At 60.5% G+C, this 115,343-nt stretch carries 93 protein-coding genes and 2 tRNA genes (2 of these 95 cut by a window edge); 44 read left to right on the plus strand and 51 right to left on the minus strand.

Features of this window, described 5'->3' with window-relative positions; genetic code table 11:
* From JIN81_RS02515 to JIN81_RS02525, 3 genes are all read left to right on the plus strand, one after another.
* Window positions 1-816: the 3' portion of a LacI family DNA-binding transcriptional regulator gene (locus JIN81_RS02515; RefSeq protein WP_200275985.1), read on the plus strand. The gene continues 210 nt to the left of window position 1, outside the view; the window shows 816 of its 1,026 coding nt (coding positions 211-1,026); its start codon lies off the left edge, out of view; the stop codon is at window positions 814-816.
* A 272-nt stretch (window positions 817-1,088) separates the two neighbouring features.
* Window positions 1,089-3,056 (plus strand): sodium:solute symporter family transporter, encoded by a 1,968-nt coding sequence (locus JIN81_RS02520; protein ID WP_200275987.1) that lies wholly within the window; start codon window positions 1,089-1,091, stop codon window positions 3,054-3,056.
* Window positions 3,057-3,093: 37 nt separating this feature from the next.
* A complete protein-coding gene (locus tag JIN81_RS02525; RefSeq protein WP_200275989.1) occupies window positions 3,094-5,877 on the plus strand; it encodes a right-handed parallel beta-helix repeat-containing protein in 2,784 nt (927 codons plus the stop codon).
* Window positions 5,878-5,954: 77 nt separating this feature from the next.
* Here JIN81_RS02525 and JIN81_RS02530 read toward each other — a convergent pair whose 3' ends face one another.
* On the minus strand, window positions 5,955-7,394 hold the full coding sequence (locus tag JIN81_RS02530) for a sulfatase family protein (protein ID WP_200275991.1): 1,440 nt from the start codon (window positions 7,392-7,394) through the stop codon (window positions 5,955-5,957).
* Window positions 7,395-7,546: 152 nt separating this feature from the next.
* The gene (locus JIN81_RS02535; RefSeq protein ID WP_200275992.1) at window positions 7,547-8,533 is read right to left on the minus strand and encodes a sialate O-acetylesterase; all 987 of its coding nucleotides are present in this window, start codon (window positions 8,531-8,533) and stop codon (window positions 7,547-7,549) included.
* Between the two features lie 243 nt (window positions 8,534-8,776).
* Between JIN81_RS02535 and JIN81_RS02540 the strand changes: the two genes are divergently transcribed.
* Window positions 8,777-10,318 carry an L-serine ammonia-lyase, iron-sulfur-dependent, subunit alpha gene (locus tag JIN81_RS02540; RefSeq protein WP_234044461.1) on the plus strand — a complete coding sequence of 514 codons (1,542 nt, stop codon included), beginning with the start codon at window positions 8,777-8,779 and terminating at the stop codon, window positions 10,316-10,318.
* Between the two features lie 89 nt (window positions 10,319-10,407).
* Here the strand turns inward: JIN81_RS02540 and JIN81_RS02545 are convergent, their stop codons facing one another.
* The 4 genes from JIN81_RS02545 to JIN81_RS02560 form a co-directional block, all read right to left on the minus strand.
* Window positions 10,408-12,024, minus strand: coding sequence for an arylsulfatase (locus JIN81_RS02545; protein WP_200275996.1), 1,617 nt, complete (start codon window positions 12,022-12,024; stop codon window positions 10,408-10,410).
* A 121-nt stretch (window positions 12,025-12,145) separates the two neighbouring features.
* On the minus strand, window positions 12,146-14,149 hold the full coding sequence (locus tag JIN81_RS02550) for an arylsulfatase (RefSeq protein WP_200275998.1): 2,004 nt from the start codon (window positions 14,147-14,149) through the stop codon (window positions 12,146-12,148).
* A gap of 268 nt (window positions 14,150-14,417) precedes the next feature.
* Window positions 14,418-17,435, minus strand: coding sequence for a sulfatase-like hydrolase/transferase (locus JIN81_RS02555; protein ID WP_200276000.1), 3,018 nt, complete (start codon window positions 17,433-17,435; stop codon window positions 14,418-14,420).
* Between the two features lie 295 nt (window positions 17,436-17,730).
* Complete coding sequence (locus JIN81_RS02560) at window positions 17,731-19,200, minus strand: sulfatase (RefSeq protein ID WP_200276002.1); 1,470 nt, start codon at window positions 19,198-19,200, stop codon at window positions 17,731-17,733.
* A 162-nt stretch (window positions 19,201-19,362) separates the two neighbouring features.
* Between JIN81_RS02560 and JIN81_RS02565 the strand changes: the two genes are divergently transcribed.
* Complete coding sequence (locus JIN81_RS02565; RefSeq protein ID WP_234044418.1) at window positions 19,363-19,977, plus strand: HNH endonuclease; 615 nt, start codon at window positions 19,363-19,365, stop codon at window positions 19,975-19,977.
* Window positions 19,978-20,228: 251 nt separating this feature from the next.
* Window positions 20,229-21,539 carry a porin gene (locus JIN81_RS02570; protein ID WP_200276007.1) on the plus strand — a complete coding sequence of 437 codons (1,311 nt, stop codon included), beginning with the start codon at window positions 20,229-20,231 and terminating at the stop codon, window positions 21,537-21,539.
* Here JIN81_RS02570 and JIN81_RS02575 read toward each other — a convergent pair.
* Window positions 21,530-21,700, minus strand: a complete 171-nt coding sequence (locus JIN81_RS02575; protein WP_200276009.1) for a hypothetical protein — start codon at window positions 21,698-21,700, stop codon at window positions 21,530-21,532. The genes JIN81_RS02570 and JIN81_RS02575 overlap by 10 nt on opposite strands.
* 54 nt (window positions 21,701-21,754) lie before the next feature.
* Here JIN81_RS02575 and JIN81_RS02580 point away from each other — a divergent pair, with 54 nt between their 5' ends.
* The 6 genes from JIN81_RS02580 to phoU all read left to right on the plus strand — a co-directional run bounded on the left by JIN81_RS02580 (window position 21,755) and on the right by phoU (window position 28,992).
* On the plus strand, window positions 21,755-22,711 hold the full coding sequence (locus JIN81_RS02580) for a PstS family phosphate ABC transporter substrate-binding protein (RefSeq protein ID WP_200276011.1): 957 nt from the start codon (window positions 21,755-21,757) through the stop codon (window positions 22,709-22,711).
* Between the two features lie 185 nt (window positions 22,712-22,896).
* Window positions 22,897-25,077 (plus strand): ABC transporter permease subunit, encoded by a 2,181-nt coding sequence (locus JIN81_RS02585; protein WP_234044419.1) that lies wholly within the window; start codon window positions 22,897-22,899, stop codon window positions 25,075-25,077.
* A 9-nt stretch (window positions 25,078-25,086) separates the two neighbouring features.
* The gene (gene pstA, locus JIN81_RS02590; RefSeq protein WP_200276015.1) at window positions 25,087-26,709 is read left to right on the plus strand and encodes a phosphate ABC transporter permease PstA; all 1,623 of its coding nucleotides are present in this window, start codon (window positions 25,087-25,089) and stop codon (window positions 26,707-26,709) included.
* A gap of 2 nt (window positions 26,710-26,711) precedes the next feature.
* On the plus strand, window positions 26,712-27,473 hold the full coding sequence (gene pstB / locus JIN81_RS02595; RefSeq protein WP_200276017.1) for a phosphate ABC transporter ATP-binding protein PstB: 762 nt from the start codon (window positions 26,712-26,714) through the stop codon (window positions 27,471-27,473).
* Window positions 27,473-28,261 (plus strand): phosphate ABC transporter ATP-binding protein PstB, encoded by a 789-nt coding sequence (pstB, locus tag JIN81_RS02600; RefSeq protein ID WP_200276019.1) that lies wholly within the window; start codon window positions 27,473-27,475, stop codon window positions 28,259-28,261. Before pstB (JIN81_RS02595) ends, pstB (JIN81_RS02600) begins: the two co-directional genes overlap by 1 nt.
* 8 nt (window positions 28,262-28,269) lie before the next feature.
* Window positions 28,270-28,992: a phosphate signaling complex protein PhoU gene (phoU, locus tag JIN81_RS02605; protein ID WP_200276021.1), complete on the plus strand. Its 723-nt coding sequence runs from the start codon at window positions 28,270-28,272 to the stop codon at window positions 28,990-28,992.
* Window positions 28,993-29,028: 36 nt separating this feature from the next.
* On the opposite strand, the gene JIN81_RS02610 is transcribed toward phoU, so the two are convergent.
* The 5 genes from JIN81_RS02610 to JIN81_RS02630 form a co-directional block, all read right to left on the minus strand.
* Window positions 29,029-31,221, minus strand: a complete 2,193-nt coding sequence (locus tag JIN81_RS02610) for a hypothetical protein (RefSeq protein ID WP_200276023.1) — start codon at window positions 31,219-31,221, stop codon at window positions 29,029-29,031.
* Window positions 31,222-31,373: 152 nt separating this feature from the next.
* A complete protein-coding gene (locus tag JIN81_RS02615) occupies window positions 31,374-31,559 on the minus strand; it encodes a hypothetical protein (RefSeq protein WP_200276026.1) in 186 nt (61 codons plus the stop codon).
* Between the two features lie 57 nt (window positions 31,560-31,616).
* Complete coding sequence (locus tag JIN81_RS02620; protein WP_325100830.1) at window positions 31,617-32,411, minus strand: MlaE family ABC transporter permease; 795 nt, start codon at window positions 32,409-32,411, stop codon at window positions 31,617-31,619.
* Between the two features lie 66 nt (window positions 32,412-32,477).
* Complete coding sequence (locus JIN81_RS02625; protein ID WP_234044420.1) at window positions 32,478-33,404, minus strand: sugar phosphate isomerase/epimerase family protein; 927 nt, start codon at window positions 33,402-33,404, stop codon at window positions 32,478-32,480.
* A 74-nt stretch (window positions 33,405-33,478) separates the two neighbouring features.
* Window positions 33,479-34,027, minus strand: a complete 549-nt coding sequence (locus JIN81_RS02630; RefSeq protein WP_200276028.1) for a rhodanese-like domain-containing protein — start codon at window positions 34,025-34,027, stop codon at window positions 33,479-33,481.
* 119 nt (window positions 34,028-34,146) lie between these two features.
* Between JIN81_RS02630 and pssA the strand changes: the two genes are divergently transcribed.
* From pssA to JIN81_RS02645, 3 genes are all read left to right on the plus strand, one after another.
* Window positions 34,147-35,025 (plus strand): CDP-diacylglycerol--serine O-phosphatidyltransferase, encoded by an 879-nt coding sequence (gene pssA / locus JIN81_RS02635; RefSeq protein ID WP_200276030.1) that lies wholly within the window; start codon window positions 34,147-34,149, stop codon window positions 35,023-35,025.
* A gap of 70 nt (window positions 35,026-35,095) precedes the next feature.
* Complete coding sequence (locus JIN81_RS02640; RefSeq protein WP_200276032.1) at window positions 35,096-35,683, plus strand: N-acetylmuramoyl-L-alanine amidase family protein; 588 nt, start codon at window positions 35,096-35,098, stop codon at window positions 35,681-35,683.
* A gap of 111 nt (window positions 35,684-35,794) precedes the next feature.
* The gene (locus tag JIN81_RS02645) at window positions 35,795-38,071 is read left to right on the plus strand and encodes a S1C family serine protease (protein ID WP_200276034.1); all 2,277 of its coding nucleotides are present in this window, start codon (window positions 35,795-35,797) and stop codon (window positions 38,069-38,071) included.
* Between the two features lie 237 nt (window positions 38,072-38,308).
* On the opposite strand, the gene JIN81_RS02650 is transcribed toward JIN81_RS02645, so the two are convergent.
* Window positions 38,309-39,247, minus strand: a complete 939-nt coding sequence (locus JIN81_RS02650; RefSeq protein ID WP_234044421.1) for a phosphatidylserine decarboxylase — start codon at window positions 39,245-39,247, stop codon at window positions 38,309-38,311.
* 25 nt (window positions 39,248-39,272) lie between these two features.
* Between JIN81_RS02650 and JIN81_RS02655 the strand changes: the two genes are divergently transcribed.
* From JIN81_RS02655 to JIN81_RS02665, 3 genes are all read left to right on the plus strand, one after another.
* Window positions 39,273-39,881 (plus strand): hypothetical protein, encoded by a 609-nt coding sequence (locus tag JIN81_RS02655; RefSeq protein WP_200276036.1) that lies wholly within the window; start codon window positions 39,273-39,275, stop codon window positions 39,879-39,881.
* A 62-nt stretch (window positions 39,882-39,943) separates the two neighbouring features.
* On the plus strand, window positions 39,944-41,149 hold the full coding sequence (locus JIN81_RS02660) for a cytochrome c biogenesis ResB family protein (protein ID WP_200276038.1): 1,206 nt from the start codon (window positions 39,944-39,946) through the stop codon (window positions 41,147-41,149).
* 1 nt (window position 41,150) lies between these two features.
* The gene (locus tag JIN81_RS02665; protein WP_200276046.1) at window positions 41,151-43,175 is read left to right on the plus strand and encodes a cytochrome c biogenesis protein; all 2,025 of its coding nucleotides are present in this window, start codon (window positions 41,151-41,153) and stop codon (window positions 43,173-43,175) included.
* Between the two features lie 38 nt (window positions 43,176-43,213).
* On the opposite strand, the gene JIN81_RS19245 is transcribed toward JIN81_RS02665, so the two are convergent.
* From JIN81_RS19245 to JIN81_RS02675, 3 genes are read right to left on the minus strand one after another with little or no spacing between them, the layout of a single operon-like run.
* Window positions 43,214-43,345: a hypothetical protein gene (locus JIN81_RS19245; RefSeq protein ID WP_267907940.1), complete on the minus strand. Its 132-nt coding sequence runs from the start codon at window positions 43,343-43,345 to the stop codon at window positions 43,214-43,216.
* Window positions 43,346-43,349: 4 nt separating this feature from the next.
* Window positions 43,350-45,233 (minus strand): ferrous iron transporter B, encoded by a 1,884-nt coding sequence (gene feoB, locus JIN81_RS02670; protein WP_200276048.1) that lies wholly within the window; start codon window positions 45,231-45,233, stop codon window positions 43,350-43,352.
* Window positions 45,234-45,245: 12 nt separating this feature from the next.
* Entirely contained in the window at window positions 45,246-45,611 is a 366-nt protein-coding gene (locus JIN81_RS02675) for a FeoA domain-containing protein (protein WP_200276050.1), read from the minus strand.
* A gap of 50 nt (window positions 45,612-45,661) precedes the next feature.
* On the opposite strand from JIN81_RS02675, the gene JIN81_RS02680 reads away from it, so the two are divergent.
* Window positions 45,662-47,071 (plus strand): ROK family protein, encoded by a 1,410-nt coding sequence (locus tag JIN81_RS02680; RefSeq protein WP_200276052.1) that lies wholly within the window; start codon window positions 45,662-45,664, stop codon window positions 47,069-47,071.
* On the opposite strand, the gene JIN81_RS02685 is transcribed toward JIN81_RS02680, so the two are convergent.
* Entirely contained in the window at window positions 47,068-47,619 is a 552-nt protein-coding gene (locus JIN81_RS02685) for a hypothetical protein (protein WP_200276054.1), read from the minus strand. The genes JIN81_RS02680 and JIN81_RS02685 overlap by 4 nt on opposite strands.
* A complete protein-coding gene (locus JIN81_RS02690; protein WP_200276056.1) occupies window positions 47,616-48,110 on the minus strand; it encodes a low molecular weight protein-tyrosine-phosphatase in 495 nt (164 codons plus the stop codon). The genes JIN81_RS02685 and JIN81_RS02690 overlap by 4 nt, the downstream gene beginning before the upstream one ends.
* Before the next feature lie 20 nt (window positions 48,111-48,130).
* Here JIN81_RS02690 and JIN81_RS02695 point away from each other — a divergent pair, with 20 nt between their 5' ends.
* The gene (locus JIN81_RS02695) at window positions 48,131-49,987 is read left to right on the plus strand and encodes an arylsulfatase (RefSeq protein WP_200276058.1); all 1,857 of its coding nucleotides are present in this window, start codon (window positions 48,131-48,133) and stop codon (window positions 49,985-49,987) included.
* 56 nt (window positions 49,988-50,043) lie between these two features.
* Window positions 50,044-51,405, plus strand: a complete 1,362-nt coding sequence (locus tag JIN81_RS02700; protein ID WP_200276060.1) for a hypothetical protein — start codon at window positions 50,044-50,046, stop codon at window positions 51,403-51,405.
* Between the two features lie 38 nt (window positions 51,406-51,443).
* Here the strand turns inward: JIN81_RS02700 and JIN81_RS02705 are convergent, their stop codons facing one another.
* The gene (locus JIN81_RS02705) at window positions 51,444-52,082 is read right to left on the minus strand and encodes an FHA domain-containing protein (protein ID WP_200276062.1); all 639 of its coding nucleotides are present in this window, start codon (window positions 52,080-52,082) and stop codon (window positions 51,444-51,446) included.
* Window positions 52,083-52,216: 134 nt separating this feature from the next.
* Between JIN81_RS02705 and JIN81_RS02710 the strand changes: the two genes are divergently transcribed.
* Window positions 52,217-52,537 carry a bactofilin family protein gene (locus JIN81_RS02710; RefSeq protein WP_200276071.1) on the plus strand — a complete coding sequence of 107 codons (321 nt, stop codon included), beginning with the start codon at window positions 52,217-52,219 and terminating at the stop codon, window positions 52,535-52,537.
* Between the two features lie 106 nt (window positions 52,538-52,643).
* Here the strand turns inward: JIN81_RS02710 and JIN81_RS02715 are convergent, their stop codons facing one another.
* The 5 genes from JIN81_RS02715 to rplI form a co-directional block, all read right to left on the minus strand.
* Window positions 52,644-53,585, minus strand: a complete 942-nt coding sequence (locus JIN81_RS02715) for a DUF4339 domain-containing protein (protein ID WP_200276073.1) — start codon at window positions 53,583-53,585, stop codon at window positions 52,644-52,646.
* Between the two features lie 76 nt (window positions 53,586-53,661).
* Entirely contained in the window at window positions 53,662-54,270 is a 609-nt protein-coding gene (locus JIN81_RS02720) for an LON peptidase substrate-binding domain-containing protein (protein WP_200276075.1), read from the minus strand.
* A gap of 84 nt (window positions 54,271-54,354) precedes the next feature.
* The gene (locus tag JIN81_RS02725; protein ID WP_234044422.1) at window positions 54,355-54,678 is read right to left on the minus strand and encodes a hypothetical protein; all 324 of its coding nucleotides are present in this window, start codon (window positions 54,676-54,678) and stop codon (window positions 54,355-54,357) included.
* A gap of 135 nt (window positions 54,679-54,813) precedes the next feature.
* Window positions 54,814-56,235 carry a replicative DNA helicase gene (dnaB, locus tag JIN81_RS02730; protein WP_200276079.1) on the minus strand — a complete coding sequence of 474 codons (1,422 nt, stop codon included), beginning with the start codon at window positions 56,233-56,235 and terminating at the stop codon, window positions 54,814-54,816.
* 167 nt (window positions 56,236-56,402) lie between these two features.
* The gene (rplI, locus tag JIN81_RS02735; RefSeq protein ID WP_200276081.1) at window positions 56,403-56,873 is read right to left on the minus strand and encodes a 50S ribosomal protein L9; all 471 of its coding nucleotides are present in this window, start codon (window positions 56,871-56,873) and stop codon (window positions 56,403-56,405) included.
* A gap of 142 nt (window positions 56,874-57,015) precedes the next feature.
* On the opposite strand from rplI, the gene JIN81_RS02740 reads away from it, so the two are divergent.
* Both JIN81_RS02740 and JIN81_RS02745 read left to right on the plus strand, forming a co-directional pair.
* Window positions 57,016-57,990, plus strand: a complete 975-nt coding sequence (locus JIN81_RS02740) for a PLP-dependent cysteine synthase family protein (RefSeq protein WP_325100831.1) — start codon at window positions 57,016-57,018, stop codon at window positions 57,988-57,990.
* A gap of 169 nt (window positions 57,991-58,159) precedes the next feature.
* Window positions 58,160-58,633 (plus strand): RDD family protein, encoded by a 474-nt coding sequence (locus tag JIN81_RS02745; RefSeq protein ID WP_200276085.1) that lies wholly within the window; start codon window positions 58,160-58,162, stop codon window positions 58,631-58,633.
* Here JIN81_RS02745 and mutM read toward each other — a convergent pair.
* Window positions 58,624-59,442: a bifunctional DNA-formamidopyrimidine glycosylase/DNA-(apurinic or apyrimidinic site) lyase gene (gene mutM / locus JIN81_RS02750; protein WP_200276087.1), complete on the minus strand. Its 819-nt coding sequence runs from the start codon at window positions 59,440-59,442 to the stop codon at window positions 58,624-58,626. The two genes, JIN81_RS02745 and mutM, sit on opposite strands and share 10 nt — an antisense overlap.
* Before the next feature lie 3 nt (window positions 59,443-59,445).
* Complete coding sequence (gene trhA, locus JIN81_RS02755) at window positions 59,446-60,210, minus strand: PAQR family membrane homeostasis protein TrhA (RefSeq protein ID WP_234044423.1); 765 nt, start codon at window positions 60,208-60,210, stop codon at window positions 59,446-59,448.
* Window positions 60,211-60,225: 15 nt separating this feature from the next.
* Between trhA and JIN81_RS02760 the strand changes: the two genes are divergently transcribed.
* From JIN81_RS02760 to JIN81_RS02770, 3 genes are all read left to right on the plus strand, one after another.
* The gene (locus tag JIN81_RS02760; protein ID WP_200276091.1) at window positions 60,226-61,002 is read left to right on the plus strand and encodes a ThuA domain-containing protein; all 777 of its coding nucleotides are present in this window, start codon (window positions 60,226-60,228) and stop codon (window positions 61,000-61,002) included.
* Window positions 61,003-61,124: 122 nt separating this feature from the next.
* Window positions 61,125-61,982 carry a carboxylating nicotinate-nucleotide diphosphorylase gene (gene nadC, locus JIN81_RS02765; RefSeq protein WP_200276093.1) on the plus strand — a complete coding sequence of 286 codons (858 nt, stop codon included), beginning with the start codon at window positions 61,125-61,127 and terminating at the stop codon, window positions 61,980-61,982.
* Complete coding sequence (locus JIN81_RS02770) at window positions 61,983-62,729, plus strand: biotin--[acetyl-CoA-carboxylase] ligase (RefSeq protein WP_200276095.1); 747 nt, start codon at window positions 61,983-61,985, stop codon at window positions 62,727-62,729.
* 1 nt (window position 62,730) lies between these two features.
* Here JIN81_RS02770 and JIN81_RS02775 read toward each other — a convergent pair whose 3' ends face one another.
* Both JIN81_RS02775 and JIN81_RS02780 read right to left on the minus strand, forming a co-directional pair.
* Window positions 62,731-63,378 carry a DR2241 family protein gene (locus JIN81_RS02775; RefSeq protein WP_200276097.1) on the minus strand — a complete coding sequence of 216 codons (648 nt, stop codon included), beginning with the start codon at window positions 63,376-63,378 and terminating at the stop codon, window positions 62,731-62,733.
* Window positions 63,375-64,190: a CbiX/SirB N-terminal domain-containing protein gene (locus JIN81_RS02780; RefSeq protein ID WP_200276099.1), complete on the minus strand. Its 816-nt coding sequence runs from the start codon at window positions 64,188-64,190 to the stop codon at window positions 63,375-63,377. The genes JIN81_RS02775 and JIN81_RS02780 overlap by 4 nt, the downstream gene beginning before the upstream one ends.
* A 102-nt stretch (window positions 64,191-64,292) precedes the next feature.
* Between JIN81_RS02780 and JIN81_RS02785 the strand changes: the two genes are divergently transcribed.
* The 4 genes from JIN81_RS02785 to JIN81_RS02800 all read left to right on the plus strand — a co-directional run bounded on the left by JIN81_RS02785 (window position 64,293) and on the right by JIN81_RS02800 (window position 68,407).
* Window positions 64,293-64,949: a lipoyl protein ligase domain-containing protein gene (locus tag JIN81_RS02785; protein WP_200276101.1), complete on the plus strand. Its 657-nt coding sequence runs from the start codon at window positions 64,293-64,295 to the stop codon at window positions 64,947-64,949.
* A 63-nt stretch (window positions 64,950-65,012) separates the two neighbouring features.
* A complete protein-coding gene (locus tag JIN81_RS02790) occupies window positions 65,013-66,443 on the plus strand; it encodes a circularly permuted type 2 ATP-grasp protein (RefSeq protein ID WP_200276103.1) in 1,431 nt (476 codons plus the stop codon).
* A 6-nt stretch (window positions 66,444-66,449) separates the two neighbouring features.
* Entirely contained in the window at window positions 66,450-67,481 is a 1,032-nt protein-coding gene (locus JIN81_RS02795) for an alpha-E domain-containing protein (RefSeq protein ID WP_200276105.1), read from the plus strand.
* Window positions 67,482-67,546: 65 nt separating this feature from the next.
* On the plus strand, window positions 67,547-68,407 hold the full coding sequence (locus tag JIN81_RS02800) for a transglutaminase family protein (protein ID WP_200276107.1): 861 nt from the start codon (window positions 67,547-67,549) through the stop codon (window positions 68,405-68,407).
* A gap of 207 nt (window positions 68,408-68,614) precedes the next feature.
* On the opposite strand, the gene JIN81_RS02805 is transcribed toward JIN81_RS02800, so the two are convergent.
* Window positions 68,615-69,415, minus strand: a complete 801-nt coding sequence (locus JIN81_RS02805) for an ATP-binding cassette domain-containing protein (RefSeq protein WP_325100832.1) — start codon at window positions 69,413-69,415, stop codon at window positions 68,615-68,617.
* Between the two features lie 114 nt (window positions 69,416-69,529).
* Here JIN81_RS02805 and JIN81_RS02810 point away from each other — a divergent pair.
* A tRNA-Pro gene (locus JIN81_RS02810) sits at window positions 69,530-69,606 on the plus strand.
* A gap of 784 nt (window positions 69,607-70,390) precedes the next feature.
* On the opposite strand, the gene JIN81_RS02815 is transcribed toward JIN81_RS02810, so the two are convergent.
* The 4 genes from JIN81_RS02815 to JIN81_RS02830 form a co-directional block, all read right to left on the minus strand.
* On the minus strand, window positions 70,391-71,242 hold the full coding sequence (locus JIN81_RS02815; protein ID WP_200276109.1) for an HNH endonuclease: 852 nt from the start codon (window positions 71,240-71,242) through the stop codon (window positions 70,391-70,393).
* A 910-nt stretch (window positions 71,243-72,152) separates the two neighbouring features.
* Entirely contained in the window at window positions 72,153-72,545 is a 393-nt protein-coding gene (locus JIN81_RS02820; protein ID WP_200276111.1) for a hypothetical protein, read from the minus strand.
* 415 nt (window positions 72,546-72,960) lie between these two features.
* The gene (locus JIN81_RS02825; protein ID WP_200276113.1) at window positions 72,961-74,982 is read right to left on the minus strand and encodes a DNA phosphorothioation-associated putative methyltransferase; all 2,022 of its coding nucleotides are present in this window, start codon (window positions 74,980-74,982) and stop codon (window positions 72,961-72,963) included.
* A gap of 171 nt (window positions 74,983-75,153) precedes the next feature.
* Entirely contained in the window at window positions 75,154-76,122 is a 969-nt protein-coding gene (locus JIN81_RS02830) for an SAM-dependent methyltransferase (RefSeq protein WP_234044425.1), read from the minus strand.
* A 97-nt stretch (window positions 76,123-76,219) separates the two neighbouring features.
* Here JIN81_RS02830 and JIN81_RS02835 point away from each other — a divergent pair, with 97 nt between their 5' ends.
* On the plus strand, window positions 76,220-76,660 hold the full coding sequence (locus JIN81_RS02835) for a hypothetical protein (RefSeq protein ID WP_200276117.1): 441 nt from the start codon (window positions 76,220-76,222) through the stop codon (window positions 76,658-76,660).
* A 348-nt stretch (window positions 76,661-77,008) separates the two neighbouring features.
* Here the strand turns inward: JIN81_RS02835 and JIN81_RS02840 are convergent, their stop codons facing one another.
* Window positions 77,009-78,169: a class I SAM-dependent rRNA methyltransferase gene (locus JIN81_RS02840; RefSeq protein ID WP_200276119.1), complete on the minus strand. Its 1,161-nt coding sequence runs from the start codon at window positions 78,167-78,169 to the stop codon at window positions 77,009-77,011.
* 180 nt (window positions 78,170-78,349) lie between these two features.
* Here JIN81_RS02840 and JIN81_RS02845 point away from each other — a divergent pair, with 180 nt between their 5' ends.
* Window positions 78,350-78,607: a hypothetical protein gene (locus tag JIN81_RS02845; protein ID WP_200276959.1), complete on the plus strand. Its 258-nt coding sequence runs from the start codon at window positions 78,350-78,352 to the stop codon at window positions 78,605-78,607.
* Between the two features lie 125 nt (window positions 78,608-78,732).
* The gene (locus JIN81_RS02850; RefSeq protein WP_200276121.1) at window positions 78,733-79,737 is read left to right on the plus strand and encodes a hypothetical protein; all 1,005 of its coding nucleotides are present in this window, start codon (window positions 78,733-78,735) and stop codon (window positions 79,735-79,737) included.
* Window positions 79,738-79,761: 24 nt separating this feature from the next.
* Here the strand turns inward: JIN81_RS02850 and JIN81_RS02855 are convergent, their stop codons facing one another.
* The 8 genes from JIN81_RS02855 to JIN81_RS02890 all read right to left on the minus strand — a co-directional run bounded on the left by JIN81_RS02855 (window position 79,762) and on the right by JIN81_RS02890 (window position 89,970).
* Complete coding sequence (locus tag JIN81_RS02855; RefSeq protein ID WP_234044426.1) at window positions 79,762-80,349, minus strand: hypothetical protein; 588 nt, start codon at window positions 80,347-80,349, stop codon at window positions 79,762-79,764.
* 5 nt (window positions 80,350-80,354) lie between these two features.
* Window positions 80,355-83,324 (minus strand): M16 family metallopeptidase, encoded by a 2,970-nt coding sequence (locus tag JIN81_RS02860; RefSeq protein WP_200276125.1) that lies wholly within the window; start codon window positions 83,322-83,324, stop codon window positions 80,355-80,357.
* Between the two features lie 192 nt (window positions 83,325-83,516).
* Entirely contained in the window at window positions 83,517-84,797 is a 1,281-nt protein-coding gene (locus JIN81_RS02865) for a hypothetical protein (RefSeq protein ID WP_200276126.1), read from the minus strand.
* Window positions 84,798-85,123: 326 nt separating this feature from the next.
* Window positions 85,124-85,900 carry a hypothetical protein gene (locus JIN81_RS02870; RefSeq protein WP_200276128.1) on the minus strand — a complete coding sequence of 259 codons (777 nt, stop codon included), beginning with the start codon at window positions 85,898-85,900 and terminating at the stop codon, window positions 85,124-85,126.
* 2 nt (window positions 85,901-85,902) lie between these two features.
* The gene (locus JIN81_RS02875) at window positions 85,903-86,835 is read right to left on the minus strand and encodes a metal ABC transporter permease (RefSeq protein WP_200276130.1); all 933 of its coding nucleotides are present in this window, start codon (window positions 86,833-86,835) and stop codon (window positions 85,903-85,905) included.
* Window positions 86,836-86,841: 6 nt separating this feature from the next.
* Complete coding sequence (locus JIN81_RS02880) at window positions 86,842-88,155, minus strand: metal ABC transporter permease (RefSeq protein ID WP_200276132.1); 1,314 nt, start codon at window positions 88,153-88,155, stop codon at window positions 86,842-86,844.
* A gap of 1 nt (window position 88,156) precedes the next feature.
* Complete coding sequence (locus tag JIN81_RS02885) at window positions 88,157-88,963, minus strand: ATP-binding cassette domain-containing protein (protein WP_200276913.1); 807 nt, start codon at window positions 88,961-88,963, stop codon at window positions 88,157-88,159.
* A gap of 17 nt (window positions 88,964-88,980) precedes the next feature.
* Window positions 88,981-89,970 (minus strand): metal ABC transporter solute-binding protein, Zn/Mn family, encoded by a 990-nt coding sequence (locus tag JIN81_RS02890; RefSeq protein ID WP_200276143.1) that lies wholly within the window; start codon window positions 89,968-89,970, stop codon window positions 88,981-88,983.
* 161 nt (window positions 89,971-90,131) lie between these two features.
* Here JIN81_RS02890 and JIN81_RS02895 point away from each other — a divergent pair, with 161 nt between their 5' ends.
* Complete coding sequence (locus JIN81_RS02895) at window positions 90,132-91,013, plus strand: M28 family peptidase (protein ID WP_200276145.1); 882 nt, start codon at window positions 90,132-90,134, stop codon at window positions 91,011-91,013.
* Between the two features lie 97 nt (window positions 91,014-91,110).
* Window positions 91,111-91,186: transfer RNA gene (locus JIN81_RS02900), tRNA-Ala, on the plus strand.
* A 54-nt stretch (window positions 91,187-91,240) separates the two neighbouring features.
* On the opposite strand, the gene JIN81_RS02905 is transcribed toward JIN81_RS02900, so the two are convergent.
* The 3 genes from JIN81_RS02905 to hisS all read right to left on the minus strand — a co-directional run bounded on the left by JIN81_RS02905 (window position 91,241) and on the right by hisS (window position 95,931).
* Window positions 91,241-92,740, minus strand: coding sequence for a sulfatase family protein (locus tag JIN81_RS02905; RefSeq protein ID WP_200276147.1), 1,500 nt, complete (start codon window positions 92,738-92,740; stop codon window positions 91,241-91,243).
* 62 nt (window positions 92,741-92,802) lie between these two features.
* Window positions 92,803-94,596, minus strand: coding sequence for an aspartate--tRNA ligase (aspS, locus tag JIN81_RS02910; protein ID WP_200276150.1), 1,794 nt, complete (start codon window positions 94,594-94,596; stop codon window positions 92,803-92,805).
* Between the two features lie 39 nt (window positions 94,597-94,635).
* Window positions 94,636-95,931 carry a histidine--tRNA ligase gene (gene hisS / locus JIN81_RS02915; protein ID WP_200276152.1) on the minus strand — a complete coding sequence of 432 codons (1,296 nt, stop codon included), beginning with the start codon at window positions 95,929-95,931 and terminating at the stop codon, window positions 94,636-94,638.
* A 155-nt stretch (window positions 95,932-96,086) separates the two neighbouring features.
* On the opposite strand from hisS, the gene recF reads away from it, so the two are divergent.
* Window positions 96,087-97,139 carry a DNA replication/repair protein RecF gene (recF, locus tag JIN81_RS02920; protein WP_200276154.1) on the plus strand — a complete coding sequence of 351 codons (1,053 nt, stop codon included), beginning with the start codon at window positions 96,087-96,089 and terminating at the stop codon, window positions 97,137-97,139.
* A 15-nt stretch (window positions 97,140-97,154) separates the two neighbouring features.
* Here recF and JIN81_RS02925 read toward each other — a convergent pair whose 3' ends face one another.
* On the minus strand, window positions 97,155-97,523 hold the full coding sequence (locus JIN81_RS02925; protein ID WP_200276156.1) for a WYL domain-containing protein: 369 nt from the start codon (window positions 97,521-97,523) through the stop codon (window positions 97,155-97,157).
* Window positions 97,524-97,573: 50 nt separating this feature from the next.
* Here JIN81_RS02925 and JIN81_RS02930 point away from each other — a divergent pair, with 50 nt between their 5' ends.
* Window positions 97,574-98,596, plus strand: coding sequence for a helix-turn-helix transcriptional regulator (locus tag JIN81_RS02930; protein ID WP_200276158.1), 1,023 nt, complete (start codon window positions 97,574-97,576; stop codon window positions 98,594-98,596).
* A 19-nt stretch (window positions 98,597-98,615) separates the two neighbouring features.
* On the opposite strand, the gene JIN81_RS02935 is transcribed toward JIN81_RS02930, so the two are convergent.
* The 3 genes from JIN81_RS02935 to JIN81_RS02945 form a co-directional block, all read right to left on the minus strand.
* On the minus strand, window positions 98,616-99,395 hold the full coding sequence (locus JIN81_RS02935; protein ID WP_200276160.1) for a hypothetical protein: 780 nt from the start codon (window positions 99,393-99,395) through the stop codon (window positions 98,616-98,618).
* Complete coding sequence (locus JIN81_RS02940) at window positions 99,392-102,925, minus strand: hypothetical protein (RefSeq protein ID WP_200276162.1); 3,534 nt, start codon at window positions 102,923-102,925, stop codon at window positions 99,392-99,394. Before JIN81_RS02940 ends, JIN81_RS02935 begins: the two co-directional genes overlap by 4 nt.
* Before the next feature lie 455 nt (window positions 102,926-103,380).
* Window positions 103,381-106,983, minus strand: coding sequence for a beta strand repeat-containing protein (locus JIN81_RS02945; RefSeq protein ID WP_200276164.1), 3,603 nt, complete (start codon window positions 106,981-106,983; stop codon window positions 103,381-103,383).
* 103 nt (window positions 106,984-107,086) lie between these two features.
* Between JIN81_RS02945 and JIN81_RS02950 the strand changes: the two genes are divergently transcribed.
* Together JIN81_RS02950 and JIN81_RS02955 are read left to right on the plus strand one after the other, a co-directional pair.
* A complete protein-coding gene (locus JIN81_RS02950; protein ID WP_200276166.1) occupies window positions 107,087-108,226 on the plus strand; it encodes an AraC family transcriptional regulator in 1,140 nt (379 codons plus the stop codon).
* Between the two features lie 26 nt (window positions 108,227-108,252).
* Window positions 108,253-108,744: a DUF3592 domain-containing protein gene (locus JIN81_RS02955; RefSeq protein ID WP_200276168.1), complete on the plus strand. Its 492-nt coding sequence runs from the start codon at window positions 108,253-108,255 to the stop codon at window positions 108,742-108,744.
* 5 nt (window positions 108,745-108,749) lie between these two features.
* Here JIN81_RS02955 and JIN81_RS02960 read toward each other — a convergent pair whose 3' ends face one another.
* Window positions 108,750-112,202 carry a pyruvate carboxylase gene (locus JIN81_RS02960; RefSeq protein WP_200276170.1) on the minus strand — a complete coding sequence of 1,151 codons (3,453 nt, stop codon included), beginning with the start codon at window positions 112,200-112,202 and terminating at the stop codon, window positions 108,750-108,752.
* Window positions 112,203-112,431: 229 nt separating this feature from the next.
* Window positions 112,432-112,662 carry a S1 domain-containing protein gene (locus JIN81_RS02965; protein ID WP_234044427.1) on the minus strand — a complete coding sequence of 77 codons (231 nt, stop codon included), beginning with the start codon at window positions 112,660-112,662 and terminating at the stop codon, window positions 112,432-112,434.
* 133 nt (window positions 112,663-112,795) lie between these two features.
* Here JIN81_RS02965 and JIN81_RS02970 point away from each other — a divergent pair, with 133 nt between their 5' ends.
* The 3 genes from JIN81_RS02970 to aroA all read left to right on the plus strand — a co-directional run.
* Window positions 112,796-113,206 carry a hypothetical protein gene (locus tag JIN81_RS02970; protein WP_200276174.1) on the plus strand — a complete coding sequence of 137 codons (411 nt, stop codon included), beginning with the start codon at window positions 112,796-112,798 and terminating at the stop codon, window positions 113,204-113,206.
* Window positions 113,207-113,280: 74 nt separating this feature from the next.
* Window positions 113,281-114,159, plus strand: a complete 879-nt coding sequence (locus JIN81_RS02975) for a prephenate dehydrogenase (protein WP_200276176.1) — start codon at window positions 113,281-113,283, stop codon at window positions 114,157-114,159.
* Window positions 114,152-115,343: the 5' portion of a 3-phosphoshikimate 1-carboxyvinyltransferase gene (gene aroA / locus JIN81_RS02980; RefSeq protein ID WP_200276177.1), read on the plus strand. Its footprint extends 167 nt past the window's final position; only the first 1,192 of its 1,359 coding nucleotides appear in the window; its start codon is at window positions 114,152-114,154; the stop codon falls past the right edge of the window. The genes JIN81_RS02975 and aroA overlap by 8 nt, the downstream gene beginning before the upstream one ends.

Consider the following 115,343-nt stretch of genomic DNA (forward strand, 5'->3'; position numbering starts at 1 on the left):
ATCTACGCTCCGTCTTTTGCGGAACTGTTTGGCAATATTTTCTATGCTCGAATCATGGAGGGCTTGTCCGAGACCTTTGGTGAGGCGGGTCTGGATCTCATCCTCGGCAACCGAAAGGACTCAGACGGATTGCCTTCGATCGTCAGGCAAGGGAAGGTTGATGCGCTCGTGGTCCTGGCGGGGGTTTTTGAAGCAGATGCCTATGAGAGTTTGCGCAACTGTCCGGTTCCCGTGTGCATGGTCGATGGGCATGTCGGTGCACTCGAAGCAGACGCAGTGACCAGTGACGGTTTCGGTGGGGGGCGGTTGGTCGCTGAGTACCTGGTTCGCGAAGGTCATCAGAACGTCCGTATGGTGGCCTACAAGAATCCGCTGTACAATATCGAGCAACGGATTGCGGGTTTCCTATCGGGGCTTCGGGCCTCCGGTGTGGAGGCCAGGGAAGACGATGTGGTCATCCGGATTTCAGACAACGCCGAGGCAGGCGAAAGGGTTCTGGACAGTCTCGAGTCAGGTGAGGCTCCAACGGCTGTCTTCGCAGTCAACGACACCCTTGCAGAATACCTGGCAACCGAGTTGCAGAAGCGCGGGAAAAACGTTCCTGGTGACGTTTCCTTGGTTGGATTTGACGATGACCCGATCGCACGTCGATGCGAGCCTGCTTTGACCACCGTCGGAATGGACAAGCGGGTATTTGGATCGATCAGCGCGGGTCTTGTGCTCGAAAGGTTGGCGAAACCGGAAAAGCCATTGGTTCATCATGTACAACCGACCCGGATGGTGATTCGTGATTCGGTCAGCAACCTCGGGGGGTGACTCAATACGCCCGACGAAAGATTCGGACGATCCATGTAAGAAGGGAAAACGTTTAATCGTTTGATGAAAATGAGCACTGATATTTTGGAGTCGATCCAGGGAAGCTTGGCAAGCTCACGTGCCACCTCATTATGATCGGGATGGAAAATTTCTCACCATGGACGCCTTCTCAAGAGACGGCGTCATCACAAGTGCGCTGTGGCGGAGCAGGTGAAGGCAGACCGCAAACGGAGTCCGCTGTCGGGCGAAACGAGTTCAATTGAACCATCGTCATGGGAGCAGCTGGCTACTTTGGAACGGTCGACTACGTGTTCATGGGACTTTATGTCCTGATCTTGATCTTCCTTGGGTTCTATTTGAAACGACTCGCTTCCCGCAGTCTGGACAACTACATCTGCGGTGGGAAGAACATCCCGTGGTGGGCCATGGGAATTTCGGGGATGGCCAGCTTTCTGGATCTTGCTGGTACTGCGGTCATCGTCTCCTTTCTTTTCCTGCTTGGCCCGCAAGGGTTGTTTGTGGAGTTCCGCGGTGGTGCGGTGTTGGTTCTTCCTTTCATGATGCTATGGACCGGGAAGTGGCACCGCCGTTCGGGTTGCCTCACCGGGGCGCAGTGGAACATCTATCGATTCGGTGATTGCTGGGGAGGCCGGGCATCACAGTTGATGGGAGTCATCGCGACTGTCCTGACGACGATCGGAATGCTTGCGTATTTGATCATTGGAGCGGGTATTTTCCTTTCGACCTTCCTCCCATATCCACCCGAACACTGTTCTCTGGCACTTCTGGTGATGGCCACGCTCTACACGATGATGTCGGGATTCTACGGGGTGATCTTCACCGATTTGTTTCAGGTGTGCATCATTCTTGCGGCGGTGATTTACATTTCCTTCAAGGCGTTCACCGGAATCGGTGACGTTAGTGAGATCAGTCAGGTCGCCAGAGAGGTTACGGGCAATCCTGATTGGATCAGTGGGATTCCCAAGTGGAACGCTTGGGTGCCGGAGGGATATGAAGTCTACAAGCATCTCATCATCTTTGCCTCGTTCTACCTTGTGCGGACGGTTGTCGCCGGCATCGGGACCGGGGCGGATCCCCGGTACTTCGGTGCCAAGAACGACCGGGAATGTGGCAAGCTATCGATGCTATGGACCGTTCTGATGACCGTTCGTTGGCCGATGATGATCGGGATTGCCGTCATGGGGCTCTATCTAGTGAAGGATCTTCTCCCGGAACAGGAGAAGATGGGAGAAGCCACGGAGTTGATTCAGGCGGCTTACCCGGACACCTCAAAACCCGGATGGGGTGCTCTGATCTCAGATATTTCCAATAGACCTGAGAACCACGATCCGGAGTTGGTCGCGGGCTTGCAGGCTCTGTTGGGAGCGGAGAAGTGGGCCGAGAAGATGAACCTTCTGAGTTTCGAGGGAACGGTGAATCCCGAAAAAATTCTTTCTGCGGTTCTGATGATTTCCGTCGCTGAAGGCATGCGTGGCATTCTGGTGATCGCGCTTGTCGCTGCGGCTCTCTCGACGTTCGGAAGTTGGGTGAATCTCGCGACGGGGCAGTTCGTCAATGACTTCTACAAGAAGTGGATGAGGCCCAAGGCGCAGACCAAGGAACTGATCTTCGCAAGTTGGGGGACGGTGATCGGGATCGTCACATTCAGCTTCTTGTTCTCACGAACCCTGGACAGCATCAATGACATCTGGGGGTGGATGATGATGGGATTCGGGGCAGGATTCCTGGTCCCCAGTTTCCTCAGGCTCTATTGGTGGCGATTCAATGGTAGCGGTAGCGCGATCGGCACGCTTCTTGGAATCATGGCAGCGATCATCCAGCGCCTGCTCTGGCCCGATCTGAATGAGGTCTGGCAGTTCGTTTTCGTGCTTTCCGTCGGGTTGGTCAGTTCCGTGACTGCAGCACTGCTCACCGAGCCGACTGATCCCGCGGTGCTAAAGAAGATGTATCTCGAGACTCGGCCCTTTGGGGTCTGGGGTCACCTCAAGGACACTTTGTCGCCCGAGGAACGGGAGAAAACAAGTCGGGAGCACCGGGATGACATCCGGGCTCTGCCTTTTGCCTTGGTGTGGCAGACGACTCTGTTTCTCGCACCGATGCTTTTCATTATTCACAATTGGAAGGGATTTGCGGGGGCTTCCATGATCTGTATAGTTGCGTCTGCCGCGCTCTACTTTCTTTGGTTCAGGAAACAGCCTGAAGGGAACTACTATGACTGATGGAGCGGACTTGAACGGTAATTCGCCCGGCAGGGTGATGAGATGGGTCATCTTCGCCTTGGTTGCGGTAGGCTGGCGATCACTTCTTGGTGCGGGTCAGGTTTTGGTCCCGCCAAGCGGTGATCTGCAGGCGGTATTGGATCAGGGCGACGACCTCCTCCTCGAGCAGCAAGGTTTATATGAGCTTTCAGAAGCTCTGGAATTCAAGAAAGAGGGGCAGAGTATCCTTACTGCCGGGGCGACCCATCCCAGCGAGTTCGCGACGCTTCGGCTCGCGGATCCCGGGCAGACATGTCTCGTCATGGCGGATGGTGTGAAGGGGGCGAAGATCGCCCATGTGATCCTCGATGGTGCCCGGTATGAGCTCTCGGGTCCTCCTCCGAGATCGGATTTTGGAAAGGACATGGCGCTTGCGTTCTTTGGTGGTCAGGGAGGTGATGGGCAGGTGGTTCGGGAGTGTGTGTTCCTGAACTCCCGAAGTTGTTCCACACTGAAGGTCCATGAAGGGGCGTCAGGGGTTCTGGTAGAGAACAACCTCATTTTCGGAGCGGGTTCGGATTGCCGGGGAAACGGGCGCGCAGTGTCGGAGGGGCGGATCCACTGGAGTGGCGGCATTACCTTTGCTGCCCGTGACTCGATTGTTCGAAGCAACCTTATCATTGATCCGACAAATGCGGGGATCGTTCTATTCGGCAGCCCGGGCACAACCGTCGAGGGCAATGTGGTTGCGGCGGTGTCCCGAGAGTCTCTGGGAGGCATCAGTTTGGTAGATTCAATTGATTTCTATCGCTTGGCGAAAGACGGAACGGACTGCCGAGGCTTGGTGGTGAAGAACAATCAGGTCGAGGCATTGGGCGCCAGAGTCCACATGGGGTTTCCGATCGGAGCGCCTCAGTGGGCCCCGGAGAAGCGTGGTCGTTTCCTGATCGGTGGTAGTGTTGTCGGAAACACGATGTCTGGTGGTGCCGCCGGGTATGGATTTGTAGCTCATACGGTCAAGGGGGGGACGATTGAAGGGAACCGTAGCCTCGCGAGTTACTCGGGGCTTTCGGATGGCCTGGCAGCGACCAACAGGCCTCACGAACCGACTGGATTTGTATATGATCCCCAGACAGTCCTGGATTGCAGGCTTCAGGATGATTTCATTGCCTGCGATCCGCACATCGATCACCTCCTTCGATGCAATTACGGTCCCATGGATGATCAGGGTCGAAGGGTTTACCCGTATGGCAAGGAAGAGGCTGAGGCTGTGGTGAGGGCGGCCTATCGGGAGATCCTAGGTCGTGAGGCCGATCCTGATGGGCTTGTTTCACGGATCGTCGCTTTGCAAGAGAACCAACTGAATGCCGACACACTCCGGCGGATCCTGATGGGAAGTGAAGAGTTCAAGCAACGCCATGGGTTCGTTCCACCTGATGATCTCCAACTCTTTCGGGGCGATCTGTGGTTGTCTCTCTGCGATTCCATCATTGCGGATGGGGAGGGGTGGCCAGCAGCGAAAGCAATCTATCAGAAGGCGAAGAGCCTGCTTGTTCAGGAGCCGAGTGCTCGCCGAAAGATGGTGTCAGCACGGGCAAGCACGCTGACGGGGCGGGTCATGTGTGGATACCAGGGGTGGTTCCGGGCGGAGGGCGATGGAACCGGGTTGGGTTGGAAGCATTACCGGAATCCGACGAGCCACCAGTTCAGGCCGGGCCATGCCGGGATTGAGTACTGGCCTGACATGAGTGAGTTGGCGGACCATGAGAAGTTTGAAACTGCATTTCGTCACTCCAATGGATCGCCGGCGCATGTGTTCAGTTCGGACGTCAAGGATACCGTCGTGAGGCACTTCAAGTGGATGCGAGACTATGGTATCGATGGCGTGTTCGTGCAGCGCTTTGTCACCGAGGTGACGGGGCGGGATGGTAGACGGATCGACGCGAATACCCGTTCTTGTGACCGCGTGCTGAAACACTGCCGTGAGGGTGCCAATCGCTACGACCGCACCTACGCAGTGATGTATGACCTGACCGGCATGCCATCCGGGCATACAGCAGCGATCATCGAGGATTGGCGACATCTCGTGCGTGGCATGGGGATCACAAGGGGTGCTCGTGATAAGGCCTACCAACGGCATGGGGGCAAACCGGTGGTCGCCATCTGGGGTGTCGGTTTTGCCGATGGGCGTCGGTATGGGTCAAAGGACTGTGAGGAGTTGATCGACTTCCTCAAGAACGATCCGGAGTGTGGTGGCGTCACGGTGATGTTGGGGACTCCGACGGGGTGGCGAACCGGCGATAGGGATGCAGGCCCATTCGACGAGTGGGCTCCGATCTATCGCTCGGCGGACATCATTTCCCCTTGGACCGTCGGTCGTTTCGGAGGTCAGGAGTCCGCACGCACCTATGCGGCGGGGCGGGCGAAGGCGGATCGCGAATGGTGTGAGTCGGAAGGGAAGGAGTTCATGCCGGTCGTTTTTCCCGGGTTCGGTTGGTCGAACCTGAAGAAGGGGACCAAGGAGAACCCGAATGCCTTCATTGATCGGGAGGGAGGTCGCTTCCTGTGGGCGCAGTATGAATCCCTCGTGTCGCAGGCGGGAGCGACGATGGTCTATCAGGCGATGTTCGACGAATTGGATGAGGGAACCCAGATTTTCAAGGTCAGCAATGACCCTCCGGTCGGGGAGAGCCGCTTCGAGTCCTACGAAGATCTACCATCCGACCACTACCTATGGCTGGTGGGCGAAGCGACCCGCATGGTCCGTCGGGAAATGCCACCGAGCCGGGATCTCCCGGTTCGCCCCGTTGATCGTGGGAAACCGGGTGCTCCGGCCGAATAGCCGTCTGGGGGTCCCTCGGCGCGGCGATGGAGGTAAGCCCTCGCTATGATTGGAGAAGGATGCCCTGATTCCGTCTCCTAGCGCTTGTTCTGGCCGCGCTGGGGGGCGAGCGGGAGCTCGTCCTGGTAGGATTTCAGACGGCGCAGCATCTTGGTACGAAGCTCCTTGTATTCAGGGTTGTTGGCGAGATTCACGAGTTCGTCGGGATCCTTTTCCAGGTCATAGAGGCATTCGTATGGCCCGTCCTTCTCTTCGTGATAGACGGCGAACTTGTATCTTTCACCTCGGACACCGCGCCAGTCATTGAATGACTTGAATTTGTGTTCGACGAAGATGTCTGTGCGCCAGTCTGGCGCCGATTCCCCCTCAATGAGGGGAACGAGCGAAAGGCCTTGGTGGACTTCGGAGGGCTTGATGCCGGCAAAGTCGCTGAACGTGGGGGCGAAGTCGATGTTGCTGACGAGCTGGTCGATCACGCGACCTCGTTTGTCGTCGGCGAGCCGTGGATCGTAGATGATGAGCGGGACATTGAGCGATTGCTCGTAGTGGTTCCATTTCCCGGCGGTGCCGCGGTCTCCGAGCATGAAGCCGTTGTCGGCCGAATAGATGACGATGGTGTTTTCATCGAGTCCCTTGTCTTCAAGGGTCTTGAGGATGCGGGCAATGGCGTTGTCGATTCCGCTGATCATGCGGTAGTAGGCACGGATGTTGGTTTGGTACTTCTCCGGAGTGTCCCAGCGCCAGTAGTAGCGAAGGGTGTTGAGATTGGACTTCTCCCTCAGAAACGGAGGCATCGCCTTGTTGAATTTTTCGTTCGCGAGGCGTGGAGCGGGGATGGTGATGTCCTCGTACATGCCGTCGGTGGATTCCGGCCACTGGAAGTGATACCCCGGTCGCTTGTCTCCATCCTCGGCGTGGGAGGCATTGAAACTGACGGACATGCAGAACGGCTTGTCCTTCGGGTTGGACTCGATGAATTCGATGGCAGCGTCCGCACACAGATCGGTCTCATGGCGCTTCGATCCGTCGGGCATCTTGTGCAGATAGGGAGTGCGGTTGATGCCCTTGAAAAAGTCGAACTCGGGTTGCAGGCCCGGCCGGGCGAACTTCATGCCGTATTTTCCGGCAAATCCAATGCGGTATCCGGCGTCCTTGAGGAGGGCTGGATAGCTGGTCTTGATATACTCGGCCGGGACGGGGAGCTCTCCGAAGTTGTAACCGTGGCTGTGCTGGGTCAGGCCGCTGAAGATCGAGGCACGGCTTGCGGCGCAGATCGGGACTTGGCAGAACGAATTCGTGAAGCGGACGCCTTCGGCAGCCAGCTTGTCGAGAGTCGGGGTCTTGATCAGATCGTTGCCATAGCAGCCGAGCACGTCGCTGCGTTGGTCGTCGGCCAGAAGAAAGATGATGTTTGGCGGAGTGCCCTTGGTCGCGGCTGAAGAGGTGGCGGTCGCCAAGAGGGCAGCGGCGCCCACAAGCGGGGCGAAAATGGTGAACAGGGAAGGTTTCTTATTCATGGTGACTGGCGCGGAGAATACGGGTGTTTGGGGAAATTCCGATCACGATTTCAGGGGATTGGAGTCATATTTTTGGGGGAGGTGCCGGTCGCGAGGGGAAGGGTTGGAGCTCTGGAACCCGATTGGGACAAGGTGGGTTGCCAGGCGCGCGGCTAGTTGGCGGACGGGGTATCCAGAAGCCGGATCATGGATTGAGCCATTGATTCTCCGATCAGGTAGTAGGTTTCCCAGTTTCTCATCCAGTGGTACTCCTGCTTTGACGGAGACTCCTCCTGCGATCGCTGGAAGTCGCGGGTCTCGACGCCTCCGACATTGCCGGCGAACTGTGGGTATTTTTCGGGCTCGGCGAGCGCGAGCTGGGCGACCATGAGTTTCTCGACCTTGGCCTTGTATCGTTTGGGGATCTCCCAGCCACCCATGCCGGTATTGGCGATCACGACGGGCAGTTTCTCAATTCCGAGGTCGCGGCGCAGGTCCTGCACGAGATGGACAAGGTTCTCTTCATAGGCGTCGACCGCTGTCTGATTGATCCGGTCGTTCCACCCTTGGTGCCAGCCGAAACCGACGATCTCGAATCCCTGGCTCGAATCGTGAGGGTAGTAGGTCTTCAGGTTGCCGGTGACTTCCTTCGTAATCCGGAGGATCTCGGTGTAATGAAACCCCTTGTCTCCATCCTTCTCGGGTTTGGGATGGTCGCCGGCACTGGGCGGTAGGAAGTTGTGAAAAAGCGAGCGACCGCCCCAGGCGCACTTGATGAGCAGTACCGGTTCCTCGTAGTGGTCGGCCATCTCGATGCCGAATCCGTATTCCGGTCCGATGTGGTCCGGACTGGCTCCGTAGCCGGTCGTGAGCCACCCCTGCTGGGGGTTCTTCGGATCCGACAGGTTCACGATCCAGACATCGTCCCGGACGACGGGTTCTCCGTCCGGATCGACCAGATGAACGTATGCCTTGGGCTTCTCTTTCACGTAGGATTCCATCGTGCCCGGGCGGCCCTTGACCTGTCCGAATCCCACCATGTTCGATTGGCCCGCGAGGAGGAAGATCTTGAGCTTTCCGGATTGCGGGGCGGGTTCGGCCTGGACTTGCAAAGCGATGAGCATGGTCAGGACGAGGATCCGGGTGAGTGCATTGATCATGACGGGAGGTGCGTGGGTTCTGATGGGTTCATGCCGCGGGATTCTCTGCCGCTCTTTGAAGAACAGGTTACCGATCGGAACGGATACGGGTCGCTCGATGTCGTTCCTGTCAGCTCTCTCGGAGTCACCACGGTTGGCTGAAATCGCTGGCTTTAGAGGTGGCAAGGAACCTGCTGTCGACTATGAGGAAAGAACGTGAAGTCCCAAGCTCCCAGTATTTTCAACGACGTGCTCGGTCCCGTGATGCGTGGGCCAAGCAGCTCTCATAGTGCGGCCGCGAATCGCATCGGGCGGATCGCCCGGGATCTGGTGGGTGAGTCCATCACGAAAGTGGTCGTGCGCTACGATCCGAATGGTTCGTTGGTGACGACCCACCGCGATCAGGGTACCGACCTCGGCTTGTACAGCGGACTTCTCGGGTGGACTCCTGAAGACGAGAGGTTGCCGACCTATGCGGCGGAACTGGAAAGACAGGGGATCGAGGTCGATGTTCGCTACGAGTCGTTTGATGCGCCCCATCCGAATTTCTATCGTCTGGAGCTCACGGGAGGTTCAGGTCGGAACGAGTTCCTCGACGCCATCTCGACAGGTGGGGGGATGATCGAGTTGGTGGCAGTGGACCGAGTTCCACTCCAAGCGCCTGGCGATCTGGAGCTGACAATTTTCTGGATGGACGCCGAGCCGGAACCCGGGCTGTGGAGTGGTCATCCCGCAGCAGGTGAGAGCGAAAGTGTCCACTGGCACCAAGGGGATGGCCGGGGACTTCTCGTCTTCTCAAGCCGGTCTGCCTTGTCGGATGTCGAAGGGCTGGCCGGCCAATTGGGTGCCACGAGGCACCGCGTGCTGCGGGCGGTGCTGCCGGTGCTGTCGAGGAGGGAACTCAAGTTGCCGTTCCATACCTGTGCCGAGATGGTTGAGACGGAAGACTATCGTAGCATGTCTCTGGCGGAACTGGCGATCGCCTATGAAGCGGCGCGCAGTGGGGAGGGAGCTGAGCAGGTGCTTGCGAGGATGTCGGAAATCGCTGAGATCATGAAGTCGGCGGTGGTGACCGGTCTGTCGGGGACCGACTATGAGGACCGGATTCTTCCCTCCCAATCGCCGGGATTTACGAAGGCGGATCAGGAAGGGAGATTGATCGAATCGGACGTCAACAACCGGATCATTCGCTATGTGTCGGCCATCATGGAGGTGAAGAGTTCGATGGGGGTGATCGTCGCGGCTCCAACGGCGGGGTCCTGCGGTGCGATGCCCGGGGCGGTGCTGGCGGTGGCCGACAGCATGGGTGCGGAAGCTTCAGAGGTCTCCAAGGCTTTGCTGATCGCCGGGCTGATCGGGGTGTTCATCGCACGGGATGCGACCTTCGCGGCAGAAGAGGGGGGATGCATGGCCGAGTGCGGGTCGGGATCTGCCATGGCCGCCGCTGCAATGGTGTACCTTGCCGGAGGCTCGAATGATCAGATGCTCGGTGCGGCTTCCATGGCACTGCAGAACAATCTGGGAATGATTTGTGATCCGGTGGCGAATCGGGTGGAGGCACCTTGTCTTGGCAGGAATGTCATGGCGGCTACGAACGCTCTGGCATGCGCGAACATGGCTCTCGGTGGCTATGACCATCTGGTGCCCTTGGACGAAGTGATCCACACGATGAACAAGGTCGCGGAAGCGATGCCGCGCGAGCATTGCTGCACGGCCCTCGCCGGTTTGTCGGTCACGCCGACCTCCGCACGCATTGCGGACCGACTCGAGAAGGGCGGATGCAAGGGGTGTGGGGCTCCCGGGTGAGAGTGACGGGAACTTGTGGTGTTCTAACAGTCTGAGTCCCTGTACCCGGTCAGGTCGCCCTGCATCGCGGCCGGCTTTGATTGCGTGAGCTACTTCTTCGTTCTTTTCGAGCCGGGTTTTGGATAGACCTGCACCCTTTTTGCCCAGGCCTGCCACGCTTCCGACATGGAGTTCACCCGTTCCGGATGTGTGGACGCGAGGTTGTTGAGTTCGGTGCCGTCCTTTTCCATGTGGTAAAGTTCCCATCGGTTTGGCTTGAGTCCATCGGCAGGAGTCACGTTCATCCCCACCAGTTTCCACTCGCCGTCGCGCACGAAGGCGTTGTTCTCGTGTTCGATGCAGATTGGCTGGCTGCGCTCAAGTGGCTTGCCGTCAAATGCCGGGAGAAGCGAGATGCCGTCGGCTTGAAGGATCGGATGTCCATCATGGGTCTTCGGGTAGGTGGCCCCCGACACATCGACGAGGGTGGCCATCACATCGATGAGTTGGGCGGGTTGACGGAACCAGTCGCGGCCCTTCGGGATCCGGGTTGGCCAGTGGGCGATGAAGGGGGTGTTGGCACCTCCTTCGTGGGCGAAGTGCTTGTACTGTCGATAGGGAGTGGCCGAGGCGTTCGCCCAGGCCTTGCCGTAGCTGGGGCGGGTGAGAGGGACCTCGGGATCCCGGTCCTTGATGGGATCACCCACACCGATCAGCGAGACCTCGGCGCAGGCACCATTGTCGGAAAGGAACAGGATCAGGGTGTTCTCGAAATCTCCGTGCTTTTTCAGGGTGTCGACGAGGTCGCCGATCTTCTGATCGATGCGGTCGATCATGGCCGCGTAGGCCGCCATGCGGAAACTGCTCTCGGCTTGCTTCTTCTCATTTAGTGAATCCCAAGCGGGAACCTTGGGATCGCGGGGTGACATCGTCCATGATGCGGGAATGAGTCCGGACTTCTGCTGGCGCTCGAACCGTTGTTCGCGAAGTTTGTCCCAACCGAGATCGTATTTTCCGCGATACTTCTCGAGTTCCTGGTCGTGTGCGTGGAGAGGCCAGTGGGGAGCGGTGTAGGCGAGATAGAGGAAGAAGGGATCTTTCTTCCGAGTGCCATCCTTGTGCTCATCGATGAAGCGAATGGCGTGATCGGTGAAGGCATCGGTGGTGTAGAACGGACGGTCGGTGGTGCTTTTGGGATTCGGGTCCGGCTTGTTTCCGTCGTACATGATCCGCCAGTCGTAGGGGTGGAAATGGTGGGTCGCTCCAGAGATGCAGCCGTAGTAGCGATCAAAGCCCCGCTGAAGGGGCCAGTCGGCTTCGTCCTTCCCGGCGAGGTGCCATTTTCCGGCCATGAAGGTCGCGTATCCGGCGGACTTCGCCACTTCAGCGAGGGTGACGCAGGAGTCGTTGATGTTGCCGGCGTAGGCGGGTGGGCGGCCCTTGGAGTTGGTATTTTCGCCCGTCATGTGGCCGATGCCGATCTGATGGGGATGAAGTCCGGTGATCAGGGTTGCCCGGGTCGGGCAGCACCGTGCGGAGTTGTAGAACTGGGTGAAGCGGAGGCCGCCTGAAGCGAGTGAGTCGATGTTCGGGGTGTCGATCTCACCACCCCAGGCACCGATGTCCGAGTAGCCCATGTCATCGACCATGATGACGATGACATTCGGTCGATCGGTGGCGAATGCCGGAATGGCAAGGAGGGCAAAGAGGGAGCGATGCAATTTCATGATGGGTTCGGGGTCGATTTTCTCATGGTCAATCCCATCCCTTCCGTCGCCTTGGTTTGCGTTCCCTTGACGAAGGTGCTCAACCGGAAGGCGCAGGTTGATCGGGTGGGGTCAGGGGACTCTACTTGCCCTTGGGTGTGGTCCAGTCCACGGCGGTCTTGCCCTTGAAGTCGATCAAACGGAGGTTTCGGATCACGGCGGACCCCGGGCCTTCGGTAATGTCGATGCGCAACTGCTGGATGGCTTCCCACGTTTCGATCTTGATCTGGACCGGTTTGAAGCCCTTGCCGGTTGGCAGGGGGAAATCGAGCTTCGTTCCTTTCGGAAGCGAGGTCTTCGGGTCCACGGTGTAGTAGATTTCGCCGTGTCCTGTCTGGGAGGTGTCGAGGTCGAAGGCGAGGGTGTAGGGGCCGGGAGGCATGGCGCTGCGGCCCCGGAGATCCATCGCGATTCCCGGGTCGTCGCCGGTGAAGGTCAATTTCAGCGAGCCATCCTTCTGTGCGACCATCTCGGTCCCCTTGCGTGCGCGGATCGAGGTGTCGCTGGGCTTCGCTTTGGCGCGCGGTCGCTTGCCGGGGTGCGTGGCGGGAGGAGTGTCGGTGTCGTGGAAGACCGTCCACTCGCGGTTCGATCTCGGGAAAACGGCGGGCTTCATTCGGGTGGTGGCCAGTTTCTCGGAGTGGAGCACGTCCCGCGACATCTGCCGCCACTTCGCAATCATGGATTGGAGTCGCTCGGGTTCCGAGGCGGCGAGGTTGTTGAGTTCGGCGCGGTCCTTTCCGATGTGATAGAGTTCCCATTCCTGGCCTTTGAAGCTGACCAGTTTCCAGTCGCCATCGCGAAGGGCGAAGTCGGTCGAAAATTGGAAGTGGATGGGCTCCTTTCGCTCAAGCTCCCCGCCTTCAAGCAGGGGCCGAAGGGAGACCCCGGAGATCGGTCGAAGCTCGCGGTCGGGATACTCCTTCGGGATCGCTGCGTCCGCCAGATCGGCAAGGGTCGGGAGCACATCGATCAAGTGGGCAGGGGTGTCGATGATGGTGCCCGGCTTCGTCTTGAGGCCTTTGGGCCAGTGGACGATGCCCGGGGTGCTGATGCCGCCTTCAAACTGATTCTGTTTGTAAAACTGGAAGGGTGCGTTGCGTGCCCAGGACCAGGGTGTGGAGTCTGCCAGAAAGGTTTCGGCGTTGGTGGGCTCGACATTCAGGCGTGGTTTCTGACGGTCGTATGGACAGGCTCCGTTGTCGGAGACGAAGAGGATGAGGGTGTTGTCGAATTCATCGTGTTTCTTCAGGTCGTCCACGACACGACCAATCTCCTGATCGACACGGTCAATCATCGCTCCGAGGGTCCGCATGCGGTTGATTTCATAGTCCCTCTGCCAATCGACAAGGTCGTCCCATGCGCGGACATGGGGAGGGCGTGGACTCGGTTTGAGGGTCTCGGGCAGCAGTCCCAGTTTCTTTTGTTTGGCGATCCGTGCATCACGGATCTTGTCCCAGCCGGCGGTGTAGCGACCGTCGTATTTGGCGTAGTCCTCTGGCAGGGCATGGAGGGGGGCATGGGGTGCGTTGAAAGCGATGTAGAGGAAGAAGGGTTTATCGGTTTTCCTCGCCTCGTCGAGGAACCGCAGGGCGTAGTCGACATCGGCGACGGTTGTATAGAATCCTTCATCCGGCACCTTCCATGGTTTGCCGTTCAATCGGAAGGTCTTGTCGCCGCTGAAGAAATTGCAGGCTCCGCTCAGGTGGCCAAAATAGCGGTCAAACCCGAAGTCGGTCGGTTCCTTGTCGAGGTGCCACTTCCCGGTCATGGCCGTGAAGTAGCCGGCGTCGCGGAGAACTTCCGCGGAGGTGACCGCATGGGTCAGCGCGGTGTCTCCCGCAGCGATGCAGTATTGGCCGGTCAGCAGGGAGACCCGGGATGAGTGGCACTTGGCGGTGTTGTAGAATTGGGAGAAGCGAAGGCCGTTGGATGCCAGTGAGTCGAGCTGGGGGGTGTCGATCTCCCCGCCATAGCAACCGATGTCCGAGTAGCCGAGGTCATCGACCATGATGACGACGAAATTCGGTTGGGAGCTGGCAAATAGAGGAAGGGTTAGCGCCGCAAGAAGGGTAGATCGGAACATGGACAAGGGGGCGGATGGAGGACTGGCGAAAATCTGACGAAACGAGTGAAGCGTTTCCTGTTGTGGGGGAACACTACGGATTTCAGCTTCGATTCTTCCTAGATATCTTCCTGTAGCCTTTGTCGGCCAGCCCGGCTCACGCATATGCGTCACTCAGGGCCCATTCCTGCGAAGCCAATCCCCCGGAGCTGACCGACTCGGTGCGGTCGACCATCGATCAGGGCAGAATTCCCCGGCCGCCAACTGTGCTGATGACCACATCTGGATCTCAAAGGCCCGCCTGCCAAGCGTCGTATCTCGCTTGGAGATCCGCACGGATTGCTTGAATCGCGGGGTCGGTGCTATTGGAGAGGTCGTTCATTTCCGCCGGATCCACGGCGAGGTTGAACAAGGCGACCCGATTGAGAACTGCATCGTTGAAGACGATCTGGGAGGTGTGCTTGGCCGCAATGTCCTTGGTGCCAAGGACGAGCTTCCAGTCGCCCTTGCGGATTGCCCACTGGTTGTTGAATCGCCAGAACAAGGTGCGCTCACCGGGGACGACCGGTGCGTTGTTCTTGAGCGGCTCGATGAGGCTGTGTCCGCGCAGGGGCGCGGCGTTCTCGACACCGGCGACATCGAGGAGGGTGGGGACGATGTCGAGCGTCGAGGTGACGTGGGTGTAGACCTGTCCGCCGGGGATCCGACCGGGCCATGAGATCATCATCGGCACGCGGAGACCTCCCTCGAAGGACGTGTATTTCGAGCCCGACAGGGGCTGGTTGTTCGCTCCTGTTAGAGCTTCTCCTCCGTTGTCGGAGAAATAGATGACGATGGTGTTGTCGGTAAGTCCTTTCTCGTCCAGAGCATCCAGCAGTCGGCCCATCTGATCATCGTAGGCATTGAGGTGGGCGCGGTAGTATTTGCGCATGTCGGCGTCCGAGATGATTCCGTTCGCGTCCTGTGGGGTAGGGCGTGAGTAGCGGTAGTAGTAGGTGGTGTAGGCGGATGGATTGTCCTGGGTGTTGGTGGCCGGATCATACAGGGGGAGTTCCGGCACGCCTTCCGCATCGAGGTAGGACTTCGGGGCCTGGTGAATCAGGGCATGCACCGAAGCATGGGACAGGTAGAGAAAGAACGGCTGGGGGTTGGTCTTCCGCTGTTCGAGGTAATCGATGGCCCGATCGGTGAAGATTTCAGTCTGCCATGTGCCATCGTCGAAGGTCTCGAAGTTGCCGGGAAGTTCGGTATTCACGAGCTTGCCCAGGTGCGCGCTTGCTTCGGTTGGCCACGCGGGTTGCACGGTGTCCGTGATGGCCTGCGAATGGAGCCAGAAGTCGTGGGCGTGGGCATTGAATCCGAAGAACCGGTCGAAGCCGTGGTTGGTCGGGTGTTCGCGGTTGTTGATGGACCCCACGGGTTGACCGAAGTCGTTCTTCCCGATCATGGCGGTGGCGTAGCCGGCCTCCTTGAGATACTCGGCGATGTGCTTCACGGTGGCGGGGAGTCGCGGTGCCCAACCTCCGGCCGCATCCCATTCATTCTGGTAGCGACCGGTCAGGAATCCGCATCGGGATGGACTGCACACCGGGCTGGTAACATAGGCCTGGGTGAAGATTGAACCGGAGGCCGCAATGCGATCAAAACTTGGAGTGCTGATGTCCGGGCGTGCGTTCGGGTAGGCGGAAATGTCAGCATACCCGTGGTCATCGCCCACGATCAGAAGGATGTTGGGTTGAGGCAGCGGGCCTTTTTCGGCACGCACCCGGTAGAAGGCTTTGCTTGGAGGAGGGGCAGGGTCCGTTAGCTCGACGGAGGTTTCCGATTCCAGCGGAGCAACGGCGTCGGGGACGGCCTCGGGTTCCACGGCTGACAGGTCGTTCTGTCGCTCCAATTGATACTGCCTGGAGCGTTTGCCATCGATCTCGATCCGTACCTCTCCGGATTCCATTTGGACGCTTCGGATTTTTGGGAAGTCGCTGGCGGACCCCCAGTCGGTTCCGGCATCGGCTTCGTCGACATTGCTGAATCCATCACCATCGGTGTCGCCTTCACCGATTCGGATGTCGTTGATGTCCTCCGGCTCCAGGATGCCTGAGTAGATGCGGATGTCATCGATGAGTCCGGAGAAGGTCATGCCGCCATTCCGAGACGCTCCGATCTCCAGGTCGGACGACAACTGCACCGGTCCTTCCAGATCGGCGGCGTCTTCCAACTGACCGTTGACATACAAGCGGAGTGAGTTGGTGAGACCATCATGGGTCATGGTGATGTGGCGCCATCGATCGTCGGTGGCAAAAGACTGGGAGGAAAGTGTCTCGTCCCCGGCGCCCACGGCGATCGAGTTTCCGCGAAGTGAGATGCCCCAACCCCCATCCGGGGCGATTGAGCCATCGACCATGGCCGAACCTTCACGCCAAGTGAGTTGGCTTCCTTCCCCGCCGGGACTGCTGGTCCGGGTCCAGAGGGAGATCGAATACCTGAGTGGTAGCTGCACGGGAAGCGTGACCGATCCAGCGGTGGTGTCGAAGCTCGATCCAATACCGAATCCAGGGCCATAGCTGAGCCCGGGTGATGCGGTTCCATGGAGTGATGATGGGCCGCTATCCTGGGTCGTGCCGTCTGCGGAATAGCTGGCGATGAGAGTGGCCGGCGCATCGAGCTCTGCCGCGCGGTAGGCAGTCAGGGACACGTCGTCGATCATCAGGTATTCATTCCGATCTCCGGTGTGCAGGATCCTGATCTGGACTTGCTGGCCAATCCACGGGCTGTTCGGACGAACCGGGACCGAGGTGAAGGAGTGATCATGATAGACTCCCGCTGTGGGGATGTCGGCGAGTGACGAAAGAATGCGGGTGGGGTAGCCGATAGGACTGGATGGGTCACTGACGGCATTCCCGTTGATGTCGACCACGTGGAGAACCATTTGGAGTTGGTCTGCACCAGGATCAAAGGCTGCTCCGGACCGGGCTGAGATGGATGCCACGAACAAGTCGCCCTCTTCAATCGTCCACGTTCCGGCAGGGATGATCTGGCTTGGGTGGATGCGGTTACCGGTCCCTTGGTATCCGTTCGTGAAGCTGCGCAGGAAACCCGATTTCGGGTTGGCTGTGCTGATGGGGTCGGTTGCGGCGCCTTCGGCGAAGTAGCTTTCCCAGAAGGGAACGGATGAGAAGTCGGTGCCATCGGCATCCTCGAAGCCCCCGTTGCGAACGGACGCATTCGGGGAGATGAGAACGGTCTGCGCCGAAATCGACGACATGCGACCGAGGGCAAAGGCAAGGAGGAGGGTGAAAAGGATCCGCATGGGCTGGTGACTGGAGGGCCGGTAAGAATGGAGCGAGCGAGGAAAGCGCAAAAGTCGGAGGTCCGATCTCAGGAAACGCATCTTTGCGATGAGACGTTCCACCATTCCTCCCCGCGTCGCAAAGATTTCCCCGTTGCCGTTATCGCCAATTGCTTTGTCCAAATGCTTCATCTTTACTCAGGCAGGGAGGGCCTTTGAGCGTGCAATCTGGAAGAAGGGGATCGGTTGTCTGGGGTGCATTTCCCCGATCCGTGATGGCGCGAGTCGGCCGAATGATTGGTCCGAGAGGGAGTGGCTATCGGCCCTTCGCGGGGGCTGGATGCTGGTCAAGGATGGTGCGCAGTGAGGCTACAATTTCGGGATACTGGGAGGCGATGTTCTTGGTTTCGACGGGGCCCTGCTTGTAGTCGTAGAGCTCATATACGGGCGCCGCATTCGGCTGGCCGAGGGGAGTCCAGGCGACCAGTCGATAGCGCTCGGTGCGGATCGCTCTTCCAAGTTTTCCTCCGCGGGGAAAGCAGTGGTAGGCGTGGTCATCGACCCTCACTTGGGGATCCTTCAAGGTGCCCAGTAGGCTGGTCCCGTCGATGGGTTGAGGACCCGTCGGTGCCGGGAGGCCCGCGAGGGCGGACAGGGTGGGAAAAATGTCGACCGTCTCGGCGGGTTGGTCGGTATGTGACCCGGGCCTGGTGATTCCGGGCGCGACGACAATCAGCGGAATCCGCGTCGCCATCTCAAAGTTCACGTGCTTCGTCCAAATGCCGAGCTCGCCGAGGTGGAATCCATGGTCGCCCCACAGGACGATGAGGGTGTCGTCGGCGAGTCCGAGTTCGTCGACTGCGGTGATCACCTTGCCGATCTGGGCGTCGACGTAACTCGTAGAGGCGTAGTAGCCATGGACGAGCTTCCGGGCCAGCTTCGCATCGATCGTTCCTCGCGGAGGGACGGGCTCGTAGGCGGTGATCTCCCCACCCACCTTGATGGCGCAGCGCGGAGCTCCATCGGGCGGGGTGGTGGTGTCGACCATGGGGAGCCGGGAGGGGTCGTACAGGTCCCAGTATTTCTTCGGGACACAGAATGGAAGGTGGGGGCGAGCGAAGCCCACTGCGATGAAGAAGGGTTCATCCCGTTCGCTTGCCGCGCGAAGACGCTTGATGGCCTCGGCGGCAACCCGCCCGTCTGCGTAGGCTTCGTCACCGACGTCAGGAGCCTCAAAAGCCGCACCGCGGGGCCTCAGCTTGCCATCGGCGTCCCTCTGGCCCTGGTTGGTGAAGTAGCCTTCTTCCCGGGTCAGTTGACCGCCACCGGTGCTTTCCGGCAGCTGGTATTCAATGACGAGGTCCTTGAAGTGAGGTGATGAGAATGACTGGGGGTCGCCATGGTTCCCGTGGCCGATGTGGAAGACCTTGCCGAGGGATTCGGTGTGGTATCCATGGTGGGCGAAGTGCTGTGGCAGGGTGACTGCCTCCGGGTAGGCTTTGCGCAGATTGCTGCCCAAGCTGTAGAGTCCGGACGAGGTGGATCGCGAGCCGAGCATCAGGTTGAAACGCGAAGGCGCGCAGACCGCCTGGTTGCAATAGGCGGCGTCGAAGCGCATGCCCCGGGCCGTCAGCGCATCCAAGCTCGGAGTGATGGCGGTGGGGTCTCCATAGGCGCCGATGGCAGGCTTGAGGTCGTCGACGAGAATGAGGAGGACATTCGGCTTCTCTGCGGCCGGAACGGCGACGTGGGAAAGCGCAGCGATGAGGGGAACGAGGACTCGCATGGGAAAGTGTGCGGTGATGGAAGCCTGATGAAACACTTGCGGTAGCATTTTTCCAGAGTCTTCGCTGAGCGCGACAGATGAGGTCGTCGAGCGGCGGTCCGATTCACATTGTGTCCCGGCGGGTTCTTGGTATCCTACCCGGCAATCATCGTGATGCATTGCATGGATCAGCACCTTCATCGTTCAGTTCTGGTTCTCAATCGCTTCTGGCAACCCGTGCAGACTTGTTCTGCGAAGCGGGCACTGAAGTTGCTCTGCCTGGGCCACGCCCAGATCCTCCAAACCGAGGGTGAAGAGAGGTTTCGGACTCACGATTTTTCGTCGTGGCTGGAGTATTCCGCGACCGGGGTGGTCTCGGATCTCGTGCACTCAGTGAATCTGGCCCTCGGTGTGCCACGGATCGTGGTGCTGACGGAGTATGACAAGTATCCCCGATTGGAAGTCCGCCTGACTCGACGAAATGTTTTCCTGCGGGATCAATTCACCTGCCAGTATTGTGCCAAGGTTTTTCCTGAGCCTGAGTTGAATTTGGATCACGTGATGCCGCGCGACAAGGGCGGTGGGACGACATGGGAGAACATCGTGACCTCGTGCATCCGCTGCAATACCCGGAAGGCGAACAAACTGCCGAAGGAAGCGAACATGCATCCGTTGAAGAAGCCTGCGACCCCAAGATGGCGGCCGGTTTTTGGTCTTCGGGGCTATCAGGGGCCTCTCGACAAGACCTGGGACCATTTCCTTGTGCCCGACCGGAACTCCGTGAGGATGTCCGCGTGACCTGATGGGCGGCTGGATCGGGATTGTGACGGGTGGGGTGGAGTCCGTCACATTGGGGTGTTTTGGCTCCGGAATGCGTGGTTGATGGGTGGTTTGTAACTGATCGAACACCAACAGGTTGTGTGGACTGAGTGAGGGTGTCCGGGGAATGTGACGGAAATGTGACAAAGGAAGCGTGGGATGTGACGGGGTCGTCAAATAGGAGATCGGCGCGCTTCAACAGAGGGGGCGTCAACCATCCAACATACGACATGAAATCCAACCGAGCCTTCCGCCTGAGACTGAGCCTGTTCTCGGCGGCATCCATCATCGGCCTTGCCCAAGCAGGAGATCTACCTTCGACTGTGATCGAGGAGCCTGTTGAATCCAATTCCGGCGACTTCTGCGACTGGCTGTCCAGCAAGCCCGGCACCCTTTACAAGAACGACGACAATCCGTGGTTCTCGGAGTTCCAGGTATTCGGGCGCTTCCAGTGGCAGGCGGCCTACTACTCGGGTGAGGATGTGAACGGCTTGGAGTTTTCCGACACTTTCACGGAGGTGCGTCGATTCCGCTTGGGAGCGAAGGCCAGGTTCCTCAAGTACTTCGAGGTCAAGGCGAACGTCAACATGGTGGATGACGCGAGCAACAACCTCGCTCCGTGGCCAGGAGGCCGCAAACTGGGTTGGGGCTATGAGGACTTTGACGAGGCGCTTGTCAGCTTCGACATGAAGGAAGCATTCAAGCTTGGTGCGTTGGATGGACTGACACTCAAGTATGGTCGCCACAAGTTCCTCATCTCGCAGGAGGCCCGGGAGTCGTCCAAGAAGTTGTTGACCGTCGAGCGCTCGGCGATCGCGAACAAGGTGTTCAACAGCTATCGTGCCACCGGCGTTACCCTCGATTGGGCGAAGAGTGAATGGGAGGGAACCTTCGGTCTCTTCAGTACTGACTCCCGCACAAGAGCCGGCGGAAACACCGAGTTCATCGGCGGATGGGGCGACGGACTCGCTTACTATCTGTCGCTGGGATACACCCCGTGTGACGAATGGCATTTCCGCTGGGACTACGTTTACAACGATGCCGATTTCACCCGTGGCGAGGACAGTCTCTTCGGCTACGCGTGGGCGACGTCGCTTTCGGCGGAGTATGACGCTGGTGTCTGGGGTCTGATCATCAACGGGATCTATGGAGACAATGGTGATGCAAGCAACCGGGTGTTGCGGGCAAATCGCCAGGGAAACTTCTGGGGACTGGTCGTGATGCCTTACTACTGGATCGTTCAAGACAAGCTCCAAGGGGTGGTCCGTTACCAGTATCAAGGGGCGGAGGAAGACCAGGGAATCCGGATCTACAGCCGCTATGGCCGCAGGAATCATGGCTTGCAGGTGGCGCCTGAAACCTATTCGGGCCGTGGCAATGAGCACCACTCGATCTACGCGGGTGTGAACTACCTCATCTGTGGGCACAATCTGAAGGTGCAGGCCGGTCTCGAGTATGAGTGGCTGAATGTGCCGGGAGCCGGTCTGACCGGAGACTACACGGCGCTCACCTCGTGGTTCGGTTTCCGCAGCTACTTCTGATCGACCCGTTTTACCGCGCGGATCACCACGTCCGGCCCGGTGCCATCCCTCGTTCGGTTGCGGGGTGGCGCCAGGGTGACGAGGTGGTCAGGCGGGGCGGGTTTTCCGAGTGACGGTGTCGTCACGAAACCCACGTCGCCAAGCGCATTATCATTCTCCATTTCGACCGTGCGGTTGGCGCGGTTGCTCAACCCCAAACCTAATAGATTACGACCATGAACATGATGAAGATGATGGGTGGCTTGATTGCCGCCGCCGCTGTTGCCAATGCCGCTGAGTCACATCTCGATGAAGCTTTGACCGAATACAAGTCCGTGAGCGGTATCTCCGGAAGTCTGTCCTCGGTGGGTTCCGACACTCTGAACAACCTGATGACCTTCTGGTCGGAGGGGTTCCGCAAGGCCTATCCGAACGTGACCATCTCGATCGAGGGCAAGGGCTCGTCCACGGCGCCTCCAGCTCTGATGGAAGGCACCTCCCAATTCGGCCCGATGAGCCGCGAGATGAAGGCGGAGGAGATCGACGCCTTCGAGAAGAAGTTCGGTTACAAGCCGACGGAAGTGAAGGTTGCGATCGACGCCCTTGCGGTGTTTGCCCACAAGGACAACCCCATCGAAGGTCTCAGCCTGAAGCAGGTCGACGGGATCTTTTCCAGCACGCGCAAGCGTGGATCGGAGGATCTGACCGAGTGGGGCCAACTCGGGCTGGATGCCTGGAAAGGGCGCGCCATTTCGCTCTACGGGCGGAACAGTGCTTCGGGAACCTACGGTTTCTTCCAGAAGAACGTGCTCGGCAAGGGCGACTACAAGTCGACCGTGAAGGAACAGCCGGGTTCCTCGGCTGTGGTTCAGGGCATCGGTGGTGACCTCTATGCGCTGGGCTACTCGGGCATTGGCTACAAGAACTCGGCAGTCCGTGCTCTTCCCCTGTCCGTTGACGGAAGCGAATTCTTTGAAGCCAGCTACGACAACGCACTTACGGGTGACTACCCGCTGGCTCGCTTCCTCCTGGTCTACGTGAACAAGAAGCCGAGCGAGCCGATGCCTGCCGCAGCGCTGGAGTTCCTGAAGTTCGTGCTTTCGAAGGACGGTCAGGCAATCGTTGAGAAGGACGGCTACTACCCGCTGCCTGCAGAGTTGGCCGAGGCCACGATTGAATCGCTTTCGAAGTAATTGAAGGATTGACCTTGAGCCTGTCCGAGGGCAGCACCTCCCCGACCGTTTTTCCGGTTGGCATCGCCTTCGGGCGGGCTCTCTCTCTCATTGAAGCCATAAGCTGAATGAGTTCCTCCGAACCTCCTCCACCTGATCCAAACCGATTCGAAGTCTCGAGGGGAACCTTGTGGCTGGATCAGGCGATGACCCACATCATCCGGATTGGTGGTCTGGCGGTGATTCTGGCGGTGTTCGGGATCTTCTTTTTCATCCTGAAGGAGATCATTCCGCTCTTTTCGAAGGCGGAAGTGGTGGCCGAGTCGGTTGCCAAGACAGGGACCTCGCCGAAGGTGATCGGCGTGGACGAGTGGGGTGAGCGGCCGTTTCTCTATTCGGGTGGGAGCGAAATCGTGGTGCTGGCCGGTGAGGAAGGTGCCCGGCAGGCGGTGGAAGTGCCGTCACTGGCTGGGGTCGAGGTGACCGCAGTGAGTTATGACCCCGTGCACCACCGGGTGGCGGTTGGCCTCGCCGATGGGCGGGTCGGGTCGTTCGTGGTGAAGTATGAGTCGGTTTTCCGGGAAGGTGAGCCGCGCAAGGTCGATGTCTCCGTGGAGGAGGAACCTTGGTATGAACTTGAGGCGGGCAGTGGTGCCGTGCGCTCCGTGTCCTATGGTGATGGGGGTAGCAAGCGCCTGATTTCCGTGGTTCGTGATGAAGGGGTCGCGGTCGTGCAGTTGGCGCAGAAACGCTCATTGATTGGGGCGGGGAAACTGACGCGTGTCGGCGAGACCGACCTCTCGGAGAGGATTCGGACCGAGGTGATTTCCACGGTAGCCTCGCAGAACGGGCAGGCGGTGTTGATGGCGACGGCCGATGGGCAGGTTCACTATTTTTTGATGGATGCAGGGGCCCTCGACGAGGTCCAGACATTCCAGCCGTTCGAGGGCAAGCCACCCAAGCGCATGGACTACCTGTTCGGCGGGGTGTCCGTGGCAATGACCGATGAGTCGGGTCAGCAGCGGGTCTTCAGCCTGTTCCGTCCCGAGGGGTCCAACACCCGGTTGTTCGGACAAACCAAGGAGTTCGGTCCGGTGGGCGAGGGCACTCCGGTGTTCGCGTCGAGTCTGCGGAACAAGAGTTTTTTGTGCGGTGCGGGTGGTGGCCTTGCGGTGCGTCACCTCACCTCCGGTGCAACCCGCTGGGAGGGAACCGCCGAGTTTGAGCCGGTGGCGGTGACGATCGATGGCAAGGCCGAGAATTTCTTCCTCGCTGGAGCCGAGGGCCAGGTCCAGCGGTTTTCCCTGCACGATCCCCATCCCGAGTCCGGCTGGCGCGCGTTCTTCGGCAAGGTGTGGTATGAAGGGGGGAGTGAACCGGTCCACCAGTGGCAATCAACCGGAGGGTCGGACGACTTTGAACCGAAGCTCTCGCTGGTTCCGCTGATCATCGGCTCGTTGAAGGGGACCTTTTACGCGCTGTTGTTCTCGATCCCCATCGCTCTGCTTGCCGCGGTGTTCTCGGCAGCCTTCCTCCCGCCCGCCATGAAGCGGGTGGTCAAGCCGGCGATGGAGATCATGGCGTCGTTGCCATCGGTGGTGCTCGGATTTCTTGCCGGGATCTGGTTGGCTCCACTGATCGAGGACAAGGTGCCATCGATTCTTCTCACATGTCTGGTGCTGCCCACCGTTGCATTGCTGTTCGGGGCGGGTTGGTCGCGTGTTCCGATTCAGGTCCGTCACCGTTTCGAGCACGGGCGGGAGTGGATCGTGCTGCTCCCGCTGGTTCTCATCGGGGGGTGGCTTGCATGGTCGCTGGGTCCGGTCATTGAGAAATGGTTCTTTGTTTACACAGATCCATCGACCGGAAAGGCCATCGCGGATTTCCGGCTCTGGTGGCCGCAGGCAACGGGTCTGTCATTCGATCAGCGCAATTCGTTGGTGGTCGGGTTCGCGATGGGCTTTGCGGTGATTCCAGTGATCTTCACCATTGCTGAAGATGCCTTGTCCAATGTTCCAAGGACCCTGACCGCGGCGGCGGCGGCACTCGGCGCGAGTCGTTGGCAAGTGGTGCGGACCATCTTCATTCCGGTGGCCTCTCCGGGCATCTTCTCGGCCCTCATGATCGGGTTTGGCCGGGCGGTCGGCGAAACGATGATTGTCGTCATGGCGACGGGAAACACGCCGGTGAAGGAATGGAACATCTTTTCCGGGATGCGGACGCTGTCCGCCAATATCGCGGTGGAGCTGCCCGAGGCGGCTCCCGGGTCGACCCACTACCGCACCTTGTTCCTCGGGGCGTTGGTCCTTTTCCTCCTCACCTTCGTGCTGAATGGAGTGGCCGAAGTGCTGCGTCAGCGACTCCGTGAGAAGAACAAACTCGTCTGATTCGAATCGATGTCTGCATCTTCCTCGAAATTTTCCACCACGGGCCGATCCAGGACCGGGGAACCCCTGGTATGGCTGACTGCAGTGGGCCTGACCATTGGGGTGCTGCTGTCCGTTGGCTTGATTGGCCTGGTGATGTACAAGGGTTTTGAGTCCTTCTGGCCTGCCCGGTTGGTTGTCGTGGAGGTCCGCCAAGAGGGTGGCGAAAACAGCAAGGTCGCCGGCTACCTGGTGCAGGAACGTTCGAAGCGAACCCTCGAAGGTCTGGTTGAGGAAGAGATCCAGTTGTTCCGAGGCAATCGGGAGCTGTTCGGCGAGAAGTTCGTCTTCCTCGACCGCGAAGCCATCGTTTCACAGACCGAGGAGGAGGACTTGATTCTCGTGGAGCGTCTGGAGGGGGGAAATGTGATCGGCCGGGCGAAGGCCCTTGAGCTCGGTGGTTCGGAGACTCTCGAGGCGAGTGCGGAAGGGTTTGATGAGAAACTGGACGAACTAACGGAGAGGGGTGAGGAGCTTCGCGACGAACTGCGCGAGATCGAGAAGATCAAGATCGGTGAGAACAGCAAGCGGGTGAAGGAGCTCCGCTGGCTGGAGAAAAAGGGATCATCGCCCGAGCGGGCGGAGGAGCTGGCCGGATTGCTGGCGGAGTATGAGAAGCTCGACGGCCAGCGCAAGGAGCTGCGTGAACAACTCGAGGAGTCGACTTTCGTGGTCGAGGCCATGGATGGCAGGGAACTGAAGATCCCCACCGGTGAGCTGCTTCATGTGTTCGCTGCGAACCAGGTCGGCTTCTTCGGGCGTCTGAAGGAGACGATCCGCAGGGCGTGGACCTTTGTCAGCACCGACCCACGTGAAGCGAATACCGAAGGTGGCGTCTACCCTGCGATCTTCGGGACGGTGGTCATGACCCTGGTGATGAGCCTGTTCGTGACGCCGTTCGGGGTGATGGCTGCGATCTATCTGCGCGAGTATGCGAAGCAGGGTCCGCTGGTGAAGGCGGTCAGGATTTCGGTGAACAACCTGGCGGGCGTGCCATCGATCGTCTTCGGTGTGTTCGGTCTCGCCTTCTTCATCTACTTTCTCGGGGGCGTCGTGGATGACTGGTTCTTTTCCAACTCGGAAGAACCGGTGTACAAGAGCGGCGGCATTCTCTGGGCTTCCCTCACGCTGGCTTTGCTGACGGTGCCGGTGGTGATCGTGGCGACCGAAGAGGCTCTTGCTTCCGTTCCTCGTGGGGTTCGTGAGGCGGCGCTCGCCTGCGGAGCCTCGAAGTGGCAGGCCATCCAGCGGGTGGTCCTCCCGGCCTCGCTGCCCGGAATCCTCACCGGGGTGATCCTCGCCATGGCGCGGGGTGCGGGTGAAGTGGCTCCCCTGATGCTGGTCGGTGTCGTGAAGAGCGCGCCGGACCTGCCGATCGACGCGGTGGCTCCGTTCGTGCACCCGGAACGTCAGTTCATGCATCTGGGTTTCCATATCTACGATCTGGGTTTTCAGTCACCGGACTCCGAGGCGGCCAAGCCGATGGTGTTTGCGACGACCCTTCTGCTGATTTCCATCGTCGTGGTCATGAACCTCACCGCGATCATCATCCGCAACCGGCTGCGCAAGAAGTACGCCGTAAGTAGTTTCTAATCATGCCACGCAAGGATTTCATCGCGATCGACAACTTCAGCTTCTCCTATGGGGCGGCGAAGGTGCTCCATGGCATCAACATGGACATTCCTGAGAAGCAGGTGACTGCGTTGATCGGGCCTTCGGGCTGTGGAAAGTCGACCCTGCTGCGGAACATGAACCGGATGAATGACCTCATCGAAGGGGTGCAGCATGAAGGGGATATCCGTCTCGACGGCAAGAGCCTCTATGATCCGAATGTCGAGGTGATCTCGCTGCGCAAGCGGGTCGGCATGGTTTTCCAGAAGTACAACCCGTTCGCGAAGACGATCTATGAGAATGTGGTGTTCAGTCTCCGGGTGGCAGGGCGCAACAAGCGTTCGGAGCTCGACGATGTGGTCGAGCGCACGCTGCGATCCGCGGCCCTGTGGGATGAGGTGAAGGACCGTCTGCACACCAGCGCGTTCGGTTTGTCAGGTGGCCAGCAACAGCGCCTGTGCATCGCGCGGGCCATCGCCAACCAACCGGAGATCCTGCTGATGGATGAGCCATGCGCAGCCCTGGATCCCACGGCCACCTTGCGGATCGAGGACCTGATCCGCGACCTCAAGGAGCAGTTCACGATCGTGATCGTCACCCACAACATGGAGCAGGCAAGCCGCTGTTCCGATCTCACCGCCTTCCTCTACATGGGGGAGCTGGTGGAATACGACAGGACCCTCAAGGTGTTTGAGACTCCGAAGGAGGAAAGAACCGAGGCCTACATTTCAGGACGCTTCAGCTGATGAAACCCAAGGCCCCAGAATCGAAAACGCACGAATCCTTGATCGAGATCAAGGATGTCGATTTCTGCTATGGCAATGCCAAGGCACTCGACGGCATTGATCTCACGGTTCGAAGAAACGAGATTGTGGCCTTCATCGGTCCGTCGGGGTGTGGCAAGTCGACCTTGTTGCGCTGTGTCAATCGGATGAACGACCTCGTTCCGGGAGCACGGGTCACCCGTGGAACCATCGAGATCGAGGGTGTCGAGATCCACAGTCCGGAGGTGGATCCCGTCGAGCTCCGCCGTCGGGTCGGCATGGTTTTCCAGAAGAGTAATCCCTTCCCGCAGACCATCTACGAGAATGTTTGCTACGGGCCCAAGCTCTCGGGGATCAAGGACAAGTCGGAACTCGACGGCATTGTCGAGACCGCGCTGCAAGGGGCGGCCTTGTGGGATGAGGTGAAGGACCGGCTTCATACCAGTGCCAACGGTTTGTCCGGAGGGCAGCAGCAGCGCTTGTGCATCGCCCGGTCAATTGCCGTGCGTCCGGAGATCCTGTTGATGGATGAGCCGTGCTCGGCGCTCGATCCGCTCGCCACCGCCAAGGTGGAGGAGCTGATATTGAATCTGAAGGAGGAGTTCACCATCGTCATGGTGACCCACAACATGCAGCAGGCGACCCGGGTTTCGGATCGGACTGCGTTTTTCTACATGGGCCGCCTCATCGAGTTCGATGAAACGGCGACCCTGTTCACCACACCGTCCTGCAAGGAAACGGAAGACTACATCAGCGGCCGATTCGGCTGATCGAAATTATGACCACTCCGCACATTATCCGTGAATTCGATGAAGCGATGGACCGCCTCCGGGATCAGGTTCTGGGCATGGCCGGCCAGACGCAGCTGAACCTCGAGCGGGCCATGGATGCCCTGCTGACCCGAAATATTGACCTGAGCAAGGTCGTGATTGCGGACGACAACGATGTGGACGAACTGGAGCGGGAGATCGATTCCCTGGGCATGGACGTGCTGCTTCGGTTCCATCCGGTGGCAAGCGATCTCCGTGTGGTCATCACCTCGATGAAGGTATCGAGCAATCTGGAGCGGATCTCCGACCATGCGGTGAACATCGCCAAGCGGGCGAAGAAGATGAGCAAACGCGCCGAACTTCCCGAGACCCAGTGGCTTGAGCCGGTCTACACGCTTGCCCTGCAGGGGCTGCGCCGGTCGATGCAGGCCTACACGGATCGGAATTCCGAGCTGGGTTTGTCACTTGATACCCAGGACAAGGAGCTGGATCGGATCCACAAGAAGGTCATCGCGAATCTGAGCGCCCTGCTTGAGGAGGGCGGTGAACGATCGGAGGATTTCCTCCATCTGATCTTTGTCGCCCGCTCACTCGAACGGATCGGGGATCTCGCGGTGAACATCGGAGAGGACGCCGTGTTCCTGGACCTCGCGCGCGACGTGCGCCATGAAAAGAACCGCGAGGATATTCTCTCGCCGGACACGCAAGAGCCGGGCGAGGACGCCTCCTGAGCGCCACGACGCGGGACAGGCCCGAGTTGGTTGCCCTCAAGGCTCGAGCCCGGTCTCGACGACCCGGTAGCTCACGCCGACGGGTGGGTTGGTCGAATCAAATGGGTCGAGGATGTTGCGGCTGGTCGGGCCGGTATCACTGACGGTGTCGATGGCGGCACCCACGTTGGCAAAGGTGACTCCATCGGTGGTCTTCTGGACCTGATAGGCTGAGCCGGGTTGCGAGGTGAAGCTGATCAGTGCACCATCGGCAAGCGTGAGGATGGTCTGGTCTGCAAGTGGTTCGCCGGAGGAAGGTGTGACGACACGGAACGAAGGCCGTGGGAGCGGCATGGCAGTGAAGTAGCTGTGCGGGGTGGCGGCTCCTTCGGTGGAGAAGGGCTCGCCCAAATTCTCCCAAGGGTCATTGGTGAATCGTGGTCTCGTCTGGAGTTGATACGGGGTATCCAGCTGCATGTTCACCTTGAACACCGGGCCGACATGAAGGTCGAAGGGAACGGTGAGGGTGTCGGATTGGGTGGTATCGATCCGATAGAAGCGCTTCGGGTGGTCGAGCGACACGGAGGTATCGATGAAGGTGCGTTCCACCGGGCCCAGATCCGAACTGGTATTCAGCGGGGATCCGAACGGAGTCCACGTGACGAGGTCGTCGGAGTACGCGGGTTGATAGATGTATCCACGCTCGCTGGTGAACTGGAGAAGCGTGCCCTGGATCATGGTGATCGGGGTGTCCGCTTCGGAAGGAACACTGGAGGGACCGAGCAGGTAGAACGAACTGCTGGGCTCCAGTGTGATCGGGAGCGCATGCTCGAAGGCTTCTCCGGCATTGGTAGTGCTGAAGAGCTCACCTTCGGTCGTCCAGGTGGCAAGATTGGTCGATTCAAGAAGCTGGTAGGAGCGGCCACGTTCCGCGGAGAATCTGGCGGCGTGTCCACGGACGACCTTCAGGCTTTCCTGGAGACCCGCAGGGGGGGGGATCAGGATGTTCAGAAGGCTCAGGGCATCGGTGATCCGCCACGCTTCCGGATCGCCGGATGGGTTGATGCCGTTGCCGACAATCACCTGGCCATCCGAGGAAATGCCGGTGGCCGACGTGAGTCTCCAGCCCCCGAGATTGACGCCCTGTTCGGCAAGGAGGGTGTTGAGGTTGCCGATGCCGAATTCCGAGCTCCAGATGAGCGCTGCTTCACCAAGTGCGTCCGTGCCCTGGCCGACGGCGATGGTGCCATCGGCGGTGACGTCGGTGAGCAGGCTGGCGGTGTCGCCTCCATCAAAATCGCCGATGGACGAGATCACTCCGTTGGTCCAAACGACGCCTTCGTTGCCAGCCCCATGCTGACCTCCGCCCACGATGACGGTTCCGTCGTTCGAGATCGCATTGGCCTCCGAGAAAAGACCGCCACCTGAGAGGTCGCCCAAGGCAACCATGCCGCCGGCGCTGGTCCAAGAGAAGGCTTGAGTGCCTTGCTCGAGAACGGTGGTCTGGTCATAGGGGGGATAGTAGATGGTCTCGTAGCCGATCAGATTTCCCTCATCGTCGTAGCGGGGGAGTTGCTCGGTCCGCCCGGGGATGGTGACGGTTTCAGACACGGTGTAGCTGCTGGAGCCGACGACTGTCTGGCCGTTGCTCGAGATCGCATTTGCTTCCGAACTGTAGGCGAAGTCGCCGCTCTGAGTGGCATTTGGGATCAGGAACCCGAGGTTGCTCATGCCTGTGCCGGACACCCAGACGAAAGCCCGCAGGCCGCTGGCGCTGGAGGAGATCCCAACGACCCGGCTCCCGTCCGCGGAAATTCCCGCACCCTGGGAGTAGCGATAGCCGGAGGTATTGAGGGTTCCGAGCTGGGTAGGGGCTGCCGTGCCGTCCCAACGGGTGGCACGCACCACTCCGGTGCCGAAGGTTCCGAACCCGCAAGTCATCGCGCCATTCGACGAAACCCCCATGGCTCCGGCGGACACATTGCCACCCTCGATGTCGCTGAGAACGACCAATCCACCCACTTCGGTCCATTTGAAGGCTTCGGTTCCGGCCGTTGATGAACTGATTCCAGAGACGGTGATTCCATCCTCGGAAACGCCCGTGGCAGATGAGCTGTTGGCTCCGCCAGAGAGGTCTCCAAGCCCTTGAAAGATGGCTTGGGAGTTGGCTGCCCAGGTGGGAATCGCGAGGAGTGAGGCTGCTGTTAGGTGCAACAGGCTGAATCTCATGGCTTTCTGGCGGATGGGCATGGCGGAAGTTCAGGCGGACGATTGCAGCGCAAAGCGCATCTGTCACGCGGGAATCACCGGCTTTCGTGGGCCTGCGCAGCCCATCCGGCCTGGCAACGGCGGCTCCGATCGGGGGGAAGGTCGGGGCCGTCGTTGCAGACCCTGCGGGCAAACTATGGCTTGTTGCGCCGCAGGAGGATGAGGCAGAGCCCAAGCAGCCCCAGTAGCGGGACGGCAGGTTCGGGAACGGCCTCGGGACTTCCTTCTCCAGACAGCTCCGCACACCACCCGGGGGAGGTGGTCAGGCTGGCAAGAATGCCGAGCCGGATCAGGGTGGTCGTGTGTGGGGGGAGAGACATGATCGGGAGGGAAGCCGTTGAGTATCAACAAAATCCGCGAACGATGTCAAGTAGGATTCATCTTCCGACTCCGGTCGGGAAGATGAGATTCAGAAGCAGGGTGAGGAAGAAATTGAAGACCAGGAGGGCAAGGGCGGAGTAGACCATGGCTCGGGTGGTGCCTCGGCCCACCCCAACGGCTCCATTGGTCACCTTCAGGCCCTGGTGGCAGGAGACCAGCACGATGAGAAAGCCGAACACCGAGCCCTTGACGAGGGCGATGGCCACGTCGCTCAGGTCGGTGTGGTTGTTCACCTGATTCATCCAGTAGGCCGGGTTGACCCCGAATGGACCGGTTCCGATAATCAGGGACGAGAGGATTCCAAATGCGGCGGACTCGGCAATGAGCAGTGGCATGGCCACGAACATCGCGACCATGCGGGGCGTGACGAGGTAGTCGATGGGGTGGACGCCCATCGAGCGGAGGGCGTCGATCTGCTCAGTGACCTTCATGGTTCCGATCTCCGCGGCCATGGCAGCTCCGACACGGCCGGCGAGCATGAGGGCCGTGATGGAGGGGCCAAGTTCCCGCAGCATGGCCACGCTGACCAGCGCGCCCGCACCGGATTCCATGCCGAGCGTGCTGAACTGAAACAGTGACTGTGCGGCAAGGACGGCGCCGGTGAATGCACCGGTCACGATGACAACGGGCTGAGAGCGGTAACCGATCTCCGCGATCTGCCGCAGCATCATGCGGTGGCGTCGCTGTCCATGGAGCAGCGACTCCCAGATCGAGGCGACCAGTTGGCCGATCTCGCCCAGGTAGGCAAAGAAGCTGATGGCCGAATGGCCGACCCATGTGAAAACACCCACGCGCTGACGTTAGAAGCGAAGGGGCGGTTTGGCGAGTCCGCGGCGCAATGCTTGTGCAGGGTCCGCTCAGGCGAATGCCTTGCGCAGCATGTCGAGGCTCTTCGGGATGGCCGTGAGTGGGTTCTCCTTGCCCTCGAACTCGAGCGAAACGTAGCCCTTGAAGCCTGCGTCCCGGAGGATCTTTGCGATGCGTGGGTAATCGAGATCCAAGGTATACCAAACACCTCCGCCGAAGTAGGTCTTGGCCTGGAGCAGGACGGCATCGGGGGCGAGTTGAGCGAGGCGGTCGTAGGGGTCCTCGAGGAAATTCCCGGTATCGAGTGTGGCTTGCAGCCATGGTGAATCGACGGCCTTGATGACGCGCTGGACGCCTTCCGGGGTCACGCCGAGTCCCCAGTGATTTTCCAGGCCCATCACCACGCCGCATTTTTCCGCCACCGGCAGGATGGTTTCGTAGGCATCGATGACCCATCCGAAGGCGTCCTCTTCGGTGTAGCCTTCCAGCGGTGGTTCGATGCCGCGGCGTTCCATGAGTTCATCGAAGCTTTTGGAAGTACCCCATGTGCCGGAGTTCACCCGCATGGTGGGGATGCCGAGCGCATAGGCCTGTTCGATGCATTCGATGGTGTGATCGATGTTCTTCTGGCGGCCTTCCTTCTTCGGAGAGAGGAAGCCCTGATGGGTGGAGTAGCCCATCAGGTCCAGTCCATTGAGGAAGGCATGGCGTTTGATCTTCTGCAGCGAAGCGTTGTCGGTCTGCGTGAGCTGCCGCTGCAGGATCTCGAATCCGTCGAAGCCCATGCGTGCGGCATGGTCGAGGCAGAGGGGGATGTCGCGGAGTTCGTCGCGACGAAAGCCCCAGAAGGAATACGATGAGACACCGATCCGGTTGGGGGGACTTGCCGGAGGGATCTCAGGGGGCGTTTGCTCAGCGGTGACCCATTGAGGGGTAGTCGCGAGGAGGCCGGTGGAGAGGAAATGGCGTCTTTTCATGCCCGAAGGTGAGCATGGAAGACGTTTGGTGGCAATGAGCGTCGTTCGTCGTGCTCGAAATTTCGGGACGATGCCTAGTCGATCTCGAGGCGGTAGCGTCGGAGGGAGGGGTCGACTTCTTGGGACCAGGCGTCGATTCCGCCCTCGAGCACCCGGGTATTCTTCAGGCCGTGACCTTGAAACCATGAGCCGTGATCCAGCCCGTGCTTCCCTTGATGGTCGTAGAGGACGATCGCGCGTTCCGGGTCGCCGGCGAAAAGCTCCTGCTGGAGTTCCTGGGTCATGAAGACCGAGCCTGCGATGGAAACGGCGTCGTGTTCCTCACGAGTCCGGGTGTCCACAAGGAGAGGGGGCGAGTCGGAGTCGAGCTGCGAGCGGAGCAGGGATGGAGGAATCAGCATCTCTTGATCGTGCCGATGGGAATCGCGCAGATGCTTTAACATTTCCTCGGGATCATGGTCTCCGGCACGCTTGGCGAGTTGCTCGAGGGTTTCCTCGGGCGCGAAGCCACAGCTCTGGCATCCGCCGAGATGGTAGCGCGAGAAGAGCGCCCGGCGTGCCCCGGGAAAGGCTTCCATGATGTCCTTCATCGGGGAGTGCACGCTCAAGGAGTCGGTCGACATGCGCACACGCTAGCCGGAGTGCCCCCGCGATCAAGGGTGGTCTCGGTGGGGGTGGACGGCCGGGAGGGGTGAATTTTTTCCCTATCGCTGGCGGGGCGGATCGACCACATTGCGCGCGGATGTTTCGCACTCAAGATCCAGACGACCCGAAGATTTACCTGCTGCCGAACCTGATGACCACCGGGAATCTGGTTTGTGGCTTCGTGGCGGTGCTGTCGATTTTCCAAGGTATCCTGATCGCGACCAGCAAAGAGTCCGGCTACGACTTCGCGCTGGCGAAGCCGTATTATGAGCGGGCGATCCTCCTGATTTTCGGTTCCTGCATCTTCGACTTGCTGGATGGCCGTCTTGCGCGGCTTGGTGGGAAGGAGTCGCCCTTCGGCAGGGAGTTTGACTCGTTGGCGGACGTGATTTCCTTCGGGATGGCGCCCTCCTTGTTGATGGCGAAGGCGGTGCTCTTTCCGCTCGATGAGATTTTCGATGGATTGGGCTGGTACCTGGCGTGCATCTACGTCGTCTGCGGAGCGATCCGGCTTGCTCGCTTCAATTGCATCGCCGCGATTCCCAAGAAGGACGGGGAAAAGGATACGGATTTTCGTGGTATTCCGATCCCGATGGCGGCTGGCTTCATTTCATCGCTGACTTTCCTGGCCATCTATTTGAACGACAAGGGGAACGGGAATGATCCGGAGCTCGGCATGTGGAAGTACGTGCTGGCAGGGGCGATGCTCGGTCTCTCGATTCTGATGATCAGCAATGTCCGCTACCCGAGTTTTAAAAATGTCGGATGGCGCACGAAGGGGACTCCTTTGGTGATGCTGATTGCTGCGCTGCTGCTGGTGGTGACGGTGCAGTATCGCTACGTGATGCCGGTCATTCTCTTCAGTGCCTACCTGCTGTATGGGTTGCTGGTGCGGCCGTTTCTCTCCCGGAAGGTGAGGCAGGAAATTGAAAATCCCGAGGAAGCTTTGGATGGATCGGGCGAAGAGATGAAATAATTTCAAAAAGACTTTGATAAAGAGGGCTTAAATATTTAGGATCCTTAACGTGATTGCTAGAACCCCACTGATGAAGTGTGTCCTGTGGTTGGCCTTGGGTTGGCTGGGACTGGCGGGGATGGCGGAGGCGGCGAGATTTTCGACGGTGGTGATCGATCCCGGTCACGGAGGGAAGGACAAGGGGGCCTACTGGGGTGGAGTGAGGGAATCGACCCTCAACCTGAAGGTGGCGACCAAGCTGGAGGCCTTGCTGAAGAAGCGGGGGATCCGCACCGTGATGACGCGGAGGAGCAATGTGTTTGTGTCGCTCCAGAGTCGGGTGGCGATGGCCAACCGGTATCGCTCGGCGGTTTTCGTCAGCATTCATTTCAACGCCTCGACGAATACCACGATCAAGGGAGCGGAGACGTATTACTGGGGAACGACCGGAAGAATGATCGCCGGGGCGATCCAGCGTCGGCTGCCTGCCCGTGTGGTGACCCGGAACCGGGGGGCGCGTCGTCATGGCTTCACCGTGCTGACCCAGACGCGCTGTCCGGCGGTGCTGGTCGAGTGTGGTTTCATCAGCAATTCGCGGGAGCGGGCGCGATGCTCGACGGACTGGTATCAGGAGACGGCCGCGAGGGCGATTTATGATGGTTTGATGGCGTGCCGCTGAGGCTGTCACGTTTTTCAAACATGCCCAGCGACGGATGTCGCTTTCGGGGGAGCACGGTTCGAGGTTGCTGATGGGCAGCAGGCTTCGCTCGGTGGTTCGTCGAAGCACATCATGAAGCATACATTTTGGAAGTGGTCGCTGGCCTTGAGCCTGTCTTTGGGGTTGGTCGGCCTGTCAGCTGCGGAGTTGGAAGACGGTCCCTTGGTCGGAGGGTTGAAGGACTTGAAGCAACTCAACCAGAAGTTGGTCGGGATGAGTGAGCGGTGTTCCGAAGCAACGGTTGCGCTGTTTTCTCTCGGAGGCGGTGGATCGGGCAGTGGTGTGGTGGTCAGCAAGGAGGGTTTGATTCTGACAGCGGCCCATGTGGTCGAGTCCCTGAATGGGGAAGTAGTGGTCATGTTTCCGGACGGCACCCGGAAGAAGGGAGAGATCCTTGGAGGTGAGTTTGACCGGGATGCGGCGATGGTCCGCATCACCGAAGAGGGTGAGTATCCTTTCGTCGAACTGGCGGAGGATGGGACCTTGCAACGCAACCAGTGGTGCGTGGCTCTCGGTCATCCGGGAGGGTTCGATCCGGGAAGGACGCCTCCCGTCCGTTTGGGCAGGGTGCTTGCCGTCGGCAATTTCATTGAAAGCGACTGTGCGGTTGTCGGGGGGGACTCCGGAGGTCCCTTGTTTGATGTCGAGGGGCGCCTGATCGGCATCCATTCGAACATCGGCGCCACCCTGAGCCAGAACCGGCACGTGCCGCTTTCGGTCTATCGCGAGCACTGGGACATGATGCTCGAGGGAAAACGGCAGGGCAGTCGCTTCGCTTCGAAGCCCCAGGGAGATCCGGACCGCCCTGTCATGGGGGTGCAACTTGGTGAGCCGGGCCCGAAGGGTGGGGTGCGCGTGATGGGGGTGATGGAAGGTTCGCCGGCGGAGAAAGCCGGCCTCAAGGAGGGGGATGTGATCATGGCATTCGCTGGAAAGAAGGTGCGGGATCGGGACGGGCTAATGGCCGTTGCGGGCAAGCTCGACGCCGGGAAGAAGGTGCGTCTGATGTATGAACGCGAAGGGAAGCGACGCCGCGCCGAGCTGAAGCTCGTGCGCATGGCTGAGTTGATGGGGGGCGGCGCGTCGAAGGATGAACCAGCGGAGAAGAAGGATGAACCGGCGGGTAAAAAGAAGGAGGCAACCAAGCGGGAAGCACCGAAGTTGGATTTGGAGCAATTGCTTCGCCAGGCGATGAAGGACGGTGGGGATCTGAAGTTGACCCGGGAACAACTCGAGGCGTTAGGAGGTCCCGAGGAGATGGCCAAGTCGATCCGCGAGATGATGGAGAAGATGGGGCCCGAGGAGTTGAAGAAATTGGCTGAACAGGCGCCATCGATCGAACTGCAGGATCCGTTTTTCACTTCGGTCATGAGTGCGCTCGAGCCGGTGGTTTCGAAAGCGGACCGATCCACGGTGACGGTGCTTGTGGATGGAAAGCCGGTGGCGCTCGGGACCGTGGTTTCCGAGGACGGATGGATCCTCACCAAGAGTGAGGAAACGCTCGAGGGTGAGCTGGATGTGCGGCTGGGCGATGAATCCTATGAGGCCTCGGTGGTGCAGCGTTTTCCGCGCCGGGATCTGGTGTTGCTGTCGATCGATGCCGCAAGCCTCAAGCCGGTCCGCTGGGTGAAGGACGAGGACAAGCTGCGTCTCGGCACTTTGCTGACCTCGCCTTCTGCCGACGGTGAAGCCATGGGAGTCGGAGTCATCAGTGTGAAGAAGCGGGCGCTGGCGGACATTGGTTTCCTCGGTATCCGATCCGAGAAGGTGGATGACGGGATCCGGGTCGCCGAGGTGGTCCCGAAAAGTTCGGCAGCCAAGAGTGGAATCAAAGCGGGCGATGTGATCGTGAAACTCGAGGGGGAGGCCGTGGGTGACCCGCTTGAGTTCAGCAACCATGTCCGAGGTCTCCGTGCCGGGGATGTGATGGAGCTGGAAATCGAACGCGATGGGGATCGGGAATCGGTTTCGGTGGAATTGGGATCGCGTCCGGAGGGGCCGACATCCGATCGCTTCCGCCGCATGAACGAGATGGCCGGGCCGCTCTCGAGTCGATCGTCCGGCTACCCGCTGGTCATTCAGCATGACATGCCGCTGCTCCCCGAACAGTGCGGCGGACCGGTCCTGAATCTGCGGGGCGAATGCATCGGGATCAATGTGTCGCGCGCCGGACGGGTCAAGACGTTGGCGATTCCAAGCAGCGACATTCTGGAGCTGTTGGAGCAGGCCGAGTCGGCGGCGCCGGAGGTCGATGAAGATGACCTGAAGGCGGTGCGGGAACTGATCAAGGAGGTGCAAGAAAACCTCTCGGAACTGCAGGAGCGGCTTGAAGAGTTGGAGTCGCGCTAAGGAAACGCTGAATCATGCTGCCCGGCGTGGAGGACGGGATGAAGTGGGCTCGCGTGGCTCGCCGGTGAGAAGTGCTCGAGCCCTTTTCCCATGAGGCGGTGTTACGCCTCGCTCCTTCGGCAATCCTACGGTGGAGAGGCGTTCCTTGACCTTGATCACCTCTGTCGTTGCGCCTTGTCTGAGAAGAAAATGCCTTGGAGCCGCACCATGCGGAATGGGTCAGTGCATCCTCAGTCCTCAGACGCTGATTGGACTGGCATGGCCCATTTCCGAACCGACGCGGGCGTAGAGCTCGCGTTGGTGGCTGCTGTGCTCGAGCAGGTCAGTGGAAAGTTTGACCGCGCCCGGTTCGAAGAAGGTCATCGTGGAGGATCCTCCGAACGCGAAGTAGCCCTTTTCCGCGCCCTTCTCGACCGGCTTGCCGGCCTCATAGGTCTGGTGGATGGAGCCGACACAGGTGGCTCCGATCTCGAGAATGAGGACGAGTCCCAGGTTCGGGGTTTCAAGCCGGGTCAGGACGCGTTTGTTTTCCCAAAGGTAGGCCAATCGGCGTCGCAGGGCGATGGGAGACACGGAGAAGAGCGGCCCATTGATCAGCTGGGATTCGCCGGGGGTACCGGCGCATGGGAAGTGGAAGCGATGGTAGTCGACCGGGCAGAGCCGGGACAGGACCAGAGATCCATCGGCGAAGCGTGAGGCAAGGGCGTCGTCGCCAAGCAGCTTGGCGAGGTCGAAGCGTTGTCCCTTCACGAACACGCCGCGGATGTCCGAGGCGCGGGCAAATCCGAGGTGGCGGCCATCGGCCGGGAAAACGACGTCGGCGCGGGGGGCGATCGGGCGGGCCTGCGGCTTGAGCTTGCGGTAGAAGAACGCGTTGAAGTGCGGAAAGGACTCGGGCGAGTCGGCGAAGTCGTCGGGGTCGAGGCCGTATTCCTCGATGAATGGCTGGATCTTGGAGCGGGTGGAAGGGCGATTCATGCGCTCGCCATACCACCGTGAAAAGGCGGCGCGCTTGACCATGGCATGAAGCGGCAAGGCTCCGAGGGGGTTCGCGTAAGAGAATCGGAGAAATCCTTCACCGTAAACCTGTTCGGTTTCCGTTCGGTTCTGATGGCGGTTGAAGTATTCGATGGGTTCCACGGTGATGACGGGGGGCGGGAAGGGCTTGCGCGCCATGCCTTGCGAGGCTATCGGGCGCGGGATGAGAAAGGTTGCAATGATCTTGGGCGCGGTGGCCGTGCTTGGCGCGTGCAAACGTGAAGAAGTCACGGCTTCGGGCAAGCGTGAGTTGACCATGCGCGACGAAAATCTGGTGCTCGACGCCGACAACGACGCGCGTTTCGGCCAAGGGCGGATGCCGGCTCCGGAACCCACCGAGGCTCCTGAATCTCCCTTCGTCGCGGAAGTCGTGCCTGACGGGTGGACGACGGCGCCAGGGAGCGCATTCCGGCTCCTGAATTACAAGTTCGGCACCGCGGGCGAGGCCTACCTTTCCATCAGTCGTGGCGGCGTGCTGGAGAACGTGAACCGGTGGCTGGGACAATTTGATGCGGAAGCCGTCGACCAGGCTGGGCTGGAAGCCATGGAATCCGTGGATCTGGCCGGCCATCAGGGGGTTTGGGTGAAGGCGGATGGCAATTTCGGTGGCGCCATGGGCAAGCAGGCTCAGGAGGCGTGGTCCCTTCGCGGTGTGGTGACCGAAGGTCCGAAGGGGCTGGTCACGGTGAAGTTGCTCGGCCCCACCGAGGAGGTGAAGGCCGAGGAAGAGCGACTGAGAGCCTTTGTCGGTGGTCTAAGGCTTCAAAAGTGAATGACTTCGGATCCTCCTGACGTAGCCCCTCGACCCATTCTGATCACGCCGATCTCTGTATCATGCAACGCCTTTGGAAATTCTTCTCCGGCTTCGGTTTAGCCACCACACTTCTGGTCATTCTGGGGATCCAGACCTGGCTGGCGACCTTGGAAATGGTGGATGCCGGACTGCTTGCCACCCTGCAGAAATATTTCCACTGGTCCTCCTGGTATGTCCTGGCCAAGGCGCCGGTCTTCGGTTCGGACCTGAAGTTGATCATCCCGATGCCGGGTGGCTACTGGGTCTGCGCCTTGCTCATGGTGAACATGATTCTCGGTGGTCTGATCCGCGCCCGCAAGGGATGGAAGACGATCGGTGTGCTGATGTCCCACTTTGCGATCATCTTCATGATTGCGGCAGGCGGTGTCGCGCAGGTTTTCGAGAAGCGGGGGGTGATGATTCTCTTCGAGGGCGATCAGTCGGACTACGCGGTGTCCCTGACGGATCCGACGATTGAAGTCCTCGAACTGGATGGAGGTCAGGCGACCGGCATGGTGACCGTGGTGGGCGAACCCGAACTACGCGGGTTGGAGCCGTCGGACGTCCGGCGGGTGATCCTTCCCGACCAGCCCTTTGATCTCGAACTGACCGGGTGGCTGCCCAACGTGGCGGTTCGCCCAGCGTCCGGCTCCCAGAGTTCGAATCCGGTGGTCGATGGATGGCGTTTGCTTGATCTGCCGGTCGAGAAGGAGGGGGAGCTCAATTCTCCCGGATGCTATGCGCGCGCCATATTTGCCGATGGAAGCAAGGGAGATGCCTTCATCATGGCGGTGCCTCCTTCCGGATTCATCAAGGGAACCTTCCCGCCCCAGGTGGTGGAGGCCGAGGGACGTCGCTTCGCCGTGCGACTCGCCAAGGAAACCATTCCGGTGCCATTTCCCATCCAGCTCGACGATGCGATCGCCGAGTATTTTCCGAACTCCATGAAGCCGAAGAGCTTCATGAGCAAGATCCAGCGGATCGAGGACGGCGAGCAGATCAAGGTGGACATCTCGATGAACGAACCCATGCGCCGCGGAGGTTTCACCTTCTTCCAACGGACGATGAGTGGGGGACCGCAAGCTGCGGGTGCACCGGAGTATTCGGGGCTCGAGGTGGTTTCCAACCCGGCGGACAAGTGGCCGGAATACAGCCTCTACATGGTGGCGGTCGGCTTGTTCATCCACTTCGTCACGAAACTCTGGATCTTCCTCCTGGGGAGCTCGCGCAAACCTTCAAAAGCCTGATATGAACAAGATTGCACGCTGGATTCTTCTCGTCCTTGGACTGCTGGCATTCGCGTATGTCGTCAGCAAGTCCTATCGCGACGCGAACCCGCCGAAAGAGGTCACGCTGATCGAGGGATATGTGCCCTGGGATGAGGAGACTCTTTTGCTCGCCGAGGATCTGCCGGTGCAGGACGGCGGACGCATCAAGCCTCTCACGTCCTACGCTGGATTCACGATGCTCCGGCTCTACGGGGCGCGGTCGATGGCGGTGCGTGGATCCGACGAGGCGGATCCCATCCGGATCAAGCCGCTCGCGTGGATGATGGATGCCTTCTTCCGGCCGCAGTTTTCCATGCAGCAACCGTCGTTCCGGGTCGATAACTCGGAGGTCCTGATGGCGATCGGCGTGGAGCCGGGCGAGCGGCGCGATCGCTACAGCTACCAAGATCTGGAAGACGGGCGCGACCGGCTGTTCGAGCTTGCTGCCACTTATGGGCAAAGCAAGGAAGCGGGTGACCGGACGGCCTTGGAAAACCAGGTGATGGCGCTGGCTCAGAACGTGCAGAGTTACGAGCACTTGCTGGGTGTGTTCTCTCCGGCCAGGTCGGGCATCGAGATGTTGTCGCTGGATCCGACTGCACCGACCAACCAACGCACCGACCTGAGCAGCGTGATGGCGACCGCTCCCGTGATCCGCGATGTGCTCCAGCAGAGTCAGGGGCAGGGTCAGCCGATCCCAACCCACGTTCAGCACATGCTTCAGCAGGTCCTTGATGGAGCCAACTCATCGAAGTTCGGACTGTTCCTCTTTCCTCCGCCCGACGAGGAAGATGAGACCTGGCTCAGCCCCGGACAGCGGGTCTGGAATGTGATGACCCAGCAGACGCGCGACGTCGAGGGCTCGATCAAGGATATCGCGCGGATGGAAGCGGTCGCGCGGGTCGATACGTCGGATCAGGAGGAGTTCCGCAAGGCTTTCACGACGCTGAAGAGCGACATCGTGGAGAAGGCGGAGAATCGTGGGGAGTATCGGGCAATCACGATGGAGGCCGCCTACTACCACTGGAACTGGTTCCTGTGGGCGCTGGCGTTTTTCCTGATCGGCACCCTGCTGGCGATCGGAATGTGGATGGGAGCGGGTTCGCTCGGTTCTCGCATTCTTGGCTACGGCGTGTGGGCCACCACGCTCACTGGCTGGGTGTTCGTGGTGATTCCCATCGTCAAGCGCTGCATCATCATGCAGCGCCCGCCGATCGGGAACCTCTACGACACGGTGATCTTCATCACGGCCTCGGTGATCCTTCTTGGAGCCCTCGTCGAGTTGATGACACGTCGCCGCATCGTGCTCGGTCTGCTGCCCATCATGGGGACGTTCCTCATCCTGCTGGCGCGCCTCTTTGAAGTCGGCGACGCGAAGGATCACATGGATCCGCTGGTTGCCGTGCTGCGCTCCAATTACTGGCTGATGGTGCACGTGGTGACCATCACGCTGGGCTATGCGGCGGGACTCGTCACGGCGGTGATCAGCATGGTCTATGTCATGCTGCGAGGTCTGCGACTGGACAATGGTGACAAGTCGTTGCGCCGTTCGTTGACCCGTTCCGTGTATGGGATGGTCTGCCTGACTCTCTTCCTTTCCCTCATCGGCACGGTGCTGGGTGGTGTGTGGGCGAATGACTCCTGGGGACGCTTCTGGGGATGGGATCCGAAGGAAAACGGCGCGCTTCTGATCGTGCTCGCGACTCTTGTCATCCTGCATGCCCGGCTTGGCGGTTTCCTGCGCGAGTGGGGCATCCATCTCGCATCGATCAGCTTGGCGGCCATCGTGATCTTCTCGTGGTGGGGAGTGAACCTTCTGGGTGTCGGTCTCCACAACTACGGGTTTGCCGAGGGTGGCGGCTACATCAATGCGGTCTATGCCGTGATCGGAGCGTTCATCCTCTTCGGGATCGTCGCGATGATCGTGGAGAAGGTGGGGGAGGCGAATCGTCGACTTGAGAAGAAGCCTTCAGCGGAGCTGGGTGAGCCGACCATGGATCTGTAGCGGTTCGGGCCTGCTGCCCTGCAACAGGGATCGGCTTGCTACTTCGGGTCCTTGCGATCGCAGCCGCAGTCTCCTCCGCATCCCGGCTTCTTCTTCCTCAATCGGGCAATGAAGATGCCAAGGGTGAGGATGACGATGGCACCGGCGGCCCAGCTTTGCCAGTCGTCCATGGCGTCAGAATCCGAGGAGTGAGCCCACCTGATACACGACCAGAGACGCGCCGGCGGCAAACACGGTCATGAAGGCGAATTGACCGACCGCCCATTTCCATGAGCCGGCCTCCCGTGCCACCACGGCGGAGGTCGGCAGGCACTGGAGTGCGTAAATGTAGAAAAGCAGGAGGGAAATGACCGACAGAGGCCGGAACATCCGGGTGCCATCTTCCCAGGTCTCGCTGGCAAGCTGCTGGCGCAGGGCGGCCCGGCTGCCTTCCTCGTCGTCCGGATCCTCTTCGACGTGGAAGAGCTGGAACATCGAGGCGTTGAAGACTTCGCGGGCGGCGAATGAGGTCAGGACCGCCGTGCCGGTGCGTCCATCGAAACCGAGGGGTTTGACCACGGGTTCGATGACTGCGCTGATCCGACCCATGGCCGAGTGGGCCAGTTGTTCCGCAGGGTCCTCGCTGTCGGTCTTCGGGTAGGTCTGGGCTGCCCAGAGAAGAATGACGATGCCAAGGATGACGGTTCCCGCTTTCCGCAGGAAGGCCCATCCCCGTCCGAACAGGTGGCGGAAGACGTAGGGCCACTGCGGTGCCCGGTAGGGGGGGAGTTCGAGCATGAAGTGCTGCTCGACGTCATCGGGGCCGAGTCTGCCGCGAAGGATCCGGGCTACGAGAAACGCCGTAGCTGTTCCAAAGACGTAGATGCCCAGGAGGATGGAAGCCTGCACCCAGCCGCCCTCGCTGCCATCGAGCAGCATCGGGATGAGAAGGAAATAGACGGGGAGGCGTGCGGTGCAGCTCATCCACGGTGCCACGAAAATGGTGACCAGGCGTTCTTTTGCCGAGTCGATCGATCGGGTCGCCATGATGCCGGGGATGGCACAGGCATAGGAACTGAGAAGAGGGAGGAAGGCCTTGCCGCTGAGCCCGACCTTCGACATCAGTCCGTCCATCAGGAAGGCGGCGCGGGCCATGTAGCCGGAGCTCTCAAGCAAACCGATGAAGAAGAACAGCATCAGGATCTGCGGCAGGAAGATCACAACCGAGCCGACACCCCCGATGATGCCGTCGACGATGAGGCTGCGCAGGTCGCCGTCGGCCATCGAGTTCTCGACCAAACCGCCAAGCCATCCTTGAAGGGATTCCACCCATCCCATGGGGACTTCGGCGAAGGAGAAGATCGACCAGAACACCGCGAACATGACGCTGATGAAGCAGACCCATCCCCAGACGGGATGGAGCAGGACGGCATCAAGCTTGTCGGAGCGGGTGCTCTGGTGGGCGTCGGGACGACGGGCAGCCAAGGCACAGAGGCTGAGTGCCATCTGCTGGCGGGCCTCGGTGGGGCTTTCGCCATCGGCCCATGGGGCTTCCGCGGCCGGAGGGAGCGGGTGACGGATCGCCTGTTTGAGTTCGAGCAGGCCCTTCTGTTTGTCCGCCTGGATGGCAACGACGGGGACCTTGAGTTCTTCGGAAAGTTTCTGTGGATCGAGTCGCAGGCCGGAGGCTTCGGCGACATCGATCATGTTGAGGACGAGGACGACAGGAAGCCCGGTCTCGATAATTTCCAGGGCGAGGACCAGATGGCGCTCGAGGTTCGAGGCATCGAGCACGCACAGGGCGAGGTCAGGCTTGCCGAGGTCCTTCACCTCGCCGAGAAGCGCGCGACGGGCGAGTTGCTGATCGGGTGCGGCTCCTTCGAGGGAGAGGCAACCGGGCAGGTCGATGATCTTGAGTTTCCGGCCGTGGGGCGTGCGGGTGAAGCCTTCCTTGAGTTCGACCGTGGCCCCGGCGTAGTTGCCGACCTTGGCGGATGAGCCCGTGAGGGCATTGAACAAGGTCGTTTTTCCTACGTTTGGGTTGCCCGCAAGGACGACCGTCTCGGTGTCTTCTTCCATGGCAGGAGGGAATCAGGCGGGAACCGGAGCGACCATGACCTGATCCGCAAGCTTGCGGCTCAGGGCCATTCGGGTGCCGCACACGGTACAAATCATGTTGCGGCCATTGGCCAATTTGCGGACCTGCATGGTTTCGCAGAATCCGAGCTTTCGCAGTTGGTCACACGCGGGGCCTTCCAAGAAACGAATGTGAAAATCGCAGCCCACCGTGGCCTGCGCGAGGCTCTGGAGGCTATCGTTTTCGAGTTCGTGCGCGGTGACTTGCGGCATGACGTGGAGAAGGTCGGGCAATTGAGACTTGGTTGCAATAGGAAACGTCGTTTCTCCCTTCAGTTTTTCATCTTCGCGAAAAACCTGCACCTCTGCGCGTTTCAGCATTTCCGGATTCCTCTCCTATGCGTAAGGAAAGGGATAAATATTGCCACCCAATGAGCATCACTTCTGCAAACCCACTGGATCGTGTCTCCCTGAAACATCAGCCCATTCTCGACCCGGGTTTTCTCCCTGCGGTCGTCTGGAACCGGGCCTACCGGTCGCTGGCCGAGGAAACGTCGGACTCTCGCACGATGGACCTCGCCCTCGAGCGTCCGGATGGCACTGCTTTCCGGTGGAGTTCCGTGCTGCTTCCGGATCTGCCGGAGCATTCCGAGGCGACCCTGAAGTACGTCGAGCGGACCTTGAAATTCCTGCTTTGGCAGAAAGGCGGAAGTCGGGTCAAAATCGCAGGTGCGCCCGAAGTGGTGGAGCAGTTGAAGGCTCAGTATGCGAAGGGTGGAGCGAGGGAGTTTGACTGGGATTTCATCGGCACGAAGATTTTTGGCGAGCCAATCTCCATTTCCGCGGTGGATGCTGCGGATTTGCCCGAGGCGAATGACTCGGTGATGCCATTGGGGCGTCACCTGGATGGATGCCGGATCGGTTTCGATCTGGGTGGATCTGATCGGAAGTGTGCTGCCGTGATCGATGGCGAGGTCGTCTTTTCCGAGGAGGTTGTCTGGGATCCGTATTTCCAGAGCGATCCGCAGTATCACATCGACGGGGTTCACGATTCGCTCAAACGGGCCGCTGCGCACCTGCCACGAGTCGATGCCATCGGCGGCAGTTCGGCAGGGGTCTATGTGAACAATGAAGTCCGCGCGGCCTCCTTGTTCCGTGGGGTGAGTGAGGAGGATTTCGAAGGCCACATCCGGGGGATCTTCGGAACCTTGAAGGAACGTTGGGATGGGGTGCCGTTCGAGGTGGTGAACGATGGCGAAGTGACGGCACTCGCCGGATCGATGTCGCTTGAGGAGAATTCCGTGTTGGGGGTGGCGATGGGCACCAGTGAGGCTGCGGGCTACGTCGATCCGGACGGTCACATCCGGCCATGGCTCAATGAACTTGCGTTCGCACCGGTGGACTACCGTGACGATGGCCCCCTCGATGAGTGGAGCACCGATGAAGGCTGCGGCGTGCAGTTCTTTTCACAGCAGGGCGTGGCGCGCCTCGCCCCGCTGGCTGGGTTTGATTTCGGCGACATGCCGTTTCCGAAGCAACTGGTCGAAGTGCAGGAGGCGATGAAGGCGGGCGACGATCGGGCAAGGAAGATCTATCAGACGATCGGAACTTGCTTTGGCTACGCGATCGCCCACTACGCGGATTTCTACGAAGTCGGGAGCTTGTTGATCCTGGGACGCGTGACCTCTGGGGAAGGCGGCAACGTGATCATCGAGGAAGCCGAGCGGGTTCTGGCGGACGAGTTTCCGGAGCTCTCGATCCGGTTGGTCGTGCCGGATGAGAAGACGAAGCGTCACGGGCAGGCGGTGGCCGCCGCAAGCCTGCCATCGAGCAAGGGCTAAACGCCGGTTGGGTGGGGGACCTCGGGTGGCGTGCGCAGGGTGATTCCGGCCCTGCGTGAATGGATCCATCCGTACACGGCGGATTGCAGGGCGACCGCTGTGATGAAAAGGAAGATGAGGTGGAGCCAGATGATGTCCGGGTCCGCCTTGGCGGTGGGGATCTGCTCGCTGACGTAGAGCCACCACCCGATGGCGCAGGGCGTGGTGATGCAACCGAACCCTGAGACGATCGCCCAGCAGATCCTCTGCCAGCGGGCGTCGGCACGTTTGAAGAACAGGAGTCCGAGAGCTGCCCATGCCAGTCCGCCCGAGCAGCAGCTCAGCATCAGGGAGATGAGGCCGGGCATGATGTCGCTGAGGAATGGTCTGATGCTGCTCCCGAAGCTGAAGAGATAGATCGCGGCGCCAATCATGGTGTAGACCACGGGGATCATCAGGAGCGTGCCGCAGGTCATCAGGACGATATGCATGACCTTGGTCTTCTTCCACAGCTCCGGACGGAGATGGTGGAAGGGGGACGGGTAGTATGTGGGCTCTTCGGGAGTCATTCCGCGATTCGGCTCTTGATGGATACGAGTGCTCCCCCGCACGCGTCTTCCACCAGATCCGCGACCTTTTCAAAACCACTAGGCCCCCCGTAGTAGGGGTCGGGGACGTGGTTGGCATCGTGGTCGGAACAGTAGTCGGTCACGAGTTGGACATGGTCGAGGGACTGGCCGGGTGAAGCGAGGCTTCTGACGTCGCGGAGGTTGTCCTCGTCGGCGACGAGGATGAGGTCGAAGTCCGTCAGGTCGGTGGGGGTGATCTGCCGTGATCTGCCGCTGATGGTATAGCCGCGGTTGCGCAGCGTCTCGCTCATGCGTGGATCCGGCGGGTTGCCGGCGTGGTAGCCGATGGTCCCGGCGGAATCGATCTGGATGCGGTCGCCCAGACCGGCTTCATCCACGAGGTGGCGGAATACGATCTCTCCGGCGGGTGAACGGCAGATGTTTCCCATGCAGACGAAGAGGACGCGGAATGGCTTGTGGTCGGTGGACATGCTTGTGGTAGCTTTTTTGCATGCTTCGCACGACGTGGAAAGTGGCAATGGTGTGTCTGGCTCTGAGCGCCGGTGCGGGGGCTTCGCCGAACATCATCGTGGTGGTGACCGATGATCAGGGATACGGTGACCTGTCGAGCCATGGGAACCCGCATCTGAAGACGCCCTACCTGGATGCTCTGCGTGATGAGTCGACTTCCCTGGATCGCTTTTTCGTGAGTCCGACCTGTGCTCCCAGCCGGGCGGCCCTGCTTACCGGGAAGCATGAATTCGCCGTCGGGGTGAGCCATACGATTCTCGGCCGCAGCTTGCTGCGTCCGGGGGTACCGACGCTGCCCGAGATCATGCGTGAAGCCGGCTACTCGACCGGGATTTTCGGCAAGTGGCATTTGGGCGATGCGTTTCCGTGTCGACCCGAGGACCGCGGCTTCGAGGAGGTATTCGTCCATGGCGCGGGCGGGATCGGTCAGCTCGCAGATGCGTGGGGGAACGGGTACGTCGACCCGATGATCCGGAAGAAGTCCGGATGGGTGGAAACCGAGGGCTACTGCACGGATGTGTTTTTCAGTGAGGCCGGACGATGGATGGAGAATCAGGTGAAGGAGGAGAAGCCGTTCTTCCTGTGGCTGGCGACCAATGCGCCTCATGGCCCCTACATCGCTCCGGAGGGAACGGCCGAAGCTTTCGAGGAGGCCGGGCTCAAGGACCCTCTCGCCTCCTTCTATGCGATGATCGAGAACATCGACGAGAATGTCGGCTCATTGCTCGGGAAGGTGAAGGAGCTTGGGGTTGAGAAGGAGACGATCGTCGTGTTTCTCACCGACAATGGATCCGCCATGCCGGCATTCGCTGCCGGGATGAAAGGGGGAAAGGCGACTCCTCATGAGGGTGGGGTCAGGGTGCCGTGTTTCATTCGCTGGCCCGAGACCATCGAAGCGGGTCGGGTCGTCGGGGAACTGGCGGCGCACATCGACCTGCTCCCGACGCTCGCGGGCCTGTCCGGTGTGGACCTTCCCGATGGCTGGAGTGGCGACGGCGTGGATCTGTCGGCCGCTCTGCGAGGCGAACAGGATTTTCCAAGCGGGCGGACATTTTTCACCCACGTCGGGCGTTGGGATGGCGACGACCGGCCTGAACGGCATCGCGCGCGGAAGTTCTCCGTCCGTTCGGACCGGTGGCGACTGGTGGGCCTGGCGCTCTACGATATGGCCGAGGACCCTGCGCAGACGACGGATGTCTTCGGCGAGCATCAGGAGGTCGCTGCGGGGATGCTGGAGGACTATGGCCGCTGGTGGGATTCGGTGCTTCCTTCACTGAGGGAGCCAGTGCGCTACGTGATCGGTGATGAGCGCTGTCCGCAGGTCGCGCTGACGGCTCACGATTGGTGGCCGTCGTTGGAAGGGAGTCCCGGGGGGCAGGTGCTGATGTGGAATCAGCCGGCGGCGCGCGAGTATTTGAAGAATGCGATGGTGGCCAAAACCCGGAATACGTTGCCCGAAGTCAGCGGGCACTGGAAGTTGAAGGCAGCGAAGCCGGGGAACTATCGGGTGCGGATGTCCCTGGTTCCATCGAATGCTTCAGAGGAAGAACGGAGGACACTTGGTAAGCTTCGTCCGGGGGTGGCGCACGTGCGGGTCGGCAAGCAGGAGGTGCAGCTCCAGGTGATGGAGGGGGCGAGTTCGGTGACGCTCGGGGTGGATCTCGATGAGGGCCCGGTAGATCTTGAGGCGTGGTTCAGTGGGCAACTTCCCGACAAGCGGAAGCTCGGGGCCTTTTTCGCGACGATTGAGCGAAAGGGGGACAAGTCCGTCGAGCTGCCCGACATCCAGGTGGTTCCGGACGAGGAACTGGAAGATCTGCAGAATGGTGAGAACTAGCGCAACTTTTGCCGACAGCCGGTGTTGCGCAGCTAGATATTTTTATGAACCAAACCATGACAATCGGATTGGCGGCTCTCCTTATCGGGGGAGCTGGAGGGTTCATCATCGGAAATTCCGGTGGTGATTCGGACGAGAAGGCATCAGCCAACGCGGCAGGCGGCGGAGTGAAGATCCGTCGTGACGGGCGCACCTCGATGGATGAGGCGGCGCCAAGGCGGGATCGAGCCGGCAGCCTGCAGGACGCCATGAGGGAGCCCGGTCAGGGAGCCCGGATTCAGGCGTTGATGGACCTCTATGCCGGAATGAGCGCGGCTGAGCTGGAGGAGGAAGCCTCCAAGTTGGACGCTCTGCCGATGGGCGACCGGATTCTTGCTTCGATGCTGTTATTCAGCCGCTGGGGGGAAATCGATCCGATCGGCGCTTTGGAGCACACGAAGACGATGGGAATGGGGGGCATGTTCGCCAAGCCGACCGTGCTTCGCAGCTGGGCCAGCGTGGATCCGGTCAATGCGGCCAAGTATTTCACCGACAATCCGTCCGAGTTCTCGATGATGGGCCGTGGCCGTGGCCCGGGTGGCACGGGTGGGGCCGAAGTGATTGCCCGTGAGTGGGCGAAGCTCGATCCGAATGCCGCGCTGGAATGGGCCAATGGTCTCGACGGCCGTGACAAGAGCTCGGCGCTGGTTTCGGTCGTGAGCGAAATGTCACTCAGCGACCCGGAAGGGGCCGCGGCCCTTGCTGCGGGCTTTGGTGACGAAGATCAGGGGCGGGCTTATCGCGAGATCGCCGAGCAGTGGGCGCGGCAGGACTTTTCGGCGGCTGAAGCTTGGATTTCAACGCTCAGTGGCGACGCCAAGCAGGGCGCTCTCGGTTCGGCCATCGAAGTGCTGGCTTCGGACGACCCACAGCGCGCGGCTGCAATGCTCACCGACATGGAGACGGGGCGTTCACGCGACCGCGCGGTCGAGGATGTGGCGTCGGCTTGGGCGGCTCAGGATCCTGCGCAGGCCGCTGCGTGGTTGGTTTCTCAGGAAACCGGTGAAATGGAAGACGCGATGCGTCGCGTGATGATGAACTGGGTCGGCCAGGACAGCGCTTCGGCACTCAGCTTCGTCGAAAGCCAGCCGGCAGGAGAGGCTCGGGACTCGGCGGCATCCACGTATCTGTGGATGAATCGCGATGCCGATCCCCAGCAGTCGCTGGCCTTGGCAGAGACGATTTCCGATGATGGCGACCGCAATCGCGCAATCGGCATGACCGCCCGGCGCTGGATGGAAGAGGATGAAGCAGGTGCGACCGCTTACATCCAGAATTCCACTGTCCTCAGCGATGAGGTCAAGGAGCGGATCCTCAGCGACGACGGTGGTGGTCGCGGTGGGCGGGGCGGCCCAGGCGGCGGCCGTGGTGGCCGCTGAGCCGAGTCGGATAGAAAATCAATCGGACGGCGGAGTGATCACTCCGCCGTTTCCGTGTCTGCGGCCTGACCCTCCTCGGGTTCTTCGGCGGCAGAGGCATCCACGACCGGTGGATTCTTGATGTCGGTGAGCATCGAGCGGCCCGGGTTCTCCTTGCTGTAGCGGACCGAGAGACCGATGAAGAAGGCTCCTGCCGCGAGGAGCAGAAATAGGATGGTCATGAAGAAGCTGGCGGCCGGGCTCGGCTGACTGGCTGACTTCAAGGGGGCGTGGGCACTGCTCTTCTTGGGAGCATCCTTGCGTGGTTTTGGCTCCTCCTCTTCCTCTTTGAGGATGGGGGAGTCTCCGTCGGGACGTTCCGAAGCGAGTGCCATCTGCTCTTCGCTGGTCAGAGTGAAATCGAAGGCAACGTCGCCGAGTTTCACCGAAATGCCGTCGGTGAGGTTGATCTCATCGCGCGCCTTGCCGCCCAATTTGGTGCCGTTGGTGGAGCCGAGGTCACGCAGCTGGTAGCCGCCCTTGATTCGCTCCATGACGGCGTGGTTGACGGAGACGGATGAGCAGTCGACGACGATGTCGTTCTCGCTGCCGCGGCCGAGGGAGACCGATTTCCGGTCGAGAGCGAACCGGTAGGGCTGAGAGTTCTTGTCCGGAACGGTGATGGTGACGCGTGGCATGCCTTAGGAAACGTGGATTTGCGGTGCTTTCTAACGCGAAAATCAAGATCTCTGCACGGAAAATCGAGCTCCTCTCCATCTCGCTGAAATCGCCGATTGCCAAGGGGCTCCGGCTCTGCTGGATTCTTCCCACCATGGCGAGTGCAACTAATGTTTTGGCAAGCGGCATCGAGATCACCGGATCGATCCGTTTCTCGAATGACATGATCATCGACGGCAAGATCGACGGTGAGATCATTTCCGACAAAGGTCGTGTCACGATCGGTGAGAACGCCCATGTGAAGGGCGATGTGACTGCCGGTGAAGTGAAGGTCTTCGGTCGGGTCGAAGGCAAGATCACCTCCGAAAAGTGCGAACTGAAGGAGAAGAGCCGCCTCGAGGGCGACATCAAGACGAAGAATCTTTCGATGGAAGAAGGCGCATCGATGTCAGGTCGCACTGAGATCGGTAGCTGATTGCCCCGAATTTCCTGTTTCAAAGCAAACGGCCATCCCCGCTGAGGGATGGCCGTTTTGTGTTCGGGGATTTGAAGTGAGCCCGCGGATGGGACGGCGCCGGTCCTCAGCGGATGGTGAAACCGCCGCCGAGGTTCAGACCTCCGGTGGCGGCGCCGCCAAGCGCACCCGGCTGACCGGGTTTCGGGCGGAAGGCGAAGTAGTTGATGCCCTTACACATCTGCGACATGACCGGGAAGATCATGAAGAGACTCAGGGGGAAGAGGAAGCAGCCGATGCAGAAGGTCAGGAAAACCCCTTCGGAGAGCCTTGGGGCCGCCTTGAGGTCGCTGTAGGTGGCGACGGTTTGGTTCCAGTCCTTGGCGAGGCCATTGAACGCCATGAACAGCCAGTAGTAGTTGAAGAAAGGAATGAAGAGGAAGCCGATTGCCTTGCCGGGAGTGGAGCGGGCGAGCCCACCGGGTTGGAGACAGCTCCAGGCGCGGTAGAGGCAGATGTAGAAGGGGATGAAGCTGGCCAGGGTCAGGCCATAGCCCACGAGCGCAAGAATGGCTCCGATGCCCATGCCACCTGCCTGGGCATTGGTCAATTCGGTGGCTTCGCTGGAGCTGTTCGCAGCGGAGGAGGCCGCTGCCGATGCCACCCCGAACCCGATGAGGATCAGGGCAATGCCGCCGAGGATCAACCCCATCCAAAGGCCGAAGCTTGAGGCCTTGACGCCGGGGCTTGGGTAAGGATCGTCCGCACCCATGGGGGCGTGCATGCCGGGGGAGCCGTAAGGATTTACCCCATAGGCTGGGGCCGCTCCGCCGAGCGCGGGCTGCGCTGCCTGGACCGGCTGGGCCGCGACGGCCTGGGCGGGGGCTGCTTCTGCAGGAAACACACCCTCGACCTGTCCGGCAGGGAGCCATTCGGCCATCCCCTCCGTCCAAACGAGGGACTCGCGGGTGATGTTGCCTGAGGAGGCATACTCGACCAGTTGCTCTCCGGAGTAGGGGCCGAGTTGTTCCTCGCCCTGCATGACAAACCATTGGGGATCCGCGCTCATGATAGAGGGCGATGTTGCCGCTTCTGTTGGGCCGGGCAAGCAGGAAAACGACCGGGAACTGGTTTCTGGTGAACCTCTATTTTGAAAGGTGACTGCACAGCCAAGCGATCCGTTCCGCGACGGATTCCATCTCGAGGAGGTCGTGGCGTTCGGTCGGGTTCTGGATGAACTGCTGCGCCATGACATCGGCCAGAATGGCGGGGTCGTCGATGGACTCGGTCATTGAGTAGAAGGCATCGCCAATCTCGGTGGAGAATTCACCGAGAGCCGATTCGGCCGCTTCCTTGAGGGCCTCGATCGCCGCTTCGGATTGGGTTTCCGGCTCGAACACCGCAGGCAAGGGGCTGATGCGGGCTTTCGGGTAGCTGGCGTCATTGATCCACTCGTTGAAGCGCACGCGGATGACGCCGTGGAGCAGGAGATTCGAGCTGCCATCGTCCATCTCGCGCGATGCCCGGACGAGGCCGACCGTGCCGATGGACGACGTGCAGGTCGCCGGGTCATCCGTCTCTTCTCCTTCCAAGCGGGCGACACAGAAGAAGCAGGTGGTCTCAAGGCTGTCGGCCAGCATTTCCCGGTAGCGGGGTTCGAAGATGTGCAAGGGAAGCCCTCCGTGGGGGAACAAGGTGCACTCCGGCAAAAGCATCACGCCGGAAACTTCCGGAAGGACAAGCGAGGACGACATGCCCCAAGGGAAACGCGCCAGGCGAAGAGTGCAAATGTCAAATGACCCGGAGGCTTCAATGATCCCGTCCCGCGAGCTTCACCATCAGCGCCGTGGCGTGGTGGTATCGCAAGGCTCTCCGCAGTACTGACAGCGGATGTTCCCGCGAAACAGGGCACTCAGTGCAACCCGCAGCCGCAGGCTGCCAAGCGTACGTCTCGCTTTGGAGCTGACGCTACAACTGGCGTGACGCATCAGCGGGCCACGGCAGAGCGGACAGCGGAGTGAGAAGCCGACCAGCGTATGCAGGATGCCGAGGCATGGGATGGCGGCAAGAAGCCAGAGGCTGGTTCGCAGGGCCTCTTCGTCATTGAAGAGCAGACCTTGAATGAGGAAGCCGAGAAGCGCGATGAAGACCGGAACGATCAACAGCAGAATTAAGGACGCCAGCTTGAGTCGACGCAGAGAAGAAGATGATCCAAACCGGTGCACTGAGAGATTCTAACACCTGATGGTGGTGCTGCAACCCGGGCAGCCCATTTTGATCAAACTTTCTCGTGGATGTCAGTCTTCCTCGTGAGCGCGTGTCTCGAAACGCATGAGTTCGGCGATGAAAGTGAGGGGGATGTGTCCGGTTTCACCATTTCGGTTTTTCGCCAGAACCAACTCGGCCTTGCCGGCCTCTTCCGCCTTCTCTTCCTCGGTCTCGGCGTAGTAGGCCGAGCGGTAGAGCAGGCCGATCATGTCGGCGTCCTGCTCGATGGTGCCGGATTCCCGCAGGTCCGACATGCGGGGCACACCGAGCGAGCTGCCGGTGCGTCCTTCCGGTCCACGGTTGAGCTGCGCGAGGACGATGATCGGGACTTCGAGCTCCTTGGCGAGAGCCTTGATGCCGGCGGAAATCTCACCGATTTCCCGTTCGCGGGAATTGGAGGCCTGGCGGCTGTTGGATTTCAGGAGCTGCAGGTAGTCGATCGCGATCAGCCCGAGACCTTCCTCACGCTTCTTACGCCGTGCCTTCGCCCGAAGCGTGTCGATCGGGATGCCGGCGGTGTCGTCGATCCACATGTTGGCACTTCCGATCTCCTTGCTCGCACGTGTGAGCTTCTTGATCTCATCCTTGGTCGGGGTGAAGCCCTTGCTGAGCTTCGACATCGGGAAGCGTGCACGCGAGAAGAGGAGACGCTGAACGATCTGGAACGACGTCATTTCACACGAGAAAACCATCGTCGGGACGCCTTGATCGATGCACATGTGCTCGACGAGGTTCATCATCAGGGAGGTCTTGCCCATCGATGGACGGGCGGCGACGACAAACATTTCCCCGGGCTTCAGACCCTTACTCATCGTGTCGAGCTTCTGATAACCGGTGCTGACTCCCTGGGTTTCCAACTCACCTGCGAGGAGTTGCTGGAACTGCTTGATGACCTCGGAGACCTCGTGCTTCAGATCGAAGGCCTTGGTGGTCTCGCGTCCCTGGCGAATGCCGAGCACCTCCTGTTCGACGCGATCGAGGAGGACGGCGGTGTCTTCCGGGTTGTCGTAAGCCTCGGAGATCGACTCGGTGCAGGTCCTGATGATGGAACGCAGGACGTACTTGTCCTTCACCAGACTCAGGTGAGTCATGAAGTGGGCGGCGTTCGGCGCGTAGGTGTAGATGTCGGTGATCGCCGCGGGGCCACCGACGTGATCGAGGATGCCGCGGTCGTGGAGAAGCTGAACGAGGGAGACGAGTTCGATCTCGGTGCCCTTGGTATTCAGCTCGGTGAGGAATTCGTAGAGCAGGCCGTGGCCGGGCAGGTAAAAGTGGTCCTTCGTCAGGTTTTCTTCCTGCGCGCGTCCGATCCATTGCTCCGGGTCCTTGAGCATGGAGGAAAGGATGCTTTTTTCCGGTCCCTGCGCGCTCGGCATCGAGCGGCTGGTGTCGTCGGACTCGGCTGATTCCGGGGGGCTTTGGAGGGCTGGAGGCTGGGTGTCGATGGCCATGGATGCGAGAGGCAGAGTGTCAGGATTCCCGCTTCGCGGTCAATCTTGGTAGTGCGCGAATAGTCTGTGGATAACTCGAGCGTTGTTCACATGGGGATGTGAACAAACGCAAAACGGGCGGACCCGTGAGGATCCGCCCGCTTTGGAGAATGAATCAGCTGGCCGAATTACTCCGCTTCTTCGGCGCTGTGAGCTTCCACGTTGACGATGAGCGTAGTGGCCACCTCGGGGTGCACACGAACGGTCACTTCGTTCTTGCCCGAACGCTTGATCGGCTTGTCGAGCTCGATGGCGTGGCGATCGATTTCGATGCCGGCTTCCTCGAGTTGCTTGTGGATGTCGATCGAAGTCACGGAACCGAAAGCCTTGCCGCCCTGGCCGGTTTCGAGAGTGAACTTCGGGCGCAGTTTGGAGATCTTGGTGGCGAGCTCTTGAGCGGTGGAAAGCTCTTCAGCTTCGCGGGCAGCGCGAGCAACCTTGAGGTCTTCGATGTGCTTGACGTTCTCTTCGCTGGCTTCGTAGGCCTTGCCCTGAGGCACGAGGAAATTCCGCGCGTATCCGGCGCGGACCTTAACAACATCGGCCTCGGCGCCGAGACCTTCGATTTTTTCGCGGAGAATTACTTGTGCGTTGGCCATGTCGTACGTGGGCGTTCGTGGGGGCGGGGAGGTAGGCTTTGCGGGGTTTGCAGTCAAGGAAAATGCAGGGTTTTCCTTTGAGAATCCGGGGATTGGAGGATTTCCGGCTTGGCAGGTGGCGGCAGAGTGCTGGTCTGCGGGCATGCAAACCTACGAGCGACGAGCGTTTCGTCCTACTGGCCGCTTCATCCGCCAAGTTCCCCCGACACCCATGGTTCCAGTGACGCTGGATGCGGGGGTGGGGGAGATCTGGTGCAAGCTGGAGTTCATGAATCCGAGTGGGTCGACCAAGGACCGGATTGCCCGCCACATTCTGGAAAAGGCATGGCGTCGGGGTGAGTTGAAGGAGGGGGACACGGTGGTGGAAGCGTCGAGCGGGTCGACCAGTATCGCGCTGGCTTTGGCCTGCGCGCAGATGGGGCTGAAATTCGTCGCCTTCATCCCCAAGGCGGCGACGGCGGAGCGCGGATTGATGATTCGAGCTTACGGCGGCGAGGTCCGTCGGATCGGCGGTGGGATGCAGTGTGTGCTCGATGCGGCCGTTTCCGCCGCGGATGAGCATGGTTGGTTCGCTGCGCGGCAGTTCGAGAACCCGGACAATGCGGAGGCCCATCGGTTGGCCACGGGGCCGGAGATCCTTTCCCAGATGGAGTGTGGTTGCGTGGATGCGGTCGTCAGTGGCGTGGGTACGGGTGGCACGCTGCGAGGCTTGTGGGAGGCCTTCGCGGAGGCGGGATGTGATGCCTTGGCGGTGGCGGCGATCCCGTGTGAGGGCGATGCCTTCGGCCACAATGCCGAGTGCTGCAGTCTGGCTTTCTCCAAGGAGGTGCCGGGCGTGGTCGAGTGCCTGTCGAAGCTGTATGAGGACTGGAAGGGTGAGTGCGCGGACGGAGTGCTCGAGGAAATGATGATTGATGAGGGGGATTGCCTGCGCTTGACCAAGGAGTTGTGGGGGCTGGGCTTTCCGGTGGGCCCGAGTTCCGGGCTCAACTATGCGGCGGCGATCGCGACGAAGCGCCGCTTGGGTGTGGATGCCCGGGTCGTGACCGTGTTTCCGGATCGGATGGAGCGGTACTTTTCTCACAATGTGTTTGCCGACCTGAGGGGAGAAGATTGAGCGTGGTGTGCTCCATGCTCGACGGCGGCGAATTCCGTGGTTAGAGAAAAAGATGATGTCTGAGGAAAACGAGAAGAAGGATCCACCCCCGCCAAGCCTGAGTCCTCCGCGGCCGGCACCGAAGGAGCCTGCAATTTCGTCCGCTCCCTCCGGACCTCCACCGGCGTCCGTGGAACCTTTGAAGGTGCAGACGAAGGAGCCCGAGTCGGAGGATTCGGAAGAAGCGGGTGAGCTGGCCCCACTCAATTCACGGCTTCTCGGTGGGATCATCGACTCGCTTGTCGGGCTTGGCCTCTACTATTCCGTGGTTTGGTTGCTGCCGGGCATGTTCGAGCGCTTCGCGTGGGTGCTGGTGGCGGCCTACTGGATCACCCGGGACTCCCTGCCATTCCTGAAGGGGCAGAGCATCGGCAAGATGGCTATGAAGACCAAGGTGGTGAAGCTCGATGGCTCGGAGATGATCGGCGATTGGCAAACGGCGATCGTTCGCAACGTGGGGCTGATCATTCCGTTCTTTGGTCTGGTGGAAGCCATCATTCTCATCACCCGGGACAACAAGCCCGAGAAGGGCAAGCGACTCGGCGACGAGTGGGCGAAGACGAAAGTGGTGAATGCTCCCACCGAGTCACCGGATCAGGACTGACAGACCGGGCACCAGAAGGTCGAGCGCTGTCCCATGACGGCATGCCGAATCGGCGTGTCGCATTCCCGGCAGGGCTCTCCATCTCGGCCATAAACGAACAGCCGCTGGCGGAAGTAGCCGGGTTGGCCATCGGAATTCACGAAGTCCCGAAGGGTCGTGCCGCCTTGATCGATGCTTTCCCGCAGGACGGTTTGGATGGTTTCCACGAGGTGGGCGCATTTCGGCCCGCTGAGCCTTTTCGCAGCAATCCCCGGACGGATGCCGGCGCGGAACAGGGCTTCGCTCGCATAGATGTTTCCGACACCGACCACACATTTGGAATCCATGATCACCGTTTTGATGGCGGCCTTGCGATTCCGGCAATGCCCGCGGAGGTGGTCTGGAGTAAATTTGTCGGAGAGCGGCTCAGGGCCGAGCGACCTGAGGAGATCGTGGGTGAGCGGGTCCCCGGATGCGAGGTGCAGGAAGATGCCGAAGCGGCGGGGGTCGTGGTAGCGGAGTTGGGCGCCACCCTGCAGGTTCAGCGCGATGTGATCGTGCTTGCGGTAGGCTTCGGCTGCGTCGGTGATGCGCAGGCTGCCGGACATGCCGAGATGAATCAACAGGGCTCCGCCCTGATCCAGGTCGACGATGAGATACTTGGCCCGGCGGCGGACGGACGCGGGACTCCGTCCAACGATGGTCTCAAGGTCGGCTGATACCGGATGGCGCAGGCGTCGTTCCCGAACGACCACTTCGAGGATCGGACGCCCGACCACATGTGGCTCGATGCCGCGGCGGGTGGTCTCGACTTCGGGGAGTTCGGGCATGGTTCAGCGCAGGATGTAGAAGATGGTGGCGACGATGTGGCACACGCTACCCGCGAGGACAAACAGGTGCCAGATGGCGTGATTGAAACGCAGCGAGCGCCACACAAAGAAGACCACTCCGAGGGAATAGCAAAGCCCACCGGCCACAAGCCAGGCGATGCCCGGACCGGGGACGGAATCCAACAGTGGCCTCGCAGCGACCACGACGAGCCAGCCCATGAGGAGGTAGAGCCCGGTCGACCACCAGTTTTCCCGGTCACTGCGCATGGTGGCCTTCAGGAACACCCCGGCGAAAGCCAGAGCCCAGATGATGCCGAACAGCGACCATCCCCACGCGCCCTGAAGGGCCACCAGGGTGATGGGTGTGTAGGAACCGGCGATGAGCAGGTAGATGCAGGCGTGGTCCAGGACCTGGAAAAACGACTTCAGCCGGGGCGTGGTGAAGGAATGGTAGATCGTGGATGCCCCATAAAGGAGGATCAGCGTGGAGCCGAAGATCCATGCCGCGACCTGACGGATGGGGCTTGCTCCGGCGACCCATACCATGATGACCAGGGAGCTGATCGCGAGGGCGGTTCCGAACGCGTGGCTCCACATGGAGGCGCGTTCTTCGGCAGTGCTGTCGCAGAGCGGGGATCTCGGGCGAAACGGGACGGCGGCCACGGGCGGAGCATGGGGGCGAATGATCCGGCTGTCCACCCGGGTGTGCCATGGAGAAATTCTCCGATCTTGAATGAACTCGGTGGTGGACGCGTAGGTAGGGGACATCTCAAACTCTCTCTGATGAAGAAACTGATTCCCATTCTTTCCGCGTTCGGCCTTGCTGCCACGCTCCAAGCCGCCCCGGATGCCAAGCCTGTCCGAGTTCTCCATCTCACGGGTGGGTGCTGCCACGATTACGAAGCGCAGAAGGACATCCTCGCCACGGGCGTGGGTGAGCGGACCAAGGTGGAATTCACGACCCTGCACGAGGGCGGAAAGGGTCATAAACACCAGTTCGAGAAGCTCAAGAAGGCGGGCTGGGAGAAGGATTTTGACGTGGTGCTCTACAACATCTGCTTCGCTCGTGAGACCGATGTGGCCTACATCGAGTCGGTCACCGGCACGCACAAGGCCGGGCTTCCCGCCGTCGCCCTGCACTGCACGATGCACTCGTACCACTGGGATGCGAAAACCGATGCCTGGGAGCAGTTCCTCGGTGTGACATCACCGAATCACGGTCCGAAGGCCGCGATTACGATGACTCCGAAGGTCAAGGATCACCCGGTGGTGAAGGGTTTTCCCGCCTCATGGAAGACGCCCCAAGGGGAACTCTACAACATCAAGAAGGTGCACGATACGGCGACCGTTCTCATCGAGGGTGACAACGGTCAGAAGAAGCAACCGTGTGTCTGGGTGAATGAGTTCAACGGAACCAAGGTATTCGGAACGACGGTGGGGCACCACAACGAGACGATCGCGGAACCCACCTACCTCGACCTCGTAACCCGCGGACTGCTGTGGGTGACAGGCAAGCTCAACGACGACGGCTCCGCGGCGGAAGGCTACGGGGCTGAGTGAGCCGCGGTTCACGACACGTTTTTTTGACGGGGGACGGAGCTTTGGCTTCGTCCCCCCGTTGCGTTTGAGCTAGAGCACGCTTGTGGGTTGCGGGCTTTCGGGGGACCCGTTAGCCTGCGCGGGTGGACGCCGCTGCAAGTGCCCTGATTGATGCTGCCCTGGCCGAGGATATCGGACCGGGTGATGTGACTTCCGAGTATTTCGTGCCGGAGGACCGCCAGGTCAGGGCACTACTGGTCGCTCGTGAGGAAGGTTGTCTGGCCGGCGTTGAAGTCGCGGCTGAGGTCTTTCGTCGGGTAGATCCGGCGATCGATGTGCAAGTGCTTCTGACCGATGGCTCCCGGGTTTCGGCGGGGGCCCACGTGCTGATCGCCGATGGTCCGGCGCGCGGAATCCTGACGGCCGAAAGGACGGCTCTCAACTTTCTCCAACGGCTATCCGGTGTGGCGACCGCAACCCGGCGCTACGTCGATGCCGTTGCCGAGACATCCGCCCGCATTCTGGACACGCGGAAGACCACTCCGGGTTGGCGTCTGTTGGAAAAAGCGGCGGTGCTGGCCGGCGGCGGCACGAATCATCGGATGGGGCTCTACGATCGGGCCATGGTGAAGGACAATCACCTGGTCGCGGAGCATGATCCGGCGAGCCTTCAGGATGCCATTCGCCGCCTGAAGGAAACGCATCCCGAGGTGGAGGTTGAGTTGGAAGCTGATGAACTCGAGCAGGTCGAGGCGTTCCTTGCGCTGGAGGGGGTGGATCACATCCTGCTCGACAACATGAGCCTTGAGGAATTGCGAAAGGCGGTGGCCCTGCGCGGTGATCACCCGCGACCGCTGCTTGAGGCCAGTGGCGGGGTGACGCTGGAAACCGTGCAGGGGATTGCGGAAACCGGGGTGGATTTCGTGTCGGTGGGAGCCATCACGCATTCGGTCATGGCCCTTGACCTGGCTCTGGATTTTGTGGAACTAGAAGTCTCGTAGATGGCGTTGGACTGGTCAGGGGTGGCGCTGCCGGCCGGATGGACACTCGAGGTGGTCGACGAGATTGATTCGACCAACAGCGAGCTCAAGCGGCGCGAAGCACCGGTGCACGGGTCGGTTCTGCTTGCGGAGAGTCAGACCTCAGGACGGGGCCGCCGCGGAGCCGAGTGGGTGGCGACGCCGGGTGAAAGCCTGACGTTTTCCGTGGCGCTTCAGCCTGCTGCCCCCCGCGCGCTCTGGCCGAGGCTGGCACTCGCCACGGGTCTGGCGGTCGCGGAGGCGCTGTCGATGCTCGGGCTTGAGGCTGAGGTCAAATGGCCGAACGACGTGCTGATCCGGGGAAGAAAGCTCTGTGGGGTTCTCGTGGAAGCCACGGAACACATGGCAATCGTCGGGATCGGACTGAACGTTCGTCAGGCCGGGTTCGGTGGTGAGCTCGACGGAGTCGCCACCTCGATGCAGCTGGAAGGCCGCGGGGATGTGCCGCCCGAAGATGTCCTGAGTGTTGTTCTCGCGGAGCTGAACGGCTGGTCGCAGAGGATCGATTCGGACTTTACTGATCTGATCGTGAGGCTGCGCGAAAGGTGCGCTTTGTCGGGCAAGACGGTGAGTCTGCAGGCCAGCGATGGGATGCATCGGGGGCGCGTCCTCCGAATCGGTGACGGAGGGGAGTTGTGGGTCGATACGGAAGCGGGATGTCAGCGCTTCCTTCAGGCAGACAAAGTCCGGGTCGTCGGCGAGGACTGAGTCACTGCTTGGACTGCGCCTCGAACTGTTTCTTGGATTCCTTGCGACACTCCGCGACGAAGTGGTTGCAGGCTTCCCGACAGAGAAGGGGGATCGCAGGGCGTCCGGTGTCCAGGGTGCCGTCAAAGCGACTCGCCTCGCTGTCTTCGAGGGGCGTGTCTGAATCGATTTGCCAGAGGATCTTCTTCACGCAGCAATTCGCCGGGCCGCAGACGGTCTGCACGAGATGCTGGGCACCTTCATCATTGATGTTGCGGGCGAACTTGTACATCCCCGTCTGGCGATTCAACTTGTCACGGAGGTTCTCGACTTCGAGTTCTCCGGATTCGTTGGCGAGCCACAGTCCCAGCGAAGCGGGATAGAACAGATCAAGGGCCTGCCTGAGCGAATCGGCATCGTCCAAAAGCATCAACCAGCCGGATTTGAGACTGAGCTCCCCCTTGGTGAAGCGGTAGTGTCCGTCCTCGGCCCAGGTGGAAAGGTCACGGGCCGTGGCGGGATCGCGATGAACCTCAAGCCCGTCGAGGTTCTCCAGATCATCCAGGTGGCAAAGTGCGTAGGCCGCTTCCCGGGTATCTGGGAGGATCGCGATCTGACCAATCTGACGGATGCCTTGTGCGATGGCATCGATGAGTTTCTCCGTGATCATGCGCGGTGCTTGGTGTCGAAATCTGATACTTGATCGAGAATGACGTCGGCCATCAGGCGCTCGGTCCCGATCGCTGACGAATAATGGAGGGTCTTGCCCCGCAGGTGATACGGATTCTGGCGGAATACATCCCGCTGGCTGGCGGCCTCGCCCTCGTCGGCTTCGAAGCCGAGCAGAACGGGGATGTCCTGATAGCTGTGGAGGCCGTCGGCAATGAAGAAGGGGACCACGACCACGTGGGGAGTCTTGGCGATGTCCGCCCAATCGGCGATGAAGGGCTGCTCTTCCATGTAGGTATCCAGGACCTCGGCGTAGCCGGCGTCGGATTGCTTGATCAATTCGGCTTGGTCACGCACGGCTTTGGTCGAGTTCTTGTTGAGTCCCGTGCCATGCCCGACGATGAACAAGGTGGTCTCGGCGGGGTCCACATCGGGGGCGACCTCCCGGGCGCGGTGCAGAATCAATCCGGTCATGGACGAGTGCACTCCGACGGGAAGCGTGTAGTGCCACGTCTTCCCGTGACGCTCGGTGGTGGGACCCTCGAGGCCCAGTTCGCGGGGGATGACTTCCTGGGTGAAGTAGCCTTCGCTGATGAAATCGGGGACGACGTAGACCTCATCCGCATCGATCATGTATCGGGCTTCACGCATGGAAGGCTCCTCTTTCCAGAAGCAGCAATGGACCTCCCGGAACAAGCCGCGCTGCCTGATCTCTTCGGCATGGTCGAAATAGGGCGTCGATGAGTCCGGGTTTTCGGTGGATCCATGACCGACGATGAGCAGGGCGCAGTCGGGCTTTGGTGAGATCGGCATGGGGCGAAATTGGTGAGGATACCCAGTCATGCAAGCGGGAATGTCGGAAACGAACGAGGGTTTGGAGTTCACGAACCGGATGGGTCACGCTTGAGTGTGCCCTTGACCGAGACGCTTCAACTCTGGATCGATGATGACCCACGTGGTGGCCCTGAAAACATGGCCATTGATCAGTGGCTGCTGGAGACGGTCAAAACACCGGTCCTTCGGGTCTACCGCTGGAGCCCGGGCTGGGGAAGTTTCGGTTTTTTCGTTCCTCTGAAGGACGCGGAAGCGCATACGCCGGATCGGTCCTGGGTTCGTCGGTGGACGGGGGGAGGGATTGTCGACCATGCCCGTGATTGGACCTACACGGTCGTGGATCCCGGTCGTGACGGTCTGGCGGGGCTACGTGGGGCAGCGAGCTACCGGGTCATCCATGAAGCGCTGGCGAGTGCCTTGCAATCAGGAGGCCACGAGGTGGTGTTCGCTCCTGCCGACGCACCTTCCCGCGGTGGAGACTGCTTTTCCCAACCCGTGGAGCATGATCTGTGCGACGGGTCGGGGAAGAAGATCTCGGGAGCGGGTCAGAGGCGCACCAAGGACGGTTTGCTGCATCAGGGATCTTTGTCGGTCGCCGGGGACGATGAATTGGCGGCACGGTTCGCAGCGGCGCTTTCCGGGCAGGTCGAGCATGCAGTCATCGCACCTCCCGCCGCACGGATCTCGGAACTCGTGGCGGAGCGATACGGCTCCGGGGCGTGGCTCAATCGTCGATGAAGCGGGAAAAGCGTGGGTTTGGCCCAAAGTCTGCTAAAACCTGACTTGGCACGATGCCAACCCATGTTTGACCGTTACCAGACCGGCCCGTTCTACGATGAGATGTTCCGCAACGACGGAGTGCTGCGAGAACACTGTGCCCCACTATTCGAGCGTTTTTCCAGCATAGCGGAGGCTGATTTCGAAGCGAGACGGAAGTCCTGCGATGCCCACTTCCTGCGGCAGGGAGTCACCTTCAACGTCTATCACGATGACAAGGGATCTGAGCGGATCTTCCCGTTTGATCCGGTTCCGCGGGTGATTCCGGCAAAGGAATGGGAGCATCTTGAATCAGGGCTCACCCAGCGGATCATCGCGCTGAACCTCTTTCTCCATGACATCTATCATGATCAGCAGATCCTGAAGGACGGAGTGGTCCCGAGGAGCCTGATCGAGGGGGCCAAGCACTACCGACCCGAGTTCTGCGGGGTCGATGTCCCTGAGGACATCTACATTCACATCTGCGGTTCGGATCTGATCCGCGGAAACGACGGCGTTTACTACGTGCTCGAAGACAACGGGCGATGTCCGTCCGGAGCCTCCTACCTTCTCGAGAACCGGAATGCCTTGAAGCGGGCCTTCCCGCAGCTGTTCGAGAGGATGGGGGTGCAGTCGGTCGGGTCCTACCCGCGCGAACTTCTCGCGATGCTTGAGTTCATCTCCCCTCACCGGGAGGGCGACGCCATGTGCGTGCTCCTGACTCCCGGCTGCTACAACAGTGCCTACTTCGAGCATTGCTACCTGGCTCGCCAGATGGGCATCGAGATCGTCGAGGGACGGGACCTGGTGGTGCTCGATGATTTCGTCTACATGCGGACGACGAAGGGGTTGGTCAGGGTGGACGTGATCTACCGGCGGATTGACGACGACTTCATCGACCCGACCGTCTTCCGCAAGGATTCCGCGTTGGGAGTTCCGGGGATCATGAATGCCTACCGGGCAGGCAATGTGGCGCTGGCCAATGCGGTCGGCACCGGCGTGGCAGACGACAAGGCCGTCTACCATTACGTGCCGAAGATGATCGAATACTACCTCGGTCAGGAAGCCATCCTTCCCAATGTGCCGACCTACCTCGGTGCCGATAAGAAAGAGTTGGGATACATCCTCGATCATCTGCCGGAACTGGTCGTCAAGGCGACGAATGAATCGGGGGGCTACGGGATGCTGATGGGACCAGCGGCGAGCAAGGCCGAATTGGCCGAGTTCGCCGACAAGATCAAGGCCGACCCGGGCAATTACATCGCGCAGCCGGTGATTCAGCTCTCGTCCTGTCCCACCTGGTGTGACTCGGGCTTCGAGGGACGCCACGTCGACCTGCGACCCTACATCATCTACGGCAGCGATGTGAAGATCGTGCCCGGTGGGTTGACCCGGGTGGCATTGAACAAGGGCTCGCTGGTGGTGAATTCATCGCAGGGCGGAGGAAGCAAGGATACCTGGGTTCTCAAGGAATAGATCATCATGCTGTCGCGAGTTGCCAATAGCCTTTACTGGATGGTCCGCTACATCGAGCGGGCGGACAATCTGGCTCGATTGATCGAGGTGAACGAACAAATGATCCTCGATCTCGGTCGGGTGGATCCCCAGGGCTTCCGGGCGCTGTGGCGTCCCATCATTCTTGCCACCGGTGATCAGGAGTTGTTTGACGAAACCTATCCGAATGCGACCCAGAGGGAGGCCATTCATTTCCTGACGGAAGACCGAAACAACCCGAACAGCATCGTCTCCTGCATCGCGTCGGCGCGCGAGAATGCGCGGATGGTCCGTGACCAGCTTGCCGAGGAACTTTGGGAGGAACTCAACGGTCTTTACCTGTTCCTGAACTCGGAGGAGAGCAGCCGGATCCTTGCCGGTGATCCATCGGGCTACTACGAGATGATTCGTAGATCGACCTTCACCTTCCATGGCATTGCCGCGGCGACGACCATGCGGAGTGAGGCGTGGGACTTCATGGACCTGGCCCGGCACCTCGAGCGTGCGGACAAGACCACCCGATTCCTGGACATCACGACCTACCTTGAGGATAGCAAGGATGTTGCTGTCACCGCGGACGAACATTGGTTGGCCATCCTGCGATCGTGCGGAGGGGTGGGGGCGTTCAGGTCCCAATACCGTGGCCGTTTCTCACCGAGGAATATCACCGAGTTCCTCGTGTTCTCGGAAAAGTTTCCCCGCTCGGTCCGGTTCTGCGTCAATCGTCTGGACGCCAGCCTGCATGCGATCTCGGGCAATCCGGTGGGCACCTTTGGTGACGATGCCGAGAGGGCTTCGGGGCAGTTGCTCTCGGCTCTGGCCTTCGGATCATGCGACGATGCGATGGCCGAGGGTTTGCATGGCTATCTGGATGGATTGCAGGGACGACTCAACGACATCGCCGATGCCATTTTCCGGACCTACGTGCTGCTGCCCGAACAGATCGATGAGCGACCATCGATCCCTGCTTCATCGATCTCTTCGGTGGTCAAATGGCAGATGCAACAGCAGCAACAGTAGATCTGCGCAGCAATTGCCCGGGTGCCGCTTGTCAAACCGCGGCCGATCCCGTTTTCTCCAACCACGTGACAGACGGGCCGCAATATCAGGTTAGCCATCGGACCCGCTTTGACTATGCGATTCCGGCGAACCACAGCACGAACCTGCTGCATCTGGAGCCGAGAACGTTTCCGTTCCAGCGCACCGTCCGGGCCTTCATCCGTGTGATCCCGGCGACGCGCTTGCAGAGGTTTGAAGACCTGTTCGGCAACGTCACCCACCAGTTTGAGATCTCGAGGCCGCATCAAACGCTGGAGATCGCCAGTGTGATCCGGGTCCAGAATCTGGTCTTGGAGGTTCCGTCAGCATCACGGGAAGCCACGATTGACGATTTGGAGGATGCCGACATCAGGCAGACGACGTGGCCGTTCCTCCAAGAGAGCCGCTATGTCTCCCGTCACCCGGAAATCTGGCGCCAAGCGCTCGACCTCACATCCGAGGTGCCGTCCGTGTTCGAGAAGAGCCACAGGATCATGGACTGGATCTACACTGAGTTCTCCTACGTGGCGGGTGCGACGGGTGTGAGCACCCATCTGGAAGAGGCGTTTCAGATCCGCCGTGGCGTCTGCCAGGATTTCACCCATGTCATGCTCGGGCTGTGCCGGGCGATCGGGATCCCGGCCCGCTATGCATCCGGCTACTTGTACAATGGCCCCACGGATGATCTGGTCGGCGCTCAGGCATCCCATGCATGGCCCGAGGTGTTCTTGCCGGGGCTTGGATGGGTTGGCTTTGATCCAACCAATGGCAACCTCGCGGATGAACGCTACATCAAGGTCGCCGTCGGGAAGGACTACGAAGATGTCGCTCCGATTCGTGGGACCTACAGTGGCACGGGCCAGTGTGAGATGACCGTGACCGTCGAGGTGGAAAAGATCGAACGCTAGTGTAGTCCGCCAAGCAGACTGTGCATTGTGCGATGGGGAGTTTTTTCAAAGTTCAAGGCGTTAGGAGGGAGCGAATCGAGATTCGTGACCGACGAACAACGCAGAAGTTTGGGAAAAGACCCCGTCGTTCCTTCCCCGACCTCGCGAAGGGACTGGATTCCCCTCCTTCTAAAAAAACATAATGTGCAGTCTGCTTGGCGGGCTGCACTAGACCGAATCGGCGAAGGTCGGAATTGCGGCCAGGAGCTTCTTGGTATAGTCGTGCCGGGGATTGCTGAAAACCTCTTCGGCGTCGCCGCGTTCAACCAACTTGCCCTGATACATGACAACGATGCGGTCTGCGAGGTAGCGTACGACTCCGAGGTCGTGGGAAATGAACATCATCGTCAAACCAAGTTCCTTTCTCAGTTTTTTCAGCAGGTTGAGGATCTGGGATTGGATGGAGACGTCGAGCGCCGATACCGGCTCATCGGCGATCACCAGCTTCGGTTCGGGTGCAAGCGCCCTGGCGATGGCGATGCGTTGGCGTTGCCCGCCGGAAAACTCGTGGGGATACTTCCGCTGAAAGCGGGGATCGAGCCCGACGATACTCATGACTTCAGCGACGCGCTCGGAGAGTGCCTGGCCTTTCATCGACGGGTGTCGCTGGCGAACCGCTTCTGCCAAGGTGGCGAAGACAGTCATCCGGGGGTTCAGCGACGCGTAGGGGTCCTGGAAAACCATCTGGAAATCCAGCCGGTGATGTCGAACTTGGGCAGGAGGGAGTGAGGTGAGATCAAGTCCATCGAGGACGATGCGCCCCGAAGTCGGCCGGAGCAACTGCATGACCGTGCGTGAAAGCGTTGATTTTCCGCAGCCGGATTCACCGACCAGCCCCATGATTTCGCCTTTCTCGACCTCCATCGTGACGCCATCGACGGCGCGAATGGTCTCATGGGTCGGGCGAAAGATGCTGCCACCCTTCTTGGTAAAGTGGGTGTGGAGATCGTGGATTTCCAAGTAGGACACGGCCGGAGCTTGGGTGCGGGAAGGGGGGCTGGCAAGCCGTCCGCGGGGAGGGTAAGATTTTTTCTCTTTCTCTCTTGTCAAATCCGCCGCGACCGAAGAGATTCCGCGCGGTCGCGGGGCGTAACTCAGCCTGGTAGAGTGCCTGCTTTGGGAGCAGGATGTCGTCAGTTCGAATCTGGCCGCCCCGACCACTTTCCAATCGGCCCCATGCGGGGCCTTTTTTGTGCCCGGATCGACAGGATGAGAACGCAGGCACCAGGCCTTCTTCCGCGTGATCGTTCTGTCCTTTTGCGGCGACCGCTGCTGTCCCACTGGAAACCTCGTCCCCAAATTCCTCCGAGTCAGCCACATCGTTGCTTGGCCCGAGAGCGAGGAACACCGAGTCTCCTTCGATAGACCGGAGAATGTGGCCTGCATCGGTACCCGGGACTCGCGCAATATTGCTTTTGCATCGGTCCAAACGGCTTTGGGCTCGGTCAAAATCACTATTACATCGGTCCGAACGGCTTTGGACTCGCTCAAAATCACTTTCACATCGGTCCGAACGACTTTGGACTCGGTCAAAATCACTTTTACATTGGTCCGAACGACTTTGGACTCGGTCAAAATTGCTTCTACATCGGCCCAGCCAAGAGCGGTTCGGTCGGGACCCTTGGGTTGCGACGCGAAGCTTCAATCGGTGCCCGCGCTGTCAGCGCTGCCGTCCGCGCCTTGGAAGAGATCCACCGCATCCGGGATAAAAAGCGGCGAGGTGCGTTCATTGCGAACAGACTTTTTGGGGTAGGGGGCATGGCAACGTCGCCGGATTGGGGCTCCTCTCCACTCGCGATCCCGAAGGGGATCTCATCTCGTCGCCAGTGGTCGAGCGCGGTGCCCCGTGACCCAGCGTCTCCCCTCTAGGGATGTCCGACTCAACTGTCTGTCCCGGAAGTGGGGTGTATTGGCAAAATCTGGGGAATTCCGAAAGCGGGCGGATCAGATCACGAGCCGGTGTTTTTTGGTATGCCAAGCAAAGTGCTCGGCTGCAGGCCTCAGCCGAGCGTGTTCGTGGAAATATAGTGGCTTTCCGTTTTGGGCGGCAAGGCTCTGGCCATGCGGAGAAGACTCCGAAAAGCGTCCTGTTGCCACATATACAAGCAAATCATCGCCTTTCGGGATGGCTGTCCACAGGCCCTGGTCGAACATCCAGTGGGCATCGGGCGTGAGGGCGAGGCCATTGTGGGGATCGTCGTTTCCGGAGACGGCGTGCTGGTGGATGTGGGCAGCCTGGACGATGGAGGTGGTTTCCGTATCGAGTCGGTAGCCGGTGAGGGCGCAGGTAAAGTAGTAACCACCGAGCACATCGCTCTTGAAACGACTGTCGCGGCCTTTCTTCTGTCGGGCTTTATATTCGGCCGCTTGCTCCCTCAATGCGCGGACCTCCGCGGTCCGAGGCACGGGTAGCCCGAGGCGGGCGCAGAGCATGACCTGCTCGGTCGCAGTGAAATAGATCGTGACCAGCGTGGTGCGGGCCTTCCGCCGGAAGTCGGAATCCTGGAGACAAGCAAAAAGTTCAGGATCGAGGAAGCAAAAGCGAGTGGTTGCTTTCGCGGCGGAGGGTTCACCATCGGTCGTGAAGCGCGACCAAACCCGGTCGCTATCGCTCCCCAGAGCATGAAAGGGCATCGGAATGTCGGGCTGGTTGCGCTGGCGTTCGAGAACGAGTTCCCAGTGATCGCGAAAGCGTGAGACAAGACGCACGTCGAATTTCACCCAGCCGTCCGGGACGTCTCCGGACTCAATGAGGTCGATGACTGTGAGGAGCATCAGTGGCTTGTGAGGTGCCATGCCGCGAGCCTGCGTGCGGGCGACGTTGAGCGAGGCTAGTCTGTTTAGCCAGTGATCAGAGAGCATCATCGTTGGAGCCGAAAGCGAGGTTCTACCTGTGTGGGAATGGGGCGGGTTGGTGGGCATTTTCCGGTCGGAAAGGCGATGTCGGGTGCCGAGGTTCCACCCGCGCACGAGATGTTAGATCCAATGGCGCTTCTGCAGATTCAAAAATCCTTTTTCTTGAGGCGACGTGCCTCCGAAAGCCTATTTTTTTGCTCACGCGCTTGCTGGACCTGATCGAGAATTATGGCTGTCGCCACAGACGGTCTTTTCGCCATGGCTTTTCGGGTTGCGTCAACGACAGAGTGAGGAGACTGGCTTCTTGTGGATTTCATGGCCTAATGGACCCGACCTCATCTGGATCGGCTCGTCCGATGACAGAGCGACGATGAAAGGCGGTAGTCCGGCGACGGCGGAACGGCATCCGACGTCTTTCCTGAGACAGGCAATACCTCCCTAAGGGCGCGAAACTGCCTCGCAGCGGCCTCGGAGGACCGCAACCGATGTTTCGAGCGAGAAATCCGCAGCAACGACGCAAAACTCATGGGGTCTTGGATTAGAGAAAACGGAATGGTCTATCAACCAGGAATGAGGCTCGAGGTAGTATGAAACTGAAATTTCCAGATTCCCAATGAATTTGATCACCTTGCACTCCGGCACCAGAAGCGACGCGATATCTTGGTCGGTGACTTGGTCGGTGCGACCGATCTTTTCGATGGCATCGACGAGGAACAATCCGACGTTCAACTGCAGTTGGAGCGAGGCACTTGGGTTGTTTGACGAGAACGGGGCCCCTTGAGTCAACCCACGCCGGCGGTGACTTGGGAGGCAGTGGCGGACAGGATCGAGTCATTCCGCTGAGCCCGCCCTAGACTTCGGTGGCCTCAGGATCCCTCGGCCTTAAGTAGGCGATGATGCTCTTCTGCGGATTCCGGACGCACCATTGGACGTGGCATTTGTCCATCAGCTTCGATCCGGGGAACAACGGCCTTCCTTCGATGAAAGGGGCTCGAACGGTATCGAACGGAGACTTCTGCTCCTGCGCTTCCCGAAATTCGTGAAGGAAATTGACCACGGCGCAGTCGAGGTGGCGTTTGATCAAGTCGCCGTCTCCCTTGAAACCTTCTTCGTTCTCTGGAAGCGGGGCTCCGATCTCTTCATACATTTCGTGAAGCCCGTCGTAGGCGACCCGCAACAGGGCAGGGCTGGATTCCTCGGCAAGATCAAGACAGTTGCCTGGCTCCAAAATGGCACCAATCACGGCTGGCTTTCTGATTCTTCGTGGACCCTTGGAACGATCTGCAAGCAGTTTTGCCCACGATAGCGCCCGCGCCGGATTGTTCTCCCAAAAATAAGCTCCTGAACCCAACCAATCAAAAGAGTTGGTGCTCTCCCGAACCTCGGTCTCGCCCCCGAGAATCTTCTCCGCCACCTCAAGGTCTTACCCACGGTAACCGAGCACTAGCCCGGGAATTCTCATCCTCCGTAGCGTTTGGGCAGGCGCCCGGTCGGGGTCAGGAAACCGTGCTCCACCAGGAACTCCTTGGCCTTTCCTTCCTCAATCAAACGAGTCACAGAGTGCGAGTGAAATCCGATCTGTGTCGTCGGGGAAGGCAAGGGCTTCTGAGAACCCCATCCTAGGGGATTCTAACGAAGGCTACTGCTTTTTTGGGGACCTATTTCGTCAGCGCCCGCGTTAACCCCGCCCTGGCAATGGCCGCCTCGAAATCTCCCTTGCTGATACCATGGCCGACGTTGGACTCGGTTATGCCCATGGCGCGAAGCCGGTCACTGAGGATCTCTATCTTCCTGCGGCCGGGATGGTCGCTGGAGATAAAGCGCTTTTTGAAAAAGAGGAGCTGTCGATCGGGTCCGGACGGATGCTCGAACACGTTCACGAAGAGCTTCCGGAGGTCGACCTTGATTCGGAGTGTCAGCTCCGGGAAGCCGGTGTTCTCGAAGTCTTCGTAGTAGGTGAAGGTGAGTTTGCCGGAGTGAAGATGGATCTTGGTGAGGTCGGCAGCTCGGGGGTCGCCGTAGAGCCTGGCACCGCATTCGATGTAGACCCGCAGGATCGCGGGCAACTCATCTAAGAGGCTTCGGTGGATGGTGAAGTGGCCCTCGTTCTCATCGACCCATCCGAAGTCGAGCGTTCTAACGGCGAGTTCGAGTTCGTCGGGATCGCCGGCAGCAAACATGAGCTCGCGGGCCTGGTCTTGGGCGTTGGTGTAGTTGCCAAAGAAGCTGCGAAGGTCACGTTGCAAACGTTCGGACAGGTGACTGAAGGGGATTTGCTCCCGGAGCTGGGATGCGGCGACGAAAACGAGCAGGTCTTCTTTCCGGCGCAGTCGAGCCGCCTCGAAGGTCGGCTCGCCGAAGCGGTCGATGAAGAGTTGGAGGGCTTTCGGAAGAGAGCTGCAGGCCTTTCGGACTTCGGCGAGATCCTCGAATTCGTTGTCGCGTGGCAGGCGGCCCAGCTCAAGAACGCTTTCCCAGAACCGGTCGAGCAACTCGCGATGCGTTTCGTAAGGGTCGCGCTTCGCCCGCAGGGCCTGGAGGAGTCCGAGCTTCCGGGAAAGCGACTCCCAGTCGATGAACCGCCGACTGCGCGAGGCGATGAAATCGTGGTAGTCCGCCTGATTCTGAAAGGCGAAGTAGATTCCAAGGGCGACCGGCACGGCATCGACGTGCAGGGTATCTTCGATCAGGGACTGGATCTCCGCCGGCTCGAAGAACTTCTGGAAAGTATTGCGGCTGGTGATGACTCCGTCGCCATAGTTGCGGATGTTTTCATAGGCTTCCTGTCCACTGATCAAGGTCGAGACTACCAGTAGCCGTTCGGCGTGCTGCCACGCGTCGGCCAGCACTTCCACCCGCTCGGCCGGGTCTTCGATCACATTGAGCACGAACCCGAGGTTGACCACGTCGGCCTTGCTCTTCGCCTCATCGGAGGCATGCACCGGATCCCATCCGCTGGCGGAGTATCCGAGACGAGAGATTCCCTCGACGTCACCACCGTAGCCGCAGCCGTAGTCGAAAAAGCTCTCGTTCCGACGAAGCTGATTGAGCTCCAGCAGGGTTTTCACTGGCTTGGAGAGATCGCGTCGGACGATCGCTGTCTTGTGTCGGGCAACCTTTCGGGGGTGGGGGAGCTTTGGCGATTTAGGCTCCGGATCGGCTTCGAGTTTTTCAAGTCGATGGCCACGAAAACCGTAGCCGGCCTCGGCGACTAGCTTGTCCCAGTTGAGGCGGAAGCCGATGCGCGAAGTCTCCTTGAGCAGACCGGCCTCTTCTTCTTGCTTGGTGAGCTTCGCGAACTTCCTCCGCCGCAGATCGTCCGGCGGAAGGAAGGTCTCCTTGCGGTGCAGGATCGGCGGGTTCGCGCGTTTTGAGTAGTCGTCCCGGCGGACCTTTCCCGTCACGAGATCGACGATCACGGACGCCTTCAGCTCCGGGTGCGGGTTTCGATCAAAATCGGGGTAGGAGAGGAACGAAACCTTGGGCGCAGCGAGATGGAGCTTCAACAGGTTGAACTCGGGCCCGATCTCCAGCCGTCGGCGGAGTTCGGAGAAGGTGATTAGGAGGTCTTGTGGGATCCGCTCGCTCGTTTCGCCGGGATCCAGGATGTAGAGGGCCCCGGGAAGCCGCTTGCCGTAGGACAAGGCTGCGAGGGCGGTTCGATATTCGGAGGAGTTCAAGCTAACAATCGATTGAGTTTGAGCAGCTCATCGGTAAATAGGACATCACTCCATTGCGATCTATTCAGGCAACGGTCGCCTGTAGTTCGTTGGAATGATCTTCAGTCAGGGTTTGCTCTGAATCTCAACCCGTCATGTTTTGCTTCGGTGATCGAGTGGAACCTCGGGGTTTCAAACCACTTCCTGTTCGAGGCAAAGGAATGCTCCTCCGGCACCGTGGGCCGCAGATACGAATGCGTCTGTTGGTTGATTGAAATCGACGTGTGGCTTGAGGAAATCGGATTGCTCGATCAGTCGGAGCATCCTGACACGCGGGGCCGACCACTCGATGAGATCGGTGAAGTTGACATCGCAGGTTAGATCCTGGTGGCCCGGTCGATCGAGGATCTCCGGGCCGGTGACCAACTGGTGATGGAAGTAGCCGCGAAGGGTTCCGTCGGGGCGTCTGTGGTAGAGGTCGGCGACCTGGTCTCCGTAGTCGATGGTAAGCATTCGGCCACGTTTCCAGTAGGTTAGGTGTTCTTCCATCCATTTCCTGTAGGGCGAATGCACTTCGACGACCTGCCCATCGGCCCACTCGCGGGAGAAGACGGAACCCGATGGGAGTTCGCTGGTGGTATTCCAGTGGCTTCTTCCCGGTGTGACGAACTGCTCTTCCCAACGGTCGGCGTTCAGTCTGAACCGGCGGACCGGGAAGGCATCGACGAATTCGTTCGAGTAGATGCAGGCCCTGCCTCCGCATGTGGCGAGTGCTTCGGAGAGGGTCTGGTGCCAATGCACGCTGCGGCCAAGCAGTGCCTGCTGCCGTTCGCGGAGGGGGGAAGAGGTTTCGACAAGGTGGACCCGGGTTCGGAGCCGACGGTGCCACGGGAGGGCGGAGATTACGGCGTGGGCGAGTGCTCCGGAGCCGGGCCCGAGCTCGATGAGGTCCCGGCATCCGGTTTCTCTCAGTGCCTTGGCTGCCCAAGCGCCGATGGCCCGGCCAAGGGTGCCGGAAAGGGAGGGGGTAGTGGAGAAGTCCCCCCTGATGCCAACGTCACGGATACGTCGGGCATAGTATCCGCGCTCGGGATCATGCAGGGCCGCCTCCATGAAGCGATCGAATCGCATGGGTTCGGCGGGATCGGACCAAGGAAACATCTGGGCGGCAGTCTGGGGGAAAGGGATGGGTTTGGCAAAAGGGGAGCGAATGAAAATCAACGACAAGCGCTTGATTCAACGCTTAGATTGTCGAAGCATGAGCGCGTTGAGAAATTACTGGGTCATTCTTGCCTTCGGGTTCGTGGCGTCTTCGTGTGACGAGGCGCCCTCCGGTGGCACTGAGCCCGTGATTCCAGACCCGCTTGAGCAGGTGGGGAAGATTCTGGGTGGTGAGGCGACCGAGCCGAAGCCTGATCCCGAACCGGAGGTGAGCGAAAATGGCAAGCCTGTCATTCCGACGGCGCAACCTGTTCCCGATAAACCGGGATTCGTCATCAGTCCCTACAACGGAAAGTGGATCGATGTGACCGGTATTGCGGTGGGTGAGGCGGTGGCGGATCCGGATTTCCCGGCCGAGGAGAAGAAGTATTTCCGGGTGCCTGCGCCTCTGCCAAAGAAGGGTGTGCCCCTGGAAACCGAAGCTCCGGCCAGCGATGGGAACACGGAGACGAACGAGTCCTCCGAAGCGGTCGAGTGACCGGGAGTCGGTGGCCGGGTCGTGCGACTGCGAACGAGCGACGCGGCATGAACCCTGGTCCGCAGAGGCGCTCGAATACCTCTTAAGGGGGGAGGACGATGGTTAGTCCGCAGTTCCTGCAGTGCCGTGAGGGATGCTGGACGGTACGAAGGGTGATCGAGAAACTCGAAGGTCCGGCAATCTTCTTCCCTCCCTTGAATCGCTCGAGTGAACTTGCGCCTTGCTCGAACCATCGAAGCGATCCCTCCGTCCAGCCTTTGGCCAAGAGGGCACCGCATTTCGGGCACGAGTCCGGAAGTTCAGCGGATTCGGGGGCGGCTGAACCGGGTGGCGAATAGGGGTCGTGAGTCATCGGCTGGGGACCACCTCGACGGTGAAGCCCTTCAGATAATGGGTTTCCGGGATGGCTGGCAGGACCGGGTGGTCCGCACGCTGGGAATGCTCGGCGATCAGGCGGATTGTCTTCTTCGCGTCGACCGAAGCGCTCACTAGGTTGGAGAGGAATTCCTGACGGCTGGCGTGGTGGGAACAGCAGTAGGTTGAGAGCAATCCTCCTTTACCGAGACGCTTGAGGGCACGGAGGTGGATCTCCTTGTAGCCACGCATCGCGTCCCGGAGCGTCTTCTTGTTTCTCGTGAAGCTGGGGGGATCGAGGATGATCAGGTCATACTCGTTCTCGTCCTGCTTGAGGAAATCAAACACGTTGGCCTCGATCACTTCGATATCGAGCTCGTTTCGGGCGGCGTTTCGCCGGGTGGCCTCGCAGGCTGGCCCGGAAATGTCGACGGCGGTGACCTGGCTGGCACCTGCCTTGGCGGCGGCGAGCGCAAATCCGCCCTGGTTGGTGAAGCAGTCGAGGACGCGCTTGCCCTCGGCGAGTCGGGCGACTTCGGCGTGGCTGTCGAGTTGGTCCAGGTAGAGGCCGGTCTTCTGGCCGTCGAGCAGGTCGATTTCGAACTCGATCCCACCGGCTTCGACGGCGAATCCACCGTCGAGCGAGCCGGCGACGACACGGATTTCGGTCTCGAGGCCTTCGGCGCGCAGCACGGGGGAGTCATTGCGCAGGAGGATCGAGGCAGGCGTGAGGAGTTCGTTCAGGGCGGCGACGATCAGATCGAGACGCTGATGCATGGCGAGGGTGAGCACCTGAAGCACGAGGTGGTCGCCGTAGCGGTCCACGATGACTCCCGGGATGCCATCCGATTCGCTCCACACCAGTCGGCACAGGTTTTCGTCCAGCGCGAGACGCTGGCGGTATTCGAGAGCCTGGCCGATCCGGCGTTTGAAGAAGTCGGCATCGAGATCCTGGCGCCGGCGGGAGAACCTTCGGGCGATGATCTGGGACTCCGGGTTGTAAATCGCGGCTCCGAGAGGGCGGTCGCGGAAGTCCTTGAGCGTGATGACATCGCCGGGCGAGGGGTCACCGAAAACCTTCTTCACTTCGCTTCCATACACCCATTCGTGGCCGTGGAAGATGCGGGCGCGGGGAGCTATGACGAGACCGGGCATGGCCGGGAAGAAACATCCCGCGGGGACGTGTTGCGAGAAAGAAGATGCGCAGGCGGTGGATTCCCCCTCGGGGTGCCCGGCCGGGCGGGGGCGTCGGGCGTGAAAACTGAGTCGCGGAAAGGGGCCAGATTCCCCTTGCTAGGACGCGGGGGGGGCTTTAAACCCCTCGCCACCAAGACCATGGGACAGCAGCACAGAAAAGTCACAAAGCGCAACCGCCGGAAGAAATACCTGAAGCGTAAGGCTGAACAGGCCAAGCTCGGCGGCATTGCGAAGAAGAAGTCGGAAAGCGCCCCTGCGAAGAAGGCCGCCAAGAAGACTGCGAAGAAAGCCGCCAAGAAAACGGCGAAGAAGGCCGCCAAGAAGGTAGCGAAGAAGGCTCCGGCAAAGAAGGCTGCAAAGAAGGCCGCCGCAGAGAAACCTGCTTCCGAGGAGTAATCCGGAGCGGATTCCTTAATTTTTCCACGGGTCGATCGTTGCAAACGATCGGCCCGTTTTTTGTGCCAGTTCGATGAGGGTTTGCCGTTGCGGCCCCCCGCTGGGGGGCACAGCATGACCCAGCGATGGCATTCACAGTCGATCAGGCATTCACCCTCATGGAAGGCGCTCACGAGCGCGAACGTCTGGCGCATGCCTTCCTCATCAGCGGAGCCCGTGGAGCGGGGAAGGAGGCCCTGGCATCGAAGGTGATTTCGATGCTTCAGTCAGGGAGTGGAGGTGTCGACCTGTTTGGCGATGCCGTGGTTCCCGAAGCGAAGCCGCTTGATGAAATGGAGGGGGAGTGGGTGCGTATCCTGCGGCCACGCTCGAAATCGCGGCGGATCACGGTGGATGAGGTTCGCGAACTGGAGAAGAACCTCTACGTGGTCTCAGGGCCGACGACCTGGAAGGTCGGCGTGATTGTCGATGCCGACCGCATGGGTGAGGGTTCGGTGAATGCGTTCCTGAAAACCCTCGAGGAACCACCGCCACAGACCTTGCTACTGCTTCTGACCGAGAATCCCGCCGGGCTTTTGCCCACCGTCATTTCCCGATGTGTGAGGATGCCGCTGATGGGGGGACGTCTGGAACCCGAGGGGAATGCGCAGAGTTTCCTCGATGCCCTGCAGTCGATTGCCGAATTGGGATTGGGAAATCTCTCGGCGGCGCTGGGTTTGAAATCCTGCTTTGCATCGATCCTGGCCGAATCGAAGGCGGAGGCCGAGGCGGCGGGGAAGGAAGCTCTGAAGGAGGAGGAAAAGGCCCTGCGCAACGCGGTCGAGGGAGACTGGCTGAAGCGAAGGGAGGATGCGCTCAAGGCGGTGGCGACGGCAGATTACCTGAATGAGAGAAGTCGGCTTTTTGATCTGATGCAGTCATGGTTCGCCGATGTGCTGCGCTGCAAGACGCTGTCCGGCGGATTGGAGTTTCCGGACCTTGAGACCAACACGCGGAAGGTGGCCGAAATGGAGGATCTTCCGAGTTTGCTCCGACGGATGGATGCGGTTGAGGAACTGCGGCGCACGCTGGATACCAACGCTCAGGAACAACTGGCGCTCGAGGTCGGATTTCTCAAGATCTTCGGCTAGGCCGAAGTCCGCCGCCAAGCCCGATCAGAAGCCGATCTCCCTCGTCTCAGCAGGGCGGGGGGCGTGACCGAAAATGTCGGTGAGTCGATGGATGGAGCCTTCGAGGATCGAGTCGAGGCCGTCGATGAGCTTGATGAAGCCTTCGTCCCACGCATGGCGGCCCCAGATTTCATCGATGGAGGCAAGGAGCTCGTCGAGTTCGTTCTGATCGAGGAAAGGTTCCAGTCCGTAGCCGGGCATGATCCCGGAGCGCGATGACTGTGGGTCGAGTGCGAGAAGGATGACGCGGTTGTTGCCGCCCTTCTCAAGGTCGCTGCTGATCCGGCCAAGATTGAAGATCCAGAACAGATAGAGGGAGAAGGGATGCTCGGTGGGAAAGGTCCGGCACAGCACTTGCAGCCGGACTTGGGGGAACCGCCGTTCGAAGCGGTCCATGCGGCGAAGGAGTCGGTTCTGGGCGGCTGGATCGAGCAGGCGCGGCTGGTCGCAGATCCGGTTCTTGACGATGGGGACCGGGCCGAGCAGTGCCGAAGCACGCGCCAGATTGAGTCGGCAGCCCGGGCATTCCGGGCTGGTCTCACTCAACAGGGTGCGGCAGTAGGGGCAGTGCACGGCGCTTACTCTTCCTCCTCGGTCACCTCAGGAATGATCACGACCTGGATGGCATTCTCAGGAACGAGGTAGGTGGCTGCGAGTTTGTTGAGTTCCTCGAGTGTGATGGACTCGACGTCCTCCTGTCGGTTCCTGCAAAGCTCCAGCTTCTCAGGATCCTCGTGGCTGCCGGAGAGTACACTACGCATCCAGTAGTTGTTGTCCCGCAGGGTCTTCTCCATGTCGGCGAGCAGGGGCTTTCTGGCTCGTTCGAGCTCATCTTCCGTAGCTCCTTCCTTGGCAAGTTGTGATGCCAGATTCACGCAGACTTCGGTGAGCTGGGGAATTGCCTCGGGGGTGGATGTGTTCAGGGCGATCAGGTAGCCGAAGTCCTCCAGTGCTGTGGAGCCGCCTGCGCCAGCCTGAGGGCTGTAGGCCGCACCGAGTTTCTCGCGGATTTCCTCGCGCAAACGATCCCCGAAAATCTCACCCAGCAGGTTGAGACGCCGGAATTCCTTCTGGTTGTTCCGCGGGCCGGGTGTTTTCCAGATCACGACGGCCTGGCCCTGGGGGATCTTGGTTTCGAACTCGTATTTCTTGGTGGTGGGAGCTTTGGGAAACTCGACCTGACGGAGTGCTTGATCCAGTTCGCTGGCTTCCGGGCGCTTGTCGATGGCTCCGAAGGTGGCCAGCACGTGGGGAAGGATTTCGTCCGGCTTGAAGTCGCCGACGATGTTGAGTTCCAGCGTACCATTGGTGAAGTCCCTCTCGATCCACTCCTTGATGTCGGCGGGCTCGTAGGCGAGCAGGACTTCGGGTGTGTCCGGGAAGGTGAAGCGTGGGTCGTTGCCTCGAAGCCACCCGCCCATTTGCTGCATGGGACCGGCGGTCGTGTGCTTCAACTGTTGGAAGATCATGGGGACGGTCTTGCGGAACTGGTTGACCGCCTCCGGGCGGTATCCCGGGAACAGGAGCTGGGCGGTCATCGTCTGCAGTTGGAGCAGGATGTCGTCCGGCGTGGTTTCGCCGGCCAGCGAGAAGTAGTCTTCCTGGACCGAGAATCCGAATGAGACGTTCTTCCCTGCGAGGATTTGTCGGAGGTCATCCGACGAGTGCTCCCCGATGCCGCCGCCTTCGATCACGGCGGTGGCAAAGTCACCGATACCGGGTTTGTCCGTGGGCTGCGTGAGGCCGCCATTTCCAATGCGGGCCTGGACGAGGATGCGGTCCTTGTCGAAGTCCGTGGGCTTCAGATTGACTGCCACACCATTCGAGAGAACGAGGCGCGTGATGCCGAGGTCCTCGGCTTCCTCCTGACTGGTGATGGTGCCGGCTTCGCCGAAATCAGTGTATGCGAAGCTCTTGAGCTCGCTCTCCTCCGGTGCGGTGACCTCGGTCTCCTTCGAGGCTTCGTAGAGTTTCGTCAGCTGTTCCTTGCCGTTCTCAGGTTCTTCCTTGGCTGTCAGGATGAGCTTCACGCCCTTGTCGTTCCAGAAGCTCTTCAGGGCTTCGTGGCAGGTTTCGCTGGTGATGTTTTCGAGGGCGGATGACACGAGTTCGAGGTCGGTCTCCGGGGAGGTCAGGACGCGCTCCTCATTGATGGTCCGGACGAAACCCGTGGCGATGCCGTCCGATCGACGGGTGTCCTTCGTGCGCACGGCCTGTTCGTAGGTATTGAGGATGTTGGCCTTGATCTCTGCGATCTCGGCACGAGTGAATCCGAACTCGAGAGCGCGGCGGAATTCCTGTTCGAGCACAGGCACAGCATCCTCCCAACGATCGTCAGCGACGCTCACATCCACACTGCCGATGGTCATCTCACGGAACAGATCCTGCCTTGAGGCGGAGCCGCCGAGGATGGGGGATCCCTCTTCCTTGGCGATTTCGCTGAAGCGGAGCCCAAGGATGGAGTGCGCCATCATCAGGGGAAGCTTGGAGAGCCGGTTCTCCCGGGTATCCGGCAAAGGTTCGAACTCTTCGATGCTCAGCAGACCGAGATCGGTCGAAGCAACTTCCTTGTCGGAGAAGATCAGTGCTTCGAAGCCATCGGTGGTTTCGATGGCTCCCAGGTCCGGGTCGTCGCCAGGAACCTGCGGGTTGGTGAGGCTGGCGAAGGCTTTCTCAATGCGTGTCTTTGCGTCCTCCGGGGAAATGTCGCCGACCACCACAAAGGTCATGCGTGCCGGCGTGTAGTATTTCTCGTAGAAGTCGGCGAATCGCTCCCGGGGAGCCGTGCGAATCACTTCCTCGGTGCCGATGGGAAAGCGTTTGGTGATGAGGGAGTCGGGAATCAAGGTGGAGAATTGCTGCTCCATCAGGCGGTAGCCGACGGAATCCCGCGAGGTTTTCTCGGAGAGGATGACGCCTCGTTCCTTGTCGATTTCCTCTGGTTTGAGGAGGGCTCCATCGCCGAAGTCACGCATGACCGTGAATCCAAGATTGAGCATCTCATCGCTGAGATCGGGGAGGTCGAGCATGTAGACCGTCTCATTGAACGAGGTGTAGGCATTGACGTGGGCACCAAAGGCGATGCCAAGGCGCTGCATCCGGGGGATGAGTTCGTCCGGAGTGAAGTTCTTCGAGCCATTGAACACCATGTGCTCGAGGAAGTGGGCAACGCCACGCTGATCCTCCTCTTCCATGAGAGAGCCGGCATCGATGTGCAGACGAAGGCTGACTCGATTGGGTGGTTCGGAGTTGGGATAAATGACATACCGCATTCCATTGTCGAGGTGACCGAAGACGGCGTTTTCGTCGACCGGGAGGTCACTGTCGGCCTGAGGCCATTCCCGTGGGGTGACCTCGGCGGTGATGCCCTGGGATGGCGGCTCTGGTGAAGGCTCTGAGGGTTCGATCGGATCCGTGGACTCAGCCGGTTCCGAGACGGTTGGTTCAGCCTGTGGTGGCTCGGGTTCTGGGTCCGGTTTTCGGAGGATCAGGAAAGCGGCAACCGCTGCAAGCAGCAGGCTGAGGATGATGGGGGCAGGATTTCGCATGAGTGGAGCCTGTGGCGCTGATGGGTACTTTGGCAACGGATAAAAGCGGCCCGGGAAGCGGGTCGAACAACCCCCACATCATGAGGATTCGCGGACTCAGAGGACGGCCCGGGGATGAGGTTTGGACCGAGGATCCCCGTCATCTTGACCAAGCGGTCGATCGAGGGAAGTAGGTCGATCGGTGGTTTGGATTTACTGCTGACGCTGCTCCATCTCACGGATGCGTCCTTCGATTCGTTTCGAGACGTCCTCGGGGAGTTCATTTGATGAAATCCACGCGTTGGCGGAGTCGAAGTCGCGCCTGAGCCAACCCTCGAGCATGCGTCGATAGGTGCTGTCCCTTTCGCGGTCGTTTTCGATCCGACCGATGTAGTTGGCGGCCAGGGCAGGGTCCTCTCGGAAGGAATGCCAGACGAATTGCTGATAGACGCGGTCCGAGGCGTCACCGGGATTGGCGTCAATCAGGCTTGCCGCTGCCTGAGGATCGCTCATGGCGAGTTGATTGGACAGGCCGCGCAGTGCGCTGGTCCGGAGCTCGCCGGCGGGCAGGCCCTGGTAGTAGCTGGTGGCGGCCTGGATGTCTTCGCGAGCCCATGTCCCGATGACATTGTCCATGGCGCCGGTCGCGCCGTCGCCTGGCGTCGAGGCCAGCCAGTTGGCGGTGCCTTCGGGGTCGGTCTTTGCCAATGCACCGGCCATCCGCTGGATGGCTCCATTGCGGAGTCGGTCGTCGCTGAGGCCGGCGACCCATTGACGGGCGGCTTCAGGACCTTGATTCAGCACGTGGGGCAGGATCGCTGTGAGCGCGTCGCCCCGTTGCTCGGAGTAAGGCATGTTGCCGAGGAGTTCCGTGGCCAGATACGGGTCATTGGCGACGACTCCCTTGATGACGCCGACCATCCATGGATTGGCTCCGTCGCCGTCGTGATTGCTCTCGGCCCACTGGATGGCGCCATTCGGGTCGGTCCCGGCCCAGGAGGCGAGAATGGTATTTCGGGCGAATGGGCTTCCTGTGTTCTCCTTGGCGTAGTCGAGTGCCGAAAGAGGATCCACCTTGGCCCATGCGGTGAGGACCATGGCGTATTCGGTCATGTTGCCGTTGGTCAGCCCCTTGGCCCTGAACTCGGCGACGACTTCTTCGAATCGATCGGGATCCAGCCCATTGACGAAGTCCAGCCATTCCTGGGTTCGGGTCAGGGGGTCCGTCGACGCCATGATGTCGACCATTTCTTGAACGAGCGCTTCGGTTTCGGAGGAACTCCGGTCCCTCGGCTCGCGCCCGGTCAGCTTGCTCCGCTGGCTGCCTGCGAATCCGCTCTCCGTGGCGGATCCGGAGCGGCTGAGTCGTGGTGGTGGGGTGGTGGACGCGGTGTCTTCCGATGCATCCGGCTGCGAGGAACTCGCGCGACCGGCAATGAATGCGGCCCCGGCTGTCAGGGCAAAGGAGGCGGCGAAGAGGACTTTTTGGTTCATGATGGCTCGAAAGAAGCGAAGCCCAATTCCCGGTTTGTCCACCGAAACCGGGGTTTTCGACGGCCTGTGAGGGCTGCCGGGCAGGGGCAGCTGAAGGGGTCATCCGCTTCAGTGACTAGTGCAGTCCGCCAAGCAGACTGCACATGATGTCTTCTTGGAAGGAGGGGAAACCAGTCGCTTCGCGAGCTCGGGGAAAGAACGACGGGGTCTTTTTCCAAATTTCTGCGTTGTTCGGCGGTCACGAATCTCGATTCGCTTCCTTCTCACGCCTTGAACTTTGAAGAAACTCCCCATCGCATAAAGCACAGTCTGCTTGGCGGACTACACTAGAAGGTGAAGGACACGGCGGCTCCTCCATAGAAAAAGTCCTTCAACAAGTCGTCGTCCGGACTTTGGAGCGGCGAGGAGTTCACGGCGAAGTTGTAGCTGAGGTAGGCTGAGAGCTCGGCGATCTCTCCGAGTGGGATGATTGCGGAGATCGCGGCTGCCAAGTGGTTGGCCCCACGGTGGCCGGAACTGACGTAGCCCTCGTTCCAACCGAAGACGATGCCGGGTTCGAGGGTGAGCCAATCGCAGGGGCGGAACTCCCGGCTCAGCGCGGCTTCCGCGAAAAACCCGTCGGCTCCGAAGGAATAGTAAGCGTCCACTCCGACCACGAGTCCCCATGGCAATTCTCCATAGCTGAGGCCGAAGCCGACTTCGTTGTCGTGCTCGTTGTCGTCCGGGAATCGCAGGTGGTTGACGCCGACGTAGCCTTCCACGTCGCCGAGTGCGAAGCCGTATTCGAGCCAGAGGTTGAATTCATCGTAGGAATTGGTCGGGCTTTGAGCATACCACGCTCCGACGAGGAAATCGTGGAAGCTCAGTTCGAGGGTGCCATGGAGCAGTGGATCCCCGTCGAGGTTGTCACGGCCCTCGGTGACATAGCGGCTGTCATAACCCAGCGAGATGGTGGCCTCATACCGGCTCTCGGTGGAGCTTTGGTGGGTGTAGTGCCCATGGATCGGTCCCGGATGGTGATGGCCAAGCGGTGAGTCGCCGGTTGCCAATGCTCCGTAGGTGGTTGCCAGGGGCAGCAGGAAGCAGGAGGCGAGGTATCGCATTTTCAGGAAATTTCAGGGGGTGGGATCAAGTCTCGGGGCCCCTTGCGGTGTCGGAGCCAGACGATGAGTTGGCCTTCGCTCGGGCTGAAGCACCACGCGAGGAAGAACAGAACCCCTGCGGCGAAAGCCATCATGCCCGAAGATGTGGTGGCCTCGAAACCGAACCATGAGGGGGCCGTCAGCGCGCCGAGGTGACCCAAAAGCGCGGAAAGCACCGCGACGACGCAGGCGATGAGGATCATCGGGATGAGCCGGTGGGTGAGTAGCAGGGCCGTGGCCGGGGGGACGATCAGCATGGCAATGACGATGATGCTCCCGACGGCCTCGAAGGCGGCGACGGTAGTGACCGCAACCATGGTCATGAGGAGATAGTGAAGGGCCTGGGATGAGTAGCCGAGGGTGTCGGCCAAGGATGGGTCGAATGAACTGAGACGGAGCTCCTTGAAGAGAAGGGCGATGATCGCGAGGTTGAGCAGGAGGACAACGGTTAGAACGAGCGCGGCCCGGGGAAAGGAAACCGGCCCGATTTCAATGGTATCCAGTGGAGTGAACTCGATCGCTCCGTAGAGGACGCAACCCGGATCGAGGTCGACGTGGTCGGCGGCGCGGACGATGAGGAGCAGTCCGAGGGCGAACAGGGTAGTGAAGACAATGCCCATGGCTGCCCCCCGGTCAACGTGGCCGAAGCGGCTGATCCACTGGGTGAACACGGCGGTCAACACCCCGACGATGGCGGCTCCGAGAAACATGATCAGGCTGTCCCGGCTTCCGCTGATGATGAAGGCGACAGCGATCCCGGGGAGCACGGCGTGGCTGATGGCGTCGCCCATCATGCTCATCTTCCTGAGAACGAGGAAGCACCCGGGAAGAGCACAGGCGACCGCGCACAGAGCGGCGGTGACCACGAGCCAGGTATCGAAAGAGGTCCAGTTCATGGCATGTTAGAGGCGGTGGGGGCTGTCCGGCACCGGCACCCAGGTGTTGCTTCTGCGCAGGGCTTCTTCGAGGCGGCGGACGAGGTCGGCTTCAAGGATGTGCTCAACCATGTCGGCATCGCGGTCGACGTGACTGGGGGCAATGTCGGCATGGGTGACCAGATACACTTCCCACAGCCGGTGGTTTCGGGTGATGCGGGCTGCCTCACCGAATCCGGACTCCGACAGACAGAGCTCCTGTCCTGATGGGGGCTCGAGGTCGCCACGTTTCCGCGCAAGCCGCGCGATTCGTTCGATCTCGACCTTGCTCCAGGTCCGTTTGCGAAGGAGATCAGTGACGGGAATGGAATGGTTGATGATGGATGACGGGGCCTGCTCGGCTTCGAGGAGTTCGTAGATGGCACGCAGGAGGTGTTGACGGTCGACCTTGAGCCGGAGGCGTCGGCGCCGGAAGCGACGGGCCAGCACGCCCTTGGCGGGAGCAAAGATCATGCTGGCGAGGAAGATGGCTGCGGCGACGAGCACGATCACGGCACCTGCCGGCATTCTCGGTGCCCACGCGCTGATGAAGGTTCCCAAGCCACCGCTCACACCGCCAATGACGGCGGAAAGCAGCATCATGGTGGTGAGGTTGTGGGTCCAGAAACGTGCGGCGGTCGGCGGGGTGATCAGCATCGCGATGATGAGGATAAGGCCGACGGCCTGCAGTCCGACTACGGTGATGGCGGTGACCAAGGTGAGCAGGAGGAGATCCAGCCAACCGATCGGCCAGCCTTGCGAGCGGGCGAAGTTTTCGTCGAAACAGAGCAGGGTGAGTTCCTTGTAGAGCAGGGTGGTCGCCAGTGATGTGAAGATGGCCATGCCGGCAATCAGCTTGAAATCGCTCGCCACAATGGAGGCCGGCTTGCCGTAGATGTAGGCTTCGAGTCCCGCAGCATTGGGAAGCTCCTGCACCATGCCGAGGATGGCGACGCCGATGCCGAAGAATACGCTGAGGACCAGCCCCATGGCGACGTCGTCCCGCAAGCGGGTCGTGTTGCGGATCAGGAACATGACCAGCACACCCAACAGGCCTGAAATGGCGGCGCCGAGGAGGAGGCCCCCGAGGTGCTTTCCGCTGCCGCCAGCCGCGACCATCACGGCGAAGGCGATGCCGATGCCGGGCAGGGTCGCATGGGACAAGGCGTCACCCATGAGTGATCGCTTCCTCAAGAGAAGGAAGGATCCGATGATTCCCGCTGCAACGCCTAACAGAGTGGTTGATCCAACCACCACCATGGTGGTGTAGCCGGGAAGCGTGACTGACAGCAGGGAGTTCATGTCAACGGGTGGCGGCCTGCAGGGCCCGGGCGGCCTCGGAGAGCAGGTTCAGTTTGCCGCCGTAGGTTTTCTCGAGATTCGAGGTGGTGAAGACCTCGTCGGTGGGGCCGGTTTCGACGACACGCATGTTGAGCAGCACGAGCCAGTCGAAGTAGCGTTTCACCGTCGCCAGATCGTGGTGGACGACGAGCACGGTCTTGCCCTTCTCGTTCAGAGTTTGAAGCAGTTGGACGATGGCTTCTTCCGTGGCGGCGTCCACCGCGGCGAACGGCTCGTCCATCAGGTAGAGCTTGGCGTCCTGTGCCAGGGCTCTGGCGAGAAAGACACGCTGCTGCTGGCCGCCTGAGAGTTGGCTGATCTGACGGTGGGCGAGATGGCCGATCCCCACTTGTTCGATGGCTTCCATGGCGCGTTCCTTCTGGGCGCGCTTGACGCGGCGGAACCAGCCGAGTTGGCGGTAGGTTCCCATGGTGACGACGTCGAGCGCGCTGATGGGAAAGTCCCAATCGACGCTTTCACGCTGCGGCACGTAGCCGACGAGATGGCGTTGTTGTTGGTAGGGCTTTCCGTAGATGCCGATCTCGCCGGAGGCGCGGGGGATGAGGTCCAGGCATGCCTTGATCAAGGTGCTCTTGCCGGCGCCATTCGGGCCGACGATTCCGACGAGTTTGCCCTCGGGGATGTCGAGGTCGATGTCCCACAGGACGGGTTTCCGATGGTAGGCGACGGTTAGATCATGAACGGCCAGCGGAACGTTGTCCGGGTGGGCGGTGAGGTTCTCGTCGACGGCATCCCCCTTGGGGGACATGGACTTGATGAGGGAGTTCATGGCGTGCCGAGTTCTCCGCGGTAGCCCTTCTCCGGGGCGGATCCGCCGAGGGCCCGGGTGATGGTGGTGACGTTGTGGTCGATCATGCCTTCGTAAGTGCCCTCGTAGGTCCCCGCCTTCCCCATGGCATCAGAGAAAAGTTCGCCACCGATGGCGACGGTGTGACCGGCGGCAGCTGCGCCTTCAATCAGAGCTCGGACGTTCTTGTCGGAAACCGATGACTCCACGAACACCGCCGGGATCTTCCTCTCGACGATCATCTCGACCAGGCGGGTCAGGTCGTGGACACCGGCCTCGGACTCGGTGCTGATGCCCTGGATGCCGATAACTTCCAGTCCGTAAGCCTTCGCCATGTAGCCGAAGGCATCGTGGGCCGTGACCAGCACCCGCTGGTCGGCCGGGATACTGGCTAGGGCACTGAAAGCGTAGTCGTCGAGGACGCGCAGTTCCTCAAGCAAGTCCTCGCGATTGAGGTTGAAGTCCTGCGCATGCTCCGGACGCACTTCGGAGAGGGTGTCGGCAATGACATCGACACCGCGCATCCAGCCCCGAACATCCATCCAGACATGCGGATCGTAGTGATCCTCGCCGTCCTCGATGAGGTAGTCTTTCTGATCGAGAATGGCTTCGGTCACCGCCTTCACGGGCTTGCCTTTGGCGCCGACGCGTTCAAGGACGTCGCCCATCTTTCCTTCCAGTTTGAGTCCGTTGTAGAACACGAGATCGGAGGCGATCAGGGCTTTCACATCCTTGCTGGTCGGCTTGTAGAGATGCGGGTCGACGCCTTCTCCGATGAGGGTTTCAACCTGGACATGGTCACCCCCGATGCGTTCGACGATGTCGCCGATCATGCCAATGGTGGCGGTGACCCGGATGGGCGCGGATGGGTCGTTCGCGGTGGTGGGCGCGGGCGAATCGCATGCGGTGGAGAGGGAGGCGAGAATCCCGACGGCACTGGCCAGAAGACTGCATTTCGGTAGCTGCATGTCGGGGATGAAACCCACCGAGTTTGAGTTGTCAAACTGTAAAACTTGAAAGCTCATTCAGTCTCGTTTGGTGAGAGTGAGAGGATCTGGCTTGCGTGTTGGCTTGAGAAGGTGGAGGGAGGGGCGTGAGCGAGGAAGAGAGTGGAGGTTCAAATCGGAAAGTGGCCTGGGTTCTGGTGATTCTGCCCCTGTGGTTGGTAGTTTCCACCTTGGGCGGTCTGTGGTTCTGGACCCAGCGTGAGGATGACCTTCATGAGCCTGCGAAATTCGTGACGGAGGTCAGCACGAAGGGGCTGGAGCAGGAGTTGCGGACCGTTCTTGACCGGATAGGCTCGAGGCATACGTCGAGCGAAGCCGGGCGGACCGGGCTGCGACGGATGGGGGCATTCATCGAAGGGACCCTCGGGCCGGAGAATGCGGGGTATCGGCTCGATCGGGTGGTTGGACCGGCTTTGGACGGGGATTCGTGGCCCCTGGTGCTTGCGACGCTGCCCGGTGGCGAGGCTTCCCCGCTCTGGGTGGTGGCTGCGTATGATCAGGATCCTGCGGGTGGTGGAGTGGAAGCGAATGCCACAGGGGTGACCTCCGTCCTCGCGGTGGCTCAAGCTCTCGCGGGGGAGAAGCCCGCGCGTCCGATCGTGTTTGCGTTTTTGCCTCATGGTTACGACCCGGAGGCGCCACTGCTGCCGATGATCGAGCTGCTGAATCGGAAGCGGGGGGAGGTTGGCAGGATGCTCGTGGTGGAGGCGATGGGTGGCGGTGACCGCGGGTTGCTGGCGTCCGGCCGCTCGGCTGAAGCGCTTGGCCACCCGGCCATCGACGAGCTTACCACGGTGGTGGGAGCCGAGGCGATCTGCCTGGTGGACGATCGTGATTTGAGCTCGATCCTGTTTGAAGCGGGGAACCCGACAGTGAGGATCGCGACCCGCTCGGTGGTGCAGGTCGATGAACCGGATCGGGAGGTGCCCGCCGCTGACGCGCATGCGCGTGCGACGGTGGAACTTGCCGAACTGATCCGGAAGCTCGCGTCGGGCTCAAAGTGAGGGAAGTTTCGCTTTGAAGCCGAAAAACTTCTTGCGCGGTCGGGGGGATTCTCCTACCAACCGCGCGCACCGCTTCGGCGGTCCAGAAAGTGAATGGGGGGCGTTAGCTCAGTTGGTAGAGCACCTGCATGGCATGCAGGGGGTCAGCGGTTCGAATCCGCTACGCTCCACCACTTTCTCCGGCTCATGGGTTTGTTTCCCGCGACCGATGGGTGGGGCAGTTGGTCTCACTCATAACGCCACTTCAGGATCCACGGATCCTTGGTACGCTTCTGCATCGCCTTGAGCCGTTTCTTCATCATCTCGAGTTGCTCGGCGTGTTCGGGACTGTCGGCCAGGTTGGTGGATTCGGCGGGGTCGTTTTCCAGATCGTAGAGTTCGAAGGAAGGTCGCTGGATGTAGGACTGGACACTGCGTTTGCCGTACTTGGCGTCGGGCCCTTTCTGATATTGAGCCTGCCACGTGGATGCGGCCCATAGATCCGAAGCGAAGGGGTAGGGAAGTGGGGCGGCGATGTTCCAGATCAGCTTGTAGCGGCGATCGCGGATGGCTCGCATGGGATAGTACATCTGGATCTCGTGGAAGGTGTGTGACGATCCGACCTCGTCCCACCCTTCGGATTCCGCCGTTCCCAGCAACGGAAGCCACGAACGCCCGTGGTAGTGGGTCATCTTTGGTCCGGCGTTCTCGCCCTTTCCGACCTTCGGGGTGGGGAGAAGTTGTTTTGGCGCCGACTTGTCGGCGTCGAGACCGCCCGCGGCATCGAGCAGCGACGGGGTGATGTCGATGTGCGAGATCATGGCATCACAGATGGTGCCGGGGTTCTTGTTTCCCGGGGCTCGAACGACGAAGGGCACGTGCAGTCCTGCTTCATAGACCGTGGTCTTGGCTCCCGGGAAGGCCATGCCGTGGTCGGCCGTGAAGACAATCAGTGTGTTGTCATACTTGCCTGCCTTCTTCAGGGCGTCGATGAGTGCGCCGAGTGCCTTGTCGGTGCGGGTGACGCTCTGGTAATATTGGGCCAACTCGGCCCGGCATTCCGGGGTGTCCGGAAGGAAAGAGGGAACGGGGAGTTTCGACGGGTCGTAGATCACCTCCTCGGTGCCAGGATAGGATTTTCCGGCAGGGGGGTTTCCGAAGCGGTTGGGTTTGAGCTTGCCTGGAGCTGTCGGTTCCTCGCCGTTTCCCCGGTGAGGGTCATAGGTCCAGAAGCAGAGGAAGAACGGCTTCTCCGAGGGGTCCTCGAAGAGTGGGGCGCACTGCTCTGCCCACGCGGGGGTATTGTGTCCCTGCGCTTTGGGAACCGGAAGGTGCTGATCGAAGTGATAGACCGATTCGGGAGTGACGTGGAGTTTACCGATGTGGGCGGTGCGGTAGCCGGCGGCGGCGAGTTGCCGTGGGAGGCTGATGGCCGCCGCGTTCTTGAAGGTTTCGAACTTGTGGTAGGCGTGGGCGTGGCCGTACTGACCGTTGAGGTGGTTGTGCAGGCCGGTCAGGATGACGGAGCGGCTCGCCGAGCAGGATGCAGTCGTGGCGTAGGCTTCGCGAAAAATGGTGCCCTCCTTGGCCATTTGGTCGAGGTGGGGGGTCTGGATGATGGGCGAGCCATAGCATCCGGCGATGGGGCTCTGGTCATCCGTGACGAAGAGGACGATATTCGGCTGTTTGGCCGCGCCGACGAGGGTCAGCGCGACAGCAAGCAGCGGGAAAAGGCTGGAGGGCTTCATGAATTCGACCTTACGCAGGCCGGGCGGGCCTCCGTTCATCGAATTCCAGTTCCCACAGGAGGCTACTGGGGACCGTCCTGTTTCTTCTTCGCGGTCGACTGGATCCGCAGGTCGCGCAGTTGCTTCGGATCCACTTCGGCCGGGGACTGCGACATGAGGTCGTTGCCCTTGTTGTTCTTGGGGAAGGCGATCACCTCCCGGATCGAATCCTCACCGCAGATCAGCATGACGAGTCGGTCGAGGCCCAGTGCGACGCCACCATGGGGAGGGGCTCCGAACTTGAAGGCATCAAGGATGTGGCCGAATTCCGCGGCGGCGTGTTCCTCGGTGATGCCGAGGGCCTTGAACATGGCGCTCTGGAGGGGGGCTTCGTGAATCCGGATGGATCCGCCGCCGAGTTCGTGGCCGTTGAGAACCACGTCGTAGGCGAGCGCCCGGATATCGGTGGAAAGATCCCCAGCCAAGAGCTTCGCTTCATCCTCGGGATGAGGGCGGGTGAAGGGGTGGTGGACGGCCACGTAGCGACCTTCCTCATCGTCAAAGGCGAGGAGGGGGAACTCCGTCACCCACAGGAAATTGAGTTCCTTGCTGCCCTCGGTGAGCTTCTGCATGTCGGCGCAGGCGAGGCGGACGCGGCCGAGCACGTCGCAGGCGCTTTCCCACTGGTCGGCAGCGAAGAGGATCAGGTCGCCGGGTTCGATGTTGAGTTTGGTGCGAAGGGCTTCGACCTCGTCATCGGTCATGCGCTTCACGAATGGCGAACGCCAGGTGCTGCGCTCCTCGCCGCGAGCCTGGATGTAGGCGAGTCCTTTCGCTCCGGCGTCTTGGGCCAGCTTGGTGAGCTTGTCGATTTGTCCGGTCGAAATGTCGGCGAAGCCCTTGGCGTTGATGGCTTTGATGATGCCGCCGTTGGCTACGGTGCCGGAGAAGACGCGGAATTCGCAATCCTTGAGTTCCTCGGTCAGGTCGACGAATTCGAGGCCGAAACGGCGGTCGGGTTTGTCCGAGCCGTAGCGGTTCATGGCTTCCTTCCAGGTCATCCTGTCGAAGGAGGTGGGGATCTCCGCATTGATGGATTCCTTGAAGACACGGCCGAGCAGGCCTTCGACCATCCCGATGACCTCGTCCTGATCGACGAATGAGGCCTCGATATCGATCTGGGTGAACTCGGGCTGGCGGTCGGCGCGAAGGTCTTCATCGCGGAAGCACTTGGCGATCTGGAAGTAGCGTTCGATGCCTCCGACCATGAGCAGCTGCTTGTACTGCTGGGGTGCCTGAGGCAGGGCGTAGAAGTGACCTCCATGCATGCGCGATGGGACGAGGAAGTCGCGCGCACCTTCCGGGGTCGACTTCGAAAGGATGGGAGTCTCGATTTCGCAGAATCCCTGTTCGTCGAGGAAGTCACGGGATGACTTGGTGACGCGGTGACGGGTGCGCAGGTTGTTCGTCATGCGCGGGCGGCGCAGGTCGAGGTAGCGGTATTTCATGCGCAGGTCCTCGTTCGACAGCTCCTTGTCGAGTTGGAACGGGAGTACCTCGGCCTTGTTGACGATGGTCAGGTTGGTGGCGATGATTTCGATTTCGCCGGTGTCGATCTTGTCGTTGAGGGTGCCATCCAGGCGCTTCTCGACGTGACCGGTGACGAGCACCACGTCTTCCTCACGCAGTTGGTGGGACAGCTTGGCGGCCTCGGCGTTCTCTTCAGGACGGAACACGCATTGGGTGAGGCCCTCGCGGTCGCGCAGGTCGATGAAAATCACTCCGCCATGGTCACGGGCGGAATTGACCCAGCCGATCAGGGTCGCGGTCGAGCCGATGTCGGAGGAGCGGAGTTGATTGCAGTGATGAGTGCGCATGGTCGATGGAACTGGAAAGAGTGTTGGAAAGCTGGGGGATCAGGCGAGGAGGGGGCCGTCGGGCTGTTGGATGCGGTCGGTGAGCCAGTCGGCGAGGCCGAGGACATGGCAGGTTTCTTCGGTTCGGCAAGCGAGGACCTTGAGCTTGAGCTCCGGGAGTTCACTACCGATCACGAGGGCGAACCGGGCACCGGACTGTTCGGCGCGTTGGAACTGCTTGCCGACCTTGCCTCCGGTGAAGGTCATGTCACAGGAGATGCCTGCCTGGCGGAGGTCGGAAAGGATGTTGAGTGCTTCGGGGCGCTTGTCCTCGTCGGCAAGCACGAGGAACACATCACAGGCGGCGGCCTGACGCTGGAGCCAGACCTCGAGCTGCATGCGAGGATCCGTGGTTTCCTCGATGAAGTTGCGGATCACGTAGTCACCCATGGCGAATCCCGTGGCTGGCATGTCGACGGATCCGTTGGAAATGGTCGAGACCAGGGTGTCGTAGCGACCGCCGCCGGCGACCGCGCGCATGGACTTGCTGCGGTCGAAGACCTCGAACACGACGCCGGTGTAGTAGGCGAGACCGCGAACGATGGAGAGATCCAGTTCGATGTATGCATCGAGTCCCCGGGCCTCGAGATCGGCGCGGATGCTTTCGTAGGCGAAGGACGCGCTCTCGGGATTCCTGATGAAGGTCTGGACGGTCTCAAGATCGAGACCGAGCTCCTCGAGTTTTTCGGCACTCACCTCGGGTTTGGCGCGCTCGAGCTTGTCGATGACCTGGAGCAGATCGGGGATCCTGGATTCGTCGATCTTGTGCTCTGCGGCGAAGTCGAGCCAAGCCTGGCGGTCGGACACGCGCACCATGAAGTCCTCCTGTTTGAATCCGAAGGCGCGCATGGTGTCGATGGCGAGGGCGATGAGCTCGGCGTCGGCCTGCGGGCCGGCTTCACCCAGGATGTCGACGTTGAACTGATAGAACTCCCGGCCGCGTCCCTTCTGAGGCTTCTCGTAGCGGTAGCACTGGCCGATTTCGAACCACTTGAGGGGTTTCGGGAAATCGCGCTGGTGCTGGGCGGCGAGGCGCGCCAGCGATGCGGTGACTTCCGGGCGCAGGCACACGTCCCGTCCTCCCTGGTCCTCGAAGCGGAAGAGCTGGGAGGAGAGTTCGCCGCCGGATTTCTTCAAATAGAGGCCGGTATCCTCGAGGACCGGGGTGTCGTACTCGACGAATCCGTAGGTGCGGGCGACCGTTCGCCAGGTCTCGAAAAGGTAGTTGCGCAGCGAGCAGTCACGCGGGGTGAAGTCGCGGAAGCCGGTGAGGGCGGTGAAGGACTTGGCGGCCATGGTGCGGGGAAATGGTTCGGGTCGGCGGGGAGCGGGCGGGGAGAATGCACGGCAGGACAGGCAATTCAAGGCGGTATTGGGACTGCACGGGCCCGATTGCGGGTTGCCGAAACCGGGGGCTGGGGTGCAGTCTCGGCGGCGCAATGGTAGGTGCCTTGAGAGCGGTTGATTTCCGGTGTTTTTCCGCCCTCTCGGTGGAGGTGCCGGCGGCTGGGGCGCTGCTCACCGGGCAGAATGCGCAGGGGAAGACGTCGGTGCTTGAGGCGGTTTGCCTGCTGGTGCGCCTGCATTCGCCTCGATCCCACCGGATGGCCACGATGGCCCGGGTCGGTGGAGCGGGTGGTTTCGGTGTGGCTGGCGAGGCGTGGAACTCGGAGCGGAGGATGAAGTGGGAACCTCGACGCCCGGTCAGCTATCAGGTCGACGGCGAGGAGCGGAGCAGCCAGAATGCCTATTTGTCCGATGGTGGGCTGCTGGTCTGGATGGGCAACGAGGACGTCGATTTGATCCGGGCCGGTGGGGAAGGCCGGCGGAGGTATCTCGATTTCATCGGCAGCCAGATCGATATGGATTACCGGAGGGCCCTGCATCGTTACCGGAGGGCCCTGAAGGCGAAGAATTTCCTGCTCAAGGAGGGGTCCCTGCGTGAGGCGGAAATCCAGTCCTACGAGGGCGTGATGATCGAGTCGGCGGCCGTGATTCAGCCGGTCAGGGAGCGTATCATGAAGGCGCTGTCACCCGCGGTCGCCGAGTATCAGACGCGTATCGCCGGGCGCGACGAGTTGCTGGAACTCGACTATCAACCGGCGGGCGGTGGTCATTTTCCTGAAGCGCTTGAGCAGGCGCGTGACCGTGAGCGGCGTCAGCGGCGAAGCCTGGTCGGGCCACACCGGGATGATGTGGTGATCAGGATCAACGGCCTGGACGCCTCGGACTTCGCCAGTGAGGGGCAGCAGAGGACTGCTGCGCTGGCGCTCAAGCTGGCACAGGGACAGGTTCTTTCGGCCGGTCGTGGAGAGCAGCCGATCTGGCTGATCGACGATGTTTTTGGCGAGCTGGATGTGATGAGGCGGAATGCTCTGATGGAGGCCTTGCCACAGGGGGCTCAGAAATGGATCACCACAACCCACCTGGACTGGTTGGACCAAGCGTCGCCTCTCGGTGAACTCGCCCGCTTCACCGTCCGTGAAGGAACGCTGGAGTCGTGAGGAAACAAGGATGCTTCAGGCCAGCCTGACGCGATCCAGTCGAAACGTGCGGGTGCCGTCGCGCAGCTGGCAGATTCCGGTGGCGAAGATCGGTCCTCCGGGTTCGAGCCGATAGAGCGAGTCGGGACGGAAGTGGCGGAGGGCGCCGGGTGTGCTGCCTCCTTGGTAAAATACGGCCACAGGCTCTTCCTCGAGGATGGCGCGCAGGAATCTCTGCGCGACCGGATCGTAGGATTCGTGGACCGGATGGATGGGGGCGATGGGGCGGCTCGGTGAGCCGGTCATGGCGGCGGGGGCCTGGGTCACGGCGAGTCCTGTGAAGAGGCTGGCGAAGCGGCGTCGATTCATCATGCCGAAGGGTGCCCCAAGGGGTGGGACATCCATGGGGTGAGCTTCGTGCTGGTCCTCCCAGAGTGGGTGTGTTAGATGATCGCATGGCTCGATTCAGGGAAGAAGTGGTGGCGGCGATGGGAGACGGCGAAAAGCATACGAGGCGGCCGTTCGAGCGGATGCACCGGATCCACGAGGCGATTGCGGAAGGACGGCTGCCGAACTGTTCGTCCCTTGCCAAAGAGTTGGAAGTGACGCCGAAGACGGTGCAGCGCGACATCACCTTCATGCGCGACAGCTTCCGGTTGCCTCTGGTGTATGACAAGAAGCGCCACGGATTCTACTATGAGGGGGAGGTGGATGATTTCCCTGATTTCGAGATCGGTGCCGAGGAGATCGCCGCCATGTTCCTGGCAAGGACGGCGGCGGACGCGATCCGCGGGACCGAACTGGCCGACAAGATGCGGGCCGCGTTCGGGCGCTTGTGCCGGAGCATGAGCGAGCGGGTGGAGTTGAACTGGGCGGACCTCGATGAGGCATTTTCCCGCAAGGTTCCGCAGTTGCCAGCCCGGGAGGTGAAGCTGTTCGGTGAGTTGGCCGAGGCGGTGGTGAAGCGGCTCGAGGTCAGTTTCCACTACCGGAAGCTGGGTGCCGATCGCGCTGAGGCGCGTCGGGTGCACCCGCTCCATCTTGGCGAGGTCGATGGCGGTTGGTATCTCATCGGGCATGATGAGGATCGCGGTGCGTTGCGGACCTTTGCCCTCCCTCGCATCACACGCCTCAAGGTCAGTGGCCGTCGATTCGATCCACCGGCCGATTTCGACGGCCGGGAGTATCTTCGGCGTAGTTTCGGAGTCTGGACGGTGGCGGGTGACGACTCACTGACCCTGGTGCAGGTCAAGCTCAGCGACTACGCGGCCCGCCTTGCCCGTGAGCGTCGATGGCACCCGACTCAGGAAGTGCGTGAATTGAATGCGAAGGGCACCAAGGTGGAGGTCTGCTTCGAGGCGGGCTCGCTTGAGGAGGTGGTGCGCTGGGTTCTCAGCTTCGGGAGCAAGGCGCAGGTGGTGGGACCGCCGGAGCTGAAGCGGATGGTGAAGGAGGAAGTGAAACTGATGGGCGGCTGATGCCGACGCATCGGCGCCGCTACGGCTTCTTCTCCTCTGCGGTCATGAGCGAGGGCACCGGTTGGTGGTACCAGGTGGCCTTGCACGGGTTTTTGGCATCGCGGCCCGGGTAGAAGATGAGATTGGCGCGCTCCTGACCGGAGATTCGGATTCCGGAACGCAGGAAAATCTTCACCTCGCCCTTGTCGGCATGGGCCGCCTGCACGGCGACCAGCTTGCCCTGTGAAGCGGAGGGGAGTGGGTGAATGCGGGCCTTGCCTGCAGGCACGTTGACCACTTGGGTTCCGATCCTTGCCTTCACTCCCTGGTTGCAGAGATTGATGAGCCGGAAGGAGCCCATCGGGAAGGACTGGCTGTCCGATGGGAGGGTCAGGGACTCAGGATCTTCCCAGGTTTTCCTCTTGGGTGAACGGGTCACGTAGATGTCATAGTGACCGCTGGCTGCAGTGATCGGGAAATCCGCGAAGAGCGGTGGGTCTTCGTTCTCTATCGCCTCTGAATTGGCGAATACCCGCAGCCTTCCAGCCATCACGGGCATGGCAGGGCTGGGCCGGTTCAGAGTCGTCGGAATCGTCAGCAGGCCCTTTTTGGTGCGGAACGACAGGGTCGCTGGAGGAGCGGCATCCGGGTCGAGCGCAATCGCACGCATGCCGGGGCCGTCACCTTCCCAGTAGGCGTCCGAGTTGGCGCCGACGGGAATGATGGATGCGGTGACCGCGGGGTTCTTCTCCGAGTCGGAGTCGGCGGCCTTCAGCGGGGTCAGAATGCTGAGAGCGAAGCAGAGGGCGGGGCGGATCATATCTGGAATTCGGCGGGTGAGAGCCAGCGGAAGGAAACCACGTTGAAGCGTCGGCCGAAGCGGAGGTTCGTTGGGGCGAGCTTGTTGACGGTGGCTTCGCCGTTGGTGACATCGATGGCGGGTTGGGTGGGGGCATCCGTGGGGTCGAGGTAATCGACGCTGCGCTGAACCACCGCCTCGCACCAGGCACGGGCGACTGATCCGTTGGCTCGCTCGGCCTCTCCGTAGGCGCGGATCTTGAAGGTGTCACCCCGAGCCGTGATGGCGGGTGCGATCGCGGTCAGCAGGTCACCTTGGGTGAAGAAACCCGGAAGCCCATAGCTGATCACCTCAGGGCGGTGTGCCGCGGTGGAGACATCTCCGATGTCCCGGGTGTCGGTCTGGCCATTCCGGTCGAAGGCACGGTTGATGGTTCTGGCGTTCTTGATTGCCTGATCAAGGAGTCCCCGGCGGCTTTCATCCCGGTCCTCGTTCAGCCGGCGATTGACGAAGTCGGCAACCGAAAGGAACGGCCCCCGTTCTTGAACTTGGCGGACGATTAGAGTGGCGATGTTGTTGATCTCCGTATCGCTCAGCGAGCGGAAGGCGTTCCAAGCATTGGATTCCTGCGGGGTCCGGAGTGATGTGACTCCGGGAGACTTGCTGATGACTGAGCGCGAGAGGGGGTGTTCTCCATCCGAACGACCTCCATCCAGGGACTCGCGAGCGAGGCCCCGCATCGAGCTCAGCAGGGCCTTCCAAGTCTCCTTCGACGTCGTATTGACATTGATGGCTCCTCGATTGACAAGGAACTCGGAGGCTTCGAAATAGGCAATCGCAGGATCCGATGTGAGCTCGTTCCTGAGTCGCTCACGACTCCAACGCGAGGCCCCGTCGTTGAAGACATAGGTTCCGACGGGAAGGGGCTCCTGCCCGTCCCAGTTCGGGCGACGATTGCTGCCGCTGCCATCGAATGGAATGGAGGAAACCATGAAGCGGTCCCAGAGGGCTTCGTTGGCCTCGAAGCAAAGATCGTAGATGAGGACCTCGTCATCATGCTCGTTGGCGCTGCGCCCTTGTTGGATGAGTGGGTCGTATTCCCACGGCTTGTCGCCGGTCCAGCGGTTGGGGTCGTTCACCTTGTCGCGGATGGCGGTGGCGTCGAGGTCGGCATTCATGGTCGACTGGCTGTGACCGATGACGAACGAGGGGTGCCAGCTGGAGTAGGAAAGCTGGGCGTGCTGGAGTTGGCCGAGGGATATGATTCCGACCTCGCTACGAGGAACATCGTACAGCGTTGCCGTGCTTGGGAACGAGTCGTCCGGTGCGGCGACCGGGGACGGAGGGAAGAAATTGGACAGCAGTGAAGGGTCCGTTGGCTGACGGAAGTACATGTGGCTGTCCGCGGCCGGGAACTGCCAGCCCTTCGCGAAGGGGATGTTCAGCCAGCTCGAGTGATACACCATGCCGCCGCGGATGTTGGCCGATGCAAACCAGGGAACGGTGAAGCGTGCTTTCGGGACTTTCTTGCCCGTGGCGACATACTCGGCTTCATCATCGAACCACGCCATCCGGACGCCGCGGCGCCACAGTCGTGGGGCGCGACGATTGTCGAGTGAACCGATGTCATTGGCACCTGGCCGGAACTCGCGGAACTGGGTGCCGTTGTTGGAAGGGTGATCGCTTTTCTCCGCTCCATACCACTTGTGGTAGCGGTTCAAGCCCCAGTTCTGGCAGAAGAAGTGGGCGACCCGGGGGTAGGAGTCTCCGCGGGTGACATCGCTCCAGGTCACCCGTCCGGATCCGCTTCCGGTGTCCTGCGCCACGATGAACTCATCGGAGTATCCCGGAGTGGCGTAGAAGCTGTTCATGTTGCTGGAGAAACCGTACGAGTTGTAGCGGTTCTGGGGCGTCTCCGCAGGCAGCACGAAATTGGTATCGTAGTAGAAGTTTTCAACTCCGGGGATTTGCTCGGCGGTCAGGACATTCGACGAATAATTAACGGGGTCAAAGTAGGCGGCCTTGCCGTGGAGCTTGCTGCCGTTCGAGGCTGCGACGGAAGGGGTGAAGATTTTGGTTTCGCCGGGAAGAAGCTCGGTCGGCTCCGTCACGAAGCCGAGGAAGGCTTCGGTGGGTTTGCCGCAGAAATCGTCAAAATAGAAGCGGTTGCTGCGGGTATTGAAGGTCTGCCCCCGCACTTGGAATCCGCCGTACAGCGGATGCTTGAGCATGGTGACGTAGCGTGTTGCGGTGAGGGTGACGTTGTAGGGATTCCACAGGATCAGGCGCGGCATGATGTGGGCGCGCATGTATTCGACCGCCGGTTGGCCGGGCTTGCTGTAGGGTGAGAAGTCCCACCCGAGTGATGCTTCCACGACCACGGGTTGGATCGCTGGCTTCGAGACATTGGTGAGGTCCCTGACGGCGCCAGCGGCGGAATTGCTGACCGAGAGCCTGTATGTGTTCGGGGGGCGGGGTGACAAGCTTGCCATGCCCGAGCTTCCACTGAGTTCGTCAGCGAGATCGGACCAGCCCTTGAGGGCGCCGAATCGCGGCCCGGTCTTCTGGTGGTGCTCACCCGGGAGGATGGGGTCGGACTCGCGGATTCCCACCAAACCTCCGCGGTCGGCGATGTCTCCAAGGGCCATGAAGGTCGTCAGGTCACGCTTCAGGCCGCTGTTTTTCACATCAGTGAACAGGGCCTCGGAATGGGCGGTGAGATGGTGACTGACCTCGGCAAGAGAATCCCGAAGGGCAGTGGGAGCGTCCAGATCGAGCAAACCCGCTGTATCGAGGCTCGCCACGGAAAGGAGTCGATCCTTGGGTTGGGCGGAGTGCCCGGCAAGGACGGTTCCGGCGGTTGAGCTTTCGAACCGTTCCAAGTCGAAGTCCTGAGCCGCTACAAGCGAGAAGGTCTCATTCTCTTCCTGCAAGTCCGGCAGGTTGACGCGCGCCTTCTGGCTTTCGTCGGAGACCCACCATGCGAAGGAACCGGCGTCGTCATCCAGTCGAACGCGGGGCACGCGCACGCGGGTCGCGTCATCATTGGTCTCCAGAATCGTCACCCAATCATCGCCGGCAGACTCGTTCGGATCGGCCGTCTCACCTGACGGCTGGCTGACAAGCCATGAGGTCGGGCCCTCGGACCCCTCACTGGTGCGTAGGTCGGTGAGGAAGCGGGGGCTTTCGTGATGATCGATGGCGTGCATGCCCGCATCCCCGGATTCGAGTGCTTCGCCGGTCCGCGTTTTCCAAACGCCAACCCAGTAGGGATTGGCTGTTGAGGCGTCCACGAGGGACGCATTCGCCGTGACCCGGGTATCCTGCCCAACGTGCTTCTGTAGCTCGCCAATCGCGAGCATGAGTGCCATCCGAGCGTTTCCTCGCGCCTCATTCATGGCGTCGCTTTGACTGGAGCTTCTCAGGGTGACGCTCGCCAGGCTGAGGAGTCCGATGGCGAGAAGGGAAAGAAGCACCATCATGGTGATCGTGATCACCAGGCTGAAGCCTTGGCGGCGAACACGGCGTTTGATGAATTGCTTGATTCTCATTGGATGAATCTGGTTTGGGATGCGCAGGGAGAATGGATATCAGCTCCGTTGGCAGGGTGTTGGGATGGCTGAAAAAGCAACTTGTGGGCCAAAAAAGCGAGGAGCATGGATTCTTTAACCGAAGTCGGTTGATCCGACTCGGGGGATGCCTCTTCGGTCATCGCTTGGAGAAGAGCTGAGCGTTGAAACACCGATCATCTTGGCGAATGTATGCACAGTATGTGTGGCAATGGCAAGAAAGGATCAAGAAATGATAAGAAAGGTGATAAAATTTCCCGATTTGTATCAAAAGCGGCACAGTAGATGAATTCTGGTCCTGAATGGCTCCCTTGAGGCCGAGGATCGTCCCATTGAAGAATGGCGGGAGAACCCCTCCGGGTCCTCCCGCCAACTGCTCGCAACGGATGCCCGCGTTGCCCGGAAAAGATCAATGGGAGTTCTAGGTCGGCTAGATTTCAGGGTGCCTGAACCACGTTCAATCGGCTGAAGATTCGATCCTCGCCTGCTGGAAGCGTGTAGGAGATTTCCGTGGAGTCATTGATGTCAGGGGTGACGGGTGCCCATGGGTCGGTGACTCCCAGGTCACTTGACGTCTCGATCGAGTAGATGAGGTCACCAGCGGCTGCGGCTTCGGTTCCCTTGTTGAAGCTCAAGACTCCGTTGGACAAGGTGCCTGGTGAGCCGTCGGGCACGTTCGGGTCGAGTCCGAGCGCATACTCCAGCAGTTCAGGAATGCCATCGAGGTCGGTGTCACCGTCCGGATCGTTGGCTACGCTGTTGGTGCTGGCCCAAGTGTCAAAGCCGGGAGCGACCATGCCCACCGACCCTGCGGTGATGATCAGGTTGTCCACTCCGACGTGTCTCTGGCCGTCGCTGCCATTGGTGGATCCGGTCGAAACGGGGTCGAGCGCGAAGTCCACGGCTGTCGTGCGGCTACCGATGGATGTCAGGTCCCAACTGAGAGGGACGGTTGCCGTGCCTCCAGCGCTTGCGGTTCCTGCCTGAGTTGTCAGGGCTGTCCATGACGATCCTCCGTCCATCGAGTAGTAGAGGGTCCAGTCCACGGAGACGGTCCCACCCAGAATGTTGAAGGTGTAGGCGTCAAAGCTGGCGGTTCCTCCTGAAAAATCGATCAAGCCGGTGCCTGCTTCTGGTGCGACGGAGAAGCGAACCCATGTGGATTCGGAATTACCGCCTGCAAGGATCGGAGTCTGACCGTCTGATTCGCGGTTGGCACTGAAACCAAGATAGTTGCCAGTGGATCCGGTGTAGATGCCACGGTTGTCCGGACCTTGGTTTGAACCGGCAAGTGCTCCGGTGCCGGTTGCTTGGTCGATCAATCCCGACGTGATCCAAGGGGATCCAAGTGAGCTGTCCGCGTCCACCAAAGGGTTGTCGGCGATCTCGATGGGAGCATCAAAGTCGAACCGTGCGACCACCACTCCGCTTGGAATCGTGGGCTCGACCAGACCGAACAGGTCAACGCTGGGAGTCGCGCCTCCCGAGTCATTCGACAGGATCTCGACGGCGGCGATGAACTGACCTTCTGTCGCGCCGGGATCGAATGCGACCACGATGTCGTCGCTGTTGCCCGGGGCGATGGGGGCAGGTGTGCTGAGAATGGAGAAGGCGGCTGCCCCGGCTCCCGTCAGATTCGTGCCGTTGATCTCGAGGTCGTTGTCCTCACCGTCGTTGGTGACGCTGATGGTCAAGGTTTGCTGACCCGGTGATGGAAGCGATGTGCCGAAGTCCAACGGGGTGGTATCGACCAGAATTTCCGGATCGAGGACATTCACCGATACCGCCACGGTGGTGGGGGAGTTCGGGTCGTTCGAGGTGATCACGAAATTGGTGGTCGCGACACCCGGTCCTGCCGGAGTGAAGTCGAAATTGATCAGTCCGGTTCCACCGGCGGCGGCGATGGTGCCATCGAAGGTGATGTTGGTGAATGCTGAGGCATCACCGGAACCATCGCCTGTCACCGAGGTAATGGTGAGTTCAGCGGCACCCGAATTGCTGACGCTGACCGAATAGGAATCGGCGAGGCCCTCATTGAGGAAATCGTTGGTGGCGTTGACCACCAGCGATGGGTTGAGAGGGATGGTTTCTTCGGCACTCAGCGTGATGTTGTCGACGAAGCCGGCAGCCTGGGAGGAAACTCCATTCGTGTTGCCGGTGGTTTTGGGCATCAGCGTGAAGGTCACCGGAGTGGTTTTGGTGCCAAGCGAACTGACATCGAAAGAGAGGTTTGCGGTGGCCTCGGTGTTGGTGCTGACCGACGGGCCGGAAACAGGGCCAAGAACAAAGACCGGATTCGTGCCGTCGTCGACAGACAGGTAAAAGTCAAAGGCACTGGTTCCTCCAACGGTGGTGAAAACGCCGGCATCAAGGTTGAGCCATCCCTCGTTGGTGAAATCAACGGTGGTGCCACCTCCCGGGGTGATGGTGAAGGTGTAGCCATCGGTCGGTGCCTGGGTGAGCGGGTCGACGGTGCCGTTCGGGGCGTCGCGCCGTGCCCAGCCGTCCGCGTTGCCGTCGATCGAGTTGAGAGCCGTTGAGGTGGCATTGGTGATGATCCCTCCGAACTCCTGTCGTGCGCCGCTGGCGAGGTCGATCTCTCCAAGGTCCGAGGCGACCGATCCCGGGCTTGCATCGGAGCTCGTGAGATCCCGAACTTCGGAGTCGGTGCCGAAGGTGAACTGGGCGACAAGATTGCTGCTGACCGCGGTGGTGGCACTGAGGTCGATGATTGGCTCGGTGTTGTTGAAGTCGTCCGAAACGATGGTCAGGGTGCCGCTGAACGTTCCGGGTTGGGAACCAGGGTCGAACGAGATTTCAATGACCTGATCGGCGCCCGGGGCGATGGTGAATGGCAGGGCCGGGGCGGAAGTGATGGTGAAGGCCGATGAGCCTGCGAGTGTCAGGGCCGTGACTTCGAGTGGTTCCGAGGAGCCCGCGTTGCTGATGGTGACATTGCTGGTTTGTGCTCCGGGGTTGTTTGCCAGGGAACCGAAATCCACGCTGGCGACATCGACTTCGATGGAGGGGTCGACCACGAGCATGTCGACAAAGATGACGAGTGGGGAGGGAGCGTTCGTGTCATCCGAGGCGACCTCGAGTTCAAAGCCGTAGTTTCCACTTCCGAAGGTCGGGGTGAAGGTGAATCCAATCTCGTCAGAGGCGCCTGGAGCGATCGTGGAAGGGAAGGTGATTGCGGAAACATCCGGCGAGTCGGTCCCGGTCGCGGTCACGCTCGTGATATTGAGCGTCTGCGTGAGGCCGATGTTGGAGATGGGCAGTGCGTAGGTTTCCGCTCCGCCTCCGTTTTCGAGAGCTACGAACAGCTCGGTCGAAGCCCATGGATCCGGGGTGGGGGTGGTGGTGACGAGAATGTCGTCGATCCCGTTGGTGGAGGTGCTCCCGTTGTAGCCGGCCACGCTGATGCCATCGAAGGTGAAGGTTCCGGGGATGGTGTGCGCTGCGACGGTCTCGTCGCTGTCGGAAAGTACGATTGAAGTCGTAGCACCATCGTAGCTGATGGTGGCTGTGATCGATTGAGTGCTTGGAGAGGTGGTGAAGTTCTGCAGGTAACCATTGTTGGCCATGGTGGTTGCCAGACCGACGACCGCTCCATTTCCCGCACCGCCATTCACGTGGTGGCCGATGAAGAACTCATTGTTTCCCGAATTGGTGAGATAGATGCCGATGCCGCGTCCGGTCTGTGTTTCGGGGCGAAGCAGTGTGAAGGAAACGGCGATGGTCTCCGATTGGCTGCTCGTCAGTGCAGCGGCGAATGTGCGGTTCTGCTCGGTGTAGGTGCCGACGCTGCCACCGGTGTAGATGGCAGCTCCCGATTGGACGCCGAAGTGGTTGGCAGCGGTCAGTGAGTTTCCAGTTTGCCAGCCTCCTTCGGTGGCGTCCCAGCCAAGGCCTCCGGTGCCGATGGTGTCGATGTCTCCATCGGCGTAGGCGAAGGCTTCCTCCACCACGGTTGTCGGGGTGGCAGTGGCGCAACCGAGGCCCAAGCCGGTCACTAATGAGATCAGGTGTTTTTTCATCGCTCTCACCCTGATCAACTTCAAAGGACCCCGTCTTTCCAAAATTGCGCTATTTGTTTTCGATATTGCGCAATCCGTTTCGAATCGAACAAAGTTCAGAGGCATGGGGAAACAGCGAACGATCGGGGTGTTGATGGACTTCTTTTCCGCCGACGTGGTGGAGGGAGCCGGTGCGTATGCGCGGCAGTATGACCTTCGCATTGACGCAAGGTGGAGCGTCAGGGCTGACTGGATGCCTTCGAATCCGGGGTGGGATGGCGCGATCCTTGGAATCGTGGATGCCGAGTCCTCGGTGGAGATGATTCATCAGATGGGCATTCCCAAGGTTCATTTGAGTTTGTGGAAGCGAAGGAGCGGGCCGCTGGTTCAGATCGATTTTGTGAATGTCGGTGTGCAGGCGGCACGCGAGTTCCGGGATTTGGGAATCAGGCGGGTGTTTGTGCTGACCAGCAGACTGGACCCTGTCGCAGTCCGTTGTTTTGCGGGCTTGAGACTGGAGGGGCGCAAGCTGGGGCTGGATGTCAGAGCCAGCGGTGCCTGGGAAACGGGCGATCGACCCGTTTTCCCCGACCGAGTGAGGGCGGTCGCCGGGGAGCTGAGTGAGCAATCCGAGGTCTGTGGCTGCTTCTCACCGCATGCAGGCGTGCTCTATTCACTGGTCGAGGAGTTGGAGCGTGTGAAGGTGAGTGTTCCGCGCGAGGTAAGCCTGATTACGGTGGATAAGGACATTCAGCGTACGAGTGAGCTCTCGGCGGTGCCTCTGACGGCGATTGCTCCGGACTACTGGCAGCAAGGCTACGAAGCGGCGCGGGTGGTCCATCGTCTGATGGACGGAAAACTTTCGAAACGGAGAATCCTGCGGATCAAGACCTTGCGGACGATTCGGAGGGACAGCACGGGGCAGTCATCCAGCAAGGACCCGATTGTGGCCAAGGTGCTCCACGGAATCCGGGTGCTGGGATTTGGTGAGCTGTCGGTGGAAGCCATCGTCAGGTATGCCGGGCTTTCGAGGCGTGCGTTGGAGCAGCGCTTCCGCCGCGAGGTGGGGAGAACCCTGCACGAGGAGATCGTGCAGCGGCGGATCAGGGAGGCCCAGCGATTGTTGCGCCAGTCGGACTACACGGTGGCGGAAATTGCGGATCACTGCGGGTACTCGGGAGTCCACTACTTTTCGACGGCCTTCAAGCGTGCGACCGGCTTGTCACCGAGCGCCTTCCGGAAAGGGCAGGAGGGGGTTGCCTGAACGCCAAGGTCGGATTAAGTCGGGGCATGGCGAATCAAACGACCGGAGCCAGACTATACCTGACGATGATTGGCCTCCTTCTCGCCACGGCGGGAGCGGTCTTCACCTGGTTGATGTGGCGTAGCTTCCATCGGGCAGGGGGGATCGACGGCTGGCCGCTGGTACCGTGTGTGATCGAGATTTCCGAAGTCGAAGAGCGGCGGGTCGATCCCGACCTGCCGCCGGAGTTCCGTTTCCTCATCGGCTACTCTTACGAATGGGATGATGAAACTTTAGAATCGGATCAGTTCAGTCTGCGTGGAGCATCATGGAGCAAGCGGCCGGAGGAAGCGAAGGCTCTCATGGAGTTCTATCCGGTGGGATCCGTCCACGAGTGCAGGGTGGATCCACTGAATGCGGAGAACGCCGTGATTCACCGTGAGTCGAAGGGCCCCGGCTACTCGATCTGGTTTCCCATGATCTTCGTAGTCGGGGGGCTCGGAGTCGTGGTGGGGGCCTGGCGCCGCAAGGCAGCCTGACTGGACTAGGCGTCGAGTTCCAGAAGCAGGTCGTCGCTGTCCACCTGATCGCCCTTCCGGACGAGGATGTCCTTGATCGTGCCGGCTCGAGTGGCGCTGACGGTGGTCAGCATCTTCATGGCTTCCAGAACGACGAGTTTTTCGCCTTCCTCGACCTGCTGGCCGGGTGAGACGGCGACTTCGGTGACCATGCCGGGCATCGGGGCACAAGCATGGGTGTCGTCCGCTGGGTCACCCTTCCGGCGTGCAGGCCCGTCACTTCCAGCCAGTGCCCGGTCGATGACGACGCTTTCACGCGGCATGCCGTTCAATTCGTAGAACAAGGTGCGGCGGCCTTCCTTGTCCGCCTCGCCGATCGACACCAGTTTGACGAACAGGGTCTTGCCCTGATCGATCTCGACCTCGATCTCCTCTCCGGACTGGAGTCCGTAGAAGAACGCGGGGGTGGGGAGACTACTGAGGTCGTCGTACTTTGCCTTGGTCTTGTTGAATTCATCAAAGACCTGGGGATACATCAGGTGCGAGTAGAGGTCGTTGTCAGAGGCCTCGCGCTTGAGGATGTCGCTGAGGTGCTCCTTGGTCTGCCTGAGGTTGATGGACGCGGCGAGTTCGCCGGGGCGTCGGGTTGTGGCCGGCTTCTGGTTCAGGACGACCTTTTGCACGTCGCTTGGCCAGCCGCCGTCGGGTTGTCCAAGTCCACCGGCAAGCATGTCGATGACGCTTTCCGGCCAATCGATGGAACCCGGTTTCAGCTTCGGCACGTCCGCGGCCTTGATGCCTCGGGTGATGAGGAACATGGCCATGTCGCCGACGACCTTGGAGGAGGGGGTCACCTTCACGATGTCGCCGAACAGTTGGTTGACGTCGGCATAGGTGCGGGCGATCTCGCGCCAGCGGTGGCCGAGTCCCATGGCGTTCGCCTGCTCCCGGAGGTTGGTATACTGACCGCCCGGCATCTCGTGCTCATAGACTTCCGCCGTGCCTGCGCGTGGAGCGGAGTTGAACGGCTCATATTGGTTGAGGGCCTCTTCCCAGTAGTCGGAGATGTCGTTCAGTGTGTCGAAGTCGAGTTGTGGATCGAGTTCGGAGTTCGCCAGCGAAGCGCAGACCGAGTTGAGGTTCGGTTGTGAGGTGGAACCCGACATCGAGGCCATCGCGAGGTCGACGATATCCACTCCGGCACGGGCGGCGGCAATGACGGAAGCCGCATTCAGGCCGGAGGTGTCGTGGGTGTGGAAATGGATCGGGATGCTGATCTCCTGCTTCAGCGCATGGACAAGATTGTAGGCGGCCTGGGGTTTGCAGAGGCCTGCCATGTCCTTGATGGCGAGGATGTGCGCCCCCATCTTCTCCAGTTCCTTGGCCTTCTTCAGGTAGTAGGACAGGGAGAATTTGTCGCGTTTCTCGTCGAGAATGTCACCGGAGTAGCAGAGTGCCGCTTCACAGAGCACCTTGCCGTGGTCCCTCGCGGCTTCCATGGCGACCTGCATGTTGGGCAGGTAGTTGAGGGAGTCGAAGATGCGGAAGATATCCATGCCGGAATCGGCCGAATGCTTCACGAAACCCGCGACGACGTTGTCCGGGTAGTTCGAGTAACCAACGGCATTCGACCCACGGAAGAGCATCTGGAAAAGAATGCCCGGGACCCTCTCGCGAAGCTGGCGGAGGCGTTCCCATGGACACTCCTTGAGGAAGCGCATGGCGGTGTCGAAGGTTGCGCCTCCCCACATTTCGAGGGAGAAGAGGCCCGGCAGTCCGCGGCTGTATGCGTCGGCGATACGGAGCATGTCGCGTGTCCGCATGCGGGTTGCGATGAGCGATTGATGGGCATCGCGCATCGACGTGTCGGTGATCAGAAGTCGTTTCTGATCCAGGATCCACTGGCTGAACTCTTCGGGTCCCTTTTCGAGGAGGACGTCGCGCGAGGAGGGCGGGGGATTTGCCGGCGTGGTGGGTTTGGGAACCCGAGGCTGGAGGATGATGGAAGAGGGTTTCCAGCCTTTGGCGGTGTCGTTGCCATTGATGGTGACATCGGACAGGTAGGAAAGCAGTTTGGTTGCGCGGTCGCGGCGGGGCTTGAACTGCATCAACTCGGGTTTCGAGTCGATCAGCTTGGTATGGGCCAGTCCGGCGCGGAAGGTGGAGTCCGCAATCACGTTCTCGAGAAACGGAATGTTGGTTTTGACCCCTCGGATGCGGAATTCGCGCAGTGCTCGATCCATGCGGACACAGGCGATGTCGAAGCTGCGTCCCATGGTGGTGAGCTTCACGAGCATCGAGTCATAGAAGGGGGTGATGACGGATCCTGCATCACCGGAGCCTGCGTCCAGACGGACGCCGAAGCCGGCGGCGGACCGGTAGTTCAGAATGCGTCCGTAGTCCGGAGCGAAATTCTTCGTTGGGTCTTCCGTGGTGATCCGGCATTGAATGGCATAGCCGTTGCAGGGGATTTCATCCTGAGAAGGGATGGCGATCTCCGGGCTGTCGAGGGCGAAGCCTTTGGCGACAAGGATCTGTGACCGAACCAGGTCGATACCTGTCACGCACTCCGTGACGGTATGCTCCACCTGGATGCGGGGGTTCATTTCGATGAAGAACCAGTCCTTCTGGTCCATGTCATAGAGGAATTCGACGGTGCCTGCGTTGTCGTAGCCAATGCCCTTTGCGAGGGCGACGGCAGCCGCGCAGAGTTCTTCCCGAACCTTGGGGTCGAGGTCGATGGAGGGAGCGATCTCGACCACCTTCTGGTAGCGGCGCTGGACGGAGCAGTCGCGCTCGTGGAGGTGGACGACGTTGCCGTGCTGGTCCCCGAGGATCTGGACCTCAATGTGCTTGGCTTTGGCTATGTAGCGCTCGAGGAAGACTGCTGGATTTCCGAAGGCATTCTGGGCTTCGTCCTGCGCTTCGGCGAGGAGGCCGGCCAGTTCGCTTTCCTTCTTCACGACCCGCATGCCGCGGCCGCCTCCACCGAAGGCCGCCTTGATGATGAGAGGAAACCCGATCTCGCGTGCGACCGTGATCGCGGTGTCTCGATCGGTAATCGCATCTTCAGTGCCGGGCAGGACCGGGACATCATGGGCCTTGGCCAGCTCGCGGGCTGCTGTCTTGTCGCCCATTTTTTCCAAGAGCTCGGGGGATGGTCCCACGAAGGTGATGCCTTCCCGGGCACAGGCCCGTGCGAAGTCAGGATTCTCGGAGAGGAAACCGTAGCCAGGGTGGATGAGGTTCACTCCACGTGCCTTGGCGAGTGAAACGATTCCTTCAAAGTCGAGGTAAGCTCCTACCGGGCCCTTTTCTTGATCGAGGAGGTAGGCTTCATCGGCTTTGAAGCGATGGCGTGAGAACCGATCTTCCTCGGCGTAAATCGAAACGGTTTGCAGGCCAAGCTCGTTGGCGGCGCGAAAAATTCGGATGGCAATTTCGCCACGGTTGGCGGCGAGGAGCTTATCGGGCTTCATGTGACCGAGTTTCTAGTAGTTCGAAGGGTGGGGGGCCAAGGGGAAATCTCGCCCATTCCCACGAGGGAAAAAACTTCGACGAAATGCAATTTGAGTGTTGACGGATGCTAGCGCCCGGTTATTTATCCGGCGTCGCGACAAATTGTAGGCGGCCCGGTTGAAAGCACCTTTGGTTTATGGGTTTTTCCAGAGGAGGATCGATCGGGCCGCTTCTTTTTTTGTCCATTGGTCAGGCTGACTGTGGGTCCGGCTGGATGGCCGCGATTCTTGCGGAGTCAAAGTCGAATGGGGTGAGTTCAAGGGTGACCTGATCGCCGACCTTGGCGGTGGCTTTCGCTTCGGAGAGTTCCTTGGAGAGGTGTCCGAGGCTCAATTTCCCATTCGGGAGCCGAACTTGGTAGAGTTCAGGTTTGAGGACCCGCGTGACATCCGCGGTCGCGATGATGGGAGCTTCATACATGGGCGAGTAGCTAACGTGGAGCGCCTCGGGACGCAAGTGTGACACTCGCTCGACAGCGGCTTGACCTTCGGCGCTTCGGAACTAAGACTCCATACCTCCTGCACCTGCAGGTTCCCCTAAACAGATCTCATTCATGAAAGCAGCCTCTCTTCTTTCCACGGCGGCCCTCGCGGCTCTCGTCGCTTCCTGTACTCCTTACGACGAGACACCACCACCTACGCCCGGGCCGGATGTGGCTCAGAACGATCCGAATGCAAAGCCCCCTGGTGAAGGCACCGAAGCTGACCCTTCGATCGCAGGTGGAACCGGGACGGCGACCGACACCCCGACTCCGACTGCGCCACCACGCACGGATGACCCCACTCCGCCGAAGCCGGATCCCAAGCCAAGCATGCAGGTGGCTCGCCCCGTCCCAGGAAAGCCGGGCTTCGTATTCAGCCCGTTCAACAACAAGCTCATCGATGTGAAGGGGATCCCAAGTGGCACACTCGTTCAGGATCCCACCTATCCACCTGAAGAGAAAAAGTATTTCCGCGTGCCTTGATGCGTTTCGGTTGAGCACTCATTGTTTCGAGCCGGACCATGGGTCCGGCTCCTTTGTTTCTGAATCCGGGGAACTTGAAGAGTATCAATAAAGTCGCGATCCTCGGAGGGGGGTTGCTCGGTGGGTCGCTGGCATTGCGTCTGGAAGGTCGGGCGCGCTACTCGCTTTGGGCCCGTCGTGAGGCTTCGGTCGCGGAAGCACACGGACTTGGGATCGTCGGCGCCACGGCGAGTCTCAGTGAGGCAGTCGCCGAGGCCGACCTGGTGGTGCTCAGTGTCCCGGTCGGTGCGATGCCCGGCTTGCTGGAGCAGGCGGTGGCTGCAGGATTGCCTGCATCGGCACTTGTGACCGATGTGGGGAGCGTGAAGCGGGTGGTTCATCAATCGATGAAGGCTGTCATCGAACATGCCGGGCTCAGGTTCATCGGGGGGCACCCCATGGCAGGATCGGAGTCACGGGGGGTGACGGCGGCCCGGGCAGATCTGTTTGACGGCGCGGCGTGTCTATTGACCGATGACGAGCAGGTCGGGGAATGCTGGACGAGGGCGCTCGAGAATTTCTGGGTGGATGTCGGCTGCCGGGTTCGTTGGATGAATTCGGAGGACCACGATGCGTTGGTTGCAAGGATCAGCCATTTTCCCCATGTGATGGCGGCGGCGACGGCGGATGTTGCATTGGTGAATCCGGCGGATGCCCGCTACGGCGGGGGTGGTCTGAGGGATACCACGCGGGTTGCCGGTGGCGATGCGGCGATGTGGGCGGAGATTCTGTTGGAGAACCGTGGTGCGGTCGCGTCTTCGCTTCGCGCGGTCGTTGGATCGCTCGGTGATGTGCTTGCCATGTTGGAAAAGGGCGATCATGAAGCCCTCCTCGCATGGCTGGAGGATACGCAGGGCCGTTACCTTCTTGCCCGGGCGGCAAAGCAAGATGAAGCAAGCAGATCCCATGAGTGAATTTCGTGTGCAGCCAATCCAGAACTTTGAGGTCGACCTCGAGGTGCCCGGAGACAAGAGCATGTCCCATCGCGCAGCAATGATTGCTGGTCTCGCCGAGGGGGAGTCGTTGATTTCCGGCTTTCTTCCCAGTGAGGACTGTCTGAACACCTTGTCGGCAATGAAGTCCTGTGGGGTGAAGGTCGCCGTCGAGGAGGAAATGGAAGGGTTCGGGCCGACCCGGATGAGGATTGCCGGCAAGTCCATGAAGCTGGATGCGCCAGCGGCTCCCATTGATTGCGGGAACTCGGGAACCGGGATGCGGCTGTTGGCGGGGATGCTCGCAGCCCAGTCTTTCGAGTCCGAGCTGTTTGGCGACGAATCACTTTCCTCGCGACCGATGGGTCGGATCATCGATCCGCTTGGTGAGATGGGTGCGACGATCGAGTCGAAGGGGGCGAAGCCGGGTTGTGCTCCGATCCGCCTGATTCCCTCCAAGATGAAGCCGATTCACTACGAGCTGCCCATGGCGAGTGCTCAGGTCAAGAGCGCGGTCCTGTTGGCGGGCTTGTTTTGTGAGGGGAGGACAACGGTCGTTCAACCGGCCACGACCCGGGATCATACGGAGCGGATGCTTGAGGCATTCGGTGTTGATGTCGGAAGTGAGGGCAACACGATTTCGATCAAGGGAGGGCAGGTGCCTCAGGCTCGGGAGTTTCATGTTCCCGGTGATATTTCCAGTGCGGCCTTCTGGCTGGTGGCTGCAGCCGCCCGACCGGGAGCTCGTCTGGTGGTCAGGCGGGTCGGTCTGAATCCGACCCGAACCGCGATCCTCGATGTGCTTGAAAGGATGGGCGCCACGGTCATTCGTCGACCTCTGGGTGGAATGGCGGGAGAAGTCATGGGCGATGTCGAGGTGCATGGCGCGCAGTTGCACGGCACCGATCTCGAGCGCTCGGAGATTCCCAATCTGATCGACGAGATCCCGGTGATTTGTGTTGCCGCTGCCTTGGCCAAAGGGGTGACCCGCATCCGTGATGCGCGGGAACTGCGGGTGAAGGAGACCGATCGGGTCGCCACGACCGTCGCAAATCTCCGTGCGATGGGAGGCAGGATTGAGGAGTTCGAGGACGGAATGGAGGTTGAGGGCGGCCATCCGCTGAAGGGCGCGGAGATGAAGAGCTACGGGGATCATCGTATTGCGA

It is taken from the genome of Haloferula rosea, from assembly GCF_016595525.1.
In the GTDB taxonomy this organism is placed as follows: Bacteria; Verrucomicrobiota; Verrucomicrobiia; order Verrucomicrobiales; family Akkermansiaceae; genus Haloferula; species Haloferula rosea.

Excerpts from the sequence above, each read along its gene's own strand:
- JIN81_RS02520 (WP_200275987.1), top strand. The coding sequence starts at position 1,089 with ATGGGAGCAGCTGGCTACTTTGGAACGGTCGACTACGTGTTCATGGGA.
- JIN81_RS02525 (WP_200275989.1), top strand. The coding sequence starts at position 3,094 with ATGAGATGGGTCATCTTCGCCTTGGTTGCGGTAGGCTGGCGATCACTT.
- JIN81_RS02530 (WP_200275991.1), bottom strand. The coding sequence starts at position 7,394 with ATGAATAAGAAACCTTCCCTGTTCACCATTTTCGCCCCGCTTGTGGGC.
- JIN81_RS02535 (WP_200275992.1), bottom strand. The coding sequence starts at position 8,533 with ATGATCAATGCACTCACCCGGATCCTCGTCCTGACCATGCTCATCGCT.
- JIN81_RS02540 (WP_234044461.1), top strand. The coding sequence starts at position 8,777 with ATGCGTGGGCCAAGCAGCTCTCATAGTGCGGCCGCGAATCGCATCGGG.
- JIN81_RS02545 (WP_200275996.1), bottom strand. The coding sequence starts at position 12,024 with ATGAAATTGCATCGCTCCCTCTTTGCCCTCCTTGCCATTCCGGCATTC.
- JIN81_RS02550 (WP_200275998.1), bottom strand. The coding sequence starts at position 14,149 with ATGTTCCGATCTACCCTTCTTGCGGCGCTAACCCTTCCTCTATTTGCC.
- JIN81_RS02555 (WP_200276000.1), bottom strand. The coding sequence starts at position 17,435 with ATGCGGATCCTTTTCACCCTCCTCCTTGCCTTTGCCCTCGGTCGCATG.
- JIN81_RS02560 (WP_200276002.1), bottom strand. The coding sequence starts at position 19,200 with ATGCGAGTCCTCGTTCCCCTCATCGCTGCGCTTTCCCACGTCGCCGTT.
- JIN81_RS02565 (WP_234044418.1), top strand. The coding sequence starts at position 19,363 with ATGGATCAGCACCTTCATCGTTCAGTTCTGGTTCTCAATCGCTTCTGG.
- JIN81_RS02570 (WP_200276007.1), top strand. The coding sequence starts at position 20,229 with ATGAAATCCAACCGAGCCTTCCGCCTGAGACTGAGCCTGTTCTCGGCG.
- JIN81_RS02575 (WP_200276009.1), bottom strand. The coding sequence starts at position 21,700 with ATGGAGAATGATAATGCGCTTGGCGACGTGGGTTTCGTGACGACACCG.
- JIN81_RS02580 (WP_200276011.1), top strand. The coding sequence starts at position 21,755 with ATGAACATGATGAAGATGATGGGTGGCTTGATTGCCGCCGCCGCTGTT.
- JIN81_RS02585 (WP_234044419.1), top strand. The coding sequence starts at position 22,897 with ATGACCCACATCATCCGGATTGGTGGTCTGGCGGTGATTCTGGCGGTG.
- pstA (WP_200276015.1), top strand. The coding sequence starts at position 25,087 with ATGTCTGCATCTTCCTCGAAATTTTCCACCACGGGCCGATCCAGGACC.
- pstB (WP_200276017.1), top strand. The coding sequence starts at position 26,712 with ATGCCACGCAAGGATTTCATCGCGATCGACAACTTCAGCTTCTCCTAT.
- pstB (WP_200276019.1), top strand. The coding sequence starts at position 27,473 with ATGAAACCCAAGGCCCCAGAATCGAAAACGCACGAATCCTTGATCGAG.
- phoU (WP_200276021.1), top strand. The coding sequence starts at position 28,270 with ATGACCACTCCGCACATTATCCGTGAATTCGATGAAGCGATGGACCGC.
- JIN81_RS02610 (WP_200276023.1), bottom strand. The coding sequence starts at position 31,221 with ATGCCCATCCGCCAGAAAGCCATGAGATTCAGCCTGTTGCACCTAACA.
- JIN81_RS02615 (WP_200276026.1), bottom strand. The coding sequence starts at position 31,559 with ATGTCTCTCCCCCCACACACGACCACCCTGATCCGGCTCGGCATTCTT.
- JIN81_RS02625 (WP_234044420.1), bottom strand. The coding sequence starts at position 33,404 with ATGAAAAGACGCCATTTCCTCTCCACCGGCCTCCTCGCGACTACCCCT.
- JIN81_RS02630 (WP_200276028.1), bottom strand. The coding sequence starts at position 34,027 with ATGTCGACCGACTCCTTGAGCGTGCACTCCCCGATGAAGGACATCATG.
- pssA (WP_200276030.1), top strand. The coding sequence starts at position 34,147 with ATGTTTCGCACTCAAGATCCAGACGACCCGAAGATTTACCTGCTGCCG.
- JIN81_RS02640 (WP_200276032.1), top strand. The coding sequence starts at position 35,096 with ATGAAGTGTGTCCTGTGGTTGGCCTTGGGTTGGCTGGGACTGGCGGGG.
- JIN81_RS02645 (WP_200276034.1), top strand. The coding sequence starts at position 35,795 with ATGAAGCATACATTTTGGAAGTGGTCGCTGGCCTTGAGCCTGTCTTTG.
- JIN81_RS02650 (WP_234044421.1), bottom strand. The coding sequence starts at position 39,247 with ATGGCGCGCAAGCCCTTCCCGCCCCCCGTCATCACCGTGGAACCCATC.
- JIN81_RS02655 (WP_200276036.1), top strand. The coding sequence starts at position 39,273 with ATGAGAAAGGTTGCAATGATCTTGGGCGCGGTGGCCGTGCTTGGCGCG.
- JIN81_RS02660 (WP_200276038.1), top strand. The coding sequence starts at position 39,944 with ATGCAACGCCTTTGGAAATTCTTCTCCGGCTTCGGTTTAGCCACCACA.
- JIN81_RS02665 (WP_200276046.1), top strand. The coding sequence starts at position 41,151 with ATGAACAAGATTGCACGCTGGATTCTTCTCGTCCTTGGACTGCTGGCA.
- JIN81_RS19245 (WP_267907940.1), bottom strand. The coding sequence starts at position 43,345 with ATGGACGACTGGCAAAGCTGGGCCGCCGGTGCCATCGTCATCCTCACC.
- feoB (WP_200276048.1), bottom strand. The coding sequence starts at position 45,233 with ATGGAAGAAGACACCGAGACGGTCGTCCTTGCGGGCAACCCAAACGTA.
- JIN81_RS02675 (WP_200276050.1), bottom strand. The coding sequence starts at position 45,611 with ATGCTGAAACGCGCAGAGGTGCAGGTTTTTCGCGAAGATGAAAAACTG.
- JIN81_RS02680 (WP_200276052.1), top strand. The coding sequence starts at position 45,662 with ATGAGCATCACTTCTGCAAACCCACTGGATCGTGTCTCCCTGAAACAT.
- JIN81_RS02685 (WP_200276054.1), bottom strand. The coding sequence starts at position 47,619 with ATGACTCCCGAAGAGCCCACATACTACCCGTCCCCCTTCCACCATCTC.
- JIN81_RS02690 (WP_200276056.1), bottom strand. The coding sequence starts at position 48,110 with ATGTCCACCGACCACAAGCCATTCCGCGTCCTCTTCGTCTGCATGGGA.
- JIN81_RS02695 (WP_200276058.1), top strand. The coding sequence starts at position 48,131 with ATGCTTCGCACGACGTGGAAAGTGGCAATGGTGTGTCTGGCTCTGAGC.
- JIN81_RS02700 (WP_200276060.1), top strand. The coding sequence starts at position 50,044 with ATGACAATCGGATTGGCGGCTCTCCTTATCGGGGGAGCTGGAGGGTTC.
- JIN81_RS02705 (WP_200276062.1), bottom strand. The coding sequence starts at position 52,082 with ATGCCACGCGTCACCATCACCGTTCCGGACAAGAACTCTCAGCCCTAC.
- JIN81_RS02710 (WP_200276071.1), top strand. The coding sequence starts at position 52,217 with ATGGCGAGTGCAACTAATGTTTTGGCAAGCGGCATCGAGATCACCGGA.
- JIN81_RS02715 (WP_200276073.1), bottom strand. The coding sequence starts at position 53,585 with ATGAGCGCGGATCCCCAATGGTTTGTCATGCAGGGCGAGGAACAACTC.
- JIN81_RS02720 (WP_200276075.1), bottom strand. The coding sequence starts at position 54,270 with ATGTCGTCCTCGCTTGTCCTTCCGGAAGTTTCCGGCGTGATGCTTTTG.
- dnaB (WP_200276079.1), bottom strand. The coding sequence starts at position 56,235 with ATGGCCATCGACACCCAGCCTCCAGCCCTCCAAAGCCCCCCGGAATCA.
- rplI (WP_200276081.1), bottom strand. The coding sequence starts at position 56,873 with ATGGCCAACGCACAAGTAATTCTCCGCGAAAAAATCGAAGGTCTCGGC.
- JIN81_RS02740 (WP_325100831.1), top strand. The coding sequence starts at position 57,016 with ATGCAAACCTACGAGCGACGAGCGTTTCGTCCTACTGGCCGCTTCATC.
- mutM (WP_200276087.1), bottom strand. The coding sequence starts at position 59,442 with ATGCCCGAACTCCCCGAAGTCGAGACCACCCGCCGCGGCATCGAGCCA.
- trhA (WP_234044423.1), bottom strand. The coding sequence starts at position 60,210 with ATGTCCCCTACCTACGCGTCCACCACCGAGTTCATTCAAGATCGGAGA.
- JIN81_RS02760 (WP_200276091.1), top strand. The coding sequence starts at position 60,226 with ATGAAGAAACTGATTCCCATTCTTTCCGCGTTCGGCCTTGCTGCCACG.
- JIN81_RS02770 (WP_200276095.1), top strand. The coding sequence starts at position 61,983 with ATGGCGTTGGACTGGTCAGGGGTGGCGCTGCCGGCCGGATGGACACTC.
- JIN81_RS02775 (WP_200276097.1), bottom strand. The coding sequence starts at position 63,378 with ATGATCACGGAGAAACTCATCGATGCCATCGCACAAGGCATCCGTCAG.
- JIN81_RS02780 (WP_200276099.1), bottom strand. The coding sequence starts at position 64,190 with ATGCCGATCTCACCAAAGCCCGACTGCGCCCTGCTCATCGTCGGTCAT.
- JIN81_RS02790 (WP_200276103.1), top strand. The coding sequence starts at position 65,013 with ATGTTTGACCGTTACCAGACCGGCCCGTTCTACGATGAGATGTTCCGC.
- JIN81_RS02795 (WP_200276105.1), top strand. The coding sequence starts at position 66,450 with ATGCTGTCGCGAGTTGCCAATAGCCTTTACTGGATGGTCCGCTACATC.
- JIN81_RS02815 (WP_200276109.1), bottom strand. The coding sequence starts at position 71,242 with ATGGCACCTCACAAGCCACTGATGCTCCTCACAGTCATCGACCTCATT.
- JIN81_RS02830 (WP_234044425.1), bottom strand. The coding sequence starts at position 76,122 with ATGTTTCCTTGGTCCGATCCCGCCGAACCCATGCGATTCGATCGCTTC.
- JIN81_RS02835 (WP_200276117.1), top strand. The coding sequence starts at position 76,220 with ATGAGCGCGTTGAGAAATTACTGGGTCATTCTTGCCTTCGGGTTCGTG.
- JIN81_RS02840 (WP_200276119.1), bottom strand. The coding sequence starts at position 78,169 with ATGCCCGGTCTCGTCATAGCTCCCCGCGCCCGCATCTTCCACGGCCAC.
- JIN81_RS02845 (WP_200276959.1), top strand. The coding sequence starts at position 78,350 with ATGGGACAGCAGCACAGAAAAGTCACAAAGCGCAACCGCCGGAAGAAA.
- JIN81_RS02850 (WP_200276121.1), top strand. The coding sequence starts at position 78,733 with ATGGCATTCACAGTCGATCAGGCATTCACCCTCATGGAAGGCGCTCAC.
- JIN81_RS02860 (WP_200276125.1), bottom strand. The coding sequence starts at position 83,324 with ATGCGAAATCCTGCCCCCATCATCCTCAGCCTGCTGCTTGCAGCGGTT.
- JIN81_RS02865 (WP_200276126.1), bottom strand. The coding sequence starts at position 84,797 with ATGAACCAAAAAGTCCTCTTCGCCGCCTCCTTTGCCCTGACAGCCGGG.
- JIN81_RS02870 (WP_200276128.1), bottom strand. The coding sequence starts at position 85,900 with ATGCGATACCTCGCCTCCTGCTTCCTGCTGCCCCTGGCAACCACCTAC.
- JIN81_RS02875 (WP_200276130.1), bottom strand. The coding sequence starts at position 86,835 with ATGAACTGGACCTCTTTCGATACCTGGCTCGTGGTCACCGCCGCTCTG.
- JIN81_RS02880 (WP_200276132.1), bottom strand. The coding sequence starts at position 88,155 with ATGAACTCCCTGCTGTCAGTCACGCTTCCCGGCTACACCACCATGGTG.
- JIN81_RS02885 (WP_200276913.1), bottom strand. The coding sequence starts at position 88,963 with ATGTCCCCCAAGGGGGATGCCGTCGACGAGAACCTCACCGCCCACCCG.
- JIN81_RS02890 (WP_200276143.1), bottom strand. The coding sequence starts at position 89,970 with ATGCAGCTACCGAAATGCAGTCTTCTGGCCAGTGCCGTCGGGATTCTC.
- JIN81_RS02905 (WP_200276147.1), bottom strand. The coding sequence starts at position 92,740 with ATGAAGCCCTCCAGCCTTTTCCCGCTGCTTGCTGTCGCGCTGACCCTC.
- aspS (WP_200276150.1), bottom strand. The coding sequence starts at position 94,596 with ATGCGCACTCATCACTGCAATCAACTCCGCTCCTCCGACATCGGCTCG.
- hisS (WP_200276152.1), bottom strand. The coding sequence starts at position 95,931 with ATGGCCGCCAAGTCCTTCACCGCCCTCACCGGCTTCCGCGACTTCACC.
- JIN81_RS02925 (WP_200276156.1), bottom strand. The coding sequence starts at position 97,523 with ATGGATGTCCCACCCCTTGGGGCACCCTTCGGCATGATGAATCGACGC.
- JIN81_RS02930 (WP_200276158.1), top strand. The coding sequence starts at position 97,574 with ATGGCTCGATTCAGGGAAGAAGTGGTGGCGGCGATGGGAGACGGCGAA.
- JIN81_RS02935 (WP_200276160.1), bottom strand. The coding sequence starts at position 99,395 with ATGATCCGCCCCGCCCTCTGCTTCGCTCTCAGCATTCTGACCCCGCTG.
- JIN81_RS02940 (WP_200276162.1), bottom strand. The coding sequence starts at position 102,925 with ATGAGAATCAAGCAATTCATCAAACGCCGTGTTCGCCGCCAAGGCTTC.
- JIN81_RS02945 (WP_200276164.1), bottom strand. The coding sequence starts at position 106,983 with ATGAAAAAACACCTGATCTCATTAGTGACCGGCTTGGGCCTCGGTTGC.
- JIN81_RS02950 (WP_200276166.1), top strand. The coding sequence starts at position 107,087 with ATGGGGAAACAGCGAACGATCGGGGTGTTGATGGACTTCTTTTCCGCC.
- JIN81_RS02955 (WP_200276168.1), top strand. The coding sequence starts at position 108,253 with ATGGCGAATCAAACGACCGGAGCCAGACTATACCTGACGATGATTGGC.
- JIN81_RS02960 (WP_200276170.1), bottom strand. The coding sequence starts at position 112,202 with ATGAAGCCCGATAAGCTCCTCGCCGCCAACCGTGGCGAAATTGCCATC.
- JIN81_RS02965 (WP_234044427.1), bottom strand. The coding sequence starts at position 112,662 with ATGTATGAAGCTCCCATCATCGCGACCGCGGATGTCACGCGGGTCCTC.
- JIN81_RS02970 (WP_200276174.1), top strand. The coding sequence starts at position 112,796 with ATGAAAGCAGCCTCTCTTCTTTCCACGGCGGCCCTCGCGGCTCTCGTC.